102 protein-coding genes and 1 riboswitch (2 of these 103 cut by a window edge) are annotated in these 115343 nt (G+C 57.3%); of the genes, 56 read left to right on the forward strand and 46 right to left on the reverse strand.

From position 1 onward, the window contains the following. The 4 genes in view from RA27_RS09220 to RA27_RS09235 are tightly spaced (at most 57 nt apart) and all read right to left on the reverse strand, a layout consistent with a single transcriptional unit that may run on beyond the window. A protein-coding gene (locus RA27_RS09220; protein ID WP_039537542.1) for a carbohydrate ABC transporter permease crosses the window boundary here: on the reverse strand, positions 1-829 show its 5' portion. Its footprint begins 380 nt before the window's first position; 829 of the gene's 1209 nt are visible here — the first part of the coding sequence; its start codon is at positions 827-829; the stop codon falls past the left edge of the window. Further along, entirely contained in the window at positions 829-2061 is a 1233-nt protein-coding gene (locus tag RA27_RS09225; RefSeq protein ID WP_039537545.1) for a sugar ABC transporter permease, read from the reverse strand. Before RA27_RS09225 ends, RA27_RS09220 begins: the two co-directional genes overlap by 1 nt. A gap of 57 nt (positions 2062-2118) precedes the next feature. Beyond that, a complete protein-coding gene (locus tag RA27_RS09230) occupies positions 2119-3474 on the reverse strand; it encodes an extracellular solute-binding protein (protein ID WP_039537549.1) in 1356 nt (451 codons plus the stop codon). Continuing rightward, positions 3471-4631 (reverse strand): substrate-binding domain-containing protein, encoded by a 1161-nt coding sequence (locus RA27_RS09235; protein ID WP_082025083.1) that lies wholly within the window; start codon positions 4629-4631, stop codon positions 3471-3473. The genes RA27_RS09230 and RA27_RS09235 overlap by 4 nt, the downstream gene beginning before the upstream one ends. Positions 4632-5425: 794 nt before the next feature. On the opposite strand from RA27_RS09235, the gene RA27_RS23125 reads away from it, so the two are divergent. Further along, entirely contained in the window at positions 5426-5689 is a 264-nt protein-coding gene (locus tag RA27_RS23125) for a hypothetical protein (protein ID WP_052265240.1), read from the forward strand. A 113-nt stretch (positions 5690-5802) separates the two neighbouring features. Here the strand turns inward: RA27_RS23125 and RA27_RS09245 are convergent, their stop codons facing one another. Next, positions 5803-6909, reverse strand: a complete 1107-nt coding sequence (locus tag RA27_RS09245; protein WP_039537552.1) for a ParB N-terminal domain-containing protein — start codon at positions 6907-6909, stop codon at positions 5803-5805. Beyond that, the gene (locus RA27_RS09250; RefSeq protein ID WP_039537554.1) at positions 6906-8213 is read right to left on the reverse strand and encodes an AAA family ATPase; all 1308 of its coding nucleotides are present in this window, start codon (positions 8211-8213) and stop codon (positions 6906-6908) included. Before RA27_RS09250 ends, RA27_RS09245 begins: the two co-directional genes overlap by 4 nt. A 469-nt stretch (positions 8214-8682) precedes the next feature. On the opposite strand from RA27_RS09250, the gene RA27_RS09255 reads away from it, so the two are divergent. The 4 genes from RA27_RS09255 (at position 8683) to RA27_RS09270 (ending at position 13648) form a co-directional block, all read left to right on the forward strand. Further along, on the forward strand, positions 8683-9366 hold the full coding sequence (locus RA27_RS09255; protein ID WP_039537557.1) for a DnaA N-terminal domain-containing protein: 684 nt from the start codon (positions 8683-8685) through the stop codon (positions 9364-9366). A gap of 147 nt (positions 9367-9513) precedes the next feature. Beyond that, the gene (locus tag RA27_RS09260; protein ID WP_039538134.1) at positions 9514-11262 is read left to right on the forward strand and encodes an ABC transporter ATP-binding protein; all 1749 of its coding nucleotides are present in this window, start codon (positions 9514-9516) and stop codon (positions 11260-11262) included. Next, complete coding sequence (locus RA27_RS09265; protein WP_082025086.1) at positions 11225-12181, forward strand: glycosyltransferase; 957 nt, start codon at positions 11225-11227, stop codon at positions 12179-12181. The genes RA27_RS09260 and RA27_RS09265 overlap by 38 nt, the downstream gene beginning before the upstream one ends. Before the next feature lie 165 nt (positions 12182-12346). Next, positions 12347-13648: a glycosyltransferase family 4 protein gene (locus tag RA27_RS09270; RefSeq protein WP_193746493.1), complete on the forward strand. Its 1302-nt coding sequence runs from the start codon at positions 12347-12349 to the stop codon at positions 13646-13648. A gap of 111 nt (positions 13649-13759) precedes the next feature. On the opposite strand, the gene RA27_RS23130 is transcribed toward RA27_RS09270, so the two are convergent. The 7 genes from RA27_RS23130 to RA27_RS09305 form a co-directional block, all read right to left on the reverse strand. Further along, positions 13760-14809 carry a glycosyltransferase gene (locus tag RA27_RS23130; protein ID WP_052265241.1) on the reverse strand — a complete coding sequence of 350 codons (1050 nt, stop codon included), beginning with the start codon at positions 14807-14809 and terminating at the stop codon, positions 13760-13762. Positions 14810-15094: 285 nt separating this feature from the next. After that, a complete protein-coding gene (locus tag RA27_RS09280; protein ID WP_152610677.1) occupies positions 15095-16126 on the reverse strand; it encodes a hypothetical protein in 1032 nt (343 codons plus the stop codon). 114 nt (positions 16127-16240) lie between these two features. After that, positions 16241-17626: an MBOAT family O-acyltransferase gene (locus tag RA27_RS09285; protein ID WP_039537563.1), complete on the reverse strand. Its 1386-nt coding sequence runs from the start codon at positions 17624-17626 to the stop codon at positions 16241-16243. 153 nt (positions 17627-17779) lie between these two features. Beyond that, positions 17780-18523: a 4'-phosphopantetheinyl transferase superfamily protein gene (locus RA27_RS09290; protein WP_052265242.1), complete on the reverse strand. Its 744-nt coding sequence runs from the start codon at positions 18521-18523 to the stop codon at positions 17780-17782. Beyond that, positions 18520-23238, reverse strand: a complete 4719-nt coding sequence (locus RA27_RS09295) for a MupA/Atu3671 family FMN-dependent luciferase-like monooxygenase (protein ID WP_039537566.1) — start codon at positions 23236-23238, stop codon at positions 18520-18522. The genes RA27_RS09290 and RA27_RS09295 overlap by 4 nt, the downstream gene beginning before the upstream one ends. 22 nt (positions 23239-23260) lie before the next feature. Continuing rightward, a complete protein-coding gene (locus RA27_RS09300) occupies positions 23261-24277 on the reverse strand; it encodes a glycosyltransferase family 2 protein (RefSeq protein ID WP_052265243.1) in 1017 nt (338 codons plus the stop codon). Then, the gene (locus RA27_RS09305) at positions 24274-30705 is read right to left on the reverse strand and encodes a type I polyketide synthase (protein ID WP_039537568.1); all 6432 of its coding nucleotides are present in this window, start codon (positions 30703-30705) and stop codon (positions 24274-24276) included. Before RA27_RS09305 ends, RA27_RS09300 begins: the two co-directional genes overlap by 4 nt. Before the next feature lie 846 nt (positions 30706-31551). On the opposite strand from RA27_RS09305, the gene RA27_RS09310 reads away from it, so the two are divergent. Both RA27_RS09310 and RA27_RS09315 read left to right on the forward strand, forming a co-directional pair. Then, positions 31552-32244, forward strand: coding sequence for a VPLPA-CTERM sorting domain-containing protein (locus tag RA27_RS09310; RefSeq protein ID WP_039537571.1), 693 nt, complete (start codon positions 31552-31554; stop codon positions 32242-32244). Positions 32245-32812: 568 nt separating this feature from the next. After that, positions 32813-33403: a sugar transferase gene (locus tag RA27_RS09315; protein WP_241484044.1), complete on the forward strand. Its 591-nt coding sequence runs from the start codon at positions 32813-32815 to the stop codon at positions 33401-33403. Between the two features lie 20 nt (positions 33404-33423). Here RA27_RS09315 and RA27_RS23660 read toward each other — a convergent pair. From RA27_RS23660 to RA27_RS09340, 4 genes are all read right to left on the reverse strand, one after another. Beyond that, positions 33424-34181, reverse strand: a protein-coding gene (locus RA27_RS23660) for an IS5 family transposase (protein ID WP_152610678.1) whose coding sequence is annotated in 2 segments (ribosomal slippage) — positions 33424-33860 and positions 33860-34181 — 759 coding nt in all. Because the reading frame shifts where the segments join, the coding sequence is not laid out codon by codon here. 468 nt (positions 34182-34649) lie between these two features. After that, positions 34650-35429 carry a carnitinyl-CoA dehydratase gene (locus tag RA27_RS09330; RefSeq protein ID WP_039537583.1) on the reverse strand — a complete coding sequence of 260 codons (780 nt, stop codon included), beginning with the start codon at positions 35427-35429 and terminating at the stop codon, positions 34650-34652. 5 nt (positions 35430-35434) lie between these two features. Then, positions 35435-37450 carry an acetate--CoA ligase family protein gene (locus RA27_RS09335; RefSeq protein WP_039537587.1) on the reverse strand — a complete coding sequence of 672 codons (2016 nt, stop codon included), beginning with the start codon at positions 37448-37450 and terminating at the stop codon, positions 35435-35437. An 18-nt stretch (positions 37451-37468) separates the two neighbouring features. Next, positions 37469-38629: an acyl-CoA dehydrogenase family protein gene (locus tag RA27_RS09340; protein ID WP_039538153.1), complete on the reverse strand. Its 1161-nt coding sequence runs from the start codon at positions 38627-38629 to the stop codon at positions 37469-37471. Positions 38630-38726: 97 nt separating this feature from the next. Between RA27_RS09340 and RA27_RS09345 the strand changes: the two genes are divergently transcribed. Beyond that, positions 38727-39644: a GlxA family transcriptional regulator gene (locus RA27_RS09345; protein ID WP_039537590.1), complete on the forward strand. Its 918-nt coding sequence runs from the start codon at positions 38727-38729 to the stop codon at positions 39642-39644. On the opposite strand, the gene RA27_RS09350 is transcribed toward RA27_RS09345, so the two are convergent. Next, complete coding sequence (locus RA27_RS09350) at positions 39641-42076, reverse strand: FAD-dependent oxidoreductase (RefSeq protein ID WP_039537593.1); 2436 nt, start codon at positions 42074-42076, stop codon at positions 39641-39643. The two genes, RA27_RS09345 and RA27_RS09350, sit on opposite strands and share 4 nt — an antisense overlap. Before the next feature lie 185 nt (positions 42077-42261). Between RA27_RS09350 and RA27_RS09355 the strand changes: the two genes are divergently transcribed. Then, on the forward strand, positions 42262-43779 hold the full coding sequence (locus RA27_RS09355) for a trimethylamine methyltransferase family protein (protein WP_039537596.1): 1518 nt from the start codon (positions 42262-42264) through the stop codon (positions 43777-43779). Positions 43780-43796: 17 nt separating this feature from the next. On the opposite strand, the gene RA27_RS09360 is transcribed toward RA27_RS09355, so the two are convergent. Further along, a complete protein-coding gene (locus tag RA27_RS09360) occupies positions 43797-44771 on the reverse strand; it encodes a LysR family transcriptional regulator (protein WP_039537599.1) in 975 nt (324 codons plus the stop codon). Positions 44772-44890: 119 nt separating this feature from the next. Then, positions 44891-45583, reverse strand: coding sequence for a GntR family transcriptional regulator (locus tag RA27_RS09365; RefSeq protein WP_152610679.1), 693 nt, complete (start codon positions 45581-45583; stop codon positions 44891-44893). A gap of 96 nt (positions 45584-45679) precedes the next feature. Here RA27_RS09365 and RA27_RS09370 point away from each other — a divergent pair, with 96 nt between their 5' ends. From RA27_RS09370 to RA27_RS09465, 20 genes are all read left to right on the forward strand, one after another. Continuing rightward, positions 45680-46282, forward strand: a complete 603-nt coding sequence (locus tag RA27_RS09370; RefSeq protein WP_039538159.1) for an amino acid synthesis family protein — start codon at positions 45680-45682, stop codon at positions 46280-46282. Then, positions 46254-47066 (forward strand): alpha/beta hydrolase, encoded by an 813-nt coding sequence (locus RA27_RS09375; RefSeq protein WP_039537602.1) that lies wholly within the window; start codon positions 46254-46256, stop codon positions 47064-47066. Before RA27_RS09370 ends, RA27_RS09375 begins: the two co-directional genes overlap by 29 nt. Next, positions 47063-47983, forward strand: coding sequence for a flavin reductase family protein (locus tag RA27_RS09380; RefSeq protein ID WP_039537605.1), 921 nt, complete (start codon positions 47063-47065; stop codon positions 47981-47983). The genes RA27_RS09375 and RA27_RS09380 overlap by 4 nt, the downstream gene beginning before the upstream one ends. A gap of 1 nt (position 47984) precedes the next feature. Next, positions 47985-49022, forward strand: a complete 1038-nt coding sequence (locus RA27_RS09385) for an LLM class flavin-dependent oxidoreductase (RefSeq protein ID WP_039537607.1) — start codon at positions 47985-47987, stop codon at positions 49020-49022. A 9-nt stretch (positions 49023-49031) separates the two neighbouring features. Then, positions 49032-50498 (forward strand): aldehyde dehydrogenase, encoded by a 1467-nt coding sequence (locus RA27_RS09390; RefSeq protein WP_039537610.1) that lies wholly within the window; start codon positions 49032-49034, stop codon positions 50496-50498. Positions 50499-50638: 140 nt separating this feature from the next. Beyond that, positions 50639-51682 (forward strand): LacI family DNA-binding transcriptional regulator, encoded by a 1044-nt coding sequence (locus RA27_RS09395; protein ID WP_343294159.1) that lies wholly within the window; start codon positions 50639-50641, stop codon positions 51680-51682. 95 nt (positions 51683-51777) lie between these two features. Next, positions 51778-53082, forward strand: a complete 1305-nt coding sequence (locus RA27_RS09400) for a sugar ABC transporter substrate-binding protein (RefSeq protein WP_039537613.1) — start codon at positions 51778-51780, stop codon at positions 53080-53082. A 105-nt stretch (positions 53083-53187) separates the two neighbouring features. Beyond that, positions 53188-54054: a sugar ABC transporter permease gene (locus tag RA27_RS09405; protein ID WP_039537617.1), complete on the forward strand. Its 867-nt coding sequence runs from the start codon at positions 53188-53190 to the stop codon at positions 54052-54054. A 12-nt stretch (positions 54055-54066) separates the two neighbouring features. Then, the gene (locus tag RA27_RS09410) at positions 54067-54897 is read left to right on the forward strand and encodes a carbohydrate ABC transporter permease (RefSeq protein ID WP_039537619.1); all 831 of its coding nucleotides are present in this window, start codon (positions 54067-54069) and stop codon (positions 54895-54897) included. Between the two features lie 12 nt (positions 54898-54909). Beyond that, complete coding sequence (locus RA27_RS09415; RefSeq protein ID WP_039537622.1) at positions 54910-55914, forward strand: ABC transporter ATP-binding protein; 1005 nt, start codon at positions 54910-54912, stop codon at positions 55912-55914. Further along, the gene (locus RA27_RS09420; protein WP_039537625.1) at positions 55911-56684 is read left to right on the forward strand and encodes an L-iditol 2-dehydrogenase; all 774 of its coding nucleotides are present in this window, start codon (positions 55911-55913) and stop codon (positions 56682-56684) included. The genes RA27_RS09415 and RA27_RS09420 overlap by 4 nt, the downstream gene beginning before the upstream one ends. Beyond that, complete coding sequence (locus tag RA27_RS09425; protein ID WP_039537627.1) at positions 56684-58219, forward strand: mannitol dehydrogenase family protein; 1536 nt, start codon at positions 56684-56686, stop codon at positions 58217-58219. The genes RA27_RS09420 and RA27_RS09425 overlap by 1 nt, the downstream gene beginning before the upstream one ends. 375 nt (positions 58220-58594) lie before the next feature. Continuing rightward, positions 58595-58797, forward strand: a riboswitch (cobalamin riboswitch). A gap of 128 nt (positions 58798-58925) precedes the next feature. After that, positions 58926-59711, forward strand: coding sequence for a DUF4198 domain-containing protein (locus RA27_RS09430; RefSeq protein ID WP_039537630.1), 786 nt, complete (start codon positions 58926-58928; stop codon positions 59709-59711). 6 nt (positions 59712-59717) lie between these two features. Then, positions 59718-60329 (forward strand): cobalt transporter CbiM, encoded by a 612-nt coding sequence (gene cbiM, locus RA27_RS09435; RefSeq protein ID WP_039537633.1) that lies wholly within the window; start codon positions 59718-59720, stop codon positions 60327-60329. After that, a complete protein-coding gene (locus tag RA27_RS09440; RefSeq protein WP_039537636.1) occupies positions 60326-60907 on the forward strand; it encodes a hypothetical protein in 582 nt (193 codons plus the stop codon). Before cbiM ends, RA27_RS09440 begins: the two co-directional genes overlap by 4 nt. After that, a complete protein-coding gene (gene cbiQ / locus RA27_RS09445) occupies positions 60907-61689 on the forward strand; it encodes a cobalt ECF transporter T component CbiQ (protein ID WP_039537638.1) in 783 nt (260 codons plus the stop codon). Before RA27_RS09440 ends, cbiQ begins: the two co-directional genes overlap by 1 nt. Next, the gene (locus tag RA27_RS09450) at positions 61686-62333 is read left to right on the forward strand and encodes an ABC transporter ATP-binding protein (RefSeq protein WP_039537641.1); all 648 of its coding nucleotides are present in this window, start codon (positions 61686-61688) and stop codon (positions 62331-62333) included. Before cbiQ ends, RA27_RS09450 begins: the two co-directional genes overlap by 4 nt. A gap of 353 nt (positions 62334-62686) precedes the next feature. Continuing rightward, entirely contained in the window at positions 62687-63193 is a 507-nt protein-coding gene (locus tag RA27_RS09455) for a hypothetical protein (protein ID WP_039537644.1), read from the forward strand. Between the two features lie 213 nt (positions 63194-63406). Further along, the gene (rpsD, locus tag RA27_RS09460; RefSeq protein WP_039537647.1) at positions 63407-64027 is read left to right on the forward strand and encodes a 30S ribosomal protein S4; all 621 of its coding nucleotides are present in this window, start codon (positions 63407-63409) and stop codon (positions 64025-64027) included. A 116-nt stretch (positions 64028-64143) separates the two neighbouring features. Next, the gene (locus tag RA27_RS09465) at positions 64144-64506 is read left to right on the forward strand and encodes a LysR substrate-binding domain-containing protein (RefSeq protein WP_039537650.1); all 363 of its coding nucleotides are present in this window, start codon (positions 64144-64146) and stop codon (positions 64504-64506) included. Here the strand turns inward: RA27_RS09465 and RA27_RS09470 are convergent, their stop codons facing one another. Next, on the reverse strand, positions 64507-64968 hold the full coding sequence (locus RA27_RS09470) for an Lrp/AsnC family transcriptional regulator (protein ID WP_039537653.1): 462 nt from the start codon (positions 64966-64968) through the stop codon (positions 64507-64509). It abuts the gene before it with no gap. 103 nt (positions 64969-65071) lie between these two features. Between RA27_RS09470 and RA27_RS09475 the strand changes: the two genes are divergently transcribed. From RA27_RS09475 to RA27_RS09490, 4 genes are all read left to right on the forward strand, one after another. Next, positions 65072-66487: an aminotransferase class V-fold PLP-dependent enzyme gene (locus RA27_RS09475; protein ID WP_039537656.1), complete on the forward strand. Its 1416-nt coding sequence runs from the start codon at positions 65072-65074 to the stop codon at positions 66485-66487. Positions 66488-66551: 64 nt separating this feature from the next. Continuing rightward, positions 66552-67637: a histidinol-phosphate transaminase gene (hisC, locus tag RA27_RS09480; protein ID WP_039537658.1), complete on the forward strand. Its 1086-nt coding sequence runs from the start codon at positions 66552-66554 to the stop codon at positions 67635-67637. Further along, complete coding sequence (locus RA27_RS09485; RefSeq protein ID WP_039537662.1) at positions 67634-68554, forward strand: prephenate/arogenate dehydrogenase family protein; 921 nt, start codon at positions 67634-67636, stop codon at positions 68552-68554. Before hisC ends, RA27_RS09485 begins: the two co-directional genes overlap by 4 nt. Positions 68555-68643: 89 nt before the next feature. Then, positions 68644-69372, forward strand: coding sequence for an extensin family protein (locus RA27_RS09490; RefSeq protein WP_343294156.1), 729 nt, complete (start codon positions 68644-68646; stop codon positions 69370-69372). Here the strand turns inward: RA27_RS09490 and RA27_RS09495 are convergent. Continuing rightward, a complete protein-coding gene (locus RA27_RS09495) occupies positions 69369-70370 on the reverse strand; it encodes a DUF2125 domain-containing protein (RefSeq protein WP_039537667.1) in 1002 nt (333 codons plus the stop codon). The genes RA27_RS09490 and RA27_RS09495 overlap by 4 nt on opposite strands. A 67-nt stretch (positions 70371-70437) precedes the next feature. Between RA27_RS09495 and RA27_RS09500 the strand changes: the two genes are divergently transcribed. From RA27_RS09500 to RA27_RS09510, 3 genes are all read left to right on the forward strand, one after another. After that, a complete protein-coding gene (locus RA27_RS09500; RefSeq protein WP_039537670.1) occupies positions 70438-70968 on the forward strand; it encodes a gamma-glutamylcyclotransferase in 531 nt (176 codons plus the stop codon). Between the two features lie 74 nt (positions 70969-71042). Continuing rightward, entirely contained in the window at positions 71043-72221 is a 1179-nt protein-coding gene (locus RA27_RS09505) for a hypothetical protein (RefSeq protein ID WP_039537673.1), read from the forward strand. 3 nt (positions 72222-72224) lie between these two features. Further along, on the forward strand, positions 72225-73904 hold the full coding sequence (locus RA27_RS09510) for a peptidoglycan -binding protein (protein ID WP_039537676.1): 1680 nt from the start codon (positions 72225-72227) through the stop codon (positions 73902-73904). 3 nt (positions 73905-73907) lie between these two features. Here RA27_RS09510 and RA27_RS09515 read toward each other — a convergent pair whose 3' ends face one another. From RA27_RS09515 to gloB, 3 genes are all read right to left on the reverse strand, one after another. Further along, on the reverse strand, positions 73908-74867 hold the full coding sequence (locus RA27_RS09515) for a M23 family metallopeptidase (protein WP_039537679.1): 960 nt from the start codon (positions 74865-74867) through the stop codon (positions 73908-73910). Then, positions 74867-77191 carry an ATP-dependent Clp protease ATP-binding subunit ClpA gene (gene clpA / locus RA27_RS09520; protein WP_039537683.1) on the reverse strand — a complete coding sequence of 775 codons (2325 nt, stop codon included), beginning with the start codon at positions 77189-77191 and terminating at the stop codon, positions 74867-74869. Before clpA ends, RA27_RS09515 begins: the two co-directional genes overlap by 1 nt. Positions 77192-77365: 174 nt before the next feature. Next, positions 77366-78133, reverse strand: coding sequence for a hydroxyacylglutathione hydrolase (gene gloB / locus RA27_RS09525; RefSeq protein ID WP_241484038.1), 768 nt, complete (start codon positions 78131-78133; stop codon positions 77366-77368). A gap of 61 nt (positions 78134-78194) precedes the next feature. Between gloB and RA27_RS09530 the strand changes: the two genes are divergently transcribed. From RA27_RS09530 to RA27_RS09565, 8 genes are all read left to right on the forward strand, one after another. After that, entirely contained in the window at positions 78195-78929 is a 735-nt protein-coding gene (locus RA27_RS09530; protein WP_039537689.1) for a class I SAM-dependent methyltransferase, read from the forward strand. A gap of 303 nt (positions 78930-79232) precedes the next feature. Beyond that, complete coding sequence (locus RA27_RS09535) at positions 79233-79793, forward strand: F0F1 ATP synthase subunit delta (protein WP_039538165.1); 561 nt, start codon at positions 79233-79235, stop codon at positions 79791-79793. After that, entirely contained in the window at positions 79794-81332 is a 1539-nt protein-coding gene (gene atpA / locus RA27_RS09540; protein WP_010441761.1) for a F0F1 ATP synthase subunit alpha, read from the forward strand. A 12-nt stretch (positions 81333-81344) separates the two neighbouring features. Then, the gene (locus RA27_RS09545; RefSeq protein WP_039537694.1) at positions 81345-82223 is read left to right on the forward strand and encodes a F0F1 ATP synthase subunit gamma; all 879 of its coding nucleotides are present in this window, start codon (positions 81345-81347) and stop codon (positions 82221-82223) included. A gap of 20 nt (positions 82224-82243) precedes the next feature. Then, positions 82244-83668: a F0F1 ATP synthase subunit beta gene (gene atpD / locus RA27_RS09550; RefSeq protein ID WP_039537698.1), complete on the forward strand. Its 1425-nt coding sequence runs from the start codon at positions 82244-82246 to the stop codon at positions 83666-83668. A gap of 12 nt (positions 83669-83680) precedes the next feature. Continuing rightward, positions 83681-84091, forward strand: coding sequence for a F0F1 ATP synthase subunit epsilon (locus tag RA27_RS09555; protein WP_039537701.1), 411 nt, complete (start codon positions 83681-83683; stop codon positions 84089-84091). 115 nt (positions 84092-84206) lie between these two features. Further along, positions 84207-84557: an H-type lectin domain-containing protein gene (locus tag RA27_RS09560; protein ID WP_039537702.1), complete on the forward strand. Its 351-nt coding sequence runs from the start codon at positions 84207-84209 to the stop codon at positions 84555-84557. Between the two features lie 102 nt (positions 84558-84659). Continuing rightward, entirely contained in the window at positions 84660-85352 is a 693-nt protein-coding gene (locus RA27_RS09565; protein WP_039537705.1) for a nitroreductase family protein, read from the forward strand. Between the two features lie 52 nt (positions 85353-85404). Here the strand turns inward: RA27_RS09565 and RA27_RS09570 are convergent, their stop codons facing one another. Continuing rightward, positions 85405-86424, reverse strand: a complete 1020-nt coding sequence (locus tag RA27_RS09570; protein WP_039537707.1) for a ribose-phosphate pyrophosphokinase — start codon at positions 86422-86424, stop codon at positions 85405-85407. 108 nt (positions 86425-86532) lie between these two features. Here RA27_RS09570 and RA27_RS09575 point away from each other — a divergent pair, with 108 nt between their 5' ends. Then, the gene (locus tag RA27_RS09575; RefSeq protein WP_039537710.1) at positions 86533-87132 is read left to right on the forward strand and encodes a 2-hydroxychromene-2-carboxylate isomerase; all 600 of its coding nucleotides are present in this window, start codon (positions 86533-86535) and stop codon (positions 87130-87132) included. Positions 87133-87150: 18 nt separating this feature from the next. On the opposite strand, the gene RA27_RS09580 is transcribed toward RA27_RS09575, so the two are convergent. From RA27_RS09580 to RA27_RS09620, 8 genes are all read right to left on the reverse strand, one after another. Then, positions 87151-88185: a beta-eliminating lyase-related protein gene (locus tag RA27_RS09580; protein ID WP_039537712.1), complete on the reverse strand. Its 1035-nt coding sequence runs from the start codon at positions 88183-88185 to the stop codon at positions 87151-87153. Beyond that, the gene (locus tag RA27_RS09585; RefSeq protein ID WP_039537715.1) at positions 88185-88658 is read right to left on the reverse strand and encodes a YcgN family cysteine cluster protein; all 474 of its coding nucleotides are present in this window, start codon (positions 88656-88658) and stop codon (positions 88185-88187) included. The genes RA27_RS09580 and RA27_RS09585 overlap by 1 nt, the downstream gene beginning before the upstream one ends. Further along, on the reverse strand, positions 88655-89587 hold the full coding sequence (locus RA27_RS09590) for a bifunctional riboflavin kinase/FAD synthetase (RefSeq protein ID WP_039537718.1): 933 nt from the start codon (positions 89585-89587) through the stop codon (positions 88655-88657). The genes RA27_RS09585 and RA27_RS09590 overlap by 4 nt, the downstream gene beginning before the upstream one ends. An 84-nt stretch (positions 89588-89671) precedes the next feature. Then, positions 89672-90655 (reverse strand): phosphatase PAP2 family protein, encoded by a 984-nt coding sequence (locus RA27_RS09595; protein ID WP_082025089.1) that lies wholly within the window; start codon positions 90653-90655, stop codon positions 89672-89674. A gap of 130 nt (positions 90656-90785) precedes the next feature. After that, on the reverse strand, positions 90786-91229 hold the full coding sequence (locus tag RA27_RS09600) for a MaoC family dehydratase (RefSeq protein WP_039538168.1): 444 nt from the start codon (positions 91227-91229) through the stop codon (positions 90786-90788). A 100-nt stretch (positions 91230-91329) separates the two neighbouring features. Then, complete coding sequence (locus tag RA27_RS09605) at positions 91330-92205, reverse strand: TIGR01459 family HAD-type hydrolase (RefSeq protein WP_039537724.1); 876 nt, start codon at positions 92203-92205, stop codon at positions 91330-91332. 197 nt (positions 92206-92402) lie between these two features. Next, positions 92403-93323 (reverse strand): manganese-dependent inorganic pyrophosphatase, encoded by a 921-nt coding sequence (locus RA27_RS09615; RefSeq protein WP_039537731.1) that lies wholly within the window; start codon positions 93321-93323, stop codon positions 92403-92405. A 99-nt stretch (positions 93324-93422) separates the two neighbouring features. Continuing rightward, the gene (locus RA27_RS09620; RefSeq protein WP_039538170.1) at positions 93423-94403 is read right to left on the reverse strand and encodes a TraB/GumN family protein; all 981 of its coding nucleotides are present in this window, start codon (positions 94401-94403) and stop codon (positions 93423-93425) included. Positions 94404-94524: 121 nt separating this feature from the next. Between RA27_RS09620 and RA27_RS09625 the strand changes: the two genes are divergently transcribed. From RA27_RS09625 to RA27_RS09650, 6 genes are all read left to right on the forward strand, one after another. Beyond that, positions 94525-95199 (forward strand): DUF2161 family putative PD-(D/E)XK-type phosphodiesterase, encoded by a 675-nt coding sequence (locus tag RA27_RS09625; protein ID WP_039537733.1) that lies wholly within the window; start codon positions 94525-94527, stop codon positions 95197-95199. Positions 95200-95374: 175 nt separating this feature from the next. Continuing rightward, the gene (gene groES / locus RA27_RS09630) at positions 95375-95662 is read left to right on the forward strand and encodes a co-chaperone GroES (RefSeq protein WP_010441779.1); all 288 of its coding nucleotides are present in this window, start codon (positions 95375-95377) and stop codon (positions 95660-95662) included. Positions 95663-95716: 54 nt separating this feature from the next. Further along, positions 95717-97360, forward strand: coding sequence for a chaperonin GroEL (gene groL / locus RA27_RS09635; RefSeq protein ID WP_039537736.1), 1644 nt, complete (start codon positions 95717-95719; stop codon positions 97358-97360). A gap of 181 nt (positions 97361-97541) precedes the next feature. Continuing rightward, entirely contained in the window at positions 97542-98384 is an 843-nt protein-coding gene (locus RA27_RS09640) for a DMT family transporter (protein ID WP_039537740.1), read from the forward strand. A gap of 38 nt (positions 98385-98422) precedes the next feature. Beyond that, positions 98423-99196, forward strand: a complete 774-nt coding sequence (locus tag RA27_RS09645) for an alpha/beta fold hydrolase (RefSeq protein WP_039537743.1) — start codon at positions 98423-98425, stop codon at positions 99194-99196. After that, positions 99193-100344 carry an alpha-D-ribose 1-methylphosphonate 5-triphosphate diphosphatase gene (locus RA27_RS09650; RefSeq protein ID WP_039537746.1) on the forward strand — a complete coding sequence of 384 codons (1152 nt, stop codon included), beginning with the start codon at positions 99193-99195 and terminating at the stop codon, positions 100342-100344. The genes RA27_RS09645 and RA27_RS09650 overlap by 4 nt, the downstream gene beginning before the upstream one ends. Positions 100345-100405: 61 nt before the next feature. Here the strand turns inward: RA27_RS09650 and RA27_RS09655 are convergent, their stop codons facing one another. From RA27_RS09655 to RA27_RS09670, 4 genes are all read right to left on the reverse strand, one after another. Then, entirely contained in the window at positions 100406-101473 is a 1068-nt protein-coding gene (locus RA27_RS09655) for a 5-(carboxyamino)imidazole ribonucleotide synthase (protein WP_039537749.1), read from the reverse strand. Positions 101474-101475: 2 nt separating this feature from the next. Next, positions 101476-102231: an NAD(P)-binding domain-containing protein gene (locus tag RA27_RS09660; protein ID WP_039537752.1), complete on the reverse strand. Its 756-nt coding sequence runs from the start codon at positions 102229-102231 to the stop codon at positions 101476-101478. Beyond that, the gene (purE, locus tag RA27_RS09665; RefSeq protein WP_039537755.1) at positions 102228-102713 is read right to left on the reverse strand and encodes a 5-(carboxyamino)imidazole ribonucleotide mutase; all 486 of its coding nucleotides are present in this window, start codon (positions 102711-102713) and stop codon (positions 102228-102230) included. The genes RA27_RS09660 and purE overlap by 4 nt, the downstream gene beginning before the upstream one ends. A 77-nt stretch (positions 102714-102790) precedes the next feature. After that, complete coding sequence (locus RA27_RS09670) at positions 102791-103015, reverse strand: DUF465 domain-containing protein (RefSeq protein WP_010441787.1); 225 nt, start codon at positions 103013-103015, stop codon at positions 102791-102793. A 161-nt stretch (positions 103016-103176) separates the two neighbouring features. Between RA27_RS09670 and RA27_RS09675 the strand changes: the two genes are divergently transcribed. From RA27_RS09675 to RA27_RS09685, 3 genes are all read left to right on the forward strand, one after another. Further along, entirely contained in the window at positions 103177-103590 is a 414-nt protein-coding gene (locus tag RA27_RS09675) for an Hsp20 family protein (RefSeq protein WP_010441788.1), read from the forward strand. Positions 103591-103595: 5 nt separating this feature from the next. After that, positions 103596-103820, forward strand: a complete 225-nt coding sequence (locus tag RA27_RS09680) for a DUF1150 family protein (RefSeq protein WP_039537758.1) — start codon at positions 103596-103598, stop codon at positions 103818-103820. A 90-nt stretch (positions 103821-103910) separates the two neighbouring features. Continuing rightward, positions 103911-104789, forward strand: a complete 879-nt coding sequence (locus tag RA27_RS09685) for a PhzF family phenazine biosynthesis protein (RefSeq protein ID WP_039537761.1) — start codon at positions 103911-103913, stop codon at positions 104787-104789. 72 nt (positions 104790-104861) lie between these two features. On the opposite strand, the gene RA27_RS09690 is transcribed toward RA27_RS09685, so the two are convergent. The 4 genes from RA27_RS09690 to trxB form a co-directional block, all read right to left on the reverse strand. Next, positions 104862-106580, reverse strand: a complete 1719-nt coding sequence (locus RA27_RS09690; RefSeq protein ID WP_039537764.1) for a bifunctional sulfate adenylyltransferase/adenylylsulfate kinase — start codon at positions 106578-106580, stop codon at positions 104862-104864. Between the two features lie 200 nt (positions 106581-106780). Further along, positions 106781-108436 carry an adenylate/guanylate cyclase domain-containing protein gene (locus tag RA27_RS09695; RefSeq protein WP_039537767.1) on the reverse strand — a complete coding sequence of 552 codons (1656 nt, stop codon included), beginning with the start codon at positions 108434-108436 and terminating at the stop codon, positions 106781-106783. A gap of 102 nt (positions 108437-108538) precedes the next feature. Then, positions 108539-108997, reverse strand: a complete 459-nt coding sequence (locus RA27_RS09700; protein ID WP_039537770.1) for an RES family NAD+ phosphorylase — start codon at positions 108995-108997, stop codon at positions 108539-108541. A 1-nt stretch (position 108998) separates the two neighbouring features. Then, positions 108999-109940 carry a thioredoxin-disulfide reductase gene (gene trxB, locus RA27_RS09705; RefSeq protein ID WP_039537773.1) on the reverse strand — a complete coding sequence of 314 codons (942 nt, stop codon included), beginning with the start codon at positions 109938-109940 and terminating at the stop codon, positions 108999-109001. A gap of 227 nt (positions 109941-110167) precedes the next feature. Here trxB and RA27_RS09710 point away from each other — a divergent pair, with 227 nt between their 5' ends. Continuing rightward, entirely contained in the window at positions 110168-110668 is a 501-nt protein-coding gene (locus tag RA27_RS09710; protein WP_039537776.1) for an Lrp/AsnC family transcriptional regulator, read from the forward strand. 119 nt (positions 110669-110787) lie between these two features. On the opposite strand, the gene RA27_RS09715 is transcribed toward RA27_RS09710, so the two are convergent. The 4 genes from RA27_RS09715 to lgt all read right to left on the reverse strand — a co-directional run bounded on the left by RA27_RS09715 (position 110788) and on the right by lgt (position 115003). Further along, entirely contained in the window at positions 110788-111570 is a 783-nt protein-coding gene (locus RA27_RS09715; protein WP_039537779.1) for a Hint domain-containing protein, read from the reverse strand. A gap of 726 nt (positions 111571-112296) precedes the next feature. Further along, complete coding sequence (gene pgeF, locus RA27_RS09725) at positions 112297-113055, reverse strand: peptidoglycan editing factor PgeF (RefSeq protein ID WP_039537786.1); 759 nt, start codon at positions 113053-113055, stop codon at positions 112297-112299. Further along, positions 113052-114119 (reverse strand): SAM-dependent methyltransferase, encoded by a 1068-nt coding sequence (locus RA27_RS09730; RefSeq protein ID WP_039537789.1) that lies wholly within the window; start codon positions 114117-114119, stop codon positions 113052-113054. Before RA27_RS09730 ends, pgeF begins: the two co-directional genes overlap by 4 nt. Further along, positions 114116-115003, reverse strand: a complete 888-nt coding sequence (gene lgt, locus RA27_RS09735; protein ID WP_039537791.1) for a prolipoprotein diacylglyceryl transferase — start codon at positions 115001-115003, stop codon at positions 114116-114118. The genes RA27_RS09730 and lgt overlap by 4 nt, the downstream gene beginning before the upstream one ends. Before the next feature lie 97 nt (positions 115004-115100). Between lgt and RA27_RS09740 the strand changes: the two genes are divergently transcribed. Further along, positions 115101-115343 carry the 5' portion of an accessory factor UbiK family protein gene (locus RA27_RS09740; protein ID WP_039537794.1) on the forward strand. The gene runs 6 nt beyond the window's last position, so 243 of the gene's 249 nt are visible here — the first part of the coding sequence; the start codon lies at positions 115101-115103; its stop codon lies off the right edge, out of view.

A 115343-nucleotide genomic window follows, 5' to 3' on the forward strand; every position in this document is an offset into this window, starting at 1 on the left:
TCGTCGTGACCGGGTAGATCATGACGATGCCGAGGATGGAATTGCGCAACCCGGTCAGCGAGAAGGCTATATAGATCGGCAGCGCCAGAACGATCATTGGCACCATGTAGATCAGCAGGATCGAGCGCGAGAACGCTTTTTGCCCTTTGAACCGGAACCGTGCCACGGCATAGGCACCCGGTACGCTGAATAGCAACGTGATGAACACCGTCAGAACCGAAACGTAAAACGAGGTCCAAAGATAGGTGCCGAAGTTGAAATCGCGGAACAGTTCGGAATAGCTGCGGAACAGTTCGGTGCCTTGGGACAGATCGACCGAGAAATCCAGCGGGTTCTGCAACAAGGCTTGCTGCGATTTCAGGCTGGTCATCACCATCACATAGAACGGGATGATCACGATCGCGGTAAAGAAGATATAGCCGAAGCCGGTACAGAAGCGGATCACCGCCTCTTCATATTCGTGGCGGGTGAGTTCACCGAACGGCGTCTCTTTCAGAATTGCAGCCATGGAAAGGTGCATCACACCTGTCATCGCGACCACCGTGACCACTGCCGCCTGCAGGGATGTGCCAGAGCCGATCAGAACCGGCCCAAACCCGGTCAGGCAGGACAGACCCAACAGCACCGAAATGCCAAAGCGGGCTGGTGCGTGCGGCAGCGGAAAGCGGACATAGACCAGACCGGCTGCGGCTCCCCAGATCAGGCATAGCAGAACCTGCGGCCGGAACGCCGCCCCGGTCGAGAATGACATGGTAATGGCAACAGTTGTGGCGATCACCACCAGCCAAAGCGCGCCCAGTAGCGGGCCGGCAATATAACCTTTGCGCATCACAAACCCTCCTCTCGGCTGATGAAACGGAAGAAGACGAAGCTGAACGCTATCAAGCAGAGCAGGATTACGACGGCTACAGCCGCGCCTGCCCCGATGTTTGAAATTGCAAAGGCCTGTTCATAGACGTTCACGGTCAGCGTGCGGGTGCCCGCGTTGCCGCCGGTCAGCAGGAAGATGTCGTCGAACTTGTTGAACGTCCAAATGAAACGCAGCAGGAACAGAACCGAAAGGATGCCCAGCAATTGCGGGATACTCAGAAGCCAGAACTTCTGGAACGGGGAAGCTCCGTCCATATCCGCCGCCTCATACATGCTGGAATCGATGGATTGCATCCGGGCCAGAATGAACAGGAAGGACAGCGGGAAGTATCGCCATATCTCGAACACGGTTACCATGATCAGCGCCAGAGGGCGTTCCCCGAAGAAATTGATCGGCTCACTGCTCAGGCCCATCTGTACCAACAATGCGTTGGCCGAGCCCGAGAACGGATCGAACAGAGTGACCCAAGTGAAGGCCACGGCGATGACTGGGGCCACATAGGGGAACAGATAGAGGCCCCTAATGAACCCCTGCCCCTTGAAGCTTTTATTCAGCAATAAGGCCGCAAACAGGCCCATCACCAAGGCCCCGATGGTGCCGACAACCGTATAGAACAGCGTGACCCATAGCACGCCCCAGAACTCGTCCCCATCAAAAACACGGGCGTAGTTTTCCAGACTGAATTCAAGATTGGTCAGGACGCTGGGTCCGCTACCGGTCACGCCGGGCTCTGACCCTTCGATCAGGTCTTCGAACGTGTCCGAGTCTCCGTCTATGGTGACCGATATGCGGATGCGTTCGCGCTGACCGCCCTCCAGAGTGCCAAAATCGCAGAACAGGTTTTGCCCGTCCAGAACGCAGGGGCTTGTCACCTCGCGCGCTGTCACGCCGTCTGGCAGAACATCGGTCAGGGTGACGCCGACAACGGCGATGTCCTGACTTGAGTTGCGGACGCGGTATTCAATCCGCAGATCGTTGCCCGATCCGCGCAGGCTTTCACGCACCACAGGTGCAGGCGGACGAAGGTCAGACAGGGTGAAGGGCTTGAAGCTGATCCAGAAGATCGCCAGCAAGGGCAGGATCACCACAAGCGATACACTGATCACTGTCGGAGCCAGCAGCGTCCAGGCCAGACGCGCCTCGCGTTTGGCTAGCGCCCCGGTTCCGGTCGGTGGGGTGGCCGAAGTCATGGGATACCTCGAAGGGTTGGGTGCAGCGGCACACAGGCCGCTGCAGATGTCACAAGGTTACTGAACCTTGGCGAGCTCTTCGTTCATGGCCGCAACGGCGGCAGCGGCTTCGATCTCATCGTCGATATATTGACGTACGACCCGGTTGATGGCCTGGCTGTTGATCATTTTGGACGCCAAAGCCAACTGACCCTCGGCGACGCCCCAGCGCTGTGCCACATCCAGACCGCCAACGATTTCGTCGATCATCGCCTGATCATACAGTTCACCCAGCGGGGCTTTACGGTCCACACCAACGGGTAGCTCTGCCCATGCTTCCGAGAAAGCGGTTGGGTTGTCAGCGTTACCGCGACGAACCGGGAACTTGCCCTCGGGCGCGATGGCCAGCGTTTGAGCATAGCCCTCGTCCATGGCAAATTTCACGAACTCCATTGCCGCGTCGGTGTCGGCATCATTGGTGATCCCGAAATACCGGACATCGCCCCACGCGGCACCATCCGGGTTGGACGGGCCCGAGAAGTTGGTGACGATACCAGTCTTCGAGGCCAGATCGCGCGAGGTTGGGTCATCGTTGATGGTTGGCGGGGCGCTGTCGCGCAAACCGGCCAACTCGTCCAGGATGAAGGGCGACCAGATGATCATCGCGGCTTTGCCATCGAAATAGAGCTCGCGCGATTGCTTCCAGAACAGCTCACCCGGAGGGGACGCTTTCGAGATCGCTTTGTAGAAATCCAGAACCTCGATGGTCTTGGCCTCGTCGAGCGGCTGGAACCCATCCGCACCAACAGGGGTGACGCCATTGGCGAGGAAGACATGCTCAAGCACCTGGCTCATGAAGTTTTCGTCAACCTTGGTGGCGGCAACAAACCCGTACATTTCGGGCGGGTTGTGCAGTTTATCCAGGGCGGCAAGCACGTTTGCATAGGAGTTTGGGGCCTCGAGCCCGGCCTCGTCGAACAGGTCCTTGCGATAGACGACCATCTGGGTCCAGCCATCAACCGGCACCGACGCGGTTTCACCATTGAACGCCGCCATACCTAGCGCGCCGGGGGCGAAAGTGTTGGTACCCAGCTCTTCGATCACTTCGGTCGCGGCTTCGGTGTCCAGAATACCAGCCTCGGCCCATGGCAGAGCGTATTGCAGCGGGTGATAAACAACATCCGGCAAATCTCCGGCGGCAAAAGCGGCTGTGGCGCGGGTGCCCAGATCGGTTTCGGTCACTGGGATCACCTCAACCGTTGTGCCGGTTTCAGCCTTAAACTGATCAGCCATTTCTTGCTGCTTGGCGAGCCGTTCGGGCTGTTCTTCTGTGGTCCAGAAACGGATCGTATCCGCCTGTGCCGACACCGCAGTCAATATCAGCGCAAGCGATGTCCCAAGCGTTATTCGCGATGCTGCAGGTGCAAGTTTCATAGTCGGTTTCCTCCCCGGTTATGATCAGTCAAAAGTTGGATTTTTTTGGCCAGTTGCTCAGATGTCAGCCGTGGAGGCCCATCGGATTCGCGTGCAATCAGCTCAGCCTCGCTCAGCTCCCGCAGGCCTGCGGGTGCTTCACCGCGTGTTTGCTGGATCAACATGGTCGCAAGGCGCTCACCGGCACGCTGAGAGTCGACGCTGAATGTGGTCAGCCCGGGGCTGACATATTGGCACTCGGGTATGCCGTCATATCCCAGGATTGAAACATCGCGCCCGATATGAAGTCCCAGTTCGGTGCAGACCGGATAACACCCCAGCGCGGCCAGATCAGTTGCAAATACGATCGCAGTTGGCGGGCGTTTCAGTCTCAAAAGCGCACGTGCCTCAATGGCGCCCTCCTCGCGGGTGCGGGCACCTTCCCGGATCAGCTTGGGATCGGCAGGCAATGCGGCGGCTTCAAGACCTTCGAGATATCCATCTCTGCGCAGATGACTGTAGTTAAATTTCGGATCACTGCCCACAAACCCGATGCGCGTGTGCCCAAAACTGACGAGACGACCAACCGCTTTACGGATTGCGGTTTCGCCGGAAATATCGAACCAGGATGTATCATCCTGCGTTTGCGCTTGCCCGTATCCGGTGCGACCATAAAGGATAAAAGGAACTTTAAGCTCCCTGAGGTATTTGACGCGCACGTCGTTAACCTCGGTTCGGGGTAGGATAAACCCATCGGCCTTACGTTCTTCGACAAGCCGGCCCAGGACTTCGAGCATGTCTTTCTCGGACTTTGCGGTAGAGATCGTCATTGTCCAGTCCAGTGCGCTCGCCGCCTCGCATGCGCCTGCCAGAAAGTCCTGAAGAAATGGGTTGTGGCGGTCCGGTTCTTCGCTGTTGATCACCATAGCAATGGCGCGCACCCGCCCGGTTCGGATGGCCTGCGCATGGCTGAGCGGGCGATATCCCATCTTCCGCGCGGTGGCTTCAACTCTCTTTCTCGTGGATTCAGAAATATCTGAATATCCGTTCAGAGCACGAGACACCGTGCTCTTAGAAAGACCGAGGTGATCAGCCAATTCATCCAGCTTCACCCTTCCAGATGCAGGGCGGTTTCTGAAAGGTGATTGACGTTTCAACAAACTGGGATTCGTTATCATTCCTCTATTTGGTTTTCCGAAACCGGTTTCGGCAACAAAAAATCTTGTTGAGCTTCCACAATTGAACTGGTCCACGAACATTTAGGAAGGCGTCGACAGAGAATTATAAACAGGTAACTAGGGCACGAAGTGGTCATTGTCCCCTACCCTGCATCGCGGCCACCAATCCCGGTCGAAAGAAGCCTGTCCTCTCGGATCGGGCCCAGGTCATCTTTTTCACCAAAAACAAGACATTCGAATTGCAGTACCAGAGCCCCTTCATTGGGGGCAACGCCATAGCGCGAGATAGCTAAGGGACGCTTCTCATCTACTTCATACCCAATTGATGAAATATTAGGATGTTAACTAACATTACAATTTTGCGCCAAAAAATAGGTGCCAAATGGTTTTCTTGCGCATTATAAGAAGGTTATGAGCATAATAACCGCAATCGTAGGGTTTCTCCATAAACATGATAGGCGGTACTTATCATGTCTAATTGATTGGGCTTCGAAAATAAGCGCGGAATGGGACCCATACCCCGCCTGCCCCCCTATACGGCTATCCCATCCCCCCGCAACATCCGCAAGAAACCGCTATGCACATACCCGGATTGCCGAGATCCTGCGCTGCTGATGCTAAGTGATGCCTGCTGCGGCAGGCGCGGCTTCGAGATTCCCATACTGATGCGTAAGGATATGTCTTTGAAAAAAACGACGAGACTGGCGTGGTCTGGCTATCTCTGCTGGAAGCCAAGACCAGTCAGAAAGAGAGCCCTCCGCTTGGAGTTCAACAGCTGCGCGGCCTAGGCGCTGGTGCATTGGACAGAGGTTGGCGATATCAGCAATGGCGCCCTGTTCCTCCCTGTCCCCGGGGCCCAGCGGCACAGACGCCTGTCGTCGGATGTCATGGTACAGGCCTTCAAACGCCGATTGAAACTAGCTGATCTACCCGAAGGGTACCGCCGCCACATGGTCCACGCCCGGGCTTTGCTGACCCGGGCCGCATTGGACGGCGCCCCGATTCAGGCCGCCATGCGTCTGTCCTTGCGCCGCTCCATGTTTCAGGCGCAGAAATAATGTGATGACGTCGACATCGCGGATAACCCAACGATAGAGCTGCTGGGGTGAACGGAAACACGGCGCCGAAATCGTTCAGCGCCGTGCATCAGTTGCATCTTACCCGATCTGTCTTACCCGTGGGTAAGATCGTCCTCTTCCCGCAGGTCTTCAATCAATGCAGCAACCGCGCGCTCCAGTTTCGCCCGATCGACCCGTGTAAAATCAAGATCATAACGAAGCTCAATTCGACCACTAGAAGCTGAGCACTTGGCTATACCCGCCCTGCCCCTCACCTGGAATGTAGTCTTGGCGCGGCGCGGTTTGCCAACTGCTTCAGCTTTCGGTTTCGCCGCAGACGCATTCTCCTGAGTCAGAAATCCACGAAGGATTGCAACCTCGCGCGCGCTGTCACGACTTGGCTCGGCCATAAGGGCCGTACTGACCTGACGGATTAATCCCGGATCAGCATCAAGTTTGCGCTTGAGATCAACGCCCACGTTTCGAGGAATTTCATTCGGGTGCATAAGGACTTTATCCAGCATAGCAAGCAGACTGGCAAAGGCCCGTATATAGCTGCGTTTGGTGTAGCTTGCGGATTTGAACAAAGCTGACACAGCCTTGTCGACGTCCGGGCAATCGTTCAACGGGTCCTCAGCATATGCGCGGGCGAGAGCGCCCATTTCAGCAAATGAAATGTCTTTGCGGATCAGGTTTTCATCGACCATGCGCCGATAACTGTCGTCCAACTCTGCAGCATCAGAAACGCCCGCTGGAATTGTCGCAAATCGTGCGTCACCAGTCTCGGCATGTAGTGCGCGAAATGCCGATAATCTGCGCATTCCTTGGATCAACTCATACTGTCCGTCGGCTCGTCGCTCGACCCGTATGGGGTTCGATAAACCCACATCCTGAATGGAAGCTTTCAGTTCATCCAGCTCGGGATCAGGACCAGGCTTACGGTCGCGCCTCAATCGTTCGGTGACAACATCAGACAGCGCAATCTGTTCGGTAACATAGCCTTCCGAGCGCAGTCGCACAAGCTCATGGGCCAGCCGATCATTTTCGACCCGGATCGCATCTTCGGTGGATTGCTGGTCTCGTAGTGCATTGGCGTTCTCAGAAATTGCGGCGGCCATAGGTCCGCGTCGCTTCTCCAGAACTTTATCCGGAACCTTGCCAACCGGGATATCTTCCATCGCTGGCATGTCGATATCGAACATTCTGCGTTTGCGGCTCATGCGTCATCCTCCAGCTTGTCCCAGGCCGATAGCATGACGCCCCGGAATTCCTCATAAACATTGTCAAAAGTCGAACGCGCGCGACGCCAGGTTTCCCGCGTCATCTCACGATAGTCCATCTCATAGACCGAGCTCAGGAAACGGCCGGATTGCTCAACCGCGCGCGTCATTTCAACCGGGTGCTCGGCAAGGTGTTCGCCAAACACCTTGCGGAACGCATCATACATCGCTGTGTGCAGAGCATTGCCAGGCTCGTAGCGTGTCAGCAGAAACCGAACCTCACAGAAGGTTTTTGGCAAACCGATCTTACCCGTGGGTAATGTTTTGTCGAAACCGTAGGCCAGGTCTTCCAGCGCCTCGGCCAACTGACCGATGAAAGAGGTTGTTGAATCATACTCCCAGTATCCTGGCCCCGACGGGATATAAAGCATGTCGGCGGCAAACACCGCATTCATGGATTGATAACCGATGGCCGGCGGACAATCGAACAAGATCAGGTCATAGGCATCATCAGGTATCTGATCCAGATAACGGGAAACCGCCGCGAAGAACGACCATTCGGGATTCAGGTGTCGATACTGCGCCGAAGCAAATTCCACGAAGGCCGCATTGGCGCAGGACGGGATCGCGTCGATTGTCGACCAAGAGGTCTTCTTGATGAAGTCCGATATGCGCAGCTCACCAAGCCCCATGTCGGTGATCGAGGGCGGCAACTCGCGACGGGGAAGGGCGGTTCCGGATTCTGCGGCAGCAGGGCGATCATTCATACGCGCCGTCTCGCGTATCAGGTCACGCGCCATGATGCCCCAGACTGTATAGTCCTCGGCAACGTCGGTCAGACCCATCGAATGGCTAAGCGTGGCCTGTGGGTCGAAATCCACCACAAGGACACGATAGCCATCCAGAGCCGCCGCATGAGCAAGGTGCAATGCAACGGTCGACTTACCGGCCCCGCCTTTAAAGTTGGCAACTGCGGCCCGAACCGCGCGCTTGCCTGCAGGGCGCGAGGGTGTAAGCGCTTTGCGATTGACCTTGAGCCGGCGCCGCAATTCGTTGACTTCCTCAAGACTGAACCAACGCTGGCGTCCATCCGGCTCCACCTCGCCACCGGGTAACGACGGGTCGGCGGCCAGCTTCCCCCTGAAGGTCGACTGGTTCACCTTAAAGATCAGCTCAGACACCTCCCAACTTGAAAACCGCCGCAGGGTCTTCTCCATTTCAGGACTAAAGGTCTGCTGGCGAATCCATCCCTGAAGTTTAAGGGACTGGGTACGCAATGCGTTCAGGTCTTCGTGCGTGTACATGCCTCAATTCTCATTTGTTGGACGCTATTTTTCTCGTTATTAGTATTTACGCCCGATTTGCGCTTTTGGCAAAAGAAATTATTGTAAGGTTACCGCCTTACCCACGGGTAAGAAAATAAGGGCTTACACAGCATGAACCGATTCGGAGAGCCGAAATGATTCGCCAGCGCTGGGATCACGCTGTGGAACAAGATTTAGGGGGACGCTTTGGCCTACCTAACGGGATATAGGGGGACATAATAGACCCATAGGGGGGTCATTCAGGATGTCCCCCATCACCATAACTTCACCCATTTCTTTTTATTTTTGATGATGAAGCAGCCGCCGCAACGACCTCAATCTCAACGACCTCTTGACAGAATCGAATGATTGGACGCTAATCAGGGCACAATCAGGAAAAGCGTTGGGAAACGACGCATTCAAAGCGGGATCAACCCGCATGAGGCTGAAAAGAGCGGTGAGGACACCAATGCAGGTTGCGAAACCGGTCGGTCGAAATGCGCCGGCGCTGAAGTATGATATTTTGTCGGCACTGGCTGTTCACGCCTTGTCGGGCGACAAACATCGTCATCGCAGCATTCTTCGCATCATAACGTTGATCACCACCCGGTATAATTGGCGCTCCAATGAACTGTCGATCGGTCGGGAAGAAATTGCACGGCTGTGGTCCGTGAATGAACGTACGGTCAAGCGCGAGATGGCGAAATTGCGCAGCGCGGGTTGGATTACGGTGAAACGACCGGCTGCGCGGGGACGGGTCGCGGTGTATGAGCTCGACCTCAAGCAGATCATGTTGGACACTGCTGATATCTGGCCGGTGATTGGCGCTGATTTTCAGGATCGTATGCAGCAGGAGCCGGCACAGGACACCAATGTCGTTCCCTTCCAGACCAAGCCCGCGATCCCGCCACCTCAGGGCGAGGATGTCTGGGCACAGGTTCAATCGCTTCTGCATGGTCGAGATCCCGAGCTCTGGTCCAGTTGGTTCCAGCATCTGAACGAGGCCGAGAGGGCGGGGGGTCAGGCGACCCTGATCGCGCCTTCCCGTTTTATGGCAGACTATATCGCGCAGAAGTGGTCGGGGCGGGTGCTGGCGGCTTATGCGCGTGTCGACCCGTCAGTTCGGGTGTTGCGCATCGAAGCGGCGGAGTAAGGCAAGATCCGGTGCGGGCTTGCTCTATAGGGAGGGGGCGACTATCTAGCGGGGACGGTTTAGGAGCGGGTCAGAACCGGCCTGTCTCAACCCTGATCACAGTGGACATGTGCATTGCAAAAGATCAAATCAAAATTTGCGGCAGTATTGAGTGACTCCGTCCTGTGGCGGCTGCTGGCCGAGAATATGCGGGAACAAATGGTACCCTATATCATTGCGATAATCGCAATGGTGTTTGTGGCTGCGACCACCGCCGGTATCGCCTTTATAATGCGCGACGTTGTGGACTCGCTGTTCGACAGTGAGAATTCGGCGAAGATTCTGGGCGTTTCAATGGCCGTGTTTTCAATTTTCTTGGTCAAAGGCGTGGCAACGTATGTGCAAATCGTGGCTTTGACACGCGCCGGGAACCGGATTGTCTCGAAACAGCAGATCAAGCTGTATGATAAGCTTTTGCGTCAGGGCGTATCATTCTTCAATTTGACCGAAAGCTCGGACTTGTTGCTGAAAGTAACGCAAACCGCCCAGGCCGCGCGCACGGTCATCGAAATCATGGTCACTACCGCCGTGCGTGACATGCTCACGTTGATTGGGTTGCTGGCCGTGATGTTCTATCAACAACCGATCCTGTCCCTGTTTACTCTGATCGTTGGTCCTTTGGCAGTTCTGGGGGTCCGGAAACTTCTCCGTAAAGTCCGAGAGATGGCAGATATGGAACTGCAGGGGATGGGCGCGATCATGAAGGTCATACAGGAGACTTCGGCCGGCATTCGTGTCGTTAAGACCTTCGGGTTGGAAGAGCGCATGGCAAACCAGATGAATTCGGCCGTGAAAAGTGTCGAGAAGCGCCGTAACAAGCTTGCCAGATTACAAGCCGCAACAAGCCCACTGACCGATATTCTGGCGGGCTTTGCAATTGCATCCGTCATCGGGTTGAGTGCAGGCAAGCTGTTTGGCGCGGCTGCTTCAACACCGGGTGAACTGATGTCGTTCGTCACCGCTGTGATGATGGCTTATGAGCCCGCGAAGCGGCTGACAAAGGTGCGGGTCAAGATGGAATTGGGTCTGCGTCGGGTAAAAATGCTGTTCACGATGCTGGACGAACCTGAAACCTTGCCGGAGGATGCCAATCCCAAAGCGTTGCCCGATGGACCTAGAGAGGTCGCGTTCAACGACGTGACGTTCGGCTACCGTCGTCGCGATCCAATTCTGAAGAATCTCTCCCTTACATTCGAGGCGGGCAAAACCACTGCGTTGGTTGGCCTGTCCGGCGGAGGCAAATCAACCATACTGAACTTGGCATTGCGCCTATATGATCCGACCAGCGGTTCGGTTTCGATTGATGGGCAGGATATCAAGTTTGCATCCTTTAAATCGCTGCGAAAAAACATGTCCTTTGTGGGGCAGGAGACGTTCCTGTTTTCATCCTCCATCGCCGACAATATCCGATTTGGTCGTGAAGGCGCCTCGCAGGAGGAGGTGATTGAAGCGGCGAAAGCCGCAAATGCATATGATTTCATCATGACGCTGGAGCAGGGCTTTGACACCATGGTCGGCGAAAACGGTGCCTTTCTGTCCGGCGGTCAGAAACAGCGCCTTGCAATTGCGCGTGCGCTGCTGCGCGACAGCCCGATCCTGCTGCTGGACGAACCGACCAGTGCGCTGGATTCGAAGTCCGAACACCTGGTGCAGGAGGCGCTGAGCCGTCTGACCGAAGGACGCACGACCATCATCGTGGCACACAGGCTGTCGACGATCATGCACGCGGATAAGATCGTAGTGATCGAGAGCGGCGAGGTTCTGGAACAGGGCAACGCCACGCAGTTGCTGAAAAAACCGGGCCCGTTCAAAACTCTGTATGACCATCAGTATTCCAACGCGATCAAAGCGGAATGATCCCGGCGTGACCCATCAGCCCGATACCGCACCTGCGCCCTCGGCCCTGAGTGCGTCCGTTATCATTCCAACTTATCAGAGCTGGAAGCAGTTACAGGTGTGTCTTGACGGGTTGGCCAGTCAGACGCTGAGCGCGGATCGGTTCGAGATACTTGCGGTCAACAATGACCCGTCCGATCCCGTGCCTGAGGGCTTTTGCCTGCCCGCGAATGCGCGGATACTGAGCGAGGCAAAGCCTGGCTCTTACGCGGCCCGAAACCGGGGCATCGAGCAGGCTGCGGCAGATTTGCTGTTCTTCACCGATTCCGATTGCCAGCCCGACCCGCACTATCTGGAGGCGGGGCTGAAGATCGCACAGGAGCACCCCACGGTTGGCCGCTTTGGCGGAAATGTTGTGCTGATACCGAATGGCCAGAACTGGACGACCACCGAGCTCTATGATGTTCATCTGGGATTGGAGCAGAAGAAGTGGGTGGAGCGTGGACGCGCGGTTACAGCCAACCTGATTGCGCGCCGCAGCATTATGGATCGGATCGGCCGGTTCAATGATACGGTGCTGTCCGGCGGCGACATGGAATGGAATGATCGCGCGCAAGCGGCGGGCGAGCCTATTATATTTGCTGAACGTGCGATTGTTCGCCATCCGGCACGCGGTAGTTTGGCTGACCACATCACCAAGGCCCGCCGCATCGAAGGCGCCCGACTGCGCCGCAACGCAAGACGGGGGTTCGTGAACTACATCCCGCCTGTGCAGAAACTGATCCCATCGTTCAAGACGCTGAAAAATCTCCTCAGGAACTCCAAACTGACAACAGGGCAGGCGTTCGGAGTTTGGGGCGTGCACTATGTGATCCGCGTAGCGAAGATCACGGAGACCATTCGCCTTCTCTGGCTACGGCGACCAGATCAGCGAAAATAGGGCGGCCACGGCGCAACCCGCGAGGGGCTGGCTTCGCGATTTTTGATTCTTCCGCATCTCTGTGAATGCTGCTCGACAGATCAGTTTTCCCGGCGAGGTCTTTGACGCTTTTTCGGTTTCAGAGGCTGTGTTACCCCAAGGTGTAACCACACAGAGGAAAGTCATATGTCGCAGATTCGGCAGAACCCTGCTCGGGTGACAAGCCCCCGCGTTCTTCTGATCGCTGAGGCCGCAAACCCTGAGTGGGTTAGTGTTCCGCTTGTTGGTTGGTCTCTTTGCCATGCGCTTAAGGAAGTGGCGGATGTGCACCTTGTGACGCATATTCGAAATCGCGACGCCATTTTGCGGGCGGGATACACGGAGGGAGAGGATTTCACCATTATCGACTCCGAAGCCGTGGCAAAGCCCATGTATCAGCTGGCGCAGGTACTGCGTATGGGGCGCGGCAAGGGCTGGACGATGAATACGGCCATAAACGCGCTAAGCTATCCCTATTTCGAACATCTTGTCTGGAAACGTTTCGGCCCGGAGATTCGGGCAGGTGGGTATGATATCGTTCACCGGGTCACCCCGCTGACACCGACCACGGTGTCACCTATCGCAGCAAAATGTGAAGCTGCCGACGTGCCATTTGTTGTCGGACCAATAAATGGAGGCGTACCCTGGCCAAAAGGGTTTGACGCCGAGCGCCGCCGAGAACGCGAATGGCTGTCTTATGTCCGCAGTGCCTACAAAGCGATGCCGGGGCGACGCCGGATGCTGAGCGCCACGTCAGCTTTCATCGCCGGCTCGAAGCATACAGCAAGTGAAATTCCCGAGAAACATCAGGACAGAGTTCACTACATTCCCGAGAACGCCATCGACACAACTCGATTCAACCGCGTTGCCCGGCAAAACCTCGACGGTCCGTTGCGTGCAGTCTTCATTGGGCGTCTCGTGCCATACAAGGGTCTAGATATGGGTGTCGAGGCCGCCCGAGAGCATCTCGCCAGCGGCGCGATGCGGCTTGATGTGATCGGAGATGGCCCCATGCGCGCAACAATCGAAGAGCAGGTCCGGAAAGACGGGCTTGCCGAGACGGTCACATTTCATGGCAAAGTCCCGCATGAAGTGGTGCAAGATATCGCGGTACAGTCCAATATCCTGCTGTTCCCTTCGATCCGGGAGTTTGGCGGTGGGGTAGTGCTGGAAGCCATGTCCTTGGGTCTCGTGCCGATGATTGTCGACTACGCGGGACCGTCAGAGTTGGTAACGCCAGAGACGGGCTTTGCTGTGCCCATCGCTCCTAAAGCTGCCATTGTTAGTACACTAAGGCAAACTCTGGACAGCATTGTTGCAGATCGCAGCGTTTTGTCAGATATGGCCGTAAAGGCGCGACAGCGCGTTTCCGACGAATTCACTTGGCCGGTGAAAGCCCGCAAAGTCGTTGCCATCTATGACAGTATCCTTGCGGACCGGACCTCCTGATCGCTTGAGCGGTTCGGGCACAGATCCAAGCGGTTTTCTAAACGCTGTTTAATACATCAGTTGAATGACGACTGCTGTTCGTAGATTGTGCCGGGGCAGCCAAGTTTGTTCTCAGGTGGAAAGCCTCGCATCAATCTGTTGCCAGGCTGACAACAAGGTACTGCGCATGGTGTCGGGGCTATAGCGGTCGGAGATGGTTTTCGCTGCGTTGGCGCGGAGTTGATCAAGGCGAGCGGGGTCGCTGTCATACTCGGTGACAATGCCTTCCAGGGCCTTCGCGAACCCCACGATATCGCTGTCCAGAACCGGGAATCCGGTATCGGGCTGGAAATACTCTTCGCCCCCGACACCTGTATATCCAACTACGAGGCACCCGGCGGCCATCGCCTCGGCAGGGGGTAATCCAAAGCCTTCCCGATAAGAGAAAGAAAGAAAGATCAGGCTTTCATTGAAGATGTTATCCAACTCCTCTGGCGAGACATTCTCAATCTTTCGAAAGTTCCACCCTTCCAGGGCTGGATTCTCGCGCAAACAACCTAACAGGGTGGTAATTTCTTTGGGCCGCTTTCGCGGCATGTAAGCAATTTGGCGTTTTTTGGAAGCCTTTGAGTCCAACCCCGGACGCGTCACGGATTGAGAAACCAAGAAACTATCAAGGCCTGTAAACTGAGCGACAGCGGATTGGGCAGCTGCCGAAGTGGTTATAGTTGCCTCAAAATCATCAAGAGCATTGGTACCGTTTTTCAGATCGCGTTGTAGTGCGAAGCAGAATCCGTAGACATCCTGAACAAATAGTATCTTTCTGTTCTGCGGAAACAGAGCGCTGTATTCAGGGTACAAATACTCGGGGAGTAACAGGACGTCGCTTGGGCGTAATGTCAAAAGTGGATTTGGGCCGGTTTCGCGCCGGGAAAGAAGACCTTTGAGATGAGCTTTGAGACGCGCCCGGCGCCCTAAAAACTGATAGGTGACTTTGGAAAGCGGCGGATAGTAGTAAGGGAGCTGTGTACTTTTGAAGAATGGATAAACATAGTCACTGGCAGCGTTGAGCGCGGCGGCCTCGTATCCCGCTTCGCGCAGCAGGTTCACCAACTGCAGTGACACATTGTTTCCACCAACCGGTCGCGTTACATCCGGTTGCACAAAAAAGTATCTCGGCATTACGCTTCCTGACCTTCTGTTCAGACAAATTCATATCCGATCCACATGGCCCGCGCGGCTTGCGACCCTGAAAGTCGGCACACCTGACCGCAGCTTGTCATAGGTGTCTTTGCACCGGGCGCTGTCTTTGTCAATTTCGGTTTCGTTTTGAATGTCATGGCTGGATGACGCCCGGGATTCCGATGTTTTTCAAGTGAGAAAACCGGCGCTGCATTGAGGCTTCCAACCTCAACATCATGTGGTTATGACCGTGTGTCAAAATACCCGAATACAAGGCCATGCGAGTCATGTGCACCGATCTCCGGTGTTCAGAAACTCCGCGAGGCTTCTTGCCACGAGATCGTGCCCTGCGGCATCAAGATGCGTATAGTCGTACGGAATATAATAAGGGTGAGTGTATGGTGGATGCTCGGCCCGAGCTGCACGAAAAGCCTCGGTCAAGTCGAGGTAAGGGAGGTCGAAGTCGGCAGCGATCTGGCCCAAACGCTTTGGTGCATCCACGCTGAGCCGTGACTTGGGTACAAATTTGACATTGTCGGCCAAACGCTCGCTCAGCATAAAGCGAGAAGGGAGGAAACCGACAATCACGCATATGTCGTTGCGCTTGGCCAGCCGGTTCAGCTTTGCCAGTTCCAACTCGAAGTTCTCCCACATGCGCTGCGAATAGCCTGCGGGCAAATCCGGTTGTTGCCAGCCATAAGCGAGGAGGGGGCTGAGGGGGTCATTGGGGTCAGCGCGATGGGTGAGAAGGCCCAATGCGTACTTCAGGCTTTCCACACTGCCATTGAGAACCTTCCACAGTGCGCTTCCGCGAATGGTGGCAGAGAGTTGGTCCTTCAGGGTCTGCGGTCGGGCTGCCTGCCGCCGCGTCGCCTCAACGACCTGTGGAATGCCCAAACCGGGTTTTCCTCTTCGAAACTCGGTGAAGCCGATCATGTTGCTGGTGACAAGTAATATGACGGTCTGAGGGGGCGGAGTGGACCAAAGTTCCTCCAACCCCGAGCTGATCTGGCGCAGATCACCGCCGCGCTGACCCGCATTCGCCGTGGCGCTTTCGCCTTCGAGGTAGGCGGGTAGCCGCAGCGGCCAGGTTTCTTCCGCAGCAACACCTGTTCCGAATGTGGTAGAATCCCCAAGTCCCAGAATGGTCGGTGGCTCGGGCGGAGCATTGCCAGGTCGCAGACGCCAGCCGGTGTCGGAAAAGATGACAGGATGACCACCTGTCCGACGGGCATCGTAAACAAGGTCTGCCATCTGTGGGCGCAACAGGCGCAACCCCGCTTCCAGCCCAAGAACGATCGCAACCAGACCGAGCAACAATCCCGTCTGCGTTCGCAAGAAACGCAGTACCGCTTGGCTTAATGCGCGTGGGCCACTTAGTTCTGCACTTTGGTCAGGAGAGTTTTTGGGGCGAGAAACCATGTGCAGACCCTAGAACTGGAAATAGATGAATTCAACGTTGGACGCCCCACTGTAGATCATCGGAAAGATGAGGCAGGTAGCCAGTGCAGCGAGAAAGGCCAGACGAGGTGACGCACGGAAGCGGGCGACCCAAACCTTGCGCAGCCCTAACAGCTCCACCACGATCAGGACCGCCAATATGGCAACGGGCCAGCCCAGCGAAAACTCATATCCCGGTGCCATGACAGCGATCCGATGCATGATTGTTTTGGCTTGTTCAAGGTCTGCAGCGCGGAACAGAATCCATGAAAAGCAAATCAGATGAAAGGTAACAAACCATTGTAGCAGCCTAAGTGATATGGAGTTGGCACGTCTGTGCGCGATACCGAGCATGCGCTCAAGTGACAGGATTGAGCCGAGAAAAATGCCCCATGCAAGCCAATTCAGACCGGCGCCGTGCCATAAACCGCCAAGCGACATGGTAATCATCAAGTTGATGTAAGTGCGTGCACTTCCCCGTTTGCTTCCGCCAAGCGAGATATACAGATAATCTCTTAGCCACGTGGACAGTGAGATGTGCCAGCGTCGCCAAAACTCACCCATAGATAGCGATAGGTATGGCGAGTCGAAGTTTTTTGGCAGCTTCACGCCCAGCATCAGCGCAGAGCCGATCGCGATATCGGTATAGCCTGAAAAATCGAAGTAAATCTGTGCGGCAAACGCATAAGTCGCGCTGAGGAGGGCTAGTCCGGACATGGCATCGACGTTGCCATAGGCTTCATTGACAATGGGTGCCATGGAATCCGCCAACAACACTTTCTTGCAAAGCCCCCATACGACCAGAGCGATGCCGGCCCGCAACAAAACCGGATCAAGTCTGTGCGCTTTGTGGATCTGCGGCACAAGTACGTCTGCACGTACAATCGGTCCGGCCACGAGCTGTGGAAAAAACGATACATAGAGCGCCACATCAATTGGATCTTCAAACGCACGTATCTTTCCGCGATACACATCAATCGTGTAGCTCATGGTTTGAAAAGTGTAGAAGCTGATCCCTAGTGGCAGGATCAGATCCAATGCTGGCCAGGGTGTTACACCGGTTATTTCCGCGATGGTGCTCGAGAAAAAATCGGCATATTTGAAGAGTCCCAGCAAGCCAAGATTGAACGTCAAGGACACCCAGAGGGCAAGCTTGCGGCGTATATCCCCGGGTGGTGAGCGCGAGATTGTGCGGGCGCACAAATAATCGACCGCTGTGGAGGCCACCAGAAGCAGCGACAGTTCAACATCCCAGTACCAGTAGAAGACATAGCTTGCCAGCAGCAGGAAATAGCGACGCCAGCGAAGGGGTAACCCATAGTGCAGCGTTACGACAACAAACAGAAAAACCAGGAAAATCGTTGAGTTAAATAGCAAATCGTATGCCTTTAGGTCAGAAGTTGCCGTCTGCCAGGCAAGAGTGGCACAGCTTTGGGGCTCCTGTGTGGTCGCATTCCAATTTTTGATAAAGCGAACATCTTGGGTGCGAGCTGGCGCCGAATTTGATTACGGATGACGACCTTGATGCGTTTAATTATTCTTGACGAGTCTTGGTGCACCATCGGTGCCGCCCTCCATAATAGATTGTATCTGGGCCAGTGCTGAAACGCCTTGTCTGATCGGGCACGCAACGATTGAAACCACTAACGTTTCGAAGACCTCACAGAACACCTGTTGCGGTTTTAGCCGGATTTCAGGTCCGCGCGCTGTTGCGACGAAACCCTGCCTGTTTTGCGCTAAACTGACATCCTGAAAGGAAAGAAACGTTTCCGTCAGCGGATATTGTGCCTTGTAGACGGCCTCTTTCGCAGAGAACATTTGCTTTGCAATATCACCACGGGAGTTTTTTGGTTGTGCGGCCAGCCAACGCAGTTCTTCGCTGGTCAGGACGGTCTCCCAAATCGTCGGGTCAAGAGGTGTGGTCTCCTCAATATCGACCCCTATGGATAGGTTCCGATTGATGTTAGCGACAAGTGCAACAGCGGCGTGATTGCAGTGTGAAATGGAACCTGTAAGCCCAGCGGGCCATATGGGTGCACGGTCCGGTCCCATGGATATGGCGGCTGGTTGCAGACCAAGATCAATCATGGCGGCGCGCGCCGCTTCGCGGCCGACGGTGAATTCGTTTCTACGCTTCCTGGTCATACGTTCAGCGGCAACCTCCTCCTCGGGCCAAAGTGGCTGAGTAGGATATCGCGGATCACCTACACCGATCCCTACCGTGTCGCCGACTAGTCGGCGCAAAACCCGGTTCAGTTCGGTTAGGTCGATCATCGGCCGGGCTGCCGCGCGCGTCGCGCGCGCATCTCCCTGCGACGGGCCATCGCATCGGCCCTGGCGTTGCCTGTGCCGGGTTCCGGAGCGGCGTTTTCTGTATTTATTGGTGCTGGTTCCGCAGGTGCCGGGTTGGATGTCGGCATCGCTGTACCAGCACCGCCCAACTTGTCGTGTACTGACGTTGCGAGGTCACTCAACACGGGAAAACGGAAGATATCGGTTATCGACAGTTTCGGCACCGCCAGTCTGGTTCGGATTTCCCGGTGCGCCTGCACCGCCAACAAGGAGTGACCGCCCAGATCAAAGAAATTGTCTCGCGGAGATATGTCGCCAACCCCAAGGGTCTCGGTCCAAATCGCTGCAAGACTTGCTGTGATTTCGTCAAGATTGATTGTTGCAGGTTTATCCCCGGCTTGCACATTGGTTTCAGTGGGCTGTGTGCGGGCGGGTGTCTTTGGAGCCACCGTGCGGGCCGGTGCGGGCAGTGCTTTGCGGTCCACTTTCTTGTTGGGCGTAAGCGGGAAGGATTCGAGCTGCACAAAACGCGCCGGGATCATATGCGCCGGCAGGTGTCCGGCGAGAGCGGTTCGGAGTGCTATCTCTTCCACCTCGGTGTCCGCCAGCAAGTACGCGACAAGCTGGTGCAGACCTGGCTGATCTTCGCGGACAACAACGACGGACTGGCGAATTCCTTCAAGTTGGTCGATGGCGGATTCAATCTCGCCCAGTTCAATCCGATAGCCGCGTAGCTTTACCTGAAAATCTGTGCGACCGATAAACTCGAGCGTGCCGTCCATCCGCCAACGTGCCAAATCTCCGGTGCGATAGAGGCGTGCGCCAGCGTGGTCTGCAAAGGGATCGGATACAAAGCGTTCGGCTGTCAGTTCTGGGCGATCCCAATATCCACGTGTGACACCTGCTCCGCCGATATGAAGCTCACCCGCGAGGCCGATAGGCTGCAGGGCCATATCTTCGTCCAGAATATAGACTTGCGTGTTGGCAATGGGCGTACCGATACGGACCAATCCCTCGTCTGGCTGCGCGATGTGGGTCGTAGACCAGATTGTGGTTTCGGTCGGCCCGTACATGTTTTGAATCCGGGCGCTCGTAAGCTTTGTCAGATCGCCCACCAGCGCGCCTGGTAGTGCTTCGCCTCCAACCATCAGATGTTTGACCGTATGCAGGGCTGCTCCAGCCTCGTCATTCATCACCAGCATCCTCGCCATCGAGGGCGTACATTGAAGATGCGTGACGTTATGCCGGGCGATTTGCGCTGCAATTGAATAGTCATCAGAGGCGGGATCAGTGCTTTCATTCGCTCGACGTACCACTTCTGCCAGCGGTTCCAGCCCCTGCAAGATCGTGTCCACGGCAATGCCATAGTCGATCAGGCAGGCGATCTCGGTAACACCGATGGCCTTGACCTGCGTGACACGATCCATCGCATCTTCGATCGTGCCGAAAAGGCCGCTATCGTTGAAATAACGCTCAAAGGCAAAATCAAGTATGCCTTCCAGTTCTTCTTCAGTGAGACTACCCAAATCGAGCTGAAAGGCGTTGTCGACGCCTTCGGGTTTCTTAAAGGCAGGGAAGGCCCAGGCATATTGCTTTATTAGTCCAGCGGCCGAGCGCAGGTAATCCTTCATCGGTTCGCGAGCGATCTCGCGTGCCTCGTCGCGGGTTGCCGCAAGGAAACTATGCAACATCAACGTCACTTTAAAGCGTGTTGGGTCGTGACCTGCCTCTCGCAATGCTGCGTGGTAGATCTTGATCTTGTCAGCCACTTCGCCAATCGACTGGCCCAGAAGGTGGGTCAGCACATGGCAACCGTTGCGTCCCGCTTCGCGCCATGTTTCGGGATTGCCAGCCGTGGTGACCCACAGATCAGGGGTCGGCGAGATTGGGCGTGGTTGGGTGATGACGGCGTGCATTTCGCCATCTTTGCGCGGAAACTCCACCGGCTCACCTGCCCAGAGCTTACGCAGATCGGCGATCTGGCGGAACATCGCGGGCTTGTTCTCGGGTGGCGTGTTTTCAGGCCTCAACACAAAATCATCAGGCTGCCAGCCACTGGCAATGGCCAGACCTGCGCGCCCATTTGTCAAGTTGTCGATCACCGCCCATTCCTCGGCGATACGAGCGGTGTGATGTAGTGGTGCCACGCAAGAGCCTGCGCGGACGCCGATGTTTTTGGTGCAGCCTGCGACCGCGGCACCGGTTACCGACGGGTTTGGGTAGGGGCCACCAAAGGCATGGAAATGACGCTCGGGTGTCCAGACCGCGCAGAACCCGTTTTGATCGGCAAACTTTGCCCCCTCCAACAGCGAACGGTATTTATCCCGGCCAACACCATCATCATTCCCCCAGTAGTAGAGACTGAACTCCATACCTCCGAGCGGCTTGCTTGTTGGTACGTCACCTGCGACCTGAGCGCGGCTTTCGTCACCAGACAGGACAATTTTGAATCCACGAGCCAACGTCCAAAACAATTCCAGAACGGAAATGTCGAAGCTGAGTGAGGTGACTGCGAACCAGACATCGCCTTCGCCATGATCAATCCGTTCATCCATGCCGACAAAGAAATTGATGACATTGCGATGTTCGACCATTACGCCTTTCGGTCGCCCGGTCGATCCGGATGTATAGATCACGTAAGCCAGATCAGCCCCGGTCACCCCGGTGTTTGGTACTGTATCGGGCTCGGCGCTCAAATCGCTGGCGACATCAAATATCTGGACATTGCCCTTTGTTAATGCGGTATCATTCTTGGCATCGGTGACTATGACTGCGGCTCGGCTGTCTTCAATGCACAGTGCCGTGCGCTCGGATGGATAGGTTGGGTCAATCGGTAGATAAGCACCGCCAGCCTTCATAATGGCCAAAGCTGCAATCACCAGTTCTGCAGAGCGTGGCAGATGCAGTCCGACAATGGTGCCAGAAGTCACACCCATAGCGATAAGCCTGTGGGCCATCCGATTTGAAGCAGCATCAAGTTCGGCGTAACTCAGGCTCTGGCCTTCGAAAGCGAGCGCTTCGGCTTCTGGGGTGCGTGCAACCTGCGCCTCGAACGCCTGATGTACGCAGAGTTCAGGGTCATAGGTGGTTGCGGTCCTGTTCCACTTGGAGACAAGCTTCTCGCGTTCACTTTCTGGCAGGATCGGAAGAGCTGAAGTCGTGTCGCTGTCATTCAAGTGTGTCAGAAGATGTGAAAGACGTGCTGCATAGAGGTCGAGCACAGCATCACTGATCCGGGATTTATCCCCGAAAAGTGTCGCCCTGCCCTGGGCGTCCATCGCAAGGGTGAGCACCGTATTGGGCACCAGCCCTGCTTCCGGATCGTTGGACAGACCAAGTTCCGGCAGGGCAGGCACATCGCCACCCGGCAGACGCGCGATGAGATCAACGACGAAGGGGCCACGATCTTGCGCTTCGGCGCAGGCATCTTGAAGGGCGTTGGTCATGGCCGCAAAACTGTCGCTTTGAATAAGCCGCACAGGCCGCCAATCAGTGATATAGGACGCACCCGGGCCCGATGGTGCCGGTACATGCAGGGCAAGATCGATGCTCCCGCTATCTGAGAGCCGTGTACCCAATAAGGCGAAGGCGGCGTGTACGCTGGCCGTGCCCACCCCGTCCGGAACGACAACGGGCCGCGCGATAGGCTGAGGCGCCCCTTGCGTCGCCGTGATCAGCGGCAGGTTGGGGGGGATGACCGCCTCCAGTATCCCTCGCCAAACAGGATCGCTTGCGGCAAGAGGTGCCAGTGCTGCGTCGAGCTCTTGCATGGCCTGCGCCGTCGGGCTGGGCAGGATTGCTCCGACGCGAGTGATATCCTGAGGTGGAACATGTTTGCCATTGCAATCTGTAATCTGTGTCAGAACCAGATCACCCGCACCAGTGGCTAACGACAACATCTCGCCATCGGCTGCGAGGACGGCACCAGGGGCGGCACCTGACGCGCCGGTGGCTATATGTGCAGCACGCGCCAGCCAAACCTGCCCGCCGGCCTCGAACTTCGGAATGCAGAGCGGGTTCCAGTAATCCCCGTGATCCAGTGCGCGTATCAGCCGCTCAAGCTCGACAGCAGGGCGCGTGAAGTCAAGTCGGGCGCCAGCCTGCGGCCGGGTATCCCGAGCGAAATAGCCGCGTTTCGAAAGCTCTTGCTTTTGCCGTTGAGGCTCTGGTTTGGCCAATTCAGCCACTACGGTGGGAAAGCTATCGATGGCAGCGGCATAGCATTTTGTGTTGAGCGTCAGAGCTGTGTCGCGCTCAGTTACTTCAAAGCGGGCGCTAGCTATTACATCGCCTTCGTCCACGCCGCCTTCGATGAGGTGCCAACTGATCCCGTGTTCAGTTTCGCCTGCTAAAGCGGCCCAAACCGGAACGTTGAGTCCGGCATATTCCGGCAAAGGCCCGTCGTGGAAATTCACGGCCCCCCTGTCAGGCATCTGCAGCAGCGCCTCGGGAATTATGTCCAGATTGGCAATTGAAAGCAGCCAGTCGAAACGTTCACCCCTTAGTTGGGTGTTCAGTCTGTCTGCGAGGCCCGGCCCCGGCGCGATCACGGGAAGCTTATGTTTCGTTGCCCAGAGGCGCACATCCTCATTTCGTGTGACGACGGCGCGGATGCTGTGATTGCCATCCAGAAGGATCTCTCCACACTGAATAACGAGGCTTTCGTTGCCCATAATGACGGAACTGAAATGAGACATGGAATATCCGCTTTGGTATGAATCACGACTGGGAAACTGTATCTCGGTCGTCCTGTAGGTTCGAGGTGGTGGGTCGCCGCACAAGTGCTTGCAGATCATGGACTAGCATCGTGGTCAGAAAGCCAGGCTTCATGTGACGATCCCGTCGCAGCAACAAACAGCGTAGTGAATGCAGTCCGCCGCCCAGAACATGCATCAGCGTCGCCAAGGCTGCATAGGCACGCCCGTGATTTTTAGAGAAGTAATGCCAGCGGCTGTCATACCAGTATGACGGTATCCGCTTCCAACGTTTCATCCCGGTGGATGCAGAGCCTATATGGGCAACGCGGCTTTCGACGACGTAGTCAACCCGGTGGCCCACTTTGGCGGCTCTACGGCAGAGATCAGTTTCTTCGAAATAGAGAAAGAAGGTTTCATCGAACAGGCCGATGTCGTCCAAAACACTCTGCCGCATCATCATGCTGGCGCCAGCCAGCCAATCTACAGGCGTTGTTTCTTTGGGCGTGTCGATCGGGACTCGGCGGTTTCGCAACAAACGGGTGATGGGGCCGAGGCGAATGGCGCTTTCAAACTCGCTTGCGATGGAAGGGAAGCGGAAACTTGTAAGATGGGTCTCACCTGCGTCGCCATGTATATAACTACCGGCGAAACCCGCCTCGGGAGTTTTTTCCAGATGTTCCAATAGCGCCTGAATGCTATCTTCGGCAGGAAACGCATCAGAGTTCAGAATATACACGTAGTCAGGCTTGGTGCCATCGGGTAGACCTGCACGGATGCCAACGTTGTTACCTGCGCCAAATCCACCATTCCAGCCCGCCTCTATTACGCGTATTCGACCGTCTGCATCCCAGCCTTCCTGAGCGATATAAGTCGAGATTCTCTCATAAGATCCGTCCTCGCTGTGATTGTCGACAACGACGATACTTCCGGCGATACCTTCCATTGCCCTCCGCGCCGCATCAACAGATTTCAGCGTCATTTCAGCGGTCTTATAGTTCAAGATGATGGTCAGTACTGTCGGGCTGTTCCGCGCGATCATTCTGCAGCCTCCAGATACGGCGCCAGCGGGCCAGATTGCCCTGGCCGTTCGGCGGCCTCCAATACGCGCCGAATGCGGTCAGCCAACACTCGGACATTGGGTTCCAGAACCATGGAGTCGTGATCTCCGGGCACTTCAAAGACCTCGAGACCCGGAACATGACGCGTCCAATCATTATCAGGGAACATGTAGTGCTTGTGCTTGTCCACGAGGCGCCCTGGTGCCACTTCCCAACGCGCCAGAAGGGGTGGACGGAAGAGTGTCAGCGGTCCATCCCACGGTTCGACTTTGTACTGGCCGACACTTTCGAGGAACGCCGCTTCGATTGCAGCGTCATGGAATTTTGACCCGGCCTCCTCGTCTTCGACAGGTTCGCCCCGACGTTTTTTCAGTTCCCACTCAATGCGATTGCGAGCCCAGGTCGTGACATAACTCAGCCCTTCCTCACGCAAATTAAGCCAGTTGATCATGTACCGGTCACGGCGGGTGAGATGTGGTCGCTGAGGCAGCGGCGTATCAAGCAGGATAATCGCGGAGACTTCTTCGCCGGCGGCACGAAGTTGTTGAGCAATCTCGTAAGCTGTAATGCCGCCGCCAGAAAATCCACCAACCATGTAAGGGCCGCTTGGCTGGACCTGCCGCATTTCCGCGATGTAGTCGCGGGCAGCATCCGGCAGGGATCGGTGCGGTTCTTCATCGCCATAGAGGCCGCGCGCTTGCAGCCCGTAGAAGGGCCGATCCGCCCCCAAAATATGCGCTAGATGGCGCAGGTTGAGCACGTTGCCAAACATACCAGCCACCAAGAAGAAGGGAGTACGGGGACCACTTTCGTCGGCATGCATCGGGACAAGATGGGTAAAGCGCCGTTCCAGTCGCGACGCATTCGCGTCAGATGACCCATCGCTTTCCGTACCGCCCGCTACTACACCGCGCTCAGCAATAAGGGTCGCCACCTTGCGAATGGTGGGCGCTTCGAAGAGCACAGATATCGGGAAGTCCACTGCATAAGTCTTGCGGATTTGCGCAAAGAGCCGCACCGCAATCAATGAATGTCCACCGAGATCAAAGAAACTGTCTTCTGCTCCAATCTGGTCGACCCCAAGAAGGTCAGACCAGAAACCGGCGAGGGTTGTTTCGATTGCACCTACAGGTTCGACATAATCGCTGTCCAACTGTGGACGTTCGAAGGTCTGACTCTCAGTTTCGTTGTCTTCAGTTTGCTCCGCCTGTGCGATGAGATCGGGCAGGGGAAGAGAGCTGACGATCACCTGTGGTATGTCCAATGCGAGTGCGCGCAGGAAGAGTTCCCCCCCTTCCTCAGCGCGAATACCTTGCGAGATATTGTGCCGCAGGCGTTCTTCGGCCGGCGACAGTTGGCGCTGTGCTTCGGTGTCGTCAACGGAAACAGGTGCCGCTTCTGTTTCGGTCACTGCAAAACCTTCGCTGCTTTCCATCCGGCGGATCGAGAAATTGTGTATCTCTACACAGACCTCCCCCTCGGGTGTCGCTACGGTAATGTCGAAACTGGCGATTTCACCGTCTGCGTGGTTGTCCCCCGCATTTCGGACCCAGCTGACCACTCGTTCGGGTAGCGCACGGAAAACGCGGACGGACTGATATGAAACCGGCACCCATAAATGGGTGGGTTGATAGTCTTTTATAAGGGCCATTGCCCAACCCGTGGCCAAATCCATCAGTCCGGGGTGCAACCTGTATCCCGCCGCACCATCCTCTTTTGCCTCAGCAGGCAGAGCAAGTTCCGCTAGACCTTCGCCATCTCCGAGAGCGGTCTTTTGCAACACTCTCCAGCGTGGCCCAAAGCGAAGATGCGCCTCTTGAGCGCCCGGTAGCCAGCCGCCAGCGGCTGCTTCAACCGGGGCAGCACATCGCGCTGCGATTTCGGCGGGATCAATAGGTGCAGGGCTGGCCATCGGTAACAGAGCCAGACTGGCCTGCGCGTTCCTTTCGCGCGCATCCTCGGGACCGCTTTCCACAATCAGATCATAGCCGGTACTGCTGCGTGGCATTTGCACTGCTATGTCGAGGGTTTCGGTCTCACTTACGGCTAGTGGTCTCAGAAAATAGAGATCGCGGATCTCGAACGCTGCCCTCTCGCCCTGAGCGGCAAGCGCTTGGGCAGCCAGTTCCAGATATCCCGTACCCGGCAGCAAGGCATCCCCGGCACTTGTGCGGTGATCATCCAAAACCCATTGTTCGGCGACACTGTATTTCGCATTGAAAATTCGGTTGCCGGAGGCATCGAAAGTCTTTTCCGCCAGCAGCGGTACACCTGCGGGCAAGATGGGCGCAGGCTCACGCGTACCGGTACGCAGGGCCATCGCATCTGCTGCCATGCCGGTATCCGCCCAGATTCCCCAACCGATGGCGATGACCTTGGTCTGACCTCCGGCGCGGGATCTGGCATAAGCATTTATATATTCGTTGGCGGCAACATAATCGACCTGGCCGGCAGGGGTTGTCGCTGTCGAGCTTGATGAGAACAGGGCCATCCAGTCGAGGTCGCCATCCGGGAAGACTTCTTCGAGAACCTTTAGACCATGCAGCTTCGGTGAAAAGACATCTTCCACCTCGGTCATACTCTTGGTCTGGATGAGTCCATCCTTGATCACACCGGCCGCGTGGATCACGCCGTTTACCGTGCCGAACCGTTCTTCGACTTTCGCGCGAACAGCGCGCATATCCTCGATGTTGCTAACATCACCTGCCAGACAGAGTACCTCTCCACCAGCGGATTCCAGATCGCGAACGGCGCTGATACGGCGCGCCAACGGATCGTCTGGTGCAGTGTTTTCTAGAACTCGATCCCAATCTTTGCGCGGGGGCAGGGGGCTGCGGGCAAGAAGTGCGACGCGGGCTTCGGTGTGCGCCATCAATCGTCGAGCTAACGTGAGACCAATTCCGCCAAAACCGCCAGTGATGAGATAGACACCGTTCTCTTGCAGCATGGGCTGCGCATCTTCGGTGTCGGCGAGAGCCTGCGCGCGATAACCCATCTCAAAACGCTTGGGCCCGCGCAGCGCGGCCGTCAGATTAGCCGGTGGGGCCAATAATTCTTCCAATACGGGAGCGACAAAGCCCGACAAATCGGGACGAGAGCGAGCGCCCCGACCAGAGACTTGCGGCACGTCGAGATCAAGCGTCGCCACGGTGATGTTAGGAAATTCGCGTGGGATGACGCGCGCGGGTCCGGCCAAGGTGCTCTTTTCAGGATAGCTGAGCACTTCGCTGGCCACCTGGGCTGCGCCCGAGCTCAACACGGTGAAATGCATCGGATGGCTCCAGCCTTCATCACCCATGGCTTGGGCAAGAAATAGCAGGCTGAAGAAGCCTTGTTCGAGATTGCGGTGAATAAAGCTCGAGCCGGGACGGAAACTCTCGCGCGTCGTAGTGAGCCACCCATGAAGCACCCGAGTAGGTAGAATTTCCCGCGATACGAGATCCGCGATCAAAGCATCATAGCTGTCTCTGCCGCGTTCGGGTGACAGGATGTAGTCGCGGTCCCCATCGCGAGCAAAGGTATCGCCTGCGCGTACCGTCAATACGGTATGACCGGCTTTGCGCAGTCGCGCCGAGACGGTATCACACAGACCAGCCTCATCCGCGAATACGAGCCACGTTTCCGGTGTGACTGCGGCGAGATCGCCAGTGACATCGATGTCGCAAGCGGCATAAGCCGGACGCCACGCAGGGCGCCACCCCCAATTTTCGGGGACGTCTTCGCGCATCAGCCAATCGGTATCGGCCTTTGCCGCAGCCTTGCCCGGTTCGATGAAGTAGGGGCTGCGTTGGAAGGCATAGGTGGGCAGCGGTAGGCGCATTCGTTGCGCTTCGCCCCAGTACTGACCCCAGTCGAAGCTGCCTCCCAAGGCCCATACCCGGCCCAGCATGGCAAGAAAATAGGCGTCGTCTGCAGTTTCATCCGCCGGATGGCGCAACGTGCCGATAACCTGATTGGCTTCTAGTTTTGGATGCTGACCTGCAAGCGAAGCCATGGCCTTACCGGGCCCCACTTCGATGAAGATGCGGTTTTTGTCTGCCAGAGCACCTATGCAGTCGGCGAAATGTACTGTGCCGCGCAGATGGTCCACCCAGTAGTCCGGGCTAGTGGCCTGTGCGTCGGTGATCATTTCGCCGGTGCGGTTCGATGTGAAAGGTATCTTTGGGGCCTTCAATTCAATGGAATTCAGATAAGCCCGAAAATCTTCCAGAATTGGTTCTAACATACGCGAATGCGCAGCAATATCGATCTGGATGCGCTGGTAATCCACTTCGCGTTTCTTCAAGTCTTCCTCAAGCTGATCAAGCGCCGCTTGCGGACCAGTGGCGACAGAAAGCTGAGGAGCGTTCACTGCGCCCAGATCCAGATCGTCGCCTAACATCGGTGTAAGGTCTTCTGCCGAAAGGGCCACGGACAACATCCCGCCAGCAGGAACCGTATCGAACAACCGGCCCCGCAGATGGACCAGCCCGATGCAATCCTCAAAAGACATGACGCCAGCGACACAGGCCGCGGTATTCTCGCCCATGGAGTGGCCGACAAGTGCGGCAGGTTTCACACCCCAGCTCATCCAAAGATGCGCGAGGGCGACTTCGCAGATCATAATGAGTGGGAGCTGTACCGATGGTTTCTGTAATTGCGCATCGGCTGCGGCTTCTTCACCGCTTTCTGGTAGCCAAAGCGCACGGATGTCGTAGTTGAGCTTTGGCGCCAGAATCTCAAGGCCCCGATCCATCCACTCGGCAAAGACAGGCTCTGTTTCATAGAGATCGCGCGCCATACCGGCATATTGCGCGCCACCGCCTGGAAACATGAATACCGTGTCGGGTCGGTCGAGAGCGACATGGCTAAAAACGCGACGGGGATCGTTTTCAAGCAGTCGTGCGGCTGCTTGCTCATGAGTTTCGGCAACTACGACGCGACGCCGTTCGAAATCGTGGCGACCTTCGTGCAGGGTCCATGCGACATCCGCCAGATTTTGTTCGGGATGGGCTGTGAGATGCTCCGCAAGATTGGTTGCATTATCTTCAAGCGCTGCTTTCGACCGTGCTGATAAAGTCAACAGCTGAAAGGGCCAGTCCGAGGGCTCGGAGGTGGAACGCAAAGGCGCTTCTTCCAGTACGGCGTGGGCATTTGTGCCACCGACACCAAGTGAATTGATACCTGCACGCCGGGGGCCTTTGTGGCTGACCCAGTCTGAAAGCGTGTCATTGACCTTGAAAGGGGAGGTTTCAAAGTCAATGGCCGGGTTGGGTTTTTCATAACCCAGAGAGGGTGGTATCTCCCGGTAATGCAACGCAAGCGCGGTCTTGATCATGCTTGCCACGCCCGCCGCCGTGTCGAGATGACCGATATTGGTCTTGACCGAGCCCAACTTGCAGAACCCAGTTTCCTCCGTGGTCTCTGCAAAAGCCTGCGTTAGGGCAGCAACTTCGATCGGGTCACCCAAATAAGTTCCAGTGCCATGACATTCGACATAGTCGATAGTGTCAGCGGTCACGTCCGCCATTGTATGCGCTTCCGAGATCGCGGCGGCCTGCCCGTCTACGGACGGGGCGAGATACCCTGCTTTGGCGGCCCCATCATTATTGATTGCTGTGCCTTTAAGGATCGCCCAGATGTGATCCCCATCACGGATCGCATCCTCGAGTCGGCGCAGCACAACTGCACCAGCGCCGGAACCAAAAACTGTCCCTTCTGCGCGGTGGTCAAAAGCATGACAATGTCCATCCGGCGAGAGCACCTCGCCAGGTTTGTAAATATAGCCGCGGTTTTGTGGCAGCTCGATCGTTACTCCGCCCGCAATGGCAATGTCGCATTCACCGGTCAGCAATGCCTGAGCCGCGTAATGTGCAGCCACCAGCGAGGTCGAGCAGGCCGTTTGCACATTTACGCTGGGGCCTTTCATGTCGAAGATGTGGCTTACACGCGTGGCAAGGAAATCCTTGTCGTTGCCTGTGTGACGCAACAGAAACATGCCGACATCGTCAACGAGATCGTGGTTGGAGCAGATGTTGAAATAAAAGTAGCTGCCCATACCGCAGCCCGCGTAGACACCAATAGGCCCTTTGGTTTTGCTGGGTGGATGCCCCGCATGTTCCAGCGCTTCCCAGGCCACTTCCAGGAACTGGCGGTGCTGTGGGTCCATTATTGCAGCCTCTTTGGGAGACAATCCAAAGAAATCCGCATCAAATGTTTCGAAACCGTCCAGGGGTGCGGCGGCAGGCACGTAATCGGTTCGCTCTAGAAGGTGTGGTGCTTCGCCCGCCGCAACCAGTTCTTCTCGGCTATATCTGCGGATGGATTCAATGCCGTCGCGGAGGTTTTGCCAGTATATTTCAGGGCTGATAGCGCCAGGCATATGTGCCCCAAGCCCTATAATTGCAATATCCGTCGCAACCGTTGTCATTGAAAACCGTTCCCTTGTTAAACTTGATGGTAAATCGTAATGGCGACAATATCATGTAAAATTTTCTATCCACAGATTGCGGATTTCCACTAATTTGTCCAGTTTGCCTCGTTCTATTGGTTTGCGTAAACGCTCTTCAGACAAGAGTGCGCGAAACGACATACGTTTGTGAAAAACCCGTCAGTGCACATAATGCCCTGAACCGGAAAATTCCTACGCCGGGAGTACAACGCTAACAGGTTAGGGAAATTTTGCATGGCTGATTCAAAAGCTTGACAATTGGAACCCGATCTAACGGGGGATCAATGCGAACAGCACACACTTGACGGCAGATTTGCGGAGAGTATTCCAGCCAGTTGGTTGGCGGCAGCAGCTGATCTGCCCACGGTGGCGAAAGCGCAGTTGTCGCGTGAGCAATCAAGTCGAGAACAGCTTTGGCCGATTGAGAGCCTTACGCGTTCCAGTTTCTCGAAATGACCGACCTTCTAAGGCCTCCTTTTCTGGCGTGATATTTATAATTAAGCGCCACCCAGCTGTCTTGAAACCGATCGCTACATTCCGGATTTAACTGCACTGCGCGACCCTCGAATCGCGGTTTTCACAAATCATTTAGTTTCTGTTAATTTGGGTACAACTTTAAAGTGTTTGTTGTGGGGTATCCTGCTCGGCGCACACGCATAAAGTGTCTCCCTGAATAAAAAAATATTTATTTACAATAGGTTGATAGAATTGGCGACGCCCCAATATTGCATGGGCGGTCCGTCTTGTGTTAGTTAACGTGATACATACTAAGTTTTGAGTGTCTCCGGTTCGCTTTTTTGCGCGACGGAAATGGGTGAGAGTAACATGGATTCTAAACGCACATATATTGCAGCTTTATCAACCGCAGTACTGTCGGTAGCGGCGACTGCTTCCAGCGCTTTGACCGTTGACTTCAATGTTGGTCGAAACTGGACTTCGGGTTCAAATACCTACACTAGCAGCGACGGATCGGTGAATGTGGGCGTTGACGGTGTTCGCGTGGATCGAAACGGTACCGTCATCGACACAGATAATTTCCTGACTGCAAGTTGGTCCGGTAACCAGGGCGGTATCGGCGTCTATGACTGCCGTCATGTGCGTCACGGCTATTGCCGCCACGATCAGCACACTATTGATGGCGCCGGCCCTGATGAGTTTGCGCTTATCGATTTTGGTGGTCTAAATGTAGAAGTCACGTCCGTGACATTTGCTTATTGGGACCGTCACGATACGTTTGCATATGGCACGTACAACGATAGCAGTATCCCAGCGTCCGCTCAAGTTTATGAAGAGGAACTTGGGAGCGGAAACACGAACCCCTATACCCATTACTTCGGTAGTGGTGAGTTGATTGGCTCAATCATCGGGTTCGGCGCTGATGACTGGCGAGATAACTTCAAGCTGCAGAGCATTACCTTCGATATCGTTTCTGCAGTACCGCTGCCGGCTGGTTCAATTCTTCTGCTTACCGGTTTGTTTGGTATGGGCGTGATGCGCAGACGTAAGCGCCTTGCCTAAGCCGCAATGCAAATTACTTAAACCGGCTTCGAGCCGGTTTTTGTTTCGCATATTGTTTCAAAACTACAGGAAAACGCTGGATAAGTGATTTTACGTGCGTATGCAAAGGTCGCTTGTGTTGTAAGAAATAGCAGTGAGCGAATTGCCCCGTTCTGGAAATAGTTATTAGAATAGCTCGTTGCGTGAGATTCAATCTTTACACGATAATACAAAAGACAATGAAGGCAATGCGATAGCAGCGTTGAAACTTGGTGAAAAAAATACCAGAAAAGCAGTCGATAGAGAGAGTATAAGATTTGTGGTGTTGGATAATTTAGTGTAAAAACACTCTGGGGGAAGAGCGGCTTAGTTTTCCAATACCTGATTCTCTTTCCTGGTTGTGTTGTTTGCAAACGCCAATATTGGATGGCTTGTTTGCGGGTTCTAGTAGTTGGCCATTTTCTGGCTTTGGTTTGCGAGTTCTGAGATGACTATTCAAGATATTAGTATTACAGGTAAGTCAGGGCATCGAGATGTTGCCACGCATCCAGATAATTTCGTAACTAATCCTACGCGACTTTATGGCCAGATGTTTAAACGCATCTTGGATTTTATGATCGTATTGTTGTCGCTACCAATTGTTTTGCCAATCATTCTGGTTCTTGCCATTTTGGTAGCAACGGACGGAGTCAATCCGTTTTATGCGCAACGCCGTGTTGGAAAAGATGGCCGTATCTTCACCATGTGGAAACTTCGCAGCATGGTGCCAAATGCACACGCACTGCTCGAGGCTTATTTGGCAAGCAATCCGGCAGCCCGACGCGAGTGGGCAGAAACCCAAAAACTCAAGAATGACCCGCGGATTACGACAATCGGCCATGTTCTTCGGAGGACGTCTCTGGATGAGTTGCCACAACTTTGGAATGTACTGCGTGGTGAGATGAGCCTTGTGGGTCCGCGCCCGATGATGCCAGAACAGCAAGAATTGTATCCGGGCAAGGCATACTTTTCGCTTCGCCCCGGTTTGACTGGATCGTGGCAGGTGTCTCAACGTAATATGAGCACCTTTGCCAGCCGTGCCGAGTTTGACACTAATTATGCAAACAACCTAACGCTGAGGACCGATTTGGGTATCCTCTATTCCACAATAGGTGTAGTTTTCAAAGCGACGGGCTACTAGGGTCAGGACTCGTTGTTGTTTCATAGCCAGAATATGACAGTGGCGGCGAGAGCGATGACGGAGAGGAATACCTTTGGGCACCTGTCATAGCGGGTTGCCACGCGCCGCCAATCCTTGAGCCTGCCGAACATAATCTCGATCCGATTGCGCCGTTTGTAGCGGCGTTTGTCATATTTGACGGTGGCCTTGCGTTGCTTCCGACCAGGGATACATGCGCATATCCCTTTGTCTTTCAGGGCTTCTCTGAACCAATCGGCGTCGTAACCTCGATCTCCGAGCAGCCAGTCGACATTGGGCGGGCTGCTCAAAAGGGCCTTTGCCCCGATGTAATCACTCACCTGCCCGGCGGTAACAAAGAGGTTCAAAGGTCGCACTTTGCTGTCACAGATGGCGTGCAACTTGGTATTCATACCGCCTTTGGTTCTGCCAATCAGGCGACCGCGTCCCCCTTTTTGACGCCCAAACTGGACGCTGTGCGGTGGGCTTTCAGATAGGTGGCGTCGATCATGATCGTCTTCTCTTCGCCATGCTCAGCGGCCAGACCGACCATCATCTGGGCAAAGATGCCTTTGTCACTCCATCGTCTCCAACGGTTGTACAGGGTCTTGTGCGGTCCGTACTCCTTGGGCGCATCCCGCCACCGTAAACCATTGCGGTTGATGAAGATAATCCCACTCAACACATGCCGGTCATCAACACGAGGCTTGCCGTGGGACTTGGGGAAATAGGGCTCTAGACGCACCATCTGCGCATCGCTCAGCCAGAAAAGGTCAGACATGTCACCACTCGTTTTTCAAATGGTGAATCATGCCGAAAAGCGAAAATCAACGGGTCCTGACCCTAGGCTCAGGTCTCATTATCCATCTTACCGAATGGTGGTTCACTGCTAGAAGTTTGATTTTGTCTAACATCTTCTGTTTGACTGATCCGCAAGTGACGTGCCTTGAGCTCTATTTTTCCTAAGTCCCAAGGGGAAACTCGCGTTGATGATCAATGCGATCTAGTGGAAGTTGTCTTCCTTGCTCGCAATCGCATTTGATGGTGGACCTGATAGCCACGGGGTTCGACAGATCGGTTTCTTATCGCCGTATAGGTTACGACTGCATCGAGGCAGAGGCCATGCTGGCGGCTTTACCGCTCGAAGACGGAATGGGTTCATTGGTTGAATCTAACGCGGTAGCGGTTCGGCGCGCTCGGGGCCACAAGGATCGCGCTAACTCTGGCGGCACTGCTTCCGGCGACAGGTTTATTTACCTTTCCAGACAGGGTCACGTTTTTCTGAGAAGGCCCTTGCTCCTTCTAGCTGGTCCTCGCTGGAATAGAGCACATCAACCGTGCGCAACTGGCGTTTGGTGATGCGGTTCATGGCGTCTTGGAACTTGCTGTCTTCGGCGTCGCGCACGACCTCTTTGATTGCCGCGTAGACCAGCGGAGGACCCGAGGCCAGCAGACGAGCCAGTTCCCAGGCGCGATCCATCAGCTGATCGGCGGGCAGGACCTCGTTGATCAGACCCCAGCGGTGGCCTTCTTCGGCGTCGAACCAGCGTCCGGTCAGCAGCAACTCCATTGCCATGTGATAGGGAATGCGTTTGGGCAGCTTGACACTGGCGGCATCCGCCACTGTGCCGGAACGGATTTCGGGCAGGGCAAAGGTGGCGTGTTCGGCGGCCAGTATCATGTCGGCCGAGATCGCGAGCTCCAGCCCGCCGCCGCAGGCGATACCATTGACGGCTGCGATGACCGGTTTGTTCAGATCTCGCAACTCTTGCAAGCCACCAAAGCCACCTACGCCATAGTCCCCATCCACCGCATCGCCGTCTGCCGCTGCTTTCAGGTCCCAGCCAGGGCAGAAGAACTTCTCTCCTCCTCCGGTCAGGATGGCGACACGCAGATCGGGATCATCGCGAAACTCGGCAAACACCTGCCCCATGATGCGGCTGGTGGCCAGATCGATGGCATTGGCCTTGGGCCGGTCCAGTGTAACCTCGAGGATTGCACCTTCGCGGCGGGTCTTGATCGGGTCCATATCTCTCAGGCCTTTCTGATAAGGGCGTCCACCGCAACTGCCCGGGTGGGCGTGCAGAGAAGCGGGTTGATTTCAACCTCGCCGAGCGCGTCGGCATTCTGGGTCACATAGGCCTGAACGGCCTGAATTGCTGCAATGATTTCATTCATATCAGCCGCCGGCTGACCACGGTAGCCCGCCAGCAACGGTGCAATTTTCAACTCGCCAAGGGCAGCGCGAATGCAGTCGGGCGTACTCGGGATTAACAGAGATGTGGTATCGCGCAATATCTCGGTCAGGACGCCACCCGCGCCGAGTGTCAGGACAAACCCATGGGCAGGGTCTCGTACGACGCCGATCAGCAGTTCGGCTACGGTTCCGGTGATCATTTCTTCGATCAGGATATCGTCAGTTCCGATCTCTGCAGCCACATCTGCAACGTCGGCGGCCTGAACACCCAGCCGCACAGCGGCCTGCTCGGACTTATGAGCGAGACCAACCCCTTTTACGGCGAAGGGTGCCTCTAATTCCCGTGCGGCAGTGCGGGCTTCTTCCTCGCCCCGTACGGAGCGGTTCTGAGGGATGGGCACGCCATATGCGGCCAGCGTTTTCTTGGCTTCCGCTTCGGTCAGTGTGTGTGTGGCCTCAGCCTCGCCGGGAAGGCAGATCGGATCAGGGGCGGGCGCGGTGATCTGTCCTGCGGCGCGCGTCGCGGCAAGAGCTTCGCGCAGGCCCATAAAGGGAACCACGCCGCCCTCCATCAAGGTTCGCGCGACATTCTCGGGAAGCAATTCGGGCAGGGTGGCGGCAACTGCAAAGCGTGCACCAGTATCTGCCCGCACCTTGAGTGCCGCCTGGGATGCGCAGGCCCAGTCCGTCTGATCCGTGGTCGGATAGTCGACGATCGAAAAGGTCAGATCGATATCCTCTCCGATCATACCGGACCATGCCTTTGCCATCGCGTCTTCATCGCGCCAGATATAGGTGTGATAGTCGAGCGGGTTGTTCAGCGCGACCATCGGCCCAAGCGCTTCGCGCAAACGGGATTCCTTGTCCTTGGTCAGATCGGGGAAGTTGAGGCCCGTGCCAATCGCCATATCCGCGATCAGGCTCGCTTCGCCACCGGAACAGCTGATCGACGCGATGTTGCCGCCCGGTAGTGGCCCATAGCAATGCAGCAGTTTCAGCGTTTCCAGAAGCTCCGGCAGAGTCGACAGGCGTGGAATGCCCAGCCTGTTCAGTAACGCCTGCGCGCCCGCATCGCTGCCTGCGAGTGAAGCGGTGTGCGATACCGTAGCTGCCTGCGCCTGCTCGGACGCACCGACTTTGAGGGCGACCAGTGGAACATCTTTCTCATGTGCCTTGGCGGCAAGCGCTTCCCATTCGCGAATATCCTTGAAGCCTTCGATATGCAGGCCCACTGCTGTCACGCGCGGATCATCGATCAGCGCAGCAGCGATCTCTGCCTGACTCGTCTGGGCCATATTCCCGCAGGTCACCATATAGGCAATCGGCAACGCGCGCTGCTGCATGGTCAGATTTATCGAGATGTTCGAGCTTTGAGTCAGGATGGCAACGCCGCGGTCGACCGGCACGGCTCCGTGTTGATCGGGCCACAGCAGCGCCCCGTCCAGTGCATTGATGAAGCCATAGCAGTTGGGGCCGAGGATGGGCATGGAACCTGCTGCTTCGACCAGCGCTGACTGTAGGTCCCCGCCTGCCTCATCTTCCGCTGCGGCTTCGGAGAAGCCAGAGGCGAAGCAAACCGCCCCGCCGCTGCCCATCTCTGACAGAACCTGAACCGCCTCGACGGTAGCGTGGCGGTTGATGCCGACAAACGCCGCGTCCGGGGGCGAGGGTAGGTCTTCAAGCCGTGTATAGGTTTTGTGACCTGCGATTTCGGCCGCTTTGGGATGTACGGGCCAGATGTCCCCGGCATAGCCCATACGTTCTGACTGCAGGATAACTTGCTGGCACCAGGCGCCCCCGCCGATCACGGCAATGGATTTCGGGCGCAGAAGACGGGAAATATCTTTGCTCATGTATGACCCGACCGAGCCTCAGGCGCCTAAGGGCCGCAGAAGATCGCGGCTGATGATGTGGCGCTGAATTTCGCTGGTGCCATCCCAGATGCGCTCAACCCGTGCGTCGCGCCAGAACCGTTCGATCGGGAAGTCGTCCATCAGGCCCATACCGCCATAGATTTGTAGCGTTGTATCCGTCACCCGCGCCAGTGTTTCTGAGGCATAGAGCTTGGCCGACGCGATCTCGCGGTTTGAGGGCAGGCGCTGATCCAGACGCCATGCCGCCGAGAGTGTCAGCCAATCGGCGGCGTCGATCTCGGTGATCATGTCGGCAATCTGGAAGCTGACGCCCTGAAATTTGCCGATCGGCTGGCCGAATTGCTTGCGCTCGGCCGCGTAATTCAGCGCGTAATCAAAACAGCGCCGTGCCCGCCCGACCGAGAAGGCGGCAACCGTCAGGCGCGTCGCATAAAGCCACTCGTTCATCACGGCAAAGCCGCCATCGACTTCGCCCAGAACCTGTGCGTCCGGCAGGCGGCAGTTATCGAAATAGAGGATATAGTTCTTGTAGCCCTTGTGGCTGACCGAGTTGTACCCTTCGCGCACCTCAAAGCCCGGTGTGCCACGGTCCACGAGGAATGTGGTGATGCGTTTCTTGGGGCCTTTCGGGGTGTCATCCACACCCGTCGCGATGAACACGATGAAGAAATCTGCGTGCTCCGCGCCCGAGATGAAGTGTTTCGAGCCGTTGACGACCCAATCTCCGCCGTCACGAACAGCCTGACATTTCATGCCCCGCACATCCGATCCCGCATCCGGTTCGGTCATCGCCAGCGCGTCCATCTTTTCGCCTCGGACGGCTGGCAGCAGATAGCGTTCGCGCTGCTCGTCATTGCAGGCCATCAGGATGTTTTGCGGGCGTCCAAAGAAATGGGTCAGCGCCATGGAGCCGCGACCCAGTTCGCGTTCGACCAGCGTGAAATCAAGATGTGACAGACCTGCGCCGCCGACTTCTTCGGGGAAATTGCAGGCATAAAAGCCCAGATCGATGCATTTCTGCTTGATCTGGTCGCCCAACTCTTGCGGCACCTGTCCGGTGCGCTCTACCTCAGCTTCGTGGGGGTAAATCTCGTTCTCGACAAAGCTGCGCACAGTCGAGACGATCATATCCTGTTCTTCGGTTAAGCCAAATTGCATGACGCGCGTTCCTTTGATGCCTGATTGGCGATGAAACGTCATTGTCCGATGTCATGACATGCAGTATTCGTGAATTATCATGCAGGATTAGAAAAAATTGACTCGAAGCTATAACTTTTTGCTGTTCGACGGGTTCTCGAACCTTTGTCTTGCCAACATGGTTGAGCCCCTGCGTGCGGCGAATACGTTGGCGGGTCAGGATCTCTATGCCTGGCAGTTCTATTCGCCCGATGGGGCGCCTGTCCAAAGCTCCAGTGGGTTGCAGGTCGCGCCCCATGGTGCAATGGGCTTCGAGTCAGGTGATGCATTGGTGGTCATGCCGTCGTATGGGTATTTGGAACACTCGGTTCCCGATACCCATCGCGCCCTGCGCAGGGCGGCGACCCGTCATCCCAAGTTGGCTGGTCTGGATACGGGGAGTTGGCTGCTCGCGCACGCGGGCCTGCTGGAGGGGCACCGTGCGACCATTCACTGGGATGAACTGTCCCGGTTCGAAGAAGCCTTCCCGGATGTCGAAGTCGTGCAGGAGCGGTATGTGATCGACCGGAACCGGATCACCTGTTCGGGCGCGTTGGCCGTATATGATCTAGCTACAGCTCTGATCCTTGCCGATCATGGGCCGTTGCTGTCGATGGAAGTGGCCCATCTTCTGATGAACCGTAGCGAACCAAGTGCTGCCTCGCCTCAGATGAAATCCGAAGACAGACTTGTAAATCGGGTGCTGGCCGTGATGCAGAGCACATTGGATGCTCCGGTGTTGATCAAGGATATCGCGCGTCGGCTGGGGTGCTCGCAAAAGAAGATCGAAACCCGGGTACTGGCCGAGTTGGGCATAACACCGCAGGCGCTTTATCGTCGCCTGCGCCTGAATCTGGCGCGCAAGCTGGCGGTTGAGACCCAACAATCCGTCGCCGAGATTGCCAGCCGTTGCGGCTATGAAAACCCCAGCGCCATGACGCGTGCGTTTCGGGCGCAGTTCGGACAGACGCCGACGGCGTATCGCAGCGGAAGTTAGCTGCGTACGCGCGACAGGTCCGGATCATAGGGGGACGGTGCGATCACTTCTGCATCGACCAATTCGCCACACAGATCGAGTAGCATCTTGCTGCCGGGGTTCGAAACTTCCAGGTCCACAAAGCCATAGGCGAGGTTCATTCCCATCCGGTGACCCCAGCCCCCTGATGTGATCGTGCCGACAACCCGGCCCTGCAACATCAGCGAGGCACCCCCATGTGCAGGCGCTTCGGTTGTGTCTACTTTCAGGCTCACCAGTTTCTTTTGCAGCCCGCTCTCATTGCGTTTCATCAGAGCGTCGCGACCGACGAAATCACCCTTGTTCAGTTTCACGAACCGATCCAGCCCCGTCTCAAACGGATCAAATTCAGTGAGGAGGTCGGCTTTCCAGTGCAGGAACCCTTTCTCCATCCGCATGGACTCGATCGCGCGGGCGCCAAACAGAGTCATACCATGATCCTCGCCCACCTTTCGCAACGCCAGATAGGCCGCATAAAGCGAGGCGTTTGGGATGTGGATTTCGTAAGCCAGTTCCCCTGAGAAACTGATGTTCAAAACGGTTGCAGGTGCGAACCCGACAAAGCACTCGCGCACCGAAAGCCATGGAAAGGCTTCTCGCGACCAGTCTCCTCGGGCGCAGGCGGACAGCACGTCGCGGGATCTGGGCCCGGCCAGAACCAATATGGTCTGATCATTGGTGAGTGAGCGGATTTGCACATCTTCACCATCTCGCAGATGCGCCTGCAGCCAGTCCATATCATGATACTCGCCGGCGGCGGCGGACCCGTACCAGACCCGCGCCGGGCCGCGGTCACTGGCGGGCAGGTTGGCGATGGTCGCCTCGGCTTTGACCATGCCGTGGTGGTTCAGCAGATAGCCAAGGCCGACACGCCCGTTGCGTTTTGTCACCGCGCCGCACATCATGCGGTCCAGAAACGCATGTCGATCATCTCCGGTGATTTCCAACCGGTTGAAGCCGTTGACCTCGGCCAACCCGACATTGTCTTGCAGGTTTTTGACCTCTGCTGCGACGACGTCAAAGGTCTCGTCGAAATTGAAACTGAGTGTCGGGTGAAAGTCCGGCGCAGGTTTGATGTAGTCGACCCGCTCCCACCCGTTGACGACTGTGAACTCGGCCCCTTCAGCGGCAAGGATCGGGGTCAGCGGAGTGGTCTTGGCGGGGCGCCCTGCGGGTCGGTGTTCGTGCGGAAAGTGAAAGCGGAATTCGTTCTGATAATCCTCGATGGCTTTCAGGGCGGTCATTTCCACATTGGCGTGGCCCGTAAACCGGCGCGGATCAAGGCACCATGTGTCATAGCAGGCCTCACCGTGAACGATCTGCTGCGCCAACAACCAGCCATGGCCACCCCCTTCGCCCAGACCGGCGCGCAGGCCGATGATGCAGAAAGCGTTGCGCTTGCCGGGGATTGGCCCGACCAAGGGTGCGCCGTCAATTGTGTAGGTGATCGGACCATTTACGACGGTATGAATTCCGACCTCCATCAGTGCGGGCATTCGGGCAAAGGCGCCCTCCAGCACATCGGTCACCCTGTCCAGATCGTCAGGGCAGAGCGCGTTGACAAAGTTCGGATCAATCCCGTCCATGCCCCAGGTTTTGCAATCCTGTTCATAGAACCCGACCAGCAAACCGTTCTTTTCCTGCCGGCAGTAATAGTCACTGATCGGGCAGCGGAGCAGGGGCATTCGATGTCCCGCGTCGCGAATTGCGGCAATTTCTTCGGTCAGGAAATACTGATGCTCCATCGAGGCCACCGGATGGTGCACGCCCATCATTGCGCCCACTTCGTTAACCCGATAGCCACAGGCGTTGACCACGATATCGCAGTCAATGTCGCCATGTTCGGTGTGCACGGTCCAGGTGTCGTCCTTATGCTGAGTCAGCCCTGAGACCGGCGTGTTACGGTAGACTTCGGCTCCGGCTTTGCGTGCGCGGCGGGCTAATGCCTGACATAGCTGAGCCGGATCAATGTCTCCATCCAGCGGGTCCCAGAGCCCACCCAACAGGTTGTCGGTTGAAATCAGCGGGTGGCGGCGGGCGCATTCTTCGGCGCCGATGACTTCGAAATGCACATCCATTCCGCGCGCCATGGACGCGAAATGGTGATACCCCTGTATCTGCTCCGGCGTATTGGCAAGCCGGATACCACCATCGCCGTGATGGTAATTGATCGGATAGTCCGGGTCCTCGGCCAGTTCCTTGTACAGGTTGATCGAATGGCGCTTCAGCCCGACCATGGTCTGGTTCATACCGAAATTGGTTACCTGTGCGGCTGAATGCCAGGTTGTCCCGCTTGTCAGCTCATTGCGCTCGACCAGCACCACGTCGGTCCAGCCCTCCCGGGTCAGATGATAAAGCGTCGAGCAACCGGCGATACCGCCACCAATGACGACCACTTTGGTACGCGATTTCATCAAAGACCCTCCAGTGCGTTTTGTGGGATTAGTCCGTTCTGCCAGATGGTTCACAAGGGGCTGAGTTCTTTTGCGTAGAAAATCGAAAATAGAAACTCATTATTTCTTATTAAAGTGAATGCGATTGAAACTTGCTGTAGGGGTTCTGTTGAATTGGCCAACCGGATGCGGTTGGAGGAACACACATGGCAGCACCGCAGGCGAAACGATCCGGTCGAAAGGGGCGCCTGGCGCAGCGGGCTGAGAAGCCCGCGCTTGACCCTTGTCCACCGGGTCAGCCCGGTGGAGCCTACAAGCCCCTGACTGGGGTCGAGCTTGAACGGATTTACAACACTTCTCTGGACCTTCTGGAAAAGCTCGGGATCGGAGATGTGCCGGATCGCTTGCGGGCCGATTTGTTGGCAATCGGCGCGCAAGACAACAGGGAGGGCCGGATACTTTTCCCGCCCGAACTGGTGGAGCAGGCGATTGATCAGGCCGCCAAGACCTTCGTTCTGCATGGGCGTGATGCGGCGCGATCCATAGTGGTCGGTGGCAACCGCGTCTATTTCGGTACCGGCGGGGCGGCGGTTCAGACGCTTGATCTGCAGAGCGGTCTTTATCGGCCTTCGACCCTGCAGGACCTGCATGATTTCACGCGCCTTCAGGACGTTCTGCCGAATGTCAGTTGGTTTACCCGTTGTTGTGTCGCAACGGACCTCGAGGAAATCTTCGATCTGGATGTAAACACGGCCTACGCGCTGCTGAAGAACACCACCAAGCCCACCGCCACCTCGTTCACTTTGGCCAAACACGTCGCGCCGATTGTCGAGATGCTGGAGATCGCAGCCGGAGGTCCCGGGGAATTCGCAAAGCGCCCGTTCATGAAAGCGCATATCAGCCCGATGATCTCGCCGATGCGCTACGGCGCGGACGCGGTGGATGTGGTCTATGCCTGTATCGAACACAATATCCCTATCTCCTGCATCACGGCCGCGCAGGCTGGCGCAACGGCACCCGCCACGCTGGCCGGTTTTCTGGCGCAGTCCTTGGCGGAAACGCTTGCCAGTTTGGTGATGGTCCACGCGATTCAGCCCGGATTTCCGATGATCTTTTCGAACTGGCCTCTGGTCATAGACCTCCGGACCGGCGCGTTTTCGGGCGGCAGCGGAGAGACGGCGGTGTTGAACGCAGCCTCGGCCCAACTGTCCAATTGGCTGGGGCTGCCTTCGGGCGTGGCCTGTTCCATGAGCGATGCCAAGGCCATCGATGCGCAATACGGGATCGAAAAGGGCCTGACCTCAATGGCGGCAGCACTGGCAGGGGGAAATCTGATATACGAAAGCTCGGGTATGACGGCCTCGTTACTGGGAGCGAGCTTTGAGGCGTTTGTGTTGGATGACGAGATGCACTCGCACACCTACCGTGCTTTGCGGGGCATTGAGGTCACAGACGAAAATCTGGGATTTGACGCGATCTGCGAAGCGGTGCTGGGCGATGGTCATTTTCTGGGCGGGCAGCATACCTTTGCCGCAATGGAGCGGGACTATTTCTACCCTTCGCTCGCAGACCGGGACGAGCCACGGACATGGGCGGACAACGGGGCGCAAGATGCCTGGACCCGGGCGCGCCATCGCGCACACGAGATTTTGCGTACTCACACCCCAAACTACCTGACGGCTGAGCAGGACCAGCAGATCAGGGAGCGGTTCAATATTTTTTGATGGTCAGGGCCAGAGTGTCACTCGACCAGTTTGAAACTGTCTGCCAGCCAGGGAATGTCTGCGCGCAGCGGTGCAATGATGCGGTCACTGATCAGATACCGCGTTTTGGTGTCCACCAGTTCGATCACCGATCTTGAGCAATCCGGTGTTGTGACAAGCGCCAGTGTACGTGCAAAGCTTTTGCCCGGAAACGGGTGCATACGCAGTCTGGATTGAAACCGTTTCGCGCGAGAGTAAAGCAGGGGGGTTGTGATGGTCCAACCTGCCCCGGCGGACACCATCGACATCAGGGTTTGATTGTTGCTGCACTCGAATCTGCGTGAGGCTGAAATCCCCATTCGGCGCAGCTGGGATTCGATCTGGCGTGCGATGATTAGGTTTCCAGAAAACCGCAGAAACGGAAGCTTGGTGCGGCCCTCGACAATATCGCCCAAAGACTCATCGTTCACTTTGGGCAATACAATGACAAACGGGTCGCGCAGAAGGGGGCGATCCTGCAGGTCGCGCAAGCGTTCGCTGGGCGTTGTCGATATCCCCAGATCCAACTGTCGGTCACGCAGCATCTCGATAATCGCGTGGCTGGAATCCGTGTGATACATGAAATCGCAAGCTTGCATATTGGCCGAAAGATACACGGCAAGTTCCGGGATAATATCGCTGTCGAAATCCTCGATTGTGCCGAACCGGAGATAGCTGGCCTCGGCAATGCTCCCGGCTGACGCCTCGGCCTTTGCCTTACGGATCAGCTGCAGCGCATCGTCGATATTGCGCAGGAAGACCCGGCCTTTCGGGGTCAGAACCATCGGTCTGCGCGCGTGATTGAACAATTCGACGCCCAGATGATCTTCAAGGTTGCGCAGATGATGGGATACAGTGCTGACCGTCAGGCCGGTTTCTTTGGATGCCGCCTGAAGCGATCCTTTTTGCGCACAGATCTGAAACAGTTCCAGCCATCTAAGGCTGAGATCTTTCGGTGCAGATTGACGAGGCATACCATTTCTTTCGCTGGCTCTGGAGTTTCTGCCTCTTAGTTAGTCAGATAATGAGAGTTTTGATATCAGAAAGTCGGACTAATTCAGCCCACTAAAAGCCCTTGGTCCTGTTAGGGTCTTTAGGAATCAGAGGTATCCAAAAATCCACGCGCCGTGCTCGAGGCATCGGCGATATGTTCTTCAACCGCCTGCCGGGCTTTGATGGGATCGCCGCCGAGGATGGCGTCATGAATGGCTGTCATGTGGCTCATCCCGGAACGCTTCCGGTTGCGGGCGGCGAGGGTCAGCGCCCGCAGGCGGCTAATCCGACCATTCAGACGTTGCACGATATCCCAGGCGATGCTGTGGCCAGCCTCTTGAAAAATCAATTCATAGAAACGGGTTGTCGCCTGCAACAGGTTCGACCATTCGGTATCGTTCTGCGCCGCCCCGACGAGTTTCAGGGCTTGACCCAGATCTTTTGCAAACCCTTTCCCATGAGTCTGTGCGCAGGCTGCGGCGGCGGAACCTTCGAGTTGCACGCGGATGTCGTAGATCTGCCGCGCCTGATCCCAGCTTATTGTTGAAACGATGGGTCCGCGATTTGGGATGATCTCGACCAGACCTTCGGCTTCCAGAAAGCGGATCGTCTCGCGGATGACGGTGCGGCTGACGCCAAGCTGATCGCAGAGCGGTCGTTCGACAAGACGTTCACCGGGTGCGAAACGCCCGTCGATGATTGCCTCGCGCAGGCGGGCTTGCACGATATCCCGCAAGGTTTGCGGAGCTTTCTCAATTTTTTGCAAGGCGGCGTCAGAGTTTGTCATCTGCATCTTCATATCTCCGGCGCGCATCGGGAACAAGTATGATTGACATATCGTATGATGGTATACCATATTCCTGCCCGAATGTTTGAAAAAGGAATCGCCATGCCTGCCGAGATTCGCAAAACGCTCTTGCATGTCGAAAATACCCTGATCGAAGGTGGTAGGGCTGCAGAAACGCCGCTGAAGCTTATTGCGGCGATGGCAGTCATTCAAAACCCGTGGGCCGGGCAGGGCTTTGTCGACGACCTTGGTCCTGCGATCCGGGATTGCGCACCCGGTCTGGGTGAACTGCTGACCAATATTATCCTGGGCGTCGCAGGTGGGGGCGAAAAGGTCGAGGCCTATGGAAAGTCAGCGATTGTCGGGTTGAACGGTGAAGTAGAACACGCTTCGGCGTTGATACACACGCTGCATTTCGGCAATCATTACCGAAAGGCCGTGGGGGCGAAATCCTACCTTTCGTTCTGCAATACCCGCGGCCCGGCCAATGCCCCTTTGTTGATCCCGCTGATGGATAAGCACGACGGGGGCCGCCGGTCTCACTATCTTACGATCCAAACGTCGGTGGCGGATGCACCAGCTTCGGATGAGATTCTGATCGCGCTTGGCGCCTCAGTCGGTGGGCGCCCGCATCATCGGATCGGGGACCGCTATCAGGACATCAAGGAACTTGGCCATGACGTTGACAACCCTGCGGCTGTCTAAGTCGGATAAGTCCGTCTCGCTAAGAAAGCGGGGCGAAGGGCAGCCTGTGCTTCTGGTCCATGGTGTGGGGATGCAATCGGCGGCTTGGGGGCCGCAATTCAACGCGCTGAGCGATCTTTACCACGTTATCGCGGTTGATCTTCCGGGGCATGGAGGCAGTGACAGGCTGGCCTCTGGCAGCCAATTGCCTGACTTTGTGCATTGGTTGCACGATGTTGCCATAACGCTGAATTTAGGTCCGGTCGCGATTGCCGGGCATTCAATGGGCGCGCTGATTGCCGCAGGTTTTGCCGCCGAGTACGCGGATATGGTCAGCCGCGTTGCCTTGTTGAACGGGGTGTATCGCCGCGACAGTTCTGCCAGCGAAGCGGTTATCAAACGCGCCGCTGAAATCCGGGAGGGAAAAATTGATCTTGAGACTCCGCTGTCTCGCTGGTTTGGCAACAGTCCTGCCGACGTAGCGGCGCGCAGGCAGGTGGCGGATTGGCTCGGGTCCATGGATCGGGAAGGTTACGCCGTCGCTTACGACGCATTTGCGCATGGCGACGCGACCTATGCCAGCGAAATGAGCGGCGTCGCATGTCCCTTTCTGGCAATTACGGGCGATGCAGATCCGAACTCTACCCCGGCGATGTCGGACGCAATGGCCGCAGCGGTTCAAAACGGTCGGGCGATAGTTATCGAGGGCCATCGTCATATGGTGAACCTGACAGCGCCCGATACCGTGACTGCGCATCTGATCGACTGGCTTGATCAGCCCGCTGCCAAAAGGATGGCGCAATGACCGAGTTCGACGCCCGCGCGCTGCGCAATGCATTTGGAACCTTCATGACGGGGGTTACGGTGGTCACCTCGCATGACCCGGACGGTCATCCGATCGGGTTTACCGCGAATTCGTTCACCTCGGTTTCGCTCGACCCGCCCCTTGTGCTGGTTTGCCTTGCCAACAGCTCGAAAAACTATGGTGCGTTGATGGCTGCTGACGGTTTCGCAGTGAACATCCTTTCGGAAACACAGATCGAGGTCTCCAACACGTTTGCGCGGCCCGTCGAGGACCGTTTTGCCGGCGTCGAATGGCGTACCGGGCCAGCGGGATCTCCCTTGATCGAGGGATCTTCGGCCTGGTTTGATTGCACCACGCACAAAACCGTCGAAGCCGGGGATCACGTGATCCTGATCGGTGAAGTCAAAGCGTTCGACAGCACGCCCTCGGCTGGTCTTGGATACGTGCGTGGAGCCTATGTGACACCCTCGACAGCCGCCAGTGCCTTTATGCGAGACACCGACCTGGTTGTTTCGGCTCTGATCGAGCGGGCAGGCGAGGTCCTGCTGATTGAGATTGGCGACGATGCGCTTGCATTGCCTGAAGCGATTGTCGGGCCAGAGGGAGTGTCAGCAGCGTTAAATACGCTGATCGATGCCACCGGCCTGACGGCGAAACCGGGTTTCGTATATTCAGTGTACGAAGATGCAGATCGCAAGCGGCAGCACATAGCGTTCTTGTGCCAGGCCGCCGATGGCGACCCGCAGAAGGGGAAATTTGTCCCTTTGAACGCATCATCGTTCGGGGCAGTTGCCGAAGCGGCAACCCGAACCATGCTTGAGCGATTGACCGAGGAAACCCGGTTGGGAGATTTCGGCATCTACTACGGCGACAAAACCAGCGGTGAAGTCCGCCCCATTAAACGAGGAGGTCTCTGACATGCGCTTTTCGCTTTTCGTTCATATGGAACGCACCTCACCGGATCAGGACCAGAAAGAGCTTTATGAGAACTTCGTCGAGCTGGCCAAAATCGCGGATGAAGGCGGCATGTACGCAGTCTGGACGGGTGAACATCACGGGATGGATTTCACCATCTCTCCGAACCCGTTTCTGAACCTTGTCGACCTGGCCCGGCAGACCCGCAATGTGCGTCTGGGAACCGGTACCGTCATCGCGCCCTTCTGGCACCCGATCCGTTTGGCCGGAGAAGCGGCGATGACCGACATGATCACCGACGGCCGTCTGGATTTGGGCATCGCACGCGGTGCGTATAGCTACGAATACGAGCGGATGGTCCCGGGGTTGGATGCGTGGGAGGCCGGTCAGCGTATGCGTGAGCTTGTGCCAGCCATTCGTGGTCTCTGGGAAGGCGACTATGCGCTCGACGGAGAGTTTCATTCTTTTCCGGCCACTACGTCCTCGCCCAAACCCCTGCAAAGAGGCGGCCCACCGATCTGGGTTGCCGCACGCGATCCCAACAGTCATGAATTTGCAGTCTCGAATGGATGTCACGTACAGGTCACCCCTTTGTGGCAGGGCGATGAAGAAATTGTCCGGCTGATGGATACATTCAACGCAGCTTGCGCAAAATTTCCGGATATCCCGCGCCCTGAAATCATGCTGTTGAATCACACCTACATTGCTTCTGACGCTGCTGACGCACGCCGCGCGGCGGAGGAAATCAACCGCTTCTATTGTTATTTCGGCGCGTGGTTCAAAAATGAACGGCCTGTTTCACAGGGTCTGATCCAGACATTGAGCGATGAGGATATCGCCAATCATCCCTTCTATTCGCCCGAGGCGATGATGCGGGACAATGTAATAGCGACGCCAGAAAGAGCGATTGAACGCATTATGGGCTATCGTGATCTTGGGTATGATGAGTATTCTCTCTGGATCGATAGCGGGATGAGTTTCGAGCGCAAGAAGGCATCGCTTGAGCGGTTCATCGCGGACGTGATGCCCGCCTTCGCCTGAGGAGAGACAATGCGGCAGTTTCAGCACTACATAGGCGGTCATTTTTCGGATGGTGCCGCGCAGTTTGGTAGCCGCGACCCCGCGACGGGAGCTGTATGGGCGCAGATGCCCGAAGCCAGGGCGGATGATGTAAATGCCGCCGTCGAGGCCGCCCGTACCGCACTGAATGCGCCCGAATGGGCGAATATGACGGCGACAGCGCGCGGTAAACTGTTGTACCGGCTCGCTGACCTGGTGGCAGAGAATGCACAGACACTGGCTGAGCTTGAGACCCGCGACACCGGCAAGATCATTCGCGAAACCTCGGCCCAGATCGCTTATGTCGCAGACTATTACCGATACTATGCGGGATTGGCGGACAAGATCGAAGGGGCACACCTGCCAATCGATAAGCCGGACATGGAGGTCTGGCTGCGCCGCGAGCCGGTTGGTGTGGTGGCCGCCGTGGTGCCGTGGAACTCGCAGCTGTTTCTCTCTGCGGTCAAGATAGGGCCTGCACTGGCTGCAGGTTGTACGGTTGTCCTGAAAGCGTCCGAAGATGGCCCGGCCCCGATGCTGGAATTTGCACGCATCTTCGACAAGGCGGGTTTTCCTCCCGGTGTGCTGAATATCATCACCGGGTTTGGGCCGGAATGTGGTGCGGTTCTGACCAGCCATCCAGAGGTCGATCATGTCGCGTTCACCGGGGGGCCGGACACGGCGCGCCACATCGTGCGTAACTCGGCTGAAAACCTTGCGTCTACATCTTTGGAACTGGGCGGGAAATCCCCGTTTATCGTGTTCGAAGATGCCGATATCGAAAGCGCTGTGAATGCCCAGGTCTCGGGGATTTTTGCCGCGACCGGCCAAAGTTGCGTGGCTGGATCTCGGCTGGTTATCGCCAGCAAGGTCAAAGATGAATTTCTGGCCCGGCTCATAGAAAAGGCGGGTGAGATCGTGATTGGGGCACCTGATGACCCGCAGACCGAGGTTGGCCCGCTCTGTACCCAAGGCCAGCTGACGACGGCCACCGATCTGGTTGTGGAATCCGTCGCGGCCGGGGCCATGGTGATTGCTGGTGGACAACCTTTGGACCGTGCGGGGCACTATTTTCCACCGACCATCATTGATTGTACAGGCGTACCAGATGCACCCTGCCTGACGCGCGAAGCTTTTGCCCCGATCCTCTCGGTGGTCAGTTTCGAGACCGAAGCGCAAGCGGTGCAGATCGCCAACGATACCGCATTTGGGTTGGCATCAGGCGTCTTCACCAAAGATCTTACCCGCGCCCATCGGATGATCCGCAACCTGCGGGCCGGTATCGTCTGGGTAAATACATATCGCGCAGTCAGCCCGATTGCGCCATTTGGGGGGCACGGATTGTCGGGCCATGGCCGCGAAGGGGGCCTGCAGGCGGCGCTAGACTACACTCGGGTCAAGTCGGTCTGGTTGCGCACCAGCGACGATCCGATCCCCGATCCGTTTGTGATGCGTTGAATAGATCACCAAACTAAGTGGGCCATCTTACCGTTCATTAATCTCAGGATTCGTTGTTGATTCTGTCGCGCAGCATCTGATCATTGCTTTTTTGCGCGCGCAAAGAATATGTAAGCTATGATAAGATAGAGGTGTCTCAGATCCGCAGGCAGATTGGCATGACCAAAATAAAGAACATGGAAGAGTTCGCAGCCCTCAGCGGCATCTCGCGACCGACGGTTTCAAAGTACTTCCATGATCCAGACAGCGTTCGTCCAACAACACGCGCCCGTATCGAAGAGGCGCTGGAGCAGTTTGACTACCGTCCTAATATCTACGCGGTGAATCAGAATCGGAAGCTGACCAAGAATGTCGGTATCGTCGTGCCTTATCTGGCCGATCCGTTCTTTGCCGAGATCGCGCGCTACCTAGAGCAAAGCTGCATCGCGGCCGGGTATCGGACATCCCTGTTTAGCTCGCATGGCGAACAAAAGCTGGAAAACGAGATTCTGGACAGTTTGCAATCCATGAAGCCCGCCGGGGTTTTGTTGGCTCCATTGGGCCGAATTTCAGACCGCTCGGCGATCGAGAAGTTCTGTGCCAATGTTCCGACTGTTCTGTTTGACAGCAATCTTGATGGTTTGGGGGCCGCGTTTATCGGGTCGGACAATTTCAGCTTTGTATCTCAGACGGTGGAATACATGGTCCGGACGGGCGAACCTCCTTCTTTCTTTGAAATGCGCACCCCGGCAAACCCAAACGCGAACAAGCGAAGAAAGGCGTATGTTGAAGTCATGGAGCGCCTTGGGTTCGAGCCACATATCATCAAAGTCGACGGTACAGGCTGGGCGTTCGAAGAAATTGGACACAAGGGCGCGCTTAAAGTTCTCAAAGAACGTGAATTGAGGACAGCCTCGGTTCTGTGCAGCAATGACCGGCTGGCCATTGGCTTTCTTGCGGCCTGTTACGAACAGGGGATTCGGGTCGGCCGCAAAGATGATTGCACGTTGCGCGTGGCTTCAAATGACGATCATCCTTTCGCAAAGTTCACATGCCCCTCTCTGACGACGGCTGCGCACGACTATGACAACGTAGCCGGTCGAAGCGTCGAAACTCTGTTCGAACTTATTGAAAGCGGTGGGAAATTTTCATCCCGAACTGAGACGCTTTTCCCCGCAAGGCTTGTATTGAGGGATTCCTCATAACTTACTATTTTTAACGCGCGTAAAGTTTTTATTGACGGCGCGATAATTTTAGAACTACGCTCTCTGCACGACATCCAAGCTCAGGGAGGACAGGGATGTATCTGAAGCACGCACTTCGCGCGGCGACTGCACTGACGTTCGTCGCCACGGCAGCGGCCCACGCGCAAACGATTACAATCGCCACCGTGAACAACGGCGACATGATCCGGATGCAGGGCTACACCGACAAATTCACCGAAGAGACCGGCATTGATGTTGAATGGGTAACACTGGAGGAAAACGTGTTGCGTCAGCGCGTGACCACCGACATCTCAACCAAGGGTGGCCAGTTCGACATCATGACCATCGGCATGTACGAGACGCCCATCTGGGGTGCGAATGGCTGGCTGGTTCCGCTGGACGGTATGTCGGAAGAGTATGACGTCGACGACCTGCTTCCAGCGATGGCGGGTGGTCTCAGCCATGACGGAACGCTGTATGCAGCACCGTTCTACGGCGAAAGCTCGATGATCATGTACCGCACCGACCTTATGGAGAAGGCTGGTCTGGAGATGCCCGAGGCACCGACTTGGCAGTTCATTCGCGAAGCGGCTGCGGCCATGACCGACCGTGACAATGACATCAACGGAATTTGTCTGCGCGGCAAGGCTGGTTGGGGTGAAGGCGGCGCCTTTATCACCGTGACAGGTAATTCGTTCGGTGCACGCTGGTTCGACGAGAACTGGAAGCCTCAGTTCGATCAACCGGAATGGAAAGAAGCGTTGACCTTCTTCGTTGACATGATGAATGAGTCCGGTCCGGCAGGGTATGCAACCAACGGCTTCAACGAAAACCTGTCGTTGTTCCAGCAAGGCAAATGCGGGATGTGGATTGATGCCACTGTTGCGGCCTCTTTCGTGACCAATCCTGACGACTCGACCGTCGCGGACAAGGTCGGGTTTGCTTTGGCTCCCAATTCGGAAGGCGTGGACAAGCGGGCCAACTGGCTTTGGGCCTGGGCTCTGGCGATACCTGCGGGTACTCAGCAGGAAGACGCGGCCAAGCAGTTCATCGAATGGGCGACCTCGAAAGACTACATCGAACTGGTAGCCGAGAATGAAGGCTGGGCGAATGTGCCTCCGGGCGCACGCACCTCGTTGTATGAGAACCCCAACTACAAGGATGTTCCCTTCGCAAATATGACGCTGGAGTCGATCCTGATGGCCGACCCGCAAAACTGCTGCGCTCAGCCGACGCCGTATACCGGCATCCAGTTCGTTGCGATCCCGGAATTCGCAGGCATCGCCACGCAAGTCAGCCAAGAGTTCTCGGCGGTTTATGCTGGACAACAGACGGTGGACGAAGCGCTTGCCAAGGCGCAGGCGTTTACCGCCGAAGAAATGGAAGCAGCAGGTTACTGAGGCACACTCCCTGCGGGCGGGCAGTACCTGCCCCCCGCTCCACCCTTCCACAACCCACGTTTTTCTCGCAGGCTAAAGCTCGCCTGAACAGAGAGGGTTTGCGTCATGGCAACTCAACACTCCCGATCCGTCGCACGTCTGATGATGGCACCTGCAGTGGTCCTGCTACTTGGCTGGATGCTGGTACCCCTGACGATGACGCTGTACTTTTCCTTTAAGAAATATCTGCCGCTGCGCGGTGGGGATCTGGGCTGGGTCGGGTTCGACAACTATGTCCGGTTTGTCTCTTCAAGCTCCTTCTGGCCTGCCGTCCAGGCAACGCTGATGATTGTGGGTGGCGTCCTGATGATCACGGTGGTTCTGGGCATCCTTCTGGCGATGCTGCTGGACCAACCGATGTGGGGTCAGGGTGTTGTCCGCATCCTCGTGATCGCACCCTTCTTCGTCATGCCGACCGTATCCGCGCTGGTTTGGAAGAACATGTTCATGGACCCGGTCAATGGTTTGCTGGCGCACCTGTGGCGCTTTTTTGGAGCCGAACCGATTTCGTGGCTGTCCGAGGCATCGATGACGTCGATCATCATGATCGTCTCATGGCAGTGGCTGCCTTTCGCAACCCTGATCCTGCTGACCGCAATCCAGTCACTGGACAGCGAACAGCTGGAAGCCGCCGAGATGGACGGCGCGCCGGTGCTAAAGCGCTTCTATCACATCGTTCTGCCGCACCTCAGCCGCGCGATAACCATCGTGATCCTGATTCAGACGATCTTTCTTCTGTCGATCTTCGCCGAGATCTTCGTGACCACAGGCGGTGCATTCGGCACCCGCACCCTCACCTACCTGATCTTCCAGCGCGTTTTGGAAAGCCAAAACGTCGGCCTCGGATCTGCCGGAGGTGTCTACGCAATCATCCTAGCCAACATCGTCGCGATCTTCCTGATGCGCATCGTCGGCAAGAATCTGGACGCGTGAGGAGGTAAGACCATGGCCCGCGCCGTCACAACCCGCCGCAAATCGCTGAACACCATTCTGGCATGGGTGATCGGTTTGCTGATCTTTTTCCCGATCCTCTGGACGATCTTGACCAGCTTCAAGACCGAAGCACAGGCGATCGCAAGCCCACCGCTGTTCCTGAACTTCGATTGGACGCTGGAGAACTACGCCATCGTGCAAGAGCGTTCCGATTACATGCGGTTCCTGTGGAACTCGGTCATTATCGCCGGCGGCTCGACCATTTTGGGCGTCATCATCGCCGTACCCGCCGCATGGGCGATGGCCTTCGTTCCGTCCAAGCGGACTAAGGACATCCTACTATGGATGCTGTCCACCAAGATGCTGCCAGCAGTCGGTGTGTTGTATCCCATCTACCTGCTGTTCATCCGTCTGGGTCTGCTGGATACGCGCGGAGGGCTGGTCGTGGTCCTGATGCTGATCAATCTGCCGATCATCGTCTGGATGCTCTACACCTACTTCCGCGAAATTCCGGGTGAAATTCTGGAAGCCGCACGAATGGACGGGGCGACGTTGAAAGAGGAAATCCTCTATGTCCTCACCCCGATGGCTATCCCCGGCATCGCCTCGACCGTTTTGCTGAACTTCATTCTGGCTTGGAACGAGGCGTTCTGGACGCTCAACCTGACCGCAGTCGACGCGGCACCGCTAACGGCGTTTATCGCCAGCTATTCCAGCCCCGAAGGCCTGTTCTTTGCCAAGCTCAGTGCGGCCTCGACCATGGCAATTGCACCAATCCTGATCCTTGGCTGGTTCAGTCAGAAACAACTTGTCCGCGGCCTGACCTTCGGCGCTGTGAAATAAGGAACACGACACATGGGACGCATTCAACTCAAGTCCGTGACCAAAAGCTTCGGCGACGTGCAGGTCATTCCTCCGCTGGACCTGACCATCGAGGATGGTGAATTCACCGTCTTTGTCGGTCCCTCGGGCTGCGGTAAATCCACCCTACTGCGCCTGATTGCGGGGTTGGAGGATATCACGTCGGGCTCCGTCGATATTGACGGCTCTGATGCCACCGACGTGCCGCCCGCCAAACGTGGTTTGGCGATGGTCTTCCAGTCTTATGCGCTCTACCCCCACATGACCGTGCGCAAGAATATCGCCTTTCCCCTGCGCATGGCGAAGCTGGATCAGGCCGAGATCGACAAACGCGTCGAAGGTGCCGCCGGCGTCCTGAACCTGACCGACTATCTGGACCGCCGCCCGGGGCAGTTGTCCGGCGGTCAGCGTCAGCGGGTTGCCATCGGCCGCGCCATTGTGCGCGAACCGGCCGCGTTCCTGTTCGACGAGCCACTTTCGAACCTTGACGCTGCGTTGCGCGTCGGAATGCGGTTGGAGATCAGCGAACTGCACGAACGCCTGGCGACCACGATGATCTACGTGACCCACGATCAGGTTGAAGCGATGACAATGGCCGACAAGATCGTCGTTCTTCAGGCTGGTGTGATCGAACAGGTCGGCAGCCCTCTGGAACTCTACCGCACACCACGCAACCTGTTTGTTGCAGGCTTCATCGGATCACCCAAGATGAATTTCATCGAAGGCCCAGAGGCCGCAAAACACGGCGCCCAGACCATTGGTATCCGCCCTGAACACATCACCGTTTCGGAAACCGAAGGTGAATGGTCCGGGGTTGTGAGCGTCTCTGAACATCTTGGCTCGGACACTTTCTTTCACGTCCATGAGACCGGCTTGGCTGAGACAATCACTGTCCGCGCAGATGGCGAGGTCGGGTTCCGCCACGGAGATCGCATTCATCTGACCCCACGGGCCGACGTGATCCACCGTTTTGACGCGAAAGGGTTGCGCATCGAATGACACGTCTTGCGGGCAAAACCGCCCTGATCACCGGGGCCGCGCGTGGTATCGGGCGGGCTTTTGCCAAGGCCTATGTTGCCGAAGGCGCGCGTGTCGCCATCGCAGACATAGACGTCCAACGGGCGAAGATGGCAGCGACTGAAATTGGTGGTGCCGCGTTGGCGATTGAAGTGGATGTGACCGATCAGAGCAGCATCGACGAAGCTGTCGCGGACACAGCAGCCCATTTCGGCCCGATCGACATTCTGATCAATAACGCGGCCATTTTCACGGCTGCGCCAATCATTGAGATCGATCGCGCCGACTACAACCGCGTTTTTGACATCAATGTCTCAGGTGCTCTATTCACGATGCAGGCCGTTGCGCGCCATATGATCGAGCACGGCACCAAAGGTCGGATCATCAACATGGCTTCACAAGCCGGACGGCGGGGCGAGCCTTTGGTCGCTGTATACTGTGCCAGCAAAGCCGCGATCATATCTCTGACCCAATCAGCGGGGCTGAACCTCATCTCTCATGGGATCAACGTGAATGCCATCGCTCCCGGTGTGGTCGACGGCGAACACTGGGACGGTGTAGATGCGTTCTTTGCAAAACACGAAGGCAAACCCCGGGGTCAAAAGAAACGCGAAGTGGCGGCTGCCGTCCCCTATGGCCGTATGGGCCGGGCCGAAGACCTGACCGGCATGGCGGTGTTTCTTGCCTCGGACGAGGCAAAGTACATTGTCGCACAAACCTACAATGTCGACGGCGGAAACTGGATGAGCTGATGGACCCTCTGGCGAACGCAAAACCCCCAGTGTGGCTGCGGCACGGCAGCCTTGCAGAGCTTCCAGCGACGGTCAGAACACCCGCGTATGTGCCCTCGGACCTGACGCCGGGCATTGTCCATATCGGGTTGGGCAATTTCCACCGCGCACATCAGGCCTGGTATATCCACCAGCTTATGCAGCAAGGTCAGTCCCGCGACTGGGCGATCATCGGAGCCGGTGTGCGAAAATATGATGCCGAGATGCGAGAGAAGCTGCTGGCGCAGGACTGTCTGACAACGCTGATCGAGCTTGACCCGAATGGGATATCTGCCGAAGTGATTGGTCCGATGATCGACTATCTGCCGATTGAAGACGGGCACGCCGCGCTGATCGCGAGGATGGCTGATCCAGCCATCCGGATTGTGTCGCTGACCGTGACCGAAGGCGGTTATTTTTTGGATGTCAACACCGGTGCGTTCAACCCGGATCACAGAGATATACGCCATGATGCAGAGAACCCCAAAGAGCCGCGCACGGCCTTCGGCGCAATTGTTTGTGCACTCAGACAGCGCTGGGTGAATGGGCTGAAACCCTTTACCGCGCTGAGTTGCGATAACCTTCAGGGCAATGGGGCGATACTGAGAAGCTGCGTCGTTGGTTTGGCGCGTATGTCCGACCCTGATCTGGCCGACTGGATTGACCGGAACGGGGCGTTCCCTGACTCGATGGTGGACTGCATCGTGCCTGCGACGACTGACAAAGTGATATCGCAGTGCAGCGCGCTTGGCGTCAAGGATCGCGCGCCGGTCTCGCATGAAAACTATCGCCAATGGGTGATCGAAGATGACTTTTGCGCCGGACGACCGCCGCTTGACCATGTCGGCGTTACGTTGACGCGCGATGTTCATAGTTATGAGACGATGAAGCTGCGCATTTTGAACGGAGGCCACCAATTACTCGCAAATGTCGGGGAAATACTGAATGTTCCGACAATTTCGGATTGCATGCAGGACCCGGACATCGCGGCGTTCTTCAGGAAAGTGCAAGCTGAGGAAATTCTGCCTCATGTCGATGCCGTTCCGGAAACCTCGGCGAAAGAGTACCTTGGATTGGTTGAACGTCGATTCTCAAACACTGCGATTCACGATACGACGCGCAGGGTCGCGTTCGACGGATCTGCACGCCACCCCGGATTCCTGCTGCCATCGTTGCGCGATGCACTTAAGTCTGACTCGCCAGCGAACGGGCTCGCGCTGGCCGAAGCGTTCTGGTGCCGGATGTGTGCGGGTGTTCGCGAGAACGGCTCCGAAATCGGCCCCAATGATCCTCAATGGGAGAGCCTGCAGAAAACCGCTCTGGCATCAAAAGCCGACCCAGAACTTTGGCTCGAACAACGCCAGTATTGCGGCAACTTTGGTCGCGGCACACGTTTTTCCGAAACGTTTGCCTTCTGGCTGACGGCGGTCTGGCAGCGAGGTAGCCGAACAGCCATAGCTGAATATGTCGCTGGCGGTTCCTCCTCACGCATGGTGTCTAGTTCTGGCGTCATATAGGTCGGCACGACGATGAATTGATCCGGTTCTAAAGCTCATTTTTCTAACGTATTTATATGGTCTGAGGCCGTTGGCTGTCGTTAAGCGACAGGCATGGTTTTAGGAACCAAGTAAGTCGGTCAAATTCGACCGAGCTGGCCGTGGCTTTCGTCGTAGTCTCGTTTGAAGGTTGCGTCCCTGAATGCACAGGTCATGCGTTCGGCTTGGCCATTAACTTAAGGTTAGAGTTTCGGTAAAATCTGCGGTCACAATCGATCAGCAGAATGTGATACGCACGTGGGCTGCGTTCCAGGGAGTGCCTAAGCAGTTCCGTACCTTCGCAAATCACTCTGTCAATGCCGCAATTGGTTGTTGACCGCGTCTCAGTTGTTCTGGCATGAACGCGCCATGTTCGGTTCCGGGGACGTCCTCGGAAGCAATAGGGAATGCAGTGCGGTACACTTCGTGCCAACTCTGCAACTGCCCCCGCAACTGTAGGCGGCGAGCGCGGCTGATTTTGCCACTGGGATATCCCGGGAAGGCCAGCTGAGCGCTTTGACCCGCAAGTCAGGAGACCTGCCGAACATGCGCCCCCGGAAGGGGTGTTCATCATCGGCGACGGGGTGTGCGCCGGGTCCGTTTGTCTTTGCCGGCGAACGGGGTCACGTCCCCCAAAGTCAAAACAAAAACGTGCCGGGGAAGGCGCGACGTGAGAAGGACTGATTTCATGAAAAAACTGCTTTTGGCGGCCACTGCCGTGGTGGGTATACCTGCGCTGGCCAATGCTCATTTCCTGCTGGAATACACGGACGACACTATGATCGAGCGTCCGGGTGACGTGCCGGTGAAACTGGTGTTCTGGCATCCGTTTGAAGCCGGGCATGTGATGACACTGGAGAAACCGGAAGAGTTCTTTGTGATCCACAATGGCGAAAAGACCGATCTGATGGATACGCTGGAAGAAACCACTTTCGACGGTCCGGAGAACAGCGCCAAGGCCTTTCTGGGCTCGGTGCCGGTGAAACGCTCGGGAGACTATGTGGTGGTCACCGTGCCAGCGCCTTACTACGAAGAGTCCGAGGATATCTATATCCAGCAGATCACCAAGGCATATCTGAACCGCAACGAGTTGCCCACTGACTGGGATCAGCCGCAGGGTCTGGCCACTGAAATTCTGCCTCTGAACAAACCCTACAACATTATTGCCGGTTCGACCTTCACCGGCCGTGTGCTGAGCGAAGGCAAACCCGTCGCTGGTGCCGAGATCGAAATCGAATACATTGCCGCCGCGCCTGACATGGAAGGGACCGGGGCAAAAGAGGCCACCGTGTCCCCGCTGCCGGGCGGTGCTCTGGTCGCGATCTCTGACGAAAACGGCTATTTCAGCTTTGGTGTTCCCAAAGCCGGCTACTGGGGTTTTGCCGCGCTGGGTTCCGGCCCGAAAACCGAGCATGAAGGTAAAGAACTGAGCCAGGATGCGGTGATCTGGATTCGCGCCTGGGATCTGGAGTAAGCCCCGATGCACATTGTTGACGGAGCCCTTTCGAACCCCGTTGTGATCGGCGGTGCAGTCGCCGCCGCCGGGGGCATCGCTTTGGGGCTGAAATCGCTGGATATTGATCGCATTCCCACTGCGGGCGTGCTCTCGGCCAGTTTTTTTGTCGCCTCGCTGATCCATGTGCCGATTGGCCCGTCTTCTGTGCACCTGATTCTGAATGGTCTGGCCGGGCTGTTGCTCGGCTGGGCCGCCTTTCCCGCTCTTTTTGTGGGCTTGCTGCTTCAGGCCGTGTTCTTCGGCTTTGGCGGACTGACCGTTCTTGGGGTCAACACGGTGAACATCGCCCTTCCGGCCGTATTGACCTGGATGATCTTTGGCCGTCTGATCGCACGCGGCTCTCCTGTTCAGGGGGCGGTCTGGGGCGGTGTTGGTGGTGCATTTTCCATTGCTGCTACAACCGCTTTCGTGGCTCTCACTCTTGCTCTGTCCGGGGATGAGTTCCTGCCCGCCGCAAAGCTTGTGTTTTTTGCTCATATCCCGGTCATGGTCATCGAAGCGGTGCTCACGGGATTTGCCGTTCTGCTGGCGCGCAAGGTCAAACCGGAACTTTTTCCAAAGGACGCTTCCGCATGAAACAGCTGTTCCTTGTGATGTCACTGATGCTGACGCCATTGCCCGCTCTGGCGCATAAGGTGATCGCGGGGGTATTTCCCGCCGGCGATGCAATTGAGGGCGAACTGGGTTTTTCCAATGGCGATATGGCCGCAGATCAGGAAGTGATCGTCTACGGCCCTGACGGCACCGAACTGGGCAGAACCGTAACCGACTCGGATGGCTTTTTTCTGTACAGCCCGACAAAGCCTGTGGCGCATACGTTCAAAGCGGACCTTGGCGCCGGGCATGTGGCTGATATCACCATGCCTGCGCAAGACGTGGCCGAAATCCTGGGGGTTGCCGCGGACGTTGCGGAACCTGTCACCCCGATTGCACCCTCAGGGGGCGCCGAAACGGTGATGGTGGCGTCTCTTTCGGACGAGGAGCGTGCGGCGATCGCCAAGGTTGTGCGTGATGAAACCCGTCCACTGCGCCGTGAAATCGCCGCCTACCGCGAACATAACGATCTGCAGAGCATCTTGGGCGGGATCGGCTATATCGTGGGATTGTTTGGCATCGGATTTTACGTCGCAGCACGTAAGAAAATGGCCGCCTGATGGCACATGCGCTGGGACCCCAGGCCAAGACGCTGGCCGACGCGGGTGGCGATACCGCTTACGGGCTGATCGGGGATTACGACCCCCGTATACGCATCGTGATTGCCTGCATCTTTGCCGCTGTCACCGTTGCCTTAAGCACGATTGCAGCGCTGATCGGTGCCATGTTTGTGTCGGTCGGGCTTTTGCTGGCGTCGCGGTTGCCCGTCCGCCGTACGCTCAAGCGAATGGCGATGATGGACAGTTTCATCATCTTCATGCTGGTGCTCTTGCCCTTTTCCATGCCCGGAGAGACCATGTTTACGGTCTTTGGCTTTCCGGCCAGTTGGCAGGGTCTTTGGAAAGCGGTCGAGATCGCTCTGACGGCAAACGCGGTTATTCTGGCGCTGATGGTTCTGGTCGGAACGCTGGAGCCTGTCACTCTGGGACATGCGTTGCACAAGCTACGCTGCCCTGAGTTGCTTGTACATCTCCTGATGTTCACGATTCGCTATATCGAAGTGCTGCGTGAAGAATACCTGCGCTTGCGTGGCGCCATGAAAATCCGTGGTTTTCGCCCGGGTACCAACTGGCATACCTACCGCAGCTTTGGGTACCTTGTCGGTATGATGTTGGTGCGCGCCATCGAGCGGTCAGAGCGTATTCTGGGTGCTATGAAATGCCGGGGTTTTTCCGGGCGGATCGTGTTGCTGCAAAGCTTCAGCATGACCCGGCGCGATTACATGTTCGCCGCGATGTCCTGTACAGTTTGCCTTGGGCTTCTATTCTTGGATTTTCTATGACCGTCCTCAAGCTAGAAGATGTAAGTTTCGCCTATCCCGGTCACGCTCTGGTGCTGGACGGGGCCTCTTTCCGGCTTGAACCGGGACAGCGCTTGTCGATTGCGGGGCCCAATGGCGCAGGAAAATCGACCCTGTTCCGCATCGTCCTGGGCCTTCAGACCCCGACCGCCGGGCGCGTGACGATCTTTGGAAAAGAGCGGCGCGTCGAGGCAGATTTTCACGAAGTCCGCCGCAGGATCGGGTTGGTGTTTCAGGACCCCGATGATCAGTTGTTTTGCCCGACTGTGGCGGAAGACATCGCATTTGGTCCGCTCAACCTGGGGCGCAGCGTGCCGGAGGCGCTTGCCATCGTCGACAGAGTGCTGGCTGACCTGAACCTGATGCACCTGCGCGACCGAATTACGCACAAGCTCTCTGGCGGTGAAAAGCGGCTTGTGACGCTTGCTACCGTGTTGGCGATGGAACCCGAGGCGCTGCTTCTGGACGAGCCTACCAATGCGCTCGATACCAAGAACGAAGCGCGGCTTTTAGAGATTTTACAGGGTCTGCCTCAGGCAATTCTGCTGGTCAGTCACGATCCGTCGTTTCGCCAGGCACTGGCGCCGGACACACTCGAGTTGCGAGATGGAAAGCTGGTTGCTTAGAAGTGTTTTCTGCGACCTGAGAGCCACGATTGATTGATGCGGACTGAATTCTGGGCGATGGCTTACCGGCTCGGAGGTCAGTCGAGAATTGAGATCTTCACAATATATAGATGCGCAATCAATCTTCGAAAGACTGATTGCGGGGTGAAGCACGGAATCGGGTAGCTTGTAGCAAGCTATCGGTGCAAGACACTGTTCGGCGGTTTCGCTAATTTTCTTTGAGAAGTATCAATGTGAGCTTGTTCTTCAGCAACAATTTCGTGATTGCTGCATTTCGGTCTCTTTTCTGCCCATTTTTTCGTTGATACACAGACTGAGTAAAAAGTGGGATGAGTAAAAGTGCGGGCGGACAGATGAGAACCGGTAGTAACGGTCAAATAGCGATATTTTGGAATCAGACGGAAATTGACGGGCTTGAGGCGGCACCTCTTGCCCATTTGGCCGTTGGTCGGGCTTGGTCGTGGAGAGGACGCGGAATTCGGCTGGTTGCCGAGACCGGCCTGATTGCTCGGCAGGCTGAAACCTCCGGTGTAGCGACCGTTCTGGCTGCCAGAGCGGATTTGATCGCGACTGGTGAGATCATCAGCGACCATGCCAAAATCGAGTTTTCAAACGGCGCGCAAACCTTTGTTGCCGAGCTTGTGCGCGTTGTCGGGGAAGCGTCCTTGGTGCTGGTGTTTGAAGATGGGTGCCCTGAACCCGGTCAGGAATTCTGGATCAGCGCAGCCGCTTCGCATATTGAGCCCAGCGAAATTGATCGGGCCGATGATGATAAGGTCGTCGCGTTTCCGGCGGCGCAGACTGGTGCAAGGTCAGTTCCTGTTGATCTTCCAAAAATTGCGGGCTGGGCCGCTGAATAGCGGATATTTCTCTTAATATTCCCAAACATCAGTTGATATCCTGACGAATGGATACAGTGATGTGTTGACTCTGGCTAAAGCACGGATATAAGCGCGGCTTCATTGGTGTTGGTGGCCCCCGCGAGGGGATGCCTGTCATGGGGGAGACCTCAAGAGGACAACGCCCTTCATAGTGGCCTGCATAGGCCTCGACCTAAACGAAGGAGATCAGCCGTGACCAAACGCACGTCTGCCAAGTACAAAATCGACCGCCGGATGGGCGAAAACATCTGGGGTCGTCCGAAATCCCCGGTCAACCGTCGTGAATACGGCCCCGGTCAGCACGGTCAGCGCCGCAAAGGCAAACTGTCGGACTTCGGTCTGCAGCTGCGCGCTAAGCAGAAGCTGAAAGGCTACTATGGCGACCTGACCGAGAAGCAGTTCCGCCGCATCTATGCCGAAGCCGAGCGTGTCAAAGGTGATACCGGTGAAAACCTGATCGGCCTGCTGGAGCGCCGTCTGGATGCCGTCGTCTACCGTGCCAAGTTCGTACCGACCGTGTTCGCCGCACGTCAGTTCGTGAACCATGGTCACGTCAAAGTGAACGGCAAGCGCGTCAACATCCCGTCCTACCGCGTCAAAGAAGGTGATGTGATCGAAGTCCGCGACAAGTCCAAGCAGTTGGCTGTTGTTCTGGAAGCTGCTGCACTGGCCGAACGCGATGTTCCTGACTACATCGATGCGGACCACTCGAAAATGACCGCGACCTTCGTGCGCGCACCGGGCCTCGGCGATGTGCCTTACCCGGTTGTCATGGAACCGAATCTGGTCGTTGAATTCTACGCGAAGAACTAATCTTCGCCATTCCGACTTTGTATTCAGAGCCGCACCCTCGGGTGCGGCTCTTTTCGTTTCGCCAACAGGATGATGTCAGATGTTCCCGCGCTGTGGCGCGGGTTTGCGATGCCGGAATGGGCTGCACGTATGACCACCGACCCGACCGGCGTGGTGGATTATGGTTGGTCTACGAAAAGCAGAAAGATTTGCCGGAAATCGTTCATGAAGCCAATCCCGGTTCGCGTATTAGGGGGCGGTTCGGCGATATGGCCACCGGGTTTGCGGCGGCTCGGGCGGGAGTGGGAGTGGTCAGGATGCCAATGCTGCTTGGTCGGTCACTGGCGGGGCTTGTTCGGGTGCCTTCACCGCCACCGCAGCCTTATGCGGATATCTGGATCGTTGCGCGCCCTGATGTCTGGCCCTCGGCCAGGCTCGAAGCGTTCCGCGCGATTGCGGCTCCTCATTTTCGCAAAATGCGCCCGAAGTTCATCACTTGATCAGATCGGCAGCGGGCGGCTCTCGGCGATGGCTTCCATCGCAAAGTACGACGTGACGCTGTCCAGCTCGACCTTTTCGATCAAGCGTTGATAAACCTTGTCGTACGAGACCATGTCCTGTGTCACGACCTTGAGTTGATAATCGTAATCTCCCCCGATGCGGTGAAAGTCGACCACTTCGGGAATGGTCAGCACATGGCTGCGGAAGGCCTGTAACCACGCGGCGGAATGGTGGCGTGTACGGAGCATGACGAAGACCACCAGGTTCAGCCCCAGTTTTTCGCGTGCGATCCGCGCTGTTGAGCCCTGCAGGACTCCTTCGTCATTCAGGGCCTTCAATCGCCGCCAGCAAGCATTTTGCGACAGGCCGACGCGATCTGCCAACTCTCGCTGAGACAATGTTGCGTCTTTCTGCAGCTCTTTCAGTAGGCGCGTGTCAATTTGATCTAAATTTTTGTTCATATCAAATCATATGACACAATTTCTGTATTATGAAGTCATAAAAAGGGGAGGTTTTCACGGTTTATATCAATCATATTGTATCTAGCAATATGGAGCCCGTGTTATGACCTTGTCCAACTTTCGCGCAGAAATTCAATCTGCTGCTCACGGAAACACTCTGCGTGATGGATTGATCGGTGAGGGGGTGCTCATCCCGGGTCTACACGGGGACGTGCCGCTTGTGTATGCGGATTACGTTGCCTCGGGCCGCGCGTTGCGGCAGGTCGAGGATTTCGTGGCTGCGCAAGTGTTGCCGTTTTATGCCAACAGCCACACCGAAGCCTCCTATTGCGGTTCATACATGACCCGTCTGCGCCGCGAGGCGCGGGCCGAGATCGCCCGCATAGTTGGCGCTGGGGAAGAGGACGCGGTGATCTTCACCGGGTCTGGCGCGACGGCGGGGCTCAACCGGCTGGTTAGTCTGCTGGGAGTGCAAGAGGCTAATCAGCCGGTCGTTTTGATCGGGCCGTATGAGCATCATTCGAACATCCTTCCGTGGCGCGAAAGCAAGGCGCAGGTGATCGAAATCCCCGAAGCTGCTGAGGGCGGGCCCGATATGCAGGCGCTCAGGGCGGCGCTGGTAGGGCACGCGGATTCCGATCTTGTGATTGGGTCATTCTCAGCGGCGTCAAACGTCACCGGTATCATCACCGACCCTGATCCAGTGACGCGGATGCTGAAAGAGCATGGTGCGCTTGCGGTATGGGACTATGCGGGTGGCGGACCTTATTTGCCAATGGATATGGGGCCGGAAGATGCGCGCAAGGATGCGATCGTTGTCTCCCCGCACAAGTTTCCCGGCGGGCCGGGGGCGTCAGGTGTTCTGGTTGTCAACCAATGCCCTGTGAAGCGGACCTGCCCGAGTTGGCCTGGCGGTGGAACTGTCAGTTTTGTTTCGCCATGGCGGCACGACTACAGTGTAGATCTCGCGACACGGGAAGAGGCGGGTACACCGAATGTGATCGGAGATATTCGCGCGGCCCTGGCATTCATCGTCAAGGATGCTGTCGGAACGGATGAAATCGCGCGGCGCGAGGCGCTTTATAACCGCATGGCGCGGGAGGGGTGGTCTGACAATCCGTATCTGACGCTGCTCGGAACTGAAAATTCGCATCGCTTACCGATTTTCTCGTTTCTTGTGCGCGACGGCGAAGGGCATCCCGTCCATCAGCAGCTGTTTACCCGGATGCTCAGCGATATCTATGGTATTCAGGCACGCGGTGGCTGTGCTTGCGCCGGACCTTATGCACACCGTTTGCTGGGGATCGACCGCGAGACGTCGGAAGAGTTGCACGCGGCACTATCAGCGGGTGAAGAAATGAAGAAACCCGGCTGGGTGCGCCTGAACTTCTCGTATCTCATGAGCGAGGAGACGGTTCAGTTCATCATCGACAGCGTCAATGATCTGTCCTGTCGGACCGAGGAATACGCGCCATTCTACGATGCCGATCCTGCGACGGCCCGCTTCAAGGCGGCCTGAGAGAATTGCCGCTTTTCTCAATCCGTTGAGACAGGTATGAGGGGCCAAGCCAACGGAGCCCCTCATGAACCAGATCACCCCACAACCCGGCATCATGGACATCGCGCTTTATCAGGGCGGGCAGTCCCACGTCGCCGGTGTAGCGGATGTCATCAAGCTCAGCTCCAACGAAAACCCTTTTGGGCCAAGTCCCCTGACGATTGAGGCCGTGCGCGAGAGTGCCGCCAATCTGCATCGATACCCCAGCACCGATCACGCCAGCCTGCGTCGCGCGATTGCTGAACGGCACGGGCTGGATACAGACCGTATCGTCTGCGGGGTCGGGAGCGATGAAGTGCTGCAATTCGTGGCGCAGGCTTATGCCGGACTGGGGGATGAGGTCATCTATACCGAACATGGATTTTCCATGTATCCGATCATCGCGCGCATGGCCGGTGCGACCCCTGTCATGGTGGCCGAGCGTGATCGTCGGGTTGACGTGGACAACATCCTCGCCGCAGTCACCGGGCAGACCAGGATTGTCTTTGTGACCAATCCGGGCAACCCGACCTCGACCATGATCTCCGAGGCCGAACTGACCCGGTTGGCCAAAGGTCTGCCCGGTGATTGTCTGCTGGTACTGGATGGCGCCTATGCCGAATTTGTCGACGGTTTCGATGGTGGGGCAGGGTTAGTGGACCAATTCAGCAATGTCATCATGACCCGGACTTTTTCGAAGGTATATGGCCTGGGCGGTATGCGTGTCGGATGGGGCTATGCTGCAAAAGAAATCATCGACGTGCTGAACCGCGTTCGGCAACCATTCAATCTGTCGTTGACGGCGCTGGCAGCCGCAGAAGCTGCCGTGCGGGATGAGGAGTACCTGCGATTCTGCCAGTCGGAAAACGCGCGCCTTCGCGTTTGGTTGTCCGACGAACTGGCGAAGGTTGGCGTCGCATCCGACGCTTCTTGTACCAATTTCATCCTCGCTCGCTTTGCTGACCAATCCGAGGCGGAAGCTTGTGATGAATACCTGAAAACTCAGGGTTTGATCGTCCGACGGGTTGCGGGCTACAACCTGCCAAACGCTCTGCGGATCACCGTGGGCGACGAAAACGCCTGCCACCGCGTGGTTGCAGCCATCACCGCGTTCAAAGGGGGCGCTGCATGAGCCAGATTTACGACCGTGTGGCCCTGATCGGGTTGGGCCTGATTGCCTCGTCCATGTTCTGGGCGATCAAACGCGCCGGGCTTGCGGGCGAAGTGACAGGCTATGCCCGATCCGCAGCGACGCGCGATACGGCGCGCCGTATCGGATTGTGTGATCGGGTTTGCGATACTGTGCAGGAAGCGGTGGAGGGCGCGGATCTGGTGGTCCTTTGCGTTCCCGTTGGTGCGATGGGGGCCGTGGCGCACGAAATGGCACCGGTCCTGAAGCCGGGTGCAACCGTGTCAGATGTCGGTTCGGTCAAGCGTCACGTGATCGAGGCCGTCTCGCCCCATATCCCCGATGATGTTCATTTCATTCCCGCTCACCCGCTGGCCGGGACCGAGCATTCGGGGCCGGAATCCGGTTTTGCCGAGCTGTTTGACAACCGCTGGTGTCTGTTGGTTCCGGTCGATGGCTCTGACCCGGATGCCATCGCCCGTTTGCGTGCGCTGTGGGAGGGAATGGGTTCAAATGTCGATGAAATGGATGCCGATCACCACGATCTCGTATTGGCGGTGACGTCACACGCTCCGCACCTGATCGCGTATACGATGGTCGGCGTTGCGGATGATCTGCGGCGGGTGACGGATACCGAAGTCATCAAGTATTCGGCCGCGGGTTTTCGCGACTTCACCCGGATTGCGGCTTCTGATCCCACGATGTGGCGGGATGTGTTTCTGACCAACAAAGACGCGACGCTGGAAATACTGGGCCGGTTCACGGAAGAATTGTTTGCGCTTCAACGGGCTATCCGCACTGGTGACGGCGAGCAATTGTTCGACTATTTTACGCGCACGCGCGCGATCCGCCGAGGGATTATCGACGCGGGCCAGGACACGGATGCGCCGGACTTTGGACGGGGAAAAACATCGACATGAGAGGGCTCAGGTGCTGCTTTTGGATAGGCTTTGCGGTTGTTATGGCAACGGCGGCAAGCGCGGCGGCGCCTGAATCCTCGCTCGTGCCAATGACACGGCCGGGAAACACCGAGCCGGTCTCGGTGATGGTTAGTCCGAAGATACGCCCCGTCGTGCGGCCCGCGTCACCGCAAGTGACGGCTGCTGCAGCCCGACCGACCGAATTGTCGTTTCTGGGGCCTGAGAATTCGATCAGACCGTTTTTGCGCCCTGAAGAACTGGAGCGGCAGATCTTTTTCAAGAAACGCAAGCTGCGTAAAACATCGGTTTGTGGAGACATCGCCATTCAGGGCAAAGCTGTCGGGCGTGTGAAAGGCAAGATCAAAGCCTGTGGGGTCAAGGACGCAGTGCAAATCACTTCGGTATCGGGTGTCAAACTCAGCCGTCCTTCGACCATGGATTGCGGCACCGCGCAGGCGCTCAACAAATGGGTCGATAAAACTGTCAAGCCCACGTTCAAGCGGCGTGGCCCGGTGGTCGAACTGCAGGTTGCCGCACATTACGCATGTCGCACGCGGAACAATCGCAAAGGCGCGCGGATATCAGAGCATGGCAAGGGCCGCGCCATCGACATTTCTGGCTTCAAGATGGCCGATGGTGAGGTGGTGACGGTTCTGAATGGCTGGCGCAAAAACCCGTCGAAGAAGCAGCTGACCAAGGTCTGGCGCGGCGCGTGCGGGCCTTTTGGCACGGTGCTGGGGCCGAACTCAGATCGGTATCATCGGGACCATTTCCATCTGGACACAGCGCGCTATCGCAGTGGAGCGTATTGCCGCTAGCGCAGCACCAATCGCGGCGCAGGCCCAAGCGGCAATGGTCCCAAGGCGACAAAGCCATCGCGAAAATTCAGTTGTAGATCCAGTGCGTTCGGATTGCCGCCCAAACCGGCCATGAACCCCAACGCGCGGGTCACAGGATCGACCGCCTGATCGGGCAGCGCTCCTGCGGCGTTTGCCATGGCGATCATGTCGCGCCAGTTTTCAGCTTTCATCGAGATTTCACCCGTCGGGATGCCCTGTTCGTCAACATCCAGCGAGCCGGTGGCGAACAGACGCAGCTCACCCCATTTCACTTCAGCCAAACGCAGATCAATCGCGACAGGCTGAGGGCGGCGCTGTTCCAACGCGGTACGATCCCACGGTTTGTCGAAAGTGACGAACATGTTCATTTCCAGCGTCTCGAACGATTGCGGCAGGGTCGACGCCGAGCGCATCAGGCGCCGCAGGTCGTCTCCGGGTGTAAAGCCATCGATCTTCGCTGCAATACCGTAGCTGTCGGGCGCACCGGACTGCTCCATCACCATGCTCAACGTCTGGCCCCCGGCCTGCGGGTCGCCTTCGGTGGTCAACAACCATCGCTTGGACGTCAGCGCCATTTTCTCAAGCACCAAGGCGACGCCGGGTTGCAGGTGCAGTTCGGCCTGCAATTCTTCCGCCTGAACCGTCGTGGTCTGGTCGAAGTAAGACAGACGCTGCGGCGTGCTGGCAAAGCGCAGCATCTGGCGACCGGGCCAGATCGCGGGGCTTTGGAATTCGATCCAGTCCGCGCTCCACGCGGTTCCATTCACCGGATCGGCCAGAGCCGGGTTGTTCAGGCGCGTGGTGTGCTGAAACGGATACCCGGCTGTTGTTGCATCCGAGAAATCAGCCTGCCAGCCCAGTTCCTGCTGCCGGTCGAACCAGCCGGTCAGAGCGTTTCGCAGCCCGTACCCGGCGACAAACCAGTAGGCGCTCCACGCAAGGGCGACAAATACAAAAACGCGTATCAGACGGCGCATGATGAATGGCCCTTTTTCCTGCCTCGGATTTGATGTTTATAGGGCCAAACGGGCAAGGACCAGTACAATGACGATGTGGGTTTTCGGTTATGGATCGCTGCTGTGGAATCCGGGCTTTCCTGTGGCTCGTAGCGAACGCGCCACGCTGCATGGATATGCGCGGTCGTTCTGTATGCGCTCAATCCATCATCGCGGCACCGAGGAAGACCCCGGCCTCGTTCTGGCGCTGGACGAGCAGCCAGACGCGCGCTGCACTGGATTGGCTTTGGCCGTCGAGGCCGGGCACGAAGAGCGCACGCTGGCCGAACTGCGTGAACGCGAACTGATTTCATCAGCCTATCTGGAGCGGATGCTGGATGTACATCTGGACTGTGGGCAGATTGTGAACGCGGTGACCTACGTCATCGATGCGCATCACGTTCAGTATTGCGGCGGCCTGCCTTTGGAAGAACAGGCCCGGATCATCGCTCATGCGGTCGGCGGACGTGGACCGAATACCGAGTACCTCTACAATACAGCCTCGCATCTCACCGAGATCGGGCTGCACGATCCCGATCTTGAGTGGTTGTCGCAACGGGTGCGGACAATCAGCGCATAAACTCTTGGCGTCATAGGGCGAACTTCGATAGGTTCAGCCCAGAAGAAGAGCAGACAATACCGGGAGCCACGCGCATGGCGCAGGCACAACAGGGCGTGAGACCGCATTTCTCACAACCGATCCGCCAAATCTTGATGATGCTGATCGCAATAGGGCTGTCGGGGCTTGGCGTGTTCATGGCGCTGCCATACGTGCTGCCGGTCATTCAGGCCAACTTGTATCTTAACGGTTTCATCTTGCTGGTCTTTGTGATCGGTGTGGCCGCGTGTTTCCTTCAGGTCACCCAGCTGATCGGATCGGTTCGCTGGATCGAAGCCTTTGCAGGCGGGGTCGAGCGTGACGATGTGCGCCCGCCGCAATTGCTTGCCCCGCTTGCTTCGCTGCTGCGCGAACGCGGCGCGCGGTCGCAGATCAGTTCCAGTTCCACCCGGTCAATTCTCGATTCCGTTGCCGAACGGGTCGAGGAAGAGCGTGAAATCACACGCTATATCACCAATGTTCTGATCTACCTTGGTCTTCTGGGGACGTTCTTTGGTCTTGCGACAACCGTTCCGGCCATCGTTGACACGATACGCAGCCTGAATCCGCAGGAGGGCGAGGAAGGTTTGGCCGTCTTCAACCGGTTGATGACGGGGCTGGAATCGCAGCTGCAGGGTATGGGTGTGGCCTTTGGTTCGTCTCTGCTGGGCTTGGCCGGGTCACTGATCGTTGGCTTGCTGGAGCTGTTTGCCGGTCACGGTCAGAATCGGTTCTATCGAGAGCTGGAGGAGTGGTTGTCCTCGATCACCCGTGTCGGCTTTGCCGCTGGTGACGAAGGTGGCGCGGAACTGGCGGTGCTGACGCCGGTACTGGACGCGATGTCAGAGCAGATGGATGCGCTGCAGGATATGTTCTCGGCGCAGGAGGTCGACCGGGCCGACGTCTCAACCAAACTGGGCCAACTGGTCGACGCGATCAGTGAAATGAACCAGCGGCAGGCTCAGACCGAAGGCGTTACCGCTGCACTGGAACGCGTGGCGCTTGGGCAGGATGCGCTGCTGGATCACATGCGTGAACATGGGGCGGGCGAGGGGATCGATGCCGAAAGCCGGATGCGCCTGCGGTCGATGGATGTGCAATTGCTGCGCATTCTCGAAGAAATCTCTGCTGGTCGACAAGACAGCATGAACGAATTGCGCAAGGATTTCGAACTTCTGGTCAAGGCGCTGACCCTGCCACGCGGCGCGGTACGCACCCCCCCGGAAGGAGAGTAACGAATGGCTCTCTCCCGCCGCACAGGTCAACGGTTCTCGGGCTCGGTCTGGCCCGGATTCGTGGATGCGATGACGGGATTGCTGATGGTGCTGACCTTTGTGCTGACCATCTTCATGGTCATACAGTTTGTGCTGCGCGAAACCATCTCGGGGCAAGAAGATGAACTGACGGCGCTATCCGACGAAATCGCTGCTCTGGCCGGAGCACTGGGTCTGGAAGAGCGCGAGAACAGTCGTCTTCAAGCGCGTCTTGGAACGTTGAACGCGACCCTGAACCGGGTCGAGGATGATCTGACGCAGGCGCAAGACCGCATTACCGATTTTGAAGCGCAGGTCGCTGCGCTGCTGGCGGATCAGGAACGCGCACAGGGTGATATCGCAGCGCTGGAGACACAGCGCGATGAGTTGCTGGGCGAACAAGAGGCTTTGAATCTGGCACTTGCCCAAAGCCGGCAGGAAATCGACGCTCAGACCGAAGCTGCTCGCCTGGCCGCAGCGCGGAGAGAAGCGCTTGAGGCGCTTGTGGCTGACCTTGAAACTGACAAGGATGCGCAGGCGGCTCAGATCACTGAATTGGAACAGCAACTGACCGAGGAAGAGGCGGCACGCCTTGCTGAAGCCGCTGCAGCCGAAGCCCTGCGGGATCGTCTTGAGGATGCGGATGCAGAACTGACCGCAATGACGTTGGCGCTGGACGCTCAGCGCAAAGAGGCAGAAGAGACACTGACCTTGCTGGCCGCCGCGCAGGCTGCAAAAGCAGAGTTGGAACGTCAGTTCGGTGAGATAAACGCAGAAGAACTGAAGGCGCAGCTACAGGCCGCGCTGGAGGCGCAAACGCAAACTCAGGCCAACGCGGACGAACAAAGATCACTGGCCGAGGAGCGCGCGGCGCTGCTGGCGATAGCTCGCGACGCGCTTGCATCCGAGAAAGAAATCTCCACCGAGGCGCAACGCCAAACAGCGCTGTTAAATCAACAGATGGCGGCATTGCGCAGTCAGTTGGGATCGTTGCAGGCATTGTTGGATGATTATGAAGAACGCAATGAAGCAGCTGAAATCCAGATACAGACGCTCGGTCAGGACCTGAATGCGGCCTTGGCGCGCGCGGCCTCGGAAGAACGGCGCCGCCGACTTCTGGAGGAAGCTGAACGCATCAGGCTGGAGGCCGAGGCCGAAAAACTGGCGGGCCAAAATCAGGAACTGACCGCGCAGGCAGAGGATCTGCAGCGCTATCGCTCGGAGTTCTTCGGGCGGCTGCGGGATGTGCTTGGTGATCAGGAAGGCGTGCGCATCGAAGGCGACCGTTTCGTCTTTTCCTCTGAAGTTCTGTTTGCGACCGGATCGGCGAATCTGTCTGCCGAAGGCCGTCAGGAGGTGGCGAAGGTTGCCGATATCCTGCGAAGTGTTGCCGCAGAGATTCCCGAGGGTTTGAACTGGGTCATCCGGGTCGATGGGCACACCGACAATGTTCCACTTGCAGGCAGCGGACGGTATCGCGACAACTGGGAACTCAGCCAGGGCCGCGCCTTGTCGGTGGTCCGCTACATGGTCGATGCGCTGGGCATTCCGCCGGACCGGCTGGCCGCGAACGGGTTCGGAGAGTTCCAGCCCGTCAATCCCGAGGACACACCCGAGGCGCGCGCTCAGAACCGCCGGATCGAGTTGAAACTGACAGAGCGATAACGCTCAACGTACGGTTACAGACGTCGCCTTTTTGCTTATTGCCGTTCCCTCGCGGATCAACGTTACCACGCCGCGATACTCACCGGCTTCCCAACGTGTATCCGACAATCGCCTCCCGGTCGCACGGTAGAGTTGTGCCTGCGTTTTATCCAGTACCATGTCTTCCGAGAGAAATTCACCATCAGGCCCGAATATTTCAAGCCGAATAACGTCTCCGGCGCGGCCGCCAAAGGCATGGCCGTATAAAACAATCGCGCCGGCGGATGTGGGCAGTTTGGTTTCAGCTGCGGTTCCGGCCAATACCGCCTCGTATGACGGAATGCCTTGTGAGAAACCAACCGAAAGAAGACCGCTTGAAACGTATTCCAGAGGTGTCGCCCAAAGAGAGGCATCCGAATCTTCGCAACCGTTGCCGCCGTTCGGAACGAATGGATCGACGGGAAGGCCATTCTTGCGTACCGAGAGGTGAAGATGTGGAAACTGGGTCTTTCCACTTAATCCTATCTTGCCCAGAACCGAGCCGGTTTCCACCAGATCATCAGGTGCAACCGCAACCGATCCACGCAGCAAGTGACAATATTGGGTTTCCCAACCATCATCATGTTCAATTACGACCCCGTTGCCACACTCGCGGTTTTCAACATCGTTAGCGGCGTTCGGGTCGAATTTCTTATCAAGCATACCATCCCGAACGGCGCGTACTTTGCCGGGCGCTGCTGCCAGAACATCCACACCATTCTTCATGTTCGCGAGCGTTGGAAGGCCAAAATCAGTGCCTGTATGACCGTCATAGGTCAGTGACCCGCAACGGAAATCGCGGAACTTTCCGGTTGGAGTGTGATCGAAATAGTTTTGGATATGGCAGGTTTTGCCCAGTTGGCAGTCTACCGGTATTTCCAGGCGAATTTCGCTCGCCACCGGAGAGGCGGCGAGCAGGATCACCACAGGAAAAGCTGATCGCATTAATCTGCGGTTAGCAATGGCGGCTTGTCACCGGGTATACGCGGCTGATCGGGACCCAGGATTTCCAGGCTCAGTTCACCTTTCTTGACCGAGACACGAACCACACCGCCCTTGGCCAGCTTGCCGAACAGCAGTTCCTCGGCCAGCGGTTTCTTGATGTGTTCCTGAATGACACGGCCCAGAGGACGCGCACCCATCTTGTCATCATAGCCTTTGTCGGCCAGCCATTCGGCGGCTCTGGGTGTCAGATCAATGGTCACACCACGATCCAACAACTGAGCTTCAAGCTGCAGCACGAATTTCTCGACGACCTGCAAAATGACCTCTTTCGGTAGCGGCGCGAACGAGATCACGGCGTCCAGACGGTTGCGGAATTCCGGCGTGAACATGCGCTCGATGGCGGCGGTGTCTTCGCCTTCGCGCCGGTCACGGGCAAAGCCGATCGCGGCCTTCGCCTGCTCCTGAGCGCCCGCATTCGAAGTCATGATCAGGACCACATTGCGGAAGTTTACGGTGCGACCATTGTGGTCAGTCAGTTCGCCGTGATCCATCACCTGCAACAGGATATTGAAAACGTCCGGATGCGCTTTTTCGATCTCATCCAACAGCAATACGCAGTGAGGATGCTGATCAACACCGTCGGTCAGCAGACCGCCCTGATCGAACCCGACATACCCCGGAGGCGCACCGATCAGACGGCTGACCGCGTGTTTCTCCATGTATTCCGACATGTCGAAGCGCAGCAGTTCGACACCCAGAGTATCGGCAAGCTGTTTCGCCACCTCAGTTTTACCCACACCGGTCGGACCGGCAAACAAGTAGTTTCCGATGGGCTTTTCGGGCTCACGCAGACCGGCGCGGGCCAGTTTGATGGCGCTGGATAGGGCCTCAATCGCTTCATCCTGACCGAACACCACGCGTTTCAGCGAGGTTTCGAGATCTTTCAGAACTTCGGCATCGTCCTTGGTGACGTTCTTGGGCGGAATACGCGCGATCTTGGCAACCACCGCCTCAATCTCTTTGACGCCGATGGTCTTGCGACGCTTGCTTTCGGCCAGCAGATGCTGTGCCGCCCCGGCCTCATCGATCACGTCGATGGCCTTGTCGGGCAGTTTGCGGTCGTTGATATAGCGGGCCGACAGCTCGACCGCCGTCTTGATCGCATCGGCGGTATATTTGATCGAGTGATGCTCTTCGAAATAAGGTTTCAGGCCGCGCAGGATTTTCACGCTATCCTCGACCGAAGGCTCGTTCACGTCGATTTTCTGGAATCGGCGGCTGAGCGCGCGGTCTTTTTCGAAATGCTGACGGAACTCCTTGTAAGTGGTCGAGCCCATGGTGCGCAGTTTGCCCCCCTGAAGCGCCGGCTTCAGTAGGTTTGACGCATCCATCGCGCCACCTGAGGTCGCACCGGCACCGATCACGGTGTGAATTTCGTCGATGAAGAGAACCGCATCCGGGTGCTCTTCCAATTCGGTCACGACCGCTTTCAGCCGCTCCTCGAAGTCACCGCGATAGCGGGTTCCTGCGAGCAGGGCACCCATATCCAGTGAATAGATCGTGGTTTCCGATAGAACGTCCGGGGCCTCGCCGGCTACGATCTTATGTGCCAGACCTTCGGCGATGGCGGTTTTGCCGACGCCGGGATCACCCACCAGCAGCGGGTTGTTCTTGCGCCGACGGCACAGCACCTGAATGCAGCGCTCAACCTCGTCCGAGCGCCCGATCAGTGGATCGACATCCCCGGCACGGGACTTGGCGTTCAGATCAATGCAGTACTTGCCAAGCGCGCTTTCCTTCGGATCGGCATCATTGGCGACGGGCTGAGCCTCATCTTCGGCTTCATCGGCGCCAGTTACCGGGCGATTCTCACCATAAGCGGGGTCTTTGGCTACGCCATGAGCTATGAAGTTCACCGCGTCATAGCGTGTCATGTCCTGTTCTTGCAGGAAATACGCTGCATTGCTTTCGCGCTCAGCGAATATGGCGACCAGTACATTCGCCCCGGTCACCTCGGTCCGGCCCGAGCTTTGCACATGGATGGCGGCACGCTGAATGACGCGCTGGAAGGCGGCCGTTGGTACTGCTTCGGAGCCGTCGATGTCGGTGACCAGATTTGACAGGTCCTCGTCTATGAACTCGACCAGTGTGCTGCGCAATTCATCCAGATCAACGCTGCACGCTTTCATGACGCGTACCGCATCGGGTTCTTCCAGCAGCGCCAGCAGCAGATGCTCTAGCGTTGCGAATTCATGTCGCCGTTCATTCGCCGCCGCAAGGGCCGCGTGGATGGCTTGTTCCAGTGTGCTCGAGAATGAAGGCACGCGGGTGCTCCTCTATATTGGGCCGGAAGGGGGTCGAGTATCGGCCGGATCCCCATCCCAACCATGTCCTCATACTATTAGAGTTTGGTTGATAGCGCCCCGGCTTCAAGGGTTTTCTTTCACTTGACAGTCACATTTGTTGTGACCGTGGCCGTGAAGAGCGGCAAATAGGCACTAAAACTGGTCTTTTCTAGATCGGATCTCGGCAAAAACTGAGGCGGGATCGCCGTTCTCCATGCCCAGATGCGCCTGAATCGCGGGATCGGTGGCCCGCAGGAACGGGTTTGTTGCCTTTTCCAACGCCAGAATGGAAGGCACAGTAGGCTCTCCGGCTGCGCGGGCGCGGTTAATATCAGCCACGCGATCCTGCAGGGCAGGGTTGTCGGGGTCGATTGTCAGGGCGAATTTTGCATTCGATTGGGTATATTCGTGACCTGAGCATACAATTGTTTCATCCGGAAGGGCCGCCAGTTTGCTCAGCGACGCCCACATTTGCGCAGGCTCCCCCTCGAACAGCCGCCCACATCCCAACGCCATAAGGCTGTCTGCGGTAAACACAACGCCCGTCTGTGGCATATAGAATGCAATATGCCCGATAGTGTGGCCTGGCACATCCATAACCTCGACGGGTTCGCCGCCGATATAAAAGGTGTCGCCCTCGACCACGGCCTGATCGAGTTTTGGCAATCGGTGTTCATCCGCTTTTGCGCCGATCACGCGCGCGGGCTGCTTGTCCAGGATGGCGGGCAGACCATCCACATGATCCCAATGATGATGGGTCAGCAGGATGTGACTCAGCTGCCAGCCACGCGTCTCCAGTTCGGCCAGAATTGGGGCCGCCTCGGGGGCGTCGACCAGTGCGGTCTCGCCGCTGACCGGGTCATGAGCGAGAAAGGCGTAATTATCGCTGAGGCAAGGGACGGTAACGATCTCAAGAGGCATGGCCTTTTGCCCTTTCATTGCTAGACTGCGCCAAGCTAAGCCGATTGACCGGGTGTCCGCAATGCATCTTGATGTGCAGGATTTGAGGAATTTTTACTATCGCAGCACCCTGGGCCGGGCGGCGCAGGCGGCGATCCGCGGGCGATTGGTTGACCTGTGGCCCGAAGCCAAGGGGCAGACCGTGGTCGGTTTCGGCTTTGCCGTGCCCTTGTTGCGCCCTTATTTAGCGGATGCGCGCCGCGTGATCGGGCTGATGCCGGGCCCTCAGGGTGTGATGCCATGGCCTGCCGGGATGCCCAATGTCTCGGTCCTGACGGAAGAGACTATGTGGCCCATCGAGACCGGCCATGTGGACAAGCTGGTGGTGATGCATGGGCTTGAGACCTCAGGCCGACCCAGCCAGCTGCTCGAGGAATGCTGGCGCGTGCTGGGTCCCGGCGGCCGGGCGCTGTTTGTGGTGCCGAACCGGTCCGGGCTCTGGTCTCGGTCAGACCGAACACCGTTTGGCTTTGGGCGGCCCTATTCAGCCACGCAGCTTGAGAACCAGCTGCGTGCGCATCACTTTGTTCCCGAAAACCATTGCTCGGCTCTTTATCTGCCGCCCTCTTTCCGTCGGTTCTGGTTGAAATCCGGTAGCCTGATCGAGAAAACCGGGCAGCGCATTCCAACTGTCATGGCCGGAGGCGTTCTAATGGTTGAAGTCAGCAAACTCATTCGTCCGCCCAGCGGAAGCGTGACCAAACACACCGCGAAACGCCCGATCAAGGCGTTGGACGGTTTGTTGAAGCCTGCGTGACAATCCGGCGCATTTCGAATGGAAAAAATGCGGGAAAAAAGTCACAGGAATCGCAAAAACCTGCATATTCGTAACATTTTTCAACTGCCGCAACCGGTCCAAAGGGTCGCACTTGCCTTAAGTGTATGAAAAATAAAGATTTGTGGATAAATCTGTTACCGCTATAGCGTATTGCTTGGTTGGAACACCTCTGCTACATCCCCGGTGATTTTGATCCCCGCCCTTTATGGACGGGGTTTCTTCACGCCCCCGGGGTAGCTGCCGCAACGCGAATTCGGGGCCTCAAATATCGGAAGGGTGGACGTGTCCGAACCAGCTTCGATTTCCACAGGCATCGCCGAGCGCTATGCCACCGCGATCTTCGAGATCGCCAAAGAGAATAATGACCTTGCAGGTCTGGAAACCGGAATCAACGATCTGGCAGCAGCTTTGGGTGAAAGCGCCGAATTGCGCGACCTGATCGCTTCGCCTCTGATTTCGCGTGCCGAACAGGAAGGCGCAATCACCGCGGTTGCAGACAAGATGGGCCTGCACGCCATCCTGCGCAACACGCTGGGTCTGATGGCGCAGAAGCGCCGCCTGTTTGTCGTGCCGCAGCTGGTTCAGGTTCTGCGTGACATGCTGGCCGACGAGCGCGGTGAAGTGACCGCCGATGTCGCCTCGGCCAAGGCGCTGACCAAGACTCAAATGGATAAACTGTCCAAAACGCTGTCCGAGCGTGTGGGCAAGACCGTGACAATCAATGCGACCGTGGATGAAAGCCTCATCGGCGGTCTTGTCGTTAAAGTGGGCTCGAAAATGATCGATAGCTCGATCCGTTCGAAGCTGAACTCCCTACAGAATGCAATGAAAGAGGTCGGATAAATGGGAATCCAAGCTGCAGAGATTTCTGCAATCCTGAAGGACCAGATCAAGAATTTTGGTCAGGAAGCCGAAGTGGCCGAGATCGGCCGCGTGCTGAGCGTCGGTGACGGGATTGCCCGTGTATACGGCCTGGACAACGTGCAAGCCGGTGAGATGGTCGAATTCCCCGGTGGCATCATGGGCATGGCGCTGAACCTGGAAAGCGACAACGTCGGTGTCGTTATCTTCGGTTCCGACCGTGACATCAAAGAAGGTGACACTGTTAAGCGCACCAACTCGATCGTGGACGTTCCGATCGGTGACGAACTGCTGGGCCGCGTTGTGGACGGTCTGGGCAATCCGCTGGACGGCAAAGGCCCGATCAATGCTTCCAAGCGAGGCGTTGCAGACGTTAAGGCACCAGGCATCATCCCGCGTAAATCGGTGCACGAGCCGATGGCAACTGGCCTGAAATCGGTTGACGCGATGATCCCGATTGGCCGTGGTCAGCGGGAACTGATCATTGGTGACCGTCAGACCGGTAAAACTGCTGTGGCTCTGGACACCATCCTGAACCAGAAAGTCTATAACGACGCGGCAGGCGACGACGAGTCGAAGAAACTGTACTGCGTTTATGTTGCGGTTGGTCAGAAGCGTTCGACCGTTGCGCAGCTGGTGAAGAAACTGGAAGAGTCCGGCGCGATTGAATACTCGATCGTTGTGGCCGCAACCGCGTCCGATCCGGCACCGATGCAGTTCCTTGCGCCTTACGCCGCGACTGCGATGGCTGAATACTTCCGTGACAACGGCCGCCACGCGCTGATCATCTATGATGACCTGTCGAAACAGGCTGTATCGTATCGTCAGATGTCGCTGCTGCTGCGTCGTCCGCCCGGACGTGAAGCCTATCCTGGCGACGTTTTCTACCTCCATTCGCGTCTGCTGGAGCGTTCGGCGAAGCTGAACGAAGACTTCGGTGCAGGCTCGCTGACGGCTCTGCCGGTTATCGAAACTCAGGGTGGTGACGTTTCGGCGTTTATTCCGACCAACGTGATCTCGATCACCGACGGTCAGATCTTCCTTGAAACCGAACTGTTCTACCAGGGCATCCGTCCTGCTGTGAACACCGGTCTGTCGGTTTCGCGTGTGGGCTCCTCGGCTCAGACCGATGCGATGAAATCGGTTGCTGGTCCGGTTAAGCTGGAACTGGCTCAGTACCGCGAAATGGCTGCGTTTGCGCAGTTCGGTTCGGACCTCGACGCGGCAACTCAGCAGCTGCTGAACCGTGGTGCGCGTCTGACCGAGCTGATGAAACAGCCGCAGTACTCGCCGCTGACCAACGCCGAAATCGTCTGCGTCATCTTCGCAGGCACCAACGGCTACCTCGACAAGATCGACGTATCTGACGTTGGCCGCTATGAGGCTGGCCTGCTGGCGCACCTGCGCGGCAAGCACGCTGACCTGCTGAAGTGGATCACCGACGAAGATCCGAAGATCAAAGGTGACGCAGCAGACAAACTCAAGGCAGCGATCGACGAATACGCCGCGACCTTCGCTTGATAGGGGGTTCCGATGCCTAGTCTGAAGGACCTTAAAAACAGGATCGAGTCGGTCAAATCGACCCGCAAGATCACCAAGGCCATGCAGATGGTCGCGGCAGCAAAACTACGCCGCGCCCAGGAATCTGCCGAAGCCTCGCGCCCTTATGCCGAACGGTTCAATGCCGTGATGGCGGGGCTGGCGGCGTCGGTCGGGGGTAGCGACAGCGCTCCCAAGCTGCTTCGAGGTACGGGCAGCGATGATGTCCATCTGCTGGTTGTGATGACAGCTGAACGCGGCCTGTGCGGCGGCTTCAACGCGAACATCGCCAAGCTCGCCCGCGCCAAAGCGGACGAGCTGCGCGGCAAAGGCAAGACGGTCAAGGTCTTGACCGTTGGTAAAAAGGGTCGCGACGCACTCAAGCGCGACTTTGCCGATCTGTTCGTTGGTCATATCGACCTAAGCGAGGTCAAGCGTCTGGGCTATTCCAATGCGCAAGACATCGCCAAGGATGTCCTGTCTCGTTTCGACGGGGGTGAGTTCGATGTTGCCACGATCTTCTACTCGAAGTTCGTCAATGTTGTGACCCAGATCCCGACGGCACAGCAGGTCATCCCCGCATCGTTCGAAGACGAAGCGACGGGTGACGATAGCGGTGCGGTATTCGACTACGAGCCCAGCGAAGAGGCCATTCTGGCCGACTTGCTGCCCAAGGGGGTTGCGACCGCGATCTTCTCGGCTCTGCTCGAAAACGGAGCGTCTGAACAGGGTGCACGGATGTCCGCAATGGACAACGCGACACGCAACGCGGGTGAGATGATCGACAAGCTGACGATCCAGTTCAACCGCTCGCGTCAGGCCGTGATCACCAACGAGCTGATTGAAATTATTTCCGGCGCCGAAGCGCTGTAGAGACATACCGGAGACGAAACATGGCGAATGCAAAAGGCAAAGTCACACAGATCATCGGGGCCGTCGTCGACGTGCACTTCGAAGATCAGCTGCCTGAAATTCTGAACGCGCTGGAAACCACCAACAACGGCAAGCGCCTGGTGTTGGAAGTTGCTCAGCACCTGGGTGAAAACACCGTCCGCACCATCGCAATGGACGCGACCGAAGGTCTGGTCCGTGGCGAAGCCGTGACCGACACCGGCGCACCGATCTCGGTTCCGGTTGGTAACGCCACCCTGGGCCGCATCCTGAACGTTGTCGGCGAGCCGATCGACGAAAAAGGCCCGGTTGAAGCGACTGAGGCCCGCGCGATCCACCAGCCTGCACCGACCTTCGACGAACAGTCGACCGAGTCTGAAGTTCTGGTAACCGGCATCAAGGTTGTTGACCTGCTGGCCCCCTACGCCAAAGGCGGTAAGATCGGCCTGTTCGGCGGTGCCGGTGTTGGTAAAACCGTTCTGATCATGGAACTGATCAACAACATCGCAAAAGTGCACTCGGGCTTCTCGGTGTTTGCGGGCGTTGGTGAACGGACCCGTGAAGGGAACGACCTGTATCACGAGATGATCGAATCGAACGTGATCAAGCCGGACAACCTGTCGGAATCGCAGGTTGCTCTGGTTTACGGTCAGATGAACGAACCTCCCGGAGCGCGTGCGCGTGTTGCTCTGACCGGTCTGACGCTGGCCGAGCAGTTCCGCGACCAGTCCGGTACCGACGTTCTGTTCTTCGTCGACAACATCTTCCGCTTCACGCAGGCGGGTTCCGAAGTTTCGGCTCTGCTGGGTCGTATTCCTTCGGCCGTGGGCTACCAGCCGACACTGGCCACCGACATGGGCGCCCTGCAGGAACGCATCACCTCGACCAAGTCGGGCTCGATCACCTCGGTGCAGGCGATCTACGTGCCTGCGGACGACCTTACCGACCCCGCGCCGGCAACCTCGTTTGCACACCTCGACGCGACCACCGTTCTTAACCGTGCGATCTCGGAAAAGGGTATCTACCCGGCGGTTGACCCGCTCGACTCGACCTCGCGTCTGCTCGACCCGGCCATCGTTGGTGAAGAGCACTACAAGGTTGCGACCGACGTTCAGCAGATCCTCCAGCGCTACAAGTCGCTGCAGGACATCATCGCCATCCTCGGCATGGACGAACTGTCGGAAGAGGACAAACTGACCGTGGCGCGTGCCCGTAAGATCGAGCGCTTCCTGTCGCAGCCGTTCGACGTGGCCGAAGTCTTCACCGGTTCGCCCGGCGTTCAGGTTCCTCTGGATGTGACCATCGCGTCGTTCAAAGCGGTTGTCGCTGGCGAATACGATCACCTGCCCGAAGCGGCCTTCCTGATGGTTGGCGGCATCGAAGAAGTGATCGCCAAAGCGGAGAAGATGGCCGCAGAAGCCGCCTAAGGAGTATCCCTGATGGCAAACACGATGCAATTCGACCTCGTCAGCCCCGAGCGGAGCCTTGCTTCGCTTGAGGCCACCGCGGTCCAGATCCCCGGCGCGGACGGAGACATGACGGCAATGCCCGATCATGCCCCCACCATCACCACCCTGCGCCCGGGCATCCTGAAGGTCGAGGCACCCGCAGGAGCCAGCGAATACCTGGTCACCGGCGGATTTGCCCAGATCAACGGCGATGGCCTGTCGGTTTTGGCCGAAAAGGCCATTCCGGTTGCCGAGGTGACCCGGTCGCATCTGGATGACCTGATCGCCGATGCCCGCGCCTCTCACGAGGCTGCAAAGGCGGGTGACGATCAGTCGGTCGTTGACGATGCCGCCAAGCTGCTGGCCGATATGGAAGCCCTTGGAACGCATATGAGCCTGTAAGGGTTCATGACATTCTGAACACTCCGAACGGTCCCGTATCTGCGGGGCCGTTTTTTGTCGTGATTTCGTCAAAGGTGCGGTGTAAGGTGCCGGAATTGAAAGAAAAGACGACACGATGAAGAAATTTCAAACTCACCCAATCGGTATCGATCAGGGCGAATCCGTTCTGTTCTCGGATTTCGCGGATGGTGGAGATATGTGGACCGGAGAAGGCGCACGGGAGCGGCGCACGGCTATTCGGTTCACTGAGCCGTTTCGGTCGGTGCCAATCGTGCAGATCGGCGTGGCGCTTTGGGATGTGGATACATCTTCCGCTTTGCGTGCGGAAGTTCAGGCCGAAGATATAACTCCAGAAGGATTTGATGCGGTGTTCCGCACCTGGTCCGATACGCGCATCGCGAGAATTCGGGTGGCCTGGACTGCGATCGGAGAAGTTTCGCATGAGGATGATTGGGATATCTCCTGACGCAATCTTGTTCTTGTCAGAAGATTGCACCCCTTCGCATGTCGTTCCATAAACTATTTTGCCATCTTTGAGACGAGCGAGAACAACCGGAGGACCTTACAGGTGTTTGCAAGAGAACATATTGAATACAAAGCCCTGGACCTTCCGGACCGGATGGATTTGTCGGATGATGATATGCTGTCCGAAGCGCTGGCGTTCTATGATAAGATGAGGCGTCGTCATACTGTGCGCGACTACTCGGACCGCCCCGTGTCACGCGCCGTGATTGAAGAGTGCATTCGGGCAGCCGGAACCGCGCCGTCGGGGGCCAACCATCAGCCCTGGCATTTCGTCGCGATTTCAAATCCCGAGATGAAGCGCCGCATTCGGGAGGAAGCGGAAGAAGAGGAACGCAAGTTCTATGACGGCGGTGCAGGGGATGAATGGCTGAAAGCGCTGGAACCGATTGGAACAAATGACCAGAAGCCGCACCTGGAAGATGCGCCGTGGTTAATTGTGATATTTGCTCAGAGATGGGGCCATTTCGATGACGGGATGCGGTTCAAGAATTACTATGTGCCTGAGAGTACGGGTATTGCGACGGGCTTCCTGCTGACGGCGTTGCATCACGCTGGGTTGGTCTCGCTGACCCATACACCCAATCCGATGAAGTTCCTGAACAAACTCCTGGACCGTCCGGATCACGAAAAACCGATCATGATTGTGGCTGTCGGTCATCCGAGTGAAGACGCGAAGGTACCGAAAGTTGCAAAGATGAAAAAGCCGCTGGATGAAATCATGACGGTCGCCGAATAGGCAGGCCGTCATGATTGCAAATGGCAGATATGGCAATCAGCAGCTTCTCTGATCAATCCATATGATAAAGCGACTCGTAGATCGGGGTCAGCGTCTTGTCCTCAAACAGGGATGAGACGCTGGTGCCGTTCCAGATGTTCAGGATCGCCTGGGTAAAGATCGGTGCCGTGGGTACGATGCGGATATTCGACGCTTTGTCGATCTCGGCCGTTGGCTGGATCGTATCCGAAAGGACCAGTGATTTCATGACCGAGTTGGTCACGCGCTCGACTGCGGGGCCACTCATGACGCCATGGGTGATATAGGAATGCACTTCCTTGGCGCCGTTATCCATCAGCACCTGCGCCGCTTTGCACAGGGTGCCGGCGGTGTCGCAGATATCGTCAACGATCAGACAGATTTTATCCTTCACATCCCCGATCACGGTCATCTCGGCCACTTCGCCTGCTTTCTCACGACGCTTGTCGACGATCGAGAGGGGCGCATTGATGCGTTTGGCCAATTCACGCGCGCGGGCTACGCCGCCGACGTCGGGCGAAACCACCATCAGATCGTCCATCTGATCCTTGAATTGCTTCTTCACGTCCAGGGCAAAGATCGGCGAGGCGTAAAGGTTGTCGACGGGCATATCGAAAAAGCCCTGAATCTGGGCCGCGTGCAGATCCATAGTCAAAATACGCTCGATACCTGCTCCGGTCAGCATGTTGGCCACCAGTTTGGCACTGATGGGTGTACGCGCTTTGGTCCGGCGATCCTGACGGGCGTACCCAAAGTAAGGAATGACGGCGGTGATGCGTGCTGCGGATGAACGGCGCAGGGCGTCGGCGATGATCAGCAGTTCCATCAGGTTGTCATTGGCGGGGTTCGAGGTGGGCTGGATGATAAACATATCCTCGCCACGCACGTTTTCGAACACCTCGACGAAAATTTCGCCATCGTTGAACCGTTCGACCCGCGCATCGACCAGACCCTGATCAACGCCACGATGCAGGCTCATGCGGCGGGCAATGGTTTCGGCAAGCGGAAGATTGGCGTTCCCAGCGATAAGCTTGGGTTCGTGAAGTGTCGGCATCGGCTGATTTTCCCCGGGCAGCAGTGGCAATGTGACAGATTCGTGATGTTGACACCGCTTAGCATGGGTCTACCGTCCCGCAAAGATAACGCAGCGGAGAAAGTGAACATGACCCGGATTGACTACTTTTTTGCGACACTCTCACCCTATTCCTATCTGGCTGGGATGCGACTTGAAGAGATTGCAGCCAAGCATGGGGCGACGATCAACTATAAACCGCTGGATATCATTGCTCTGTTTGGCCGAACCGGAGGAGTTCCCCCAAAGGATCGGCATATCTCACGCATCGAATACCGCGCGCAAGAGCTTGTGCGTCAGGCGCGCAACCTGGATATGCCGTTGAACCTGCAGCCTGCGCACTGGCCGACCAACATGGCGCCGTCCTCTTATGCTGTGATCGCTGCGATTCAGGATGGATCGGGGGATGTCGGAAAGCTCTGCCATTCGTTCCTGCGAGCGTGCTGGGCTGAGGAAAAGGATATCGCCGATGATGGCGTTATCCGCGATTGTCTGGAGCAGGCCGGGTTTAATCCAAATCTCGCCGATAGCGGTCTGTTGGTGGGGGCGGAAACCTATGCCTCCAATCTCGAGGAAGCCGTGGACCGGGGAGTTTTCGGGGCGCCTTTTTACATTATGCCGGATGATCAGAGGTTTTGGGGGCAGGACCGTCTGGACGACCTGGACAGACATCTGGCCGAGTTGAAATAGCGGGGCAGGGGGGCACGACTAAAAGAGGCTCAGAAACCGGTCGATCTGATCGGATTCGATGGACCAGTCGCAGACAAGGCGGCAGCCCAACATCTCGTCTTCATCCGCACCGTCCAGCGAGCCATCCCATAGATGATACACTGCGCCTGCCTCGTGCAGGCGCTTGTGCTGGCTGCGGGGAAAGCTTGCGAAAATCATATTTGCGTGGGGTTCATGCAAGAATTCTGCCCCGACCGTGCGCAGCCCATCCGCCAGACGCGCGCAATTGTCATTGGCCTTACGTGCCGATTTAAGCCAGAGATCGTCCTGCAGATAGGCGGCCATCTGGGCCGACAGGTAACGGTGCTTGGAAAACAGATGCGCCCCGCGCTTGCGCCGCAGCTCGAATTCCCAGGCTTTGCTTTCGTCAAAGAAGATGACGGCTTCGACACCCATCAGTCCGTTTTTGGTGCCGCCAAAACTGACCGCATCGACACCGGCTTTCCACGTCATCTCTGCCGGTGAGCAATTCAAAGCGACCAGAGCATTGGTAAAGCGTGCGCCGTCCATATGCACCGGCAGCCCATACTTCTTGGCAACACCACACAATGCTTGAAGTTCGCCCAGCGAGTAAACCGAGCCGCGCTCGGTAACCTGTGTGATCGAGACTGGCCCGCGTTGAGGACCATGCACGCCGCGGGTTTCTTCCCCCTCGATGGACTTGGTCAACGCTTCGGGGGTCATCTTGTCGCTACCCGGCACCAGTGTCAGCTTGGCACCAGTGTAGAATTCGGGCGCGTTGCACTCATCCTCATGGATATGAGCGACAGGCGAGCAGAACACGGTTTCCCATGGCTTGCTCAGCGTCGCCAACGCCAGCGAATTCGCCGCCGTCCCCGTAGCCACCAGATAAACAGCTGCGCCCGGAGCTTCGAAAACACCGCGGATCTGATCGCGTACTTCGTTCATCAGCGTGTCGGCACCGTACGCCATCTGGTAGCCCTGATTGGCCTCGGCCAATGCAGCCAGAACTTCCGGATGAACGGGCCCGGAATTGTCAGAGGCAAAATACATCAGTTCGGCTCCTCGATGATGTAGTCTTCCCATTCTTCCATGGGTGTTTCGAACTCGGACACGGTACGCCCTTGCACAGATACTCCGGCGGCATGGACGCTATCGGGCGTACCAGACAGCAACGGGTGCCAGTCGTAAAGAGGTTTGCCTTCCCACAGCAGCCGATAGGCACAGGTCTGTGGCAGCCAATAGGCATGATCGTCGATATTGTCGGGCCTCATGACGATGCATTCGGGCACGAATTGGTGGCGGATATCATATTGCGTGCACCGGCAGGTATCGTCATCCAGAAGACGACAGGCGACGCAGGTCAGCGCGACCTCGCCCGTATCTTCGTCCTCCAATTTGTTGAGGCAACACTTTCCACACCCATCACACAGGGCTTCCCACTCGCGTTGGTTCATCTTGCGAAGTGGCTTTCGCTCCCAATATCGAGGCGCAAGACCAGCACGATCAATCGGGTCGGTGGTCATGAGTTGGCCAATATCTCTCGGGCACGCGCACAATCCGCATCCATCTGCGTGATCAACTCGTCAAGGCTGTCGAAGGTCAGTTCAGGGCGCAGATAGTCGACCAGTCCAACGGACAGCGTTGTTCCGTAAAGATCGCCCGAAAAATCGAACAGAAACGTTTCGATGTTGGGAACCTCACCGTGGAACATTGGCCGCGTTCCCACCGACGCTGCACCGTGATAGCTGCCTTGATGCGGGCCATCCAGAACATCGACCAGAACAGCGTAAACACCGAATTTTGGAGGGTGCAGCCCCTCTATCGACATGTTGGCCGTAGGAAATCCCAGTTCACGCCCACGCTGTTCGCCTCCGACGACCTCGCCCTCAATCCGGTGCCAATGCCCAAGCATCGTTGCCGCATCGCGCGGGCGGCCTTCTGAAAGAGCTGTACGGATCGCGGTTGACGAAACCACATTCTCGGATCGCTCCATCAAGGGCGCGATTGTAACGCCGAACCCCATCTCGTCGCCAAAGCGAAGCAAATCCTGAGGCGTTCCACTGCGCCCCTTGCCAAAGCAGAAATCCGCGCCGACAACGACATGCGACAACCCCAGCCCGTCGCTTATCACGTTTCTGGCGAACGCTTCGGGTGTCAACCCGGCCAACGCGGCGTTGAACGGCAATTCATAAAGCTTTTTCACTCCAAGCTTCTCAAGCCGGTGCGCACGGGCATTCCCGCGCATCAGACGAAAGGGCGGTGCATCAGGCGCAAAATACTCTCGCGGATGAGGTTCGAATGTCATCACCCCCAAAGGCGCATCCGGCGCTGCGTTGCGCGCCAGATCAATAACGGACTGGTGCCCGAGGTGAACGCCATCAAAATTTCCGATGGCAACACTCGCGCCACGGTCTTCTGGCTCGATAAACTGGAAGTCCCGAATGATCTGCATGAGGCTTGCCTAGCGGGACTGTCGGGCAGGTTCAAGCATCTGATTCTGGCAAATCTGTACTATAACAGTCAGAGCAACCTGACATCAGCTCAACCCATGCTGTCTGGTGGGGGCGAATTTTGGTACGGCAGATATCCGGTGTCTTAGTAGAATCCATGCTACAGCTATGACGCCTATCGAAACATAGCCGTCTATCGCGTAGTGCCACCCGTTAAAAACAGAACAAAACAAAACCGCGATTAAGAAAACCAGTCCCGGTATTAGCAAATACATACTCCGCTCGGCCATGTACAAGGCGACGACCATAGCTACGCCAACATGTACGGACGGAAAGGCCGAGATGCCCGACCCAAACGTCTGAGCTTGACTAACGTAGTCGTGCCAGAGAAAGGTCTGGAGCTTACCGAGTTTGCTGTCGGTGAGCCCCGATGTCCCTAATGCATCAGAGAGACCTGCAAACCGGTCGCCGCCCAACAGCAGGTCGTAGTAGATCGGACCGACCGAGCTAAATACGAGCGCCAGCACATTGCCCAACAGAATCCAGCATGTGCAATAAAGTATCATAAAGCGATTTCGACGCGCTTCGCTTTCGTCAGTAAGTGCGATTATGACCGGCAAGAAGAATGCCGGCAGAATCCAGATCGTAAAGTATATTGTTTCGACAAGGCTTGGTGTCACATAAGCGGATGCACGGTGCGCAATTTCCCACGGGTCGACGCCAAAATGGAGAATGTTGTCTATATTGGCGAGTATTTCGTCCGCATAGAATGGCATCAGGTATGGGATCGATGTTTTGGTAATCGAGAACGCGGCACAAAAAAGAAGGCACCCAAAAAAAGCGTACAGGGTTCTGACAATCCTTGCCCGCAAACCGCTGTGTCGGGAAAAATATAGGAACACCAGAACAGCAATGCCGAGGAGCTTGAGATAATTTATGAACTGCCATGTCAGTGCGAGGAGCTTTGTCAGTTCGAGATCGAGCAAGATGGCGGCATTCTCACGAACGAGCAAGGCTAATACTGCCGCAAATGCAGCATAAGAAATTGAAAACAAAAAGAATGTTTTCATTCTCCAGTGACCTCTACGCTATAAACGCAACCAGCTATAAAAAAGCAATCCGGCAACAATGTGACTGATGCGTAGCGTTTGTTCGATTAGTGCAGGGTCACGTTTTAACGAAGGGCAGACTTCCTAAACGTCAATCAAACTTGCGGCTGGGCGCTAGCACCATGGCTTCTCCTATCAGCACCTTCTTACCTTCGACGGCGCAGTGGCAGTCCAGCTTGACCCGGCGTTTGGCGAAATCGATATCGATTACCTTGACCTCGGCATAGACCATATCGCCCGGACGCACCGGAGCGAGGAACTTGAGCGATTGACCCATGTAAACAGTCCCGTGGCCGGGCAGCTGTTCTCCGATCACGGCAGAGATCAGACCTGCGGTAAGCATCCCATGCGCAATACGGCCTTCGAATATCGTATCGCGTGCATAGTCATCGTCCAGATGAACCGGATTTCGGTCGGTCGACACTTGGGCGAACATCTCGATGTCTTCATCGGTTACCACTTTGCGAAGGTGCCGTGACATGCCCATTTCGATGTCTTCGATACAAATCGTTCCGCGCGGAAGGTTATCCAACATGCTGCCCTCATTCGAGATCATAAGAGCAACAAAAAACCATCATTCGCTGCTCGTCGGCAACTTTATTACTTCGCAGCTGCAGAAAATCAAGTCTTTTTTACTACCTCAACCGCCCTATCGAGAAGGTTGGGTTGATCTGTTCTTTTTCGTTATGCGCCCTTAAAGCGTCTTCATCCGGATGGTGCGACGTTTTGGTCTCAGCAGCTGCCAGACCGCCTGTAATGAACAGGGTGTCAATGCCCTCGCCCATGCCCCCGGCGATGTCCGTTTGTGGCCCGTCGCCAATGGCGAGTATCTCGGAATCCGAGGCATCAATTCCGAGTTCCTGCAACCTGCGCCGGGCCAGATCGTAGATCGGCGGGTGTGGCTTGCCGAAATACAGGCTTTCTCCACCCATCTCGGTATACAGTCGCGCCAGCGCTCCGGCGCACCATTCGCGGGTTTCCCCCCGGTCCACCACGATATCCGGGTTGGCACAGAGCAGCTTCAGCCCTTTCTGTTTGGCATACAGAAAATCGGCCCGGTTCACATCTGGGTCCGCCATCGGGTCGAACGGGCCGCAGCAAACGATGCCCTCGGCCTCATCCAACGCAACGCGCTCAATGTGGATCGGATGATCCAAAAGTCTCAAAGGTTCGAAGAATCCGGCGTCGCGCTGCCAGTCCCCCATGAAATAGACCTTGTCGCCAACCGCGCCGCGATACATCGCCGAACGGGCCGAGTCGCCGCTGGTGGCGATCGTGTCATACGCATCCGAGGGTACGTTGAACTGTGACAGCTGGGTCGCAACGCCCGCGCGCGGCTTCGGGGAATTGGTCACAAGAACCACGGTGCCCCCGTTTTGGCGATACGCCTGCAGCGCTGCAACGGCCTCAGGGTATGCCGTAATCCCGTTGTGGACGCATCCCCACAAATCAACGAACAACGCTTTGTAGCGGTCAGAGATTTCGGCGAGTGAAGAAACGATCTGGGTCATGGCGCGCCTTGTACAGCATGGAATGCAAGATGCAAAAGCCTATGGCAGAGCCGGACAGATTTTGCCATGGGTGCCGCCACGGGTCCGACAGATGAAATCACATTCCCCCGTTCATCTGGCCAAAAACATCCCGGAGCGCGAGGCAGAGCCTCGCAAAATGAAAGGCGCCCGAATTGGGCGCCCTCGGTGGCCGGAAATCAGACCTTGAGGTTCGGAATGATCTGCTTTTTCCGGCTCATGATACCCGGCAATACCACGGCGTCGCCATCTACGGATGCCCCAAAACTTTTCTCGGCAACGCCTTTGACCAGACCGTTCGGAACCAATAGCGTCGCTTCTTCGTTCAGAATATCGACCACGAACAGCAACACCTGATCAACGCCGTCTTCCTTAGCAACGTCGGCCATCGAGTTCACGATGCTGTCCTTGCGATCCAGTACGACGCCGGGGGCGGTGGTCTCCAAAACCGAGACCCGGAACTTGGTACCGTCAACCTCGTATTCCTTGCTGTCCATGCGGATCAGCTCGGCATCCGAGAAAGACGATACATCCGATTTCGCCGCAAACATATCGGCGGCATAGGCCGACACGTCCAGCCCCAGTTCGGTGGCCAGTTTCTCGGCCACGGCGCGGTCATGCGCGGTGGTGGTGGGCGAGCGGAATTCCAAAGTGTCCGACAAAATACAGGTCAGGGCAGCACCTTTGATTGCGTCAGGCATCTTGGCGGCATCGTCACCCATCAGGTCGACCATGATAGTCGCCGTGCAGGCCAGCGGGCGCACCGTGATGTCGATGGGGCCTTTGGTCTCAAGGCCGCCGACCAATTTATGGTGGTCAATGATGGCGCGGATGTCGGCGCTGTTGATGCTGGCGGGCAGCTCGGCGGGGTTGTTGGTGTCGACGATGACAACCGGTGCACCCTCGGCCACGTCTTCGATGATCTGAGGTTTGGGCAGGTCCCAGCGTTCCAGCATGAATGCGGCTTCGGTGTTGGGTTCCCCCAGCAGCACGGGCTGGGCCTGTTCACCTTTCACTTCGTTCAGATACCACGACCACAGGATCGCAGAACCCGTGGAATCGGTGTCGGGAGATTTGTGGCCAAATACAAGCGTTGTCATGTCTCGTGTCCTGAGGAATATGGATTTGCGCGCCTTATAGGGCGGTCAAACCCGGTTGTCACCCGGAACGAAAGATGCTGCGACCCTTGGTCTGAACTCCTAGAATTCAGCGCGTTCCAATGTGTATCCCGCCTGCTGTAACTGATTCAGCAATCCGTAGTCATTGCTCAGGTGTCCGGCCCCTACAGCGATAACCGCGGTTTGATCCTTCAGTTCCAGAATCTTCTCCATCCAGTTCGCATTGCGCTGTACCAGAAGCTGATCCTCGAAGTTGTGCCATTCGGCGTCGAACTCCTCGGGGGTCAGGCCGGATACTTCAAGCCCTTGCATCTTCGCAAGCTCCATGATCGCGGCGTGCTGTTCTTCGATATAGGCGTTGGCCATGGTGATCATCTGGTCATTTCCGGCCTGCAGCGCCCCGGCCAGCCGTGCCAGCGAGGCGACCTGTTCCTCCAGTGGGTGGCTGTCAAACAGGGCAATCAGGTCGTCAATCCGTTCAAGTGAATGCTGAGGAATGTCATGTTTTTCAGCGAGTTCGGTGAGGCGTGTGTCCATACCTCTGTCGAATTCGGGTGTGTCCATCAGGCAGGGTGGAATGCCCAGCATCATGCTCAGGAACCAGGGGCGCATCTTTGCGGCCATCCAGCTTGGTATCCCACGCTCGGCCAGTGTCGCCGATAGCGCAGCCCAGTCGTCTTCGGACATCAGATCAACCAGTGTGGGGCCCGACGTGATCAGGACCGGGCTGAAGTCTTTGGACAGGTCCTTCTCGAACGCGTCCATTTCGTTCTTGGTGACTTCGAAGTAGAACGCATCGGCCTGACTCAGGACGGGCGTTAAACGGTCGACCACCGGGCCCATGCGGGCGTCATTGGTGTGCAGGGTGCCGATCAGATGCAGCACGGTGCCGTCTTTTGTTGCAATCCAGTGGTTGCCTTCCGGAAAGGGAATGTCGCTGATTGTCCTGTCCAGTTCGGCCTGCGTTTCGGCCGACAGATCAAGCCTCAGATCACGCCCCTCACAGGTTGCGTGGGCTGTGATCGGAAGCAACAGGCAGAGACAGATGCTGAGAAGGCGCATGATGAATCTTTCGGAATGGGCGAATATATCCATGACATACCTTGGCTTTCTGGCGGCGCGCAATGTGGTTTGTCTCCAAGTACCCGCTGGCATTCGGCGCGAAACTGCATAGCATGGCACCATGAAGCTTGAGCAGGACCTCTATCCACCCATCAAAGCCTTGTTGGAACGTCAGGGATATACCGTGAAAGGTGAGGTCGGCGCTGCCGACATTGTCGCTCTGCGGGATGGGCAGGAGCCGGTGATCGTCGAACTCAAGCTGCGCTTCAGCCTTGCGCTGTTTCACCAGGCCATAACGCGTCTGAAAGTAACCGATCAGGTCTATATCGGGGTCTGCAAGCCAAAGGGCAGGACCGCGCGTCGGGCTTTGAAAGACAACCTGGCGCTATGCCGTCGTTTGGGGCTGGGTCTGATCACCGTGCGCTCTGATGGAACGGTCGAGGTTCAGTGCGATCCCGGTCCATATGCGCCACGCAAGGATAAGATCAGGGCCAGACGATTGTTGCGCGAGTTCGAGCGGCTGCAGGGCGACCCGAACGCGGGGGGCGCCACCCGCCATGGTATCGTAACCGCCTACAGGCAGGATGCGCTTAAATGCGCGGCCCACCTGGCAGAATACGGAGCGGGCAAGGGGGCCGATGTTGCGAAGGCCACAGGTGTCACGGCGGCGACCCGATTGATGTATGACAATCACTACGGCTGGTTCGAGAAGGTGGAAAAGGGCATCTATGCGCTGTCCGAGGCGGGGCAGGAAGGTCTGAAACACTGGGCATATAGTTGGGAGCAGCCGGACTAGGAGCTGCGTTCCGACCCGTCCGTTGTGCCGGGGCAAAAAAATCTCTCACATATTGTTGACTCGCTTCCTGCAACTCCCTAGCTATGCCTCGTTATCACTCATGAGACCCGAGTGCTAACGCCTCGTCAATCGGCGAGGGGAGGATAACAAACTTTGAGCCCAAGGAGCTGCAAAGATGGCATTGAAACCGCTTCACGACCGTGTGCTGGTTCGTCGCGTAGAAAGCGAAGAGAAAACCGCAGGCGGACTGATCATTCCCGACAGCGCAAAAGAAAAGCCCAGCGAAGGCGAAGTCGTCGCAACCGGCGAAGGCGCGCGCAAGGACAGCGGCGAACTGATCGCGATGGCTGTAAAAGCTGGCGACAAGATTCTGTTCGGCAAATGGTCGGGCACCGAGGTTCAGGTCAACGGCGAAGAGCTGCTGATGATGAAAGAAAGCGACATCATGGGGATCATCGAGTAAGCGAACCGCTTCCTCTGATCTTCATTTCCAACTTATTTCTCAAGGAGAAACAACATGGCTGCAAAGGACGTCAAGTTCGACACCGATGCCCGTAACCGTATGCTGGCAGGCGTCAATGTTCTGGCCGACGCGGTTAAAGTGACCCTGGGCCCCAAAGGCCGCAACGTGGTTCTGGACAAATCCTTCGGGGCACCGCGCATCACCAAAGACGGTGTCTCGGTTGCCAAGGAAATCGAACTGGAAGACAAGTTCGAAAACATGGGCGCGCAGATGGTGAAAGAAGTCGCCAGCCGCACCAATGACGAAGCTGGCGACGGCACCACCACTGCAACCGTTCTGGCGCAGGCAATCGTTCGCGAAGGTCTGAAGCAGGTTGCTGCTGGCCTGAACCCGATGGACCTGAAGCGCGGCATCGACCTGGCAACTGCCAAGGTTGTTGAAGGCATCAAAGACGCTTCGCGTGAAGTCAAAGACAGCGCAGAAGTTGCTCAGGTTGGCACCATTTCGGCCAACGGCGAAGCCGAAATCGGCCAGCAAATCGCTGACGCGATGCAGAAGGTTGGCAACGAAGGCGTTATCACCGTCGAAGAAAACAAAGGTCTGGAAACCGAGACCGATGTTGTCGAAGGTATGCAGTTCGACCGTGGCTACCTGTCGCCTTACTTCGTCACCAACGCAGACAAGATGATCGCAGAGCTCGACGACTGCATGATCCTGCTGCACGAAAAGAAACTGTCCTCGCTGCAGCCGATGGTTCCGCTGCTCGAGCAGGTGATCCAGTCGCAGAAGCCTCTGCTGATCATCGCGGAAGACGTTGAAGGCGAAGCGCTGGCAACTCTGGTTGTTAACAAACTGCGCGGCGGCCTGAAAATTGCTGCTGTCAAAGCACCGGGCTTCGGCGACCGCCGCAAAGCCATGCTGCAGGACATCGCAATCCTGACCGGCGGTCAGGTCATCAGCGAAGATCTGGGCATGAAGCTCGAGTCCGTCACCATGGACATGCTGGGCACCGCCAAGAAAATCGAAATCACCAAAGACGAAACCACCATCGTCGACGGTGCTGGCGAGAAAGCCGAGATCGAAGCACGTGTTGCTCAGATCCGCACTCAGATCGAAGAAACCTCGTCGGACTACGACCGTGAGAAGCTGCAAGAGCGCGTTGCCAAACTGGCTGGCGGTGTTGCCGTTATCCGCGTCGGCGGCATGACCGAAGTTGAAGTGAAAGAGCGTAAGGACCGTGTGGACGATGCTCTGAACGCAACCCGCGCTGCCGTTCAGGAAGGTGTTGTTGTTGGCGGTGGTGTTGCGCTGGTTCAGGCCGGTAAAGCACTGGAAACTCTGGAAGGTGCAAACGCCGACCAGAACGCAGGCATCAACATCGTTCGTAAGGCAATCGAAGCGCCGCTGCGCCAGATCGCCGAGAACGCAGGTGTTGACGGTGCGGTTGTTGCGGGCAAGGTCCGTGAATCGTCCGACGCCGCATTCGGCTTCAACGCTCAGACGGAAGAATATGGCGACATGTTCTCGTTCGGCGTGATCGACCCGGCCAAAGTTGTTCGTACCGCTCTGGAAGATGCGGCATCGGTTGCTGGCCTGCTGGTCACCACCGAAGCGATGGTTGCAGATCGTCCGGCCAAAGAAGGCGCGGCGCCTGCAGGCGGTATGCCCGACATGGGCGGCATGGGCGGCATGATGTAAGCTGCTTAAGCCTTAGTGCTTAATAGCGGGGTCGCCTTCGGGCGGTCCCGTTTTGTTTGGAATGTCCATTGTGCACTCGTCCCCTTGGCGATGGGACGTTCTGATCCGAGGAGGGTCGGGATTGGTTCGGCAATCGGGAATGTGAGTGTGCAAATCCTTTTGAAACCGCTATGCGGTTGATATGCGACTGTTTCTGCTGACCACCCTGATCATGTGCGCTTTCGCGGCGAATTCGATCCTGAATCGTCTTGCTATCGACAGTGGTGCCAGTGATCCGGCAGGATTTGCCGTCATTCGGGTTTTGTCCGGTGCCCTGGTGTTGGCAGCATTGGTGGCGCTTCGGGGCGGTCATATCCCGGTTGTTAATCGTCGACGTGTTGTCGGGGCCGGATCATTGTCGCTTTATATGATCGGATTTTCGGTAGCGTATCTGACGCTTGATGCGGGGCTCGGCGCGCTGATCCTGTTTGGGGTTGTGCAGATCACGATGTTCTCGATTGGCGCGTTGGCTGGCTCCGCACCCACTCTGCGGCAGATTTCGGGCGCCGGTATTGCACTGGGGGGGCTGGCTATTGTCCTTTGGCCGGCAGGGACGGTTCAGGTGGAGCCTTTAGGAGCCAGCCTGATGACGGTTGCGGGGATCGGGTGGGCCCTCTATTCCATCGCGGGCCGGTCCGAACCAGATGCATTGTCGGGAACGGCCGCAAATTTCATTGTGGCGTTGCCCGTTACAGGAATTGCCTTATTCCTGCTGGGAAGCAATTGGCAAATGTCTCCGCTTGGCTATGGGCTGGCCGCACTTTCCGGAGGCGTCACGTCCGGTCTCGGCTATGCGCTATGGTACCGTGTCGTGCCACAGCTTTCACCGGCGGTAGCCGCGGTCGTGCAACTCAGCGTTCCGGTCATCGCAATTACTGCCGGGGTCATTCTGCTAGCCGAGGTGCCAAGTTCCAGGCTGCTACTTGGCGCTGGCTTTGTGCTTGGCGGTATTGCACTGGCGGTGCTGCGCCGGAACCGTGGCTAGGGGTTTCCTCGGCTTCGGTTAGGGCTTATCTGGCAGGTATGAAGTTTCTCGCTGCCGTCTTCCTGTGCCTTGCCCCCGCGATGGTCCACGCAAAATGCGTGGTCCTGCTGCACGGTCTTGCGCGCACCGAAGCCTCGTTTACCGTGATGGAACAGCTCTTTGATGCCCATGGCTACACCGTGGTTCGGCCCGGTTACCCGTCGACTGACTTACCGATACCTGACCTCGCCAATCAGACCTTGCCCGGCGCGTTCGCGGCCTGTGGGGACGATACGGTGAACGTGGTGGCCCATTCGATGGGCGGAATTCTTTTGCGCTATTGGCTGCAGGACAACGATCCCGAGAATCTGGGACGCGTTGTCATGCTCGGACCTCCGAACCAGGGCAGCCAACTGGTGGATGAGCTTGGTGCCTGGGAGGTGTTCGGCTTTCTGAACGGTCCTGCCGGCCTGGCGTTGGGCACCGGACCAGAGGGTATTCCACGCCGTCTGCCGCCTGTGGATTTCGATCTTGGAGTGATCGCTGGCGAAAACTCGTTGAACCCGTTGTTCTCGTCTCTGATCGATGGGCCGGACGACGGCAAAGTCTCGATAGAGACCACAAAGGTCGAGGGTATGGCAGATCACATCGTCTTGCCGGTGACGCATACGTTCATGATGAACAATCCGCGTGTTATGGCCCAGACCCTGCATTTCATCGAGTTCGGACAGTTCGATCCCCAGATTACCTGGCTGGATGGGGTGTTGGATATCATTGACCAGATCTGCCTGGGGGAAGACTGCGCTGAACCCGAATCGGAGCCGACTCAATGAATTCACTAGATCTGACATTGACCGGCGCGGACGTTCTGCTGCCGGGCGGCTCGGTGTCGCGCGCCGAGCTGGCAATCGCGGATGGTATCGTTCAGGCCGACAGGGCAGGGCGAGAGGTTGATCTGTCGGGCTATCTTGTCCTGCCGGGCATCGTTGATCTGCATGGCGACGGGTTCGAACGCCACATCGCGCCGCGCCGTGGGGCGATGAAGCAGATGGCAGAAGGCATTCTCTCGGTCGAGGCGGAACTGGCGGCAAACGGCATCACGACCGCCGTTCTGGCTCAGTTCCACAGCTGGGAAGGTGGGGTGCGCGGCCCCGAATTTGCCGGTCAGGTTTTTGATGCCATCGTCTCGGTCAAGGACGATGTGGTGACCGATCTGATCCCACAGCTGCGCTTTGAAACTCATATGCTGGACGATTACGAGGCCCTGCCCGAACGTATCGCTGATTGGCAGGTCCCTTATGTGGTCCTGAACGATCATCTGCCGCATGATCGGCTGGCAGAGGGGCGCAAACCGCCGCGCCTGACCGGTCAGGCGCTGAAGGCCGGGCGCAACCCCGACGCTCATTTTGAGATGCTGCTATCCATGCATACGCGCAGCGCCGAAGTGCCGGCAGCTTTGGATAAGCTTTGTTCTGAGCTCATCGATCAAGGCGTTCGGCTGGGCAGCCACGATGACTCCAGCGCGCCGAGTCGCGCCGAGTGGCGTGCGCGGGGGGCCACTATCTCGGAATTCCCCGAAACGCTCGAAGCGGCCGAAGCGGCCAGAGCGGGTGGGGATCGAATCATTCTCGGATCACCCAATGTTGTGCGGGGCGGATCGCATAAAGGAAACGCCAGCGCCGTGGACCTGATCGCGATGGGCCTGTGCGATGCACTGGCATCGGATTACCACTACCCCAGTCCGCGCCGCGCGGCGTTGATGTTGGCCAAGTCGGGGTTGCTTGATCTCGCCAGCGCCTGGGCCTTGGTGTCATCCGGTCCCGCGAAGGTTCTGGGCCTTGCAGACCGTGGAACGCTGCAGCCGGGAAAACGTGCTGATCTGGTGATACTGGACGCTGCGACCCACCGTGTTGCGGCCACCTTTGCGGGCGGGCGCGTCAGCTACATGTCCGGTGATATCGCGATGCGGTTCCTGAACTGACCCCAGCTTCATCTGGCCAAAAATATCCCCGCCGGAGGCATCGCGCGCCAGCGCGATAGGTTCATCTGGAAATCCGGTTGAAGTGCCCCATCTTGCGGCCCGCCTTTACCTCGGCCTTTCCATAAAGATGCAACGCCACATCCCGTTCGCGGGCAAGTTCCGGTATCCGGTCCATATCGTGCCCGATCAGGTTTTCCATCACGACGTCCGAGTGCCGCTGACCGTCGCCCAAAGGCCAGCCGGCCACGGCGCGAATATGCTGTTCGAACTGATCCACAGCGCAGCCATTCTGCGTCCAGTGGCCCGAATTATGAACACGTGGCGCGATTTCGTTCACGATCAGTCCTTGTGGCGTCACGAACAACTCGACCCCCATAACACCGACATAATCCAGCGCGTTGAGAATGTTGGCGGCCAGCAATACCGCATCTGTCCGCTGAGCCGGAGACAGGCGCGCCGGTATTGTTGTTGTGTGCAAGATGCCGTCGCGGTGGACATTTTCGCCCGGATCGAAACAGGCAACCCGACCGTCCAGACCGCGCGCGGCGATGACCGAGACCTCGTGGCTGAAGTCCACAAACCCTTCCAGAATGGACGGCGCGCCTGCCATATCCGCCAATGCCGCCTCAGCATCTTCGGGTGCGCGCAGCCGGGCCTGACCCTTGCCGTCATAGCCGAAGCGGCGGGTTTTCAGGATGGCGGGGGTGCCAATCTTATCAATTGCAGCGCGCAGGCTGTTCAAATGGGAGATGTCAGCAAAAGGCGCTGTTTGCAGGCCCAAACCTTGCAGAAAGGTCTTCTCGGTCAAGCGGTCCTGACTGACCCGCAACGCCTCGCGTCCCGGGCGTATGGGGCGGTGTGCCTCAAGCAGATCCAGCGCCTGCGTGGGGATGTTTTCGAACTCGTAGGTGATCACATCCACCGAATCCGCAAAGGTATTCAATGCGTCGGCGTCATCATAAGCGGCGGTCGTGACCTGATCTGCCACCTGACCGGCCGGCGGGTTCGCACCCGGCTCGAAGATGTGGGTTTTGAACCCCAGCCGCGCCGCCGCGACGGACAGCATCCGACCCAGCTGGCCGCCGCCCAATATCCCGATCGTCGCACCGGGGGTGAGCATATCTGCCATGGTCAGGCCTCCAATCGTTTGCTAATTACGGTCAGGGCGGTGCGCAACGCGTCATGCGCGCCCTCGGACTGCAGTGTATCTGTCATCTGAAGGCTTAACGTGCCCTCAGTCGCAAGCGCATCGCGCTCTTTTGCCAGCTCACCTGCCTGACCCTTGGGCATCGTCGCAAGAAAGCCCGACATGAGCTGCGTGGTATAGAACTCGGCCCCAACCTTGTCTCCGGTTTGGCCAGCCAGCCACTCGGCCCCGGTTGCCATCAGGTCCAGAATGCCGGGTACCATGGCGCAGATCGCAAAATGCGCATTCAGCGCGGCCTCGTCCACGACTTTCACCACCGGGTTTTGGGGCTCGAAAAGCCCAGCCAACAGGTCGCTGTTGCCATAGGCCGCCAGCGGACAGCCACCGGTTTGCAGAAAGCCCAGCGGGATCGTCTGTACAAACTCCGAAGCAGGTGCACAAAGCGTGGCGAGCTGGTTTTCAGAAACAGCGGCCATAACCGAAACGATCTGCTGACCGGCCCTAAATGTTAGTGGCTGCAGAACTTCGGCTGCAATCTGAGGGCGCAGACACAAAAAGACGATATCCGAGGCGTCGATTACCTCTTGCGGGGTACCAACACCGACCCCAAGCTCTGCTTTCAGGGCCTCGGAAATCTGCGCGTTCCGCGAGGTGACGTGAATGTCATGCCCTTTCGAAGCCATAAGCCGCGCAATCGGGGCCGCGATGTGGCCGGTGCCGATGAGGCCGATGCGGCTCATCCCTGCGGCGCCTCGGGGATCGAGGCGGACAGGGCCTCGCGCCATGTATCGAGCCGATCCGCCAGTTCCACATCCTGCAGCGCCAGAATGCCTGCGGCCATCAGCCCTGCATTCGCCCCCCCGGCCGATCCGATGGCCATGGTTGCTACCGGAAACCCTTTCGGCATCTGCACGATGGAATACAGCGAATCCACCCCAGACAGAGCTCGGGTCTGCACCGGGACACCGATCACCGGCACGCGTGTTTTGGAAGCCATCATGCCCGGTAGATGCGCCGCGCCGCCTGCGCCGGCGATGATGACCTGCAGGCCACGGGCAACAGCGGTTTTACCGTAGTCCCAAAGGCGATCCGGGGTACGGTGGGCTGAGACGATGCGTGCCTCATACGCGATGCCCAGCTCATCCAGAATATCGGCGGCCTCCTTCATCGTGGGCCAGTCCGACTGGCTGCCCATGATGATCCCTACTTTCACATCGCTCATAGCCTCAGTGCCCCTGCCATCGGAAAGAGCGCGCACTATAGCCAAATCCGCTTATGTGGCAATGCGGTACACGCGTTTCAGGCGATGATATCGGGGGTCAATCGGTCTTCGATCAGACGAATAATGTCTTTGAGGCGCAGTTTCTGCTTTTTCAGCCGTTTGATCGTCAACTGGTCCGAGGTCCCCTTGGCCTGCAGCGCCTCGATCGCTTCGTCCAGATCGCGGTGCTGGCGGCGAAAGACCTCTAACTCCACCCGCAGGACTTCATCGGTTTTCATTGAAAGATCGGTGGGCGCGTTCATGGGCGACTCAGTGTTACAAGTGGTGCTTTCCACACAAGATAGTGTGTCAGGGTTTATCCGGCCAGACCTTGTGGACATCCCCGTATCTTCCCATATTCTATACCACGCGGTTGCCACAACGGGGCCGCAGAATACGTCGCTTTGACAACAAGGACGAACACGTGTCGAAACTTACCTTAGGCTCATACCCGCATCTGTTGGGGTTCGAGCAGTTGGAACGCCTTCTGGAACGGTCTGCAAAGGCCGGTAACGAAGGATACCCGCCCTATAACATCGAACAGACCTCGGATTTTTCCTATCGCATCACGCTGGCCGTGGCCGGATTTGCGGAAGAGGATCTGTCGATCACAATCGAGGATCGCCAGTTGGTGATCCGGGGCCGTCAGCGCGACGACAGCGAGGGGCGCATATTCCTGCACCGCGGCATCGCGGCACGCCAGTTCCAGCGCATGTTTGTGTTGGCTGACGGGGTCGAGGTGGGCGAGGCGATCATGGAGAACGGTCTGTTGCATGTGGACCTGACCCGCGCCGTGCCTGAAACCGTGGTTCAGACAATCAACATCAAGAAGGGGTAAGAGCAATGAATACACCGATTGAAATCAACGCAGAAGGCACCCGGATCGTTTACGTGAAAGCCGTGGATGTGGCGGATTTGCCAAAAGATGTGCGCGAGCAGGCAGGTGATCTGGATCAGCTTTATGCGGTTCACGATTCCGATGGTCAGCAACTGGCTTTGGTGGCCGACCGCAAGCTGGCCTTTGTGCTGGCGCGTGAACACGACCTGTCTCCGGTGGCCGTTCACTGAAACGGTCTCGAAACTCCACGAATTGACGTGACATGCGCTGTCGCAGCCGCGAAACATCTGAGCCGGTAAGGGGCAAGCAGGAGATCACGTATGAGCTGGTTCGAATTTGACTGGGTAGACGCGTTCAGCGACCGCGCTTTCGGCGGCAATGGTTGCGCTGTGGTGCACAATGGCGCTGGGCTGTCGGAAGACCTCTGTATGGCATTCGTTCGGGAAACCTCACTGGTCGAGTGCACATTTACCGGGCCATCCGAGGTGGCAGATATCCGGGTCCGCTATTTCCTTGCCAGCCGTGAGATTCCCTTTGCCGGACACCCAACCATCGCGACAGTCGCAGCGATGCGATCGCGTGGTCTGACCAGCGGTGACACGCTGACGCTTGAAACCGGGGCGGGGATTGTGTCGATCCGGCTGGATGCGGACGAGATCGAGATGACCCAGATCGCCCCGCAATTCGGCGACCATGTGCCCGCCGATCTGGTTGCCAGTGTCATTGGATTGCCGGAAGAGGCGATTATCGCGCCACCGCAGTTCGTTTCGACCGGGCTGCCTTTCTGCATCACTGTCTTGCGCGATCACGAGGCACTGCGTGCTGCAAAGCTGGATGTCGCATCACTCGGCAAAATCTCGGAACGAGCGGGTTTCTCGGGGTCTGACATGGCCGAACCGTTTCTGGTTGCGCTCGACGGCGCAACCGATCTGGGAGATACCTTCTCGCGCCTGTTGATGGCACCGCCCAGCCCGCCCGAAGACCCGTTCACCGGGTCCGCGACCGGGGCCATGGCGGCATATCTTTGGAAGCACGGTTTGATGGATGCCGAGACATTCATCGCCGAGCAGGGGCACGATATGGGCCGACCCGGTCAGGCGCGCGTCACTCGGGTCGGACCATCTGACGCCATGACCGGAATCAAGGTCGCAGGGCGCGGTTATGTTCTGATGCGGGGGCAGGTCGCGCTGTCGGGCTGAAACACGCAATGCAATAAAGCAAAGAAGGCCCCCGGTGGGCCGGGAGCCTTCTATGCTGGCGAATGATCGCGGTTACGAGGCGGCGATCAGCCCCATGCTTTCCAGTTTCAGCAAGACCTGATGAGCGCAGTGATCGACCTCGACATTCTCGGTCTCGACGCTCAGTTCCGGGTGTTCAGGCACATCATAGGGGTCTGAAATTCCCGTGAACTCTTTGATCTTGCCCTCTCGTGCCAGCTTGTACAGGCCCTTCCGGTCGCGACGTTCGCATTCCTCAATGCTGGTCGCCACATGCACTTCGCAGAAGGCGCCGAATTGTTCGATCTCTTCCCGCACAGCGCGCCGGGTGGTAGCGTAAGGCGCAATCGGGGCGCAGATGGCGATGCCGCCGTTTTTGGTGATCTCGCTGGCGACGTAACCGATGCGGCGGATGTTCAGATCGCGGTGCTCTTTGGAAAAGCCCAGTTCCGACGACAGGTTCTTACGCACGATATCCCCATCCAGCAGGGTGACCGGACGATCTCCGGTCTCCATAAGCTTGACCATCAAAGCATTGGCGATGGTGGATTTGCCCGAACCCGAGAAGCCGGTGAAGAACACCGTAAACCCTTGTTGTGACCGGGGCGGGAAGCGGTTGCGCAACTCCTGCACCACTTCCGGGAACGAGAACCATTCAGGGATCTCCAGCCCTTCGCGCAGGCGACGCCGTAGTTCAGTGCCCGAGATGTTCAGGATCGTGACATTGTCCTTGTCCAGAATCTCGTCGTTGGGCTCATACTGGGCGCGTTCCTGCACATAAACCATGTGTTTGAAATCGACCATTTCAACGCCGATTTCGTCTTGGAATTTGCGGAACAGGTCCTGCGCGTCGTATGGCCCATAGAAATCCTCACCAGCCGAGTTCTTGCCCGGCCCGGCATGGTCACGTCCCACAATAAAGTGGGTGCAGCCGTGGTTGGCGCGGATCAACCCGTGCCAGACGGCCTCGCGAGGGCCGGCCATGCGCATGGCCAGGTTCAACAGCGACATCGACGTGGTCGAGGCCGGGTATTTGTCCAGTACGGCCTCATAGCAGCGCACGCGGGTAAAGTGATCGACGTCGCCGGGCTTGGTCATGCCTACGACCGGATGGATCAGCAGGTTGGCCTGCGCCTCTTTCGCGGCGCGGAAGGTCAGCTCCTGGTGCGCCCGGTGCAACGGATTGCGGGTCTGGAACGCAACGATCCGGCGCCATCCCAGCTTGCGGAAGAAGGCGCGCAGTTCGTTCGGCGTGTCGCGGCGCGCCTTAAAATCATAATGAACCGGCTGCTGGATGCCGGTGACAGGACCGCCCAGATAGACCTTGCCAGCTACGTTATGCAGATAATTCACCGCCGGATGCGCATCATCATCGGCACCAAAAACCTTCTCAGCTTCGCGCGCCTTGTCAGGTGTCCAGCGGTCGGTCACGGTCATCGTGCCAAGGATGACACCTTCCTGATCGCGCAGGGCGATATCCTGACCCAGTTCGATGGCTGCCGCGAATTCCTCATCGACGTCCAGCGTGATCGGCATCGGCCACAGCGTTCCGTTGGCAAGGCGCATATTTTCAACCACATTGTCGTAGTCCGCCTCACTCAGAAAGCCTTTCAAAGGATTGAACCCGCCATTCATAAGCAGTTCCAGATCACAAATCTGCCGGGGGCTCAGATCCCAGCTGGTCAGGTCTGCAGCTTCGACCTTCAGCTTCAATGCGGATTCGTAAGAAACATAGAGCTCGGGGATCGGGGCTAGATTGCTTAACATCGTCATCGGAAATCTCTTGTTACCGTGTTGTTTGCTTTTAATTCAGAGGTGTTGGCGAGGCATGTGCCCCGACCTGAGGATGAAGTCCATAGACTGACAGAAACAAAGGAGGATATGTGCGGTTTTTTCCCGGAATGGAAAGATTTTCCGGTTTTTGTTTCGGGGTGCTGAAAAAATCCCACGACTCCTGATCCTGAAGCCGCATCTCAGGCAATCTGTTCCGGTGGCGAGATATGCGAATCCAGCTCGGCTGCGCGCGTGACGGGCAGGGCTGGCACGGGTTCGGAAACGCCACGCAAATTGAAATCGCGCAGATCGTCGGGATTGCAGTGCAATCCGGCCGCGCTCAACACTGTGTTGGAGACAAGGAGTTCGACGCTCAATCCCTTGGTTTCTGCTTCCAGACGACTGGCTACATTTACAGCATCACCGATGATGGTGCGCGGGGCGTGTTTTGCCGCGCCGATTTCACCCAGCACAAGATCGCCCAGATGCAGCCCCATACCGATGCGAACAGGCGGGCTGCCTTCTGCGCCGAGCTGCTGATTGAACCTTTCCAGCGCCCGCCCGATGCCCGATGCCGCCCGCAGACCCGCGCTTGCGGAACTCGCGGCGTCTGCTGTTTCGAACATCGCCAGCAAGCCATCGCCCATGTATTTGTCGACCACACCGCCCTGCGCGGTGATCGCCGGGACTATCGCGTCAAAGAAACGGTTCAAAAGAAACACGATGTCATAAGGCAGCTGTCCGGTCGTGCGGGCGGTAAATCCGCGCATGTCCAGAAACAGAACCGCCAATTGCCGCTCCTGCCCCTGACTGGCATGAGCGCGGTCGCGGGCGCCGTCCGGGCGGAAAACCCGAAACACCGTGACCGGATCGGTCGGGCGCGTCTGGCAGGCCAGACGTGTGCCCTCGGGGGCGCCGACGGCCTTCAGGCTTCGGGCCTCGACCTCGGTGGGAGGGTGCAGTTGATCGGCCCCTTCTTCAACGACGACACGACAGGTTGTGCAGCGTCCCTTGCCACCACATAGCGCGGTGTGCGGGATTCCATTTGCGCGCGACATTTCCAACAGGGTCATGCCTTTCTCGGCCACGACTTCGGGCCCATTGACATAGCGTACCCGGACCGAGTGCCTCCGTCGCCATAGCTTGCGCCCGAAATAGATCAGTGCAGTCAGGGCGAGGGCAACCCAGAACACCATCAGTGCGTTGTCTTTGACGGTGAACAGCAACTGGAATTCCTCTTGCGACGGCCAGTTATAGTGTTCGATATATTGTTCGCGCAGGTCCGGATCGGCGAAATCCGTCCAGATACGCCGACCTTCGGTAAGAAGACCCGCAAGGGCAAAGCCGGGCACGAATACGGCGACGCCGATCAAATACGGCACCAACCTGCGCCACCAGCGGGTCAGCCGCAGCCACATATGCAGCCCGATGCACCCGTGTACCCAGACCAGCAGCAACAGCAGGCTTTGCAACCAGATCGCGGTGTTGGGCCACATCAGGATGATGATGTAACCCATTTCGTCATTAACCTCGAAAATCTCATGCGCGTATCGGGTCTGGACCAGATGTGAGAGCAGCTGCAGCGGAATCAACAGACCCAGAACGACCTGTAGTGCAACGCTGAACGGCATCCTGAGGGTGCGGCGTTGCGCGATCGAGATCAGCGCCAGGCCCATATGGAGCAGAAATGCCCCGTAAATCACAATGCTGCCAATAAAATGACGGCTTAGGCTTTTGCGCCCATCTTGCATTCCGTGCAGCAGATCGGTGTCAAATAAACCAAGGCCGATATTGATGAAATGAAAGAACGCAAAGACAAACAGCACAAGGCCACTTGCGATTCTGAGCCGGCTCATCCATCCGCCGCGCCAAAGAGCGTTGTCCAAAAGCTTACCTGTTCTTCGCGTTGCCTGAGTCGATCCTGATATGGTGTCGGGCGCCGGTCAAGGCGGGTGTGCTCAGCTTTCAGGGAGCCAGTCCTGCGCGGCGCTTACGGATCGTATCAACGCGGGTTCGGCCCTGAACAGCACAAGATGGCTGAGTTCGGACCTCGAACGTGAGCTGTATAGCAGCCCGTCGGCGCCGATTGCACGCGCCTCATCCGAGAAATGCCACGTCGGAGATGCGGCGCCGGTTGCTCGCAGATTCTGCCAGATGACAGAGGCAGAGGCCCGACCCCGTAAATCCAACAACTGCGCCTTTGATATCTGAAACTGCTGAATCACCCGCGCTGGATCATTTCGCGAAACATAGCGTCGAATGGCAACCCCGGCCCCTTCGGCGCTCAGTGACGCATAGAGCGCGAATTGACCGGAATGATGGAACCGGCCTTCGGGCGCGCGGGCAGGGGCCAGTGGATCGCTTAGTTGGGTGTGGAACAGAATTCTCCAGACCGGGCCGGAGAATTCTGTGATCATCTTAGTCGTTCTCCGCCAGGAAACGCTCGGCATCCAGGGCGGCCATGCAGCCCATTCCGGCGCTGGTAACGGCCTGACGATACACGTGATCGGTCAGATCACCGGCGGCAAACACGCCTGGCACCGAGGTTTCGGTGGTTCCCGGCTTGGTGACGACGTAACCGCCCATATGGGTTTCCAGCGTGTCCTTGACCAGCTCGTTTGCGGGTGCATGACCGATGGCGACAAAGACACCTTTGCAGGGGATTTCGGTGATCTCACCGGTCTTTACATTCTTGACCTTTACGCCTTCGACGCCCAGCGGAGCATCAGTGCCAACGACCTCGTCCAATTCATGGAACCACAGCGGCTCGATCTTCTCGTTCTTGAGCAGACGATCCTGCAGGATCTTCTCGGCCCGCAGTTCGTCACGGCGGTGGATCAGGGTGACTTTGCTGGCGAAGTTGGTCAGGAACAGCGCCTCTTCTACGGCGGTGTTGCCGCCCCCGATCACAACGATTTCCTGTCCACGATAGAAGAACCCGTCACAGGTGGCGCAGGCCGAAACGCCGAAGCCCTTGAATTTCTCTTCGGATGGCAGGCCCAGCCATTTGGCACGCGCACCTGTGGCCAGAATCACAGCGTCTGCGGTGTAAACCGTGCCGCTGTCGCCTTTGGCGGTGAATGGCCGTTGGCTGAGGTCCAGATCGCTGATGATATCGCCGATGACCTCGCACCCCATGGCCTTGGCGTGGTCCTGCATACGCACCATCAGATCGGGGCCCTGAACCTCGGTGTCTCCGGGCCAATTTTCGACCTCGGTGGTGGTGGTCAGCTGTCCGCCCGGCTCGATACCCTGTACCAGAATCGGTTCCAGCATGGCCCGACTTGCATAAACGCCCGCGGTATATCCTGCAGGCCCCGACCCGATGATCAGAACCTTGGTGTGTCGTGTTTCGGCCATGGTACCCCCACTCAAACTGCCTCGGCGGACATGTAGTCCGGTGCGGATCGATATAGCGACCGTCGGGCAGGGCTTAAAGCCCCTACATACTGCAAGCCCGTGATGCGCCTGGTGATCGTCTCTGCGATCAAAGATGTTTCTGAAATAACGAAAATTGCGTGACTGTGAAATATTATTGCGCCCCTCGGGGCTGCTGATATAACAACTGAAAAACTCAGGAGCATTCGATGGTCACGACCCGGTTGGATGAAATCGACCGCAAGATTCTTGCGGAGCTGCAGGCCGATGGCCGGATGACCAATGTTGAGCTTGCCAAACGTGTTGGAATATCGGCCCCGCCCTGTCTGCGACGGGTGCGGACGTTGGAGGATTCGGGTTACATCCACGGTTACCATGCCGACGTGAACGCCCGCGAACTGGGTTTCGAAGTGCAGGTCTTTGCCATGGTCGGGCTCGAAAGCCAGGCCGAATCCGAACTCAGCGCTTTTGAGGATCGTTGCCGCGACTGGCCCCTGGTTCGCGAATGCCACATGCTGAACGGCGAGGTGGATTTCATCCTGAAATGCGTCGCACCGGATCTCAGCAGCTTTCAGCAGTTCCTCACAGGCGAATTGCTGACCACGCCGAACGTGGCCAGCGTCAAAACCTCGCTGGTTATCCGAGGCGCAAAAGACGAGCCAGGCGTACCATTTGACGTGCTGGAAGACCGGATGAACCGGACGGCCTGAACCTGTTCCGAGATTGATCCACGGCACAGGGTGGCAGCATCGCCGCCACGGCCAAGGACAAAGCCCAACTTAATAAAATCTGCATGATGCCCCCACACTTGCAGTAATCGTTAACCATTCTACGCTGTCAAAGCGTCAATTTCACCATCTCCAGCTCTTGGCAAGAGCAACGGCCCAAAATCGTTCAGCGATTCGATATGTGAGAATAGATTCAGATAGATCGAACGCAAAGAGTGACTGATCATGCGCACTGCATTCACGCCCGGGTGATAGGTCTCGAACTGCAGACCGTCGACACGGATTACCGAATGTCTTGCAACGCAAATGTGAAACAGCTCAACCGGTGTTGGCGGCAGGGTTTCCACAACACTCATTCCATCCTGAAACTCGCTGACAGGTGTCAGGATGGGTTGCCCGTCATTCAGGTGGCGCATGTGCGCGGGGGTGCCAAGCAGGCGCGCTGCAGGTCCTGTGATGACACCCGACATCGGTTTTTGCATACCGAACGTATCGGCCATGATTCTTGTAAGCGGCCGGGTGCGCCCGCGCGTATCCTCGCGTCCGGGGATCAATGTGACGGACCCTTTCCAAAGCACTGTCTCGGACGAGCCGTCCTGCGTGAGAACGTCATCACCGGGCAGCAGGTCTTCAATGGCCATCGGGCCATGCGGTGTCTCGACCAGCGAACCGCGTGTGAAAGCGCAGAACGCATCTTCGAACATTGGTAAAGCAGGTGCGATATGGCGGGTCTGCGAAATATCCCCGTTTTTCAGCAGAGAACATACCTCGTAACGTCGAAGCTGGGCCTTTTGTGTTGTCGTCGGACGAGGCGTATCGCGCAGCAGCGCAGATGTCTCGACCGCGTTTCTGGCAGCGCGGGCCAGAGAATTTGGAATAGTCATAATATTCCGTCCCCTCTAAATTCCGTCCAGACGGGTTGAACCCCCGTGCAGTCCCGCCAGACGGCCTTGTTCTTTGCCTTTAAACAAAGGGGCAAACACAGATTGGTTGCCGCAAGTGCGCGGCGCCAACAAAGTAAACGTCAGTGTTTTGGCCAAGTTCTTGACCCCCCAGACAAACTCGTAAACCGCAGGCTGCAATTGCCTGCACACACACGCTCCGAAACCTGACCGCGATCCTGATCGCGACCACACATACCGGACCGGAGCATCATCCAGTATGTGTTGTGCCCGTTGAGACCGGCAGCTGGTCTCATGGGGTTGCTGTGTCAGCGTCTTGCCGCCAGACGGCGTGCAACTCTGACAGAGTGACTTGAAACCCGCTTCCAGGGCATTTCCGGTTCCTGATCTCTGACAGCCGCGAAAACGGCACTGAGAAAGCGTGATTTCGATTTCATGTTCATTGTCCTGCTTCGATAGGGCGTGGTGCCCGGTTCCCGTTTATGAAGCTAATGTGACGCTGATTTGCGGCGCCTATAAGGCTGATCCGGGATGAATTGAGGACAAAATGAAGGTTACAGGTACCTCTTCCTTGGTGTCGCCAATACCCTGTTGCCCCGGCATGGGGTAACCGTCTGAGCATTGGTGAAATTTTGAGACGATTCTTACTCAGATAAACACAAGAAATGTGGCGAAAACTGGGCAATGTCGCCTCAATTCGGGCCAGATTTACAACCTGATCGCAGAGATCAATCTGCCGTAGTCGACCTCATTGGCGTGGGTTGTGCGCCTGTAGGAATAAAATCTGTCAGGGTCTGAATAAGTGCAGTGCCGAATCCATTCGGCATCGCCGATTCCGGCCTGACGCAGACGGTGCAAGCCAAAGGCCGGCAGGTCGAAATGCATCCTGTCGCCTTTGCCATTCACGAAGAAACGCGCATTATCGGGCGTGTCGGCGAGGAAGTTATCCAGAAACTCGGACCCCACTTCGTAGGCGCGTTGTGAAATCGTTGGTCCGATCACGGCAACGGTCTTTTCCCTGTTGGCCCCCAACGCTTCCATCGCGTCCAGCGTTGCTTCCAGCACTCCGTCCAAGGCACCGCGCCAGCCCGCATGTGCGGCGCCGATCACATTTGCGTCAGGATCGGCAAACAGCACCGGCTGGCAATCCGCGGTCAGAATCGTCAGCGCCAGACCCGGCGTCGACGTCACAACCGCGTCCGCTTTCGGTTTGTCGCCCGTCATCGGCCCGTCAACCGTAATCACGGTCGGAGAATGTACCTGGTGCACGCCGATCATGGCTTCGGGAGCGACCTCCATCGCGTCGGCGACACGACGACGGTTCAGCGCCACGGCTTCGGCCAGATCGGTTGACCCGGTTCCGCAATTGAGGCCCGCGAAAATACCGGAGGATGCGCCGCCGCGCCGGCTGAAAAACCCGTGCCGCACGGGGGACAGCATGTCTGAGGTGAGGATTTCCAATGTCATGGCTCCAGTCCCGGTGGCGGCGCGGCGTTTGGCGGATAAAGGCCCAGTACTTTGAACAGGTTTCCCATTTCCTCGGGATGCGTCAACCGTCGATGTGCGGCGATCAGCGTCTCAAGCTGTGACCCGCTTAGCGGGGCGGCAAGCGATTGCGCGCGTGTCGTGATGCCAAGCCGCTCAAGGAACACGCCTTGCGGGGTCAACTTTGTGTGGTTGCACCCTGCGGCATGTGCCGCACCTGCCAGAATCTCAAAGTCGACATGTGCGGTCAGATCTGCCTGACCCGGCTGGTCCAGCGGAGCGGCGGTTTCGTGCGCCCGCAACGCCTGCAGCGTGTCCCCAAGCGATCGCCAGTCACCATAGTCGACAATCAACGCGGCCCCGCCGCAGCGTGTGATGTGCCCCGCGATGGCATTCAGCGCGGGGACGGCGGCCGTGCAAAGTTCCACCAGATCACCATCCCGCGTGTCCTTGAGGCGTTCGTTCAGTGCAGCATGAGCCTTTTGCGAACCGAGGCCGAATGCAAGCGAATCCCCATCGCTGCCGACCAGCCGCTCACGCCAAGCGTCGCCGTCGCGCAGGAATTGGCGGATGGGCAGGGCATCGAAGAACTCGTTCGCCACCAGAAACAGGGGAAGGTCGTCAAGATCGGAAATTGCCTCGATCCATTTCGGCTCATAACCCCGCAGCGTCTTGGATTGGACTTTGCGCAAGACGGGCGAGGCTTCGAGCAATGCGATCTCTGCCGCGTCGTGAAAGCCGGGTACGCTCTGAGTGGCGCGCAGGATGTCCGCCATCATCGTACCGCGCCCCGGGCCAAGCTCGGCCAGTACGATCCGTTCGGGTTTGCCCTGCTGCAGCCAGGTTTGCGCCAGACACAGTCCGATAAGCTCTCCGAACATCTGGCTGATTTCCGGGGCGGTGGTGAAATCGCCGCGAACACCCAGCGGATCGCGGGTTGTATAGTACCCATGTTCCGGGTGCATCAGGCACTCGGTCATATAGTCGGCGATGGTCATGGGGCCATCATTCTGAATGCGCAGAAGCAGACGATCCTTCAGGTTCATGATCTGCGCCGAGCCCGCAATGCGAACCAAAGACCAAGCGCAATCATCGGCAGCGACAGGAACTGTCCCATCGTCAGACCATACCCGCCAACATGCCACGCCAGCCCCAGCGGGTTGCCGGGCGAGACGAACTGCGCATCGGGCTGGCGGAAGAACTCGACGAAAAACCGCGACGCGCCGTAACCCGCCAGAAACACACCCATGACTAGGCCGGGCCTTTGAAATGCGCCGCGTCGATAGGCCAGCCATATCAGAAGCGCTCCAAGGACCAGCCCCTCAAGCGCCGCCTCATACAGTTGCGATGGATGGCGGGCACACATTCCAGCTACAACACCGGGGCAATCCTGGGCCGCGGTCCCTGGAAAGATCACCGCCCATGGTACCTCGCTCGGCCGCCCCCAAAGCTCGGCATTGGTGAAATTCGCCAATCGTCCCAGCAGCAATCCGGGCGGCACCGTGTAGGCAACCAGATCACCCAGCGAAAGAATCGGGATAGTGTGGCGCCTGCCGAACAGATACGTGGCGATCACCACGCCCAACAGACCGCCATGGAACGCCATGCCACCCTGCCAGACCATCAAAATTTCCAGCGGATGCGACAGGTAATATGCGGGCTGATAGAACAGGACGAACCCCAATCGTCCGCCAAGAATCACTCCCAAAATGATCCAGGTGACCAAATCCTCAAGCTGATCGGGGCGCATCGGTGGGGTTTCATCCGCCCAAAGCACAGGCCGCCTAAGCGCCATCAGCGCCATGCGCCACGCAATCAGGATGCCGACGATATAGGCCAGCGCGTACCACCTGAGCGCAAACTCCATCCCGAACAGAGAGATCGAGAAAATTTCGGGTGACAGATCGGGGAAATTCAGAACAGCCTGCATGTGCGTCTCATTGCCCGGGGTTTGCGGGGCAAGTCAACCTTGAGCCCGGGCCAATCTTTACCCATATAGAGAGCAATCGCGAAATCGGAGAAAGCCCATGCAAACCCGTAACAAGATTCTGGACGATATGTCTCAACTGATGACCAACGCCATGGGTGTGGCGCAAGGGGCGCGGGAAGAGGCCGAGAATGCGATGAAATCCATGATGGACCGCTGGCTGGCCGACCGGGATTTCGTCACCCGTGAAGAATTCGATGCTGTGCGTGCCATGGCGCAGAAAGCGCGCGAAGAAAACGCCGCCCTCAAACAGCGTATTGCAGCGCTTGAGGCGAAGCTGGAC

The sequence above is a fragment of the Ruegeria sp. ANG-R genome (assembly GCF_000813985.1).
In the GTDB taxonomy this organism is placed as follows: Bacteria; Pseudomonadota; Alphaproteobacteria; order Rhodobacterales; family Rhodobacteraceae; genus Ruegeria.

Coding starts and splice junctions, on each gene's coding strand:
- RA27_RS09225 (WP_039537545.1), bottom strand. CDS start 2,061: ATGACTTCGGCCACCCCACCGACCGGAACCGGGGCGCTAGCCAAACGC.
- RA27_RS09230 (WP_039537549.1), bottom strand. CDS start 3,474: ATGAAACTTGCACCTGCAGCATCGCGAATAACGCTTGGGACATCGCTT.
- RA27_RS09235 (WP_082025083.1), bottom strand. CDS start 4,631: ATGATAACGAATCCCAGTTTGTTGAAACGTCAATCACCTTTCAGAAAC.
- RA27_RS09245 (WP_039537552.1), bottom strand. CDS start 6,909: ATGAGCCGCAAACGCAGAATGTTCGATATCGACATGCCAGCGATGGAA.
- RA27_RS09250 (WP_039537554.1), bottom strand. CDS start 8,213: ATGTACACGCACGAAGACCTGAACGCATTGCGTACCCAGTCCCTTAAA.
- RA27_RS09255 (WP_039537557.1), top strand. CDS start 8,683: ATGCAGGTTGCGAAACCGGTCGGTCGAAATGCGCCGGCGCTGAAGTAT.
- RA27_RS09265 (WP_082025086.1), top strand. CDS start 11,225: ATGACCATCAGTATTCCAACGCGATCAAAGCGGAATGATCCCGGCGTG.
- RA27_RS09270 (WP_193746493.1), top strand. CDS start 12,347: ATGTCGCAGATTCGGCAGAACCCTGCTCGGGTGACAAGCCCCCGCGTT.
- RA27_RS23130 (WP_052265241.1), bottom strand. CDS start 14,809: ATGCCGAGATACTTTTTTGTGCAACCGGATGTAACGCGACCGGTTGGT.
- RA27_RS09290 (WP_052265242.1), bottom strand. CDS start 18,523: ATGATCGACCTAACCGAACTGAACCGGGTTTTGCGCCGACTAGTCGGC.
- RA27_RS09295 (WP_039537566.1), bottom strand. CDS start 23,238: ATGTCTCATTTCAGTTCCGTCATTATGGGCAACGAAAGCCTCGTTATT.
- RA27_RS09300 (WP_052265243.1), bottom strand. CDS start 24,277: ATGATCGCGCGGAACAGCCCGACAGTACTGACCATCATCTTGAACTAT.
- RA27_RS09305 (WP_039537568.1), bottom strand. CDS start 30,705: ATGACAACGGTTGCGACGGATATTGCAATTATAGGGCTTGGGGCACAT.
- RA27_RS09310 (WP_039537571.1), top strand. CDS start 31,552: ATGGATTCTAAACGCACATATATTGCAGCTTTATCAACCGCAGTACTG.
- RA27_RS09315 (WP_241484044.1), top strand. CDS start 32,813: ATGTTTAAACGCATCTTGGATTTTATGATCGTATTGTTGTCGCTACCA.
- RA27_RS09330 (WP_039537583.1), bottom strand. CDS start 35,429: ATGGACCCGATCAAGACCCGCCGCGAAGGTGCAATCCTCGAGGTTACA.
- RA27_RS09335 (WP_039537587.1), bottom strand. CDS start 37,450: ATGAGCAAAGATATTTCCCGTCTTCTGCGCCCGAAATCCATTGCCGTG.
- RA27_RS09340 (WP_039538153.1), bottom strand. CDS start 38,629: ATGCAATTTGGCTTAACCGAAGAACAGGATATGATCGTCTCGACTGTG.
- RA27_RS09350 (WP_039537593.1), bottom strand. CDS start 42,076: ATGAAATCGCGTACCAAAGTGGTCGTCATTGGTGGCGGTATCGCCGGT.
- RA27_RS09355 (WP_039537596.1), top strand. CDS start 42,262: ATGGCAGCACCGCAGGCGAAACGATCCGGTCGAAAGGGGCGCCTGGCG.
- RA27_RS09360 (WP_039537599.1), bottom strand. CDS start 44,771: ATGCCTCGTCAATCTGCACCGAAAGATCTCAGCCTTAGATGGCTGGAA.
- RA27_RS09365 (WP_152610679.1), bottom strand. CDS start 45,583: ATGCAGATGACAAACTCTGACGCCGCCTTGCAAAAAATTGAGAAAGCT.
- RA27_RS09370 (WP_039538159.1), top strand. CDS start 45,680: ATGCCTGCCGAGATTCGCAAAACGCTCTTGCATGTCGAAAATACCCTG.
- RA27_RS09375 (WP_039537602.1), top strand. CDS start 46,254: ATGACGTTGACAACCCTGCGGCTGTCTAAGTCGGATAAGTCCGTCTCG.
- RA27_RS09380 (WP_039537605.1), top strand. CDS start 47,063: ATGACCGAGTTCGACGCCCGCGCGCTGCGCAATGCATTTGGAACCTTC.
- RA27_RS09385 (WP_039537607.1), top strand. CDS start 47,985: ATGCGCTTTTCGCTTTTCGTTCATATGGAACGCACCTCACCGGATCAG.
- RA27_RS09390 (WP_039537610.1), top strand. CDS start 49,032: ATGCGGCAGTTTCAGCACTACATAGGCGGTCATTTTTCGGATGGTGCC.
- RA27_RS09400 (WP_039537613.1), top strand. CDS start 51,778: ATGTATCTGAAGCACGCACTTCGCGCGGCGACTGCACTGACGTTCGTC.
- RA27_RS09405 (WP_039537617.1), top strand. CDS start 53,188: ATGGCAACTCAACACTCCCGATCCGTCGCACGTCTGATGATGGCACCT.
- RA27_RS09410 (WP_039537619.1), top strand. CDS start 54,067: ATGGCCCGCGCCGTCACAACCCGCCGCAAATCGCTGAACACCATTCTG.
- RA27_RS09415 (WP_039537622.1), top strand. CDS start 54,910: ATGGGACGCATTCAACTCAAGTCCGTGACCAAAAGCTTCGGCGACGTG.
- RA27_RS09420 (WP_039537625.1), top strand. CDS start 55,911: ATGACACGTCTTGCGGGCAAAACCGCCCTGATCACCGGGGCCGCGCGT.
- RA27_RS09425 (WP_039537627.1), top strand. CDS start 56,684: ATGGACCCTCTGGCGAACGCAAAACCCCCAGTGTGGCTGCGGCACGGC.
- RA27_RS09430 (WP_039537630.1), top strand. CDS start 58,926: ATGAAAAAACTGCTTTTGGCGGCCACTGCCGTGGTGGGTATACCTGCG.
- cbiM (WP_039537633.1), top strand. CDS start 59,718: ATGCACATTGTTGACGGAGCCCTTTCGAACCCCGTTGTGATCGGCGGT.
- RA27_RS09440 (WP_039537636.1), top strand. CDS start 60,326: ATGAAACAGCTGTTCCTTGTGATGTCACTGATGCTGACGCCATTGCCC.
- cbiQ (WP_039537638.1), top strand. CDS start 60,907: ATGGCACATGCGCTGGGACCCCAGGCCAAGACGCTGGCCGACGCGGGT.
- RA27_RS09450 (WP_039537641.1), top strand. CDS start 61,686: ATGACCGTCCTCAAGCTAGAAGATGTAAGTTTCGCCTATCCCGGTCAC.
- RA27_RS09455 (WP_039537644.1), top strand. CDS start 62,687: ATGAGAACCGGTAGTAACGGTCAAATAGCGATATTTTGGAATCAGACG.
- RA27_RS09465 (WP_039537650.1), top strand. CDS start 64,144: ATGGGCTGCACGTATGACCACCGACCCGACCGGCGTGGTGGATTATGG.
- RA27_RS09470 (WP_039537653.1), bottom strand. CDS start 64,968: ATGAACAAAAATTTAGATCAAATTGACACGCGCCTACTGAAAGAGCTG.
- RA27_RS09475 (WP_039537656.1), top strand. CDS start 65,072: ATGACCTTGTCCAACTTTCGCGCAGAAATTCAATCTGCTGCTCACGGA.
- hisC (WP_039537658.1), top strand. CDS start 66,552: ATGAACCAGATCACCCCACAACCCGGCATCATGGACATCGCGCTTTAT.
- RA27_RS09485 (WP_039537662.1), top strand. CDS start 67,634: ATGAGCCAGATTTACGACCGTGTGGCCCTGATCGGGTTGGGCCTGATT.
- RA27_RS09490 (WP_343294156.1), top strand. CDS start 68,644: ATGACACGGCCGGGAAACACCGAGCCGGTCTCGGTGATGGTTAGTCCG.
- RA27_RS09495 (WP_039537667.1), bottom strand. CDS start 70,370: ATGCGCCGTCTGATACGCGTTTTTGTATTTGTCGCCCTTGCGTGGAGC.
- RA27_RS09500 (WP_039537670.1), top strand. CDS start 70,438: ATGACGATGTGGGTTTTCGGTTATGGATCGCTGCTGTGGAATCCGGGC.
- RA27_RS09505 (WP_039537673.1), top strand. CDS start 71,043: ATGGCGCAGGCACAACAGGGCGTGAGACCGCATTTCTCACAACCGATC.
- RA27_RS09510 (WP_039537676.1), top strand. CDS start 72,225: ATGGCTCTCTCCCGCCGCACAGGTCAACGGTTCTCGGGCTCGGTCTGG.
- RA27_RS09515 (WP_039537679.1), bottom strand. CDS start 74,867: ATGCGATCAGCTTTTCCTGTGGTGATCCTGCTCGCCGCCTCTCCGGTG.
- gloB (WP_241484038.1), bottom strand. CDS start 78,133: ATGCCTCTTGAGATCGTTACCGTCCCTTGCCTCAGCGATAATTACGCC.
- RA27_RS09530 (WP_039537689.1), top strand. CDS start 78,195: ATGCATCTTGATGTGCAGGATTTGAGGAATTTTTACTATCGCAGCACC.
- atpA (WP_010441761.1), top strand. CDS start 79,794: ATGGGAATCCAAGCTGCAGAGATTTCTGCAATCCTGAAGGACCAGATC.
- RA27_RS09545 (WP_039537694.1), top strand. CDS start 81,345: ATGCCTAGTCTGAAGGACCTTAAAAACAGGATCGAGTCGGTCAAATCG.
- atpD (WP_039537698.1), top strand. CDS start 82,244: ATGGCGAATGCAAAAGGCAAAGTCACACAGATCATCGGGGCCGTCGTC.
- RA27_RS09555 (WP_039537701.1), top strand. CDS start 83,681: ATGGCAAACACGATGCAATTCGACCTCGTCAGCCCCGAGCGGAGCCTT.
- RA27_RS09560 (WP_039537702.1), top strand. CDS start 84,207: ATGAAGAAATTTCAAACTCACCCAATCGGTATCGATCAGGGCGAATCC.
- RA27_RS09570 (WP_039537707.1), bottom strand. CDS start 86,424: ATGCCGACACTTCACGAACCCAAGCTTATCGCTGGGAACGCCAATCTT.
- RA27_RS09575 (WP_039537710.1), top strand. CDS start 86,533: ATGACCCGGATTGACTACTTTTTTGCGACACTCTCACCCTATTCCTAT.
- RA27_RS09580 (WP_039537712.1), bottom strand. CDS start 88,185: ATGTATTTTGCCTCTGACAATTCCGGGCCCGTTCATCCGGAAGTTCTG.
- RA27_RS09585 (WP_039537715.1), bottom strand. CDS start 88,658: ATGACCACCGACCCGATTGATCGTGCTGGTCTTGCGCCTCGATATTGG.
- RA27_RS09590 (WP_039537718.1), bottom strand. CDS start 89,587: ATGCAGATCATTCGGGACTTCCAGTTTATCGAGCCAGAAGACCGTGGC.
- RA27_RS09595 (WP_082025089.1), bottom strand. CDS start 90,655: ATGAAAACATTCTTTTTGTTTTCAATTTCTTATGCTGCATTTGCGGCA.
- RA27_RS09600 (WP_039538168.1), bottom strand. CDS start 91,229: ATGTTGGATAACCTTCCGCGCGGAACGATTTGTATCGAAGACATCGAA.
- RA27_RS09605 (WP_039537724.1), bottom strand. CDS start 92,205: ATGACCCAGATCGTTTCTTCACTCGCCGAAATCTCTGACCGCTACAAA.
- RA27_RS09615 (WP_039537731.1), bottom strand. CDS start 93,323: ATGACAACGCTTGTATTTGGCCACAAATCTCCCGACACCGATTCCACG.
- RA27_RS09620 (WP_039538170.1), bottom strand. CDS start 94,403: ATGCGCCTTCTCAGCATCTGTCTCTGCCTGTTGCTTCCGATCACAGCC.
- RA27_RS09625 (WP_039537733.1), top strand. CDS start 94,525: ATGAAGCTTGAGCAGGACCTCTATCCACCCATCAAAGCCTTGTTGGAA.
- groES (WP_010441779.1), top strand. CDS start 95,375: ATGGCATTGAAACCGCTTCACGACCGTGTGCTGGTTCGTCGCGTAGAA.
- groL (WP_039537736.1), top strand. CDS start 95,717: ATGGCTGCAAAGGACGTCAAGTTCGACACCGATGCCCGTAACCGTATG.
- RA27_RS09640 (WP_039537740.1), top strand. CDS start 97,542: ATGCGACTGTTTCTGCTGACCACCCTGATCATGTGCGCTTTCGCGGCG.
- RA27_RS09645 (WP_039537743.1), top strand. CDS start 98,423: ATGAAGTTTCTCGCTGCCGTCTTCCTGTGCCTTGCCCCCGCGATGGTC.
- RA27_RS09650 (WP_039537746.1), top strand. CDS start 99,193: ATGAATTCACTAGATCTGACATTGACCGGCGCGGACGTTCTGCTGCCG.
- RA27_RS09655 (WP_039537749.1), bottom strand. CDS start 101,473: ATGGCAGATATGCTCACCCCCGGTGCGACGATCGGGATATTGGGCGGC.
- RA27_RS09660 (WP_039537752.1), bottom strand. CDS start 102,231: ATGAGCCGCATCGGCCTCATCGGCACCGGCCACATCGCGGCCCCGATT.
- purE (WP_039537755.1), bottom strand. CDS start 102,713: ATGAGCGATGTGAAAGTAGGGATCATCATGGGCAGCCAGTCGGACTGG.
- RA27_RS09670 (WP_010441787.1), bottom strand. CDS start 103,015: ATGAACGCGCCCACCGATCTTTCAATGAAAACCGATGAAGTCCTGCGG.
- RA27_RS09680 (WP_039537758.1), top strand. CDS start 103,596: ATGAATACACCGATTGAAATCAACGCAGAAGGCACCCGGATCGTTTAC.
- RA27_RS09685 (WP_039537761.1), top strand. CDS start 103,911: ATGAGCTGGTTCGAATTTGACTGGGTAGACGCGTTCAGCGACCGCGCT.
- RA27_RS09690 (WP_039537764.1), bottom strand. CDS start 106,580: ATGACGATGTTAAGCAATCTAGCCCCGATCCCCGAGCTCTATGTTTCT.
- RA27_RS09695 (WP_039537767.1), bottom strand. CDS start 108,436: ATGAGCCGGCTCAGAATCGCAAGTGGCCTTGTGCTGTTTGTCTTTGCG.
- RA27_RS09700 (WP_039537770.1), bottom strand. CDS start 108,997: ATGATCACAGAATTCTCCGGCCCGGTCTGGAGAATTCTGTTCCACACC.
- trxB (WP_039537773.1), bottom strand. CDS start 109,940: ATGGCCGAAACACGACACACCAAGGTTCTGATCATCGGGTCGGGGCCT.
- RA27_RS09710 (WP_039537776.1), top strand. CDS start 110,168: ATGGTCACGACCCGGTTGGATGAAATCGACCGCAAGATTCTTGCGGAG.
- RA27_RS09715 (WP_039537779.1), bottom strand. CDS start 111,570: ATGACTATTCCAAATTCTCTGGCCCGCGCTGCCAGAAACGCGGTCGAG.
- pgeF (WP_039537786.1), bottom strand. CDS start 113,055: ATGACATTGGAAATCCTCACCTCAGACATGCTGTCCCCCGTGCGGCAC.
- RA27_RS09730 (WP_039537789.1), bottom strand. CDS start 114,119: ATGAACCTGAAGGATCGTCTGCTTCTGCGCATTCAGAATGATGGCCCC.
- lgt (WP_039537791.1), bottom strand. CDS start 115,003: ATGCAGGCTGTTCTGAATTTCCCCGATCTGTCACCCGAAATTTTCTCG.